Origin of the sequence: Streptomyces roseicoloratus, assembly GCF_004117935.1 — a bacterium.
In the GTDB taxonomy this organism is placed as follows: Bacteria; Actinomycetota; Actinomycetes; order Streptomycetales; family Streptomycetaceae; genus Streptomyces; species Streptomyces roseicoloratus.
Genome location: NZ_SDOY01000113.1, coordinates 1 through 114358, shown reverse-complemented (window position 1 = coordinate 114358; position 114358 = coordinate 1). Strand labels below are relative to the sequence as shown.

Genomic DNA, 114358 nt, shown 5'->3' with positions numbered 1-114358 from the left:
GAAGGCCGCCGACGGCGGTGCCGGTGTGGCCCTCCTGGTCGACCTGGGCAGCGCGGTGCTGACGGTGAAGGCCCTGCTCGCGGAGGGTGACGAGCTCCCGGAGGGTGCCCGCCTGGTGGACGCCCCGTTCGTGGAGGGCGCGGTGGCGGCCCTGGTGACGGCGTCGGCCGGCGGCGACCTCGCCGCGGTGACGGCGGCGGCCGCGGAGGCGTACGCGTACCGCAAGGAGTGACGGCCGGGCCGGCCCGGGACCCGCGCTTCGGCACGGGAGCGGAGGCCGGGGCCGGTCAGACGGTTTCGAGGGCCCGCGCCGGGCGGCGCGGGCCCTCGGCTTGCCCTGTGGTGTCCGGCACATCTCGGAGCCAGCCTTATGCAACTTGTTGCACAAGGCTCGGCGCGTCGTCTACAACAGTCGTGACGACCCCGCGCGAGGAGGCGCCCCGATGGCCCCGAACACCCCGTACCCGCACCTGCTGAGCCCGCTGGACCTCGGGTTCACGACCCTGCCCAACCGGGTGCTCATGGGCTCCATGCACGTCGGCCTCGAGGAGGCCGAGCACGGCTTCGAGCGGATGGCCGCCTTCTACGCCGAGCGCGCCCGCGGCGGCGTCGGCCTCATCGTCACCGGCGGCATCTCCCCCAACGAGGCCGGCCGGCCCTGGGACGGCGGCGCCAAGCTGACCACCGCCGAGGAGGTCGCCGAGCACCGCGTGATCACCGACGCCGTGCACGCCGAGGGCGGCCGGATCGCGATGCAGATCCTCCACTTCGGCCGGTACGCCTACCACCCCGCCCTGGTCGCGCCCAGTGCGATCAAGGCCCCGATCAGCCCCTTCGTACCGAACGAGCTCTCCGACGCCGAGGTCGAGCAGACCGTCGAGGACTACGCCCGCTGCGCCGAGCTCGCCAGGGAGGCCGGCTACGACGGCGTCGAGGTGATGGGCTCCGAGGGCTACCTCATCAACGAGTTCATCGCCGCCGCGACCAACCAGCGCACCGACCGCTGGGGCGGCTCCTACGAGAACCGCGTCCGCTTCCCGCTGGAGATCGTCCGCCGGATCCGCGAGCGCGTCGGCGAGGACTTCATCGTCGTCTACCGGCTCTCCATGCTCGACCTGGTCCCGGGCGGCTCGACGCTCGACGAGGTGGTCTCGCTCGCCAAGGAGATCGAGGCGGCCGGCGCCACCATCATCAACACCGGCATCGGCTGGCACGAGGCCCGCATCCCCACCATCGCCACCTCCGTGCCGCGCGGCGCCTACACCTGGGTGACCAAGCGTCTGATGGGCGCGGTGTCGGTCCCGCTCGTGACCTCCAACCGGATCAACACGCCGGAGGTCGCGGAGCGGATCCTCGCCGAGGGCCGCGCCGACATGGTGTCGATGGCCCGCCCGTTCCTCGCCGACCCGGACTTCGTCGCCAAGGCCGCCGCCGGCCGCGCCGAGACCATCAACACCTGCATCGGCTGCAACCAGGCCTGCCTCGACCACACCTTCAGCCTGAAGATCACCTCCTGTCTGGTGAACCCGCGGGCCTGCCACGAGACCGAGCTGGTCCTCTCCCCGACCCGGCTCGCCAAGCGGATCGCCGTCGTCGGCGCGGGCCCGGCCGGACTCGCCTGCGCGGTCTCGGCGGCCGAACGCGGCCACACGGTCACGCTGTTCGACGCCGCCGCCGAGATCGGCGGCCAGCTGAACGTGGCCAAGCAGGTACCGGGCAAGGAGGAGTTCGACGAGACCCTCCGCTACTTCCGCGTCCAGCTCGCCGAGCGCGGCGTCGACGTCCGTCTGAACACCCTCGTCTCCGCGGCCGACCTCGACGGCTACGACGAGGTCGTCGTCGCCACCGGCGTGACCCCCCGCGTCCCCGGGATCGAGGGCGTCGACCACCCGAGCGTGGTCGGCTACCTGGACGTGCTGCGCGACCGCGTGCCCGTGGGCGAGCGGGTCGCCGTCCTGGGCGCCGGCGGCATCGGCTTCGACGTCGCGGAGTTCCTCACCGACGGCGGCGAGGGCGCGAGCCAGGACCCGGAGACGTACTTCCGCCAGTGGGGCGTCGACACCTCGTACGAGGCGCGGGGCGGACTGCGCGTGCCGGAGCGGCCGCGGCCGCCGCGCCAGGTCCACCTGCTCCAGCGCAAGACGACCAAGGTCGGCGCGGGCCTCGGCAAGACCACCGGCTGGATCCACCGCACCGAGCTCAAGCACCGCGGCGTCACGATGGTCGCCGGCGCCTCGTACGAGCGGATCGACGACGAGGGCCTGCACATCACCGTCGACGGCGAGCCGCAGCTCGTCCCGGTCGACACGGTGGTCCTGTGCACCGGCCAGGAGCCGCGCCGCGGGCTGTACGAGGAGCTGATCGCCGCGGGCCGGTCCGCGCACCTGATCGGCGGGGCCGACGTCGCCGCCGAGCTGGACGCCAAGCGCGCGATCGACCAGGGCACGCGGCTCGCCGCCGCCCTGTGACGCGGTGGGCGGCGCGCGCCCACCCACCGCGCGCCGCCCGGACCGTCCACCCGGCTGCTTAGGATGCGCCCATGTCCCTCCCGCACGCGATCCTGACGGCGCTGGTCGAGAAGCCGACCTCCGGCCTCGGGCTGACCCGCCGCTTCGACCGGTCGATCGGCTATTTCTGGTCGGCCACGCACCAGCAGATCTACCGGGAGCTCGGCAAGCTGGAACAGGCGGGCTACATCCGGGCACTGCCGTCCGCCGTCCCCGCGCGCGGGCAGAAGAAGGAGTACGAGGTGCTTCCGGCGGGCCGCGCCGAACTCGCGGCCTGGGTGGACACCGCCGAGGACCCCAAGCCGATGCGCTCGGCCCTGCTGTTGCGGATGCGGGCCGCCGCCGTGGTCGGCGGCACCGGCCTGCGGGACGAACTGGAGCGCCATCTGGGCCTGCACCAGCGGCAGTTGGACGAGTACCTGGAGATCGAGGCCCGCGACTTCCCGCCGGACCGCCGCTCCGCGGAGGCGGACCGGCTGCGGCACCTGGTGCTGCGGGGCGGGATCGAGCTGGAGCGCTTCTGGGTGCACTGGCTGACCCAGGCGATCGCCGAACTCGGGGAGGCGGGCGGACTCGGGGAGGCCGGCGAGCCCGGGGAAGCCGGCGAGCCCGGGGAGGCCGGCGAGCCCGGGGAGGCCGGCGAACTCCGGGAGGCCGGCGGGCCCGGAGACGGCTGATAACAGTGGGTGCCGGGCGCGAACACGGCGAGCCGGCGTCGCCACGGTGGATACTGGTCAGTCCTGGACCGTCCGGGCCCCCGCGGCCCGCGGCGGTTCCGCGAACCCTAGGCGAAAGGGCGAGGATGGCCGACGAGTTGGGACCCCGCAGGACGCGTCACGCGGTGGTCGTCGGGGGGAGTCTCGCGGGTCTGCTGGCCGCACGGGTGCTGAGCGAGCACGCCGAGCGGGTCACCGTCGTCGAGCGCGACCGCTATCCGCAGGAGCCGGAGTACCGCCCCGGTGTCCCGCAGAGCCGTCACCTCCACGTGCTGATCGAGGGCGGGCAGCGGGCGTTCGACGAGCTGCTGCCCGGCTTCACGACCGAACTGCACGGACTGGGCGCGCCGAAGCTGGGCGTGCCGCGGGACATGGTGCAGTGGCAGAACGGGCAGTGGTACGCCCGTACCGAGCCCACCGTGCACTTCTACGCCGGTCCGCGCGACCAGCTCGACTGGCTGGTGCGCGAGCGGGTGTTCGCCGATCCGCGGATCGAGCGGATCGAGGGCACCGAGGCGGTCGGCCTGCTCGGCGACTCCACCCGGGTGCGGGGAGTGCTCCTGCGCGAGCGCGGCGCGGGCGCGCCGAAGGAGCCGTACCCGCTGGAGGCCGATCTGGTCGTGGACGCCTCGGGCCGCTCGACCCGCGCGGCGGACTGGCTGGCCGGGATCGGGGCCGAGGCCGCGCACGAGGAGACCATCGACACGGGCCTGGCGTACGGCACGCGGCTGTTCCGCTCCCCCGCCGAGGATCCGTCCACCGACGCCCGCGGCTACTACATCGTGCCCAACCCGGCCCAGGTGTACAGCGGCGTGATCCTGCCGCTGGGCGACGGCCGGCACGTGGTCACCCTCGCCGGCCTGCGCGGCGACGAACCGCCCACGGACGAGAAGCTGTTCGAGGACTTCGCGCGCCGGCTGCCGCACCCGGTCGTGGCCGACTGGATCGCCAAGGCCGAGCCGCTGACACCCGTGTACGGCTTCCGCAAGACGGCCAACATCCGCCGCCGCTACGACCGTCCGGGCCGCCGCCCCGCCGGTTTCCTCGCGACCGGTGACGCGCTGTGCGCGTTCAACCCGATCTACGGGCAGGGCATGGCGGTCGCCGCGCTGACCGCGCTCGCGCTGCGCGGGGCGCTCGCGGACACCCGGCGCGTGCCGACCACCCGGCGGGTGCAGAAGGCGCTGCTCGCCGCGTCGCAGCAGGCCTGGGACATCTCGGCGGGCGCCGACAGGACGATGCCGGGCGCGAGGGGTGACGCGGCCCGTACCGGGGCCCTCGACAAGGTGACCGGCTGGTACCTCGGCCGGGTGGCGCTGCGGGGCGCGGCCCACCCGGTGGTCGGTCCGGCGTTCCGCTCGGCCCTGCACCTGACCGCCCCGCTGACGGCGGTGTTCGCCCCGGCGGTGGTGCGTGCGGCGCTGTTCGACCCGGTGCCGGAGACGCCGGCCGGTCCGCCGATGCGGCGCCAGGAGACCTGACCGGCGCCGGCACGCACGTGACGGGGCGCGGCGGCCCCGGCGGCCGGAGATGGCAGATGACGGAGTGCGGCGGCCCCGGCGGCCGGACGCCCGGGGCCGCGGCCTCGAGTTCCCGGGCTCCCGGGGCCGCCGTCACGTGTGCTCAGACTCCCGGGGCCGCCGTCACGACTCCGGCCGCGATGGCGGCACCGAGTGCCGCGTAGTCGTCGGCGTTCTGGCCGGCGTAGCGCAGCGCGAAGTCGGCGGTGGCCCGGTCGAAGACGTCGGAGCCGCCGAGGTAGGCGGCGATCGCGATCCGGTCGCCGGAGCGGGCGTGGGCCCGGGCGAGGGCCCGCCCGCACAGCCGCGCGTAGTCGCGGAGCACGGACGGCGACATGGTCTCGACCTCGGCGGAGCCCTTCATGTCGCGCAACTGGCGCCAGTAGAAGTGGCGTTGCTCGGGTCCGGTCATCCAGCCGAGGAAGATGTCGCCGGCGGCCTGGGTGAGCCGCTGCCCGCTGACGACCCGGTGGCCGTGGTGGGTGTGGGGGCTCGGCCCCAGATGCTGTTCCAGGACGGACGCGCTCGCTTCCTTGATCTGGAGGAAGAGCGGGTCGCCGTCGTCGCGGCCCTCCAGGAGCAGGACGAAGCAGCGGGTGCCGACGCTGCCGACGCCGACGACCTTGCGGGCGGCGTCGACGAAGCGGAAGCGGTCGAGCAGCAGTCGGCGTTCCTCGGCGAGGGAGCTGCGGTAGTCGCTGAAGATCTTGCCCAGGGTGACCCGGTCGACGTCGGTGACGCGTTCCAGGAGCGGTGGGTCGTCGACGATGTGGCGGCCCGTGCCGTCCTTCACGGTGAGCTTGCCGAGGGCCTGGAGGCTGGTGCGGCGGCGGGCGCGGGCGAGCCGTTCCTGCAGCCGGCCGCGGCTCGCGGCGCCGTGCGCCAGCGCCATCAGGTCGTCCTCGGCGATCCGCTCGTACCAGACCTCGAGCTCACCGCGCGCGGCCAGTCCGCGCATGGCGAGCCGGTAGGACTCCACGGTGACCTGCGCGGCGCGGTGGGCCTTGGCCTTGGTGGTGCCGTTCTGCAGGGCGGCCACGGCGACGGAGGCGGCGAGGCGCTTCACGTCCCACTCGAAGGGCCCCTGCAGGGTCTCGTCGAAGTCGTTGACGTCGAAGAGAAGCGTCCGTTCGGGTGAGGCGTAGACGCCGAAGTTGAGGAGGTGGGCGTCGCCGCAGAGCTGGACGGTGAGTCCGGTGTGCCGCTGCGCGGCGAGGTCGGCGGCCATGACGGCGGCGGCGCCGCGCAGGAAGGCGAACGGGGAGACCGCCATCCTGCCGTAGCGGATGGGCACGAGATCGGGCAGCCGGTCGACGGACTGCCGTTCCAGGACAGCGACCGGGTCGGGGCGCTGGGAGGAGGGTATCCAGCGGCCGTGCGAGGAGCGCGGGGCGCGCTTGCGGGCGGCCTTGCCTCGCTCCGCCCGTTCGGACGGTGTCGCCATTCGGCCTCACCAGCCTCTCCCCGCGCCGCCGTCGGCGACCGTCGGCGACCGTCGGCACTGCTCCGGTGCGATCCATTACACGGCGCGGCGCGCCTTTCGGCCACTCTCGTGGCCGGGACTTCCAGAATGGTTTAGACCAATGATAGGAATTGATCACCCACGCGACTCGGGTGGTCACACCGAGCAATGGTTGAACCATGCACGACGCAGCATGACGGAACCACGCACGACAGAGAGGGTCCGAGACATGGCCGAGCCCGTTCCCGAGCACGGGACGACGGCGGCGCTTCCGCTCTACCTCCGGGTGGCCCGCGCACTGCGGGACGACCTCGCCCAGCGCCGCATCTCCCCCGGCAGCCGGCTTCCTTCCGAACGCCTGCTCGCCCACCGCTACCACGTCAACCGGCAGACCGTCCGCAGCGCGCTCCAACTCCTGCGCGACGAACGGCTCGTGGTGACGGACCGGCGCGGCACCTTCGCCGCCGACGCCGCCCACGACCAGCGGTCCGCCGTCACGGCCGCCACCCCGTGCCGGCGCACCTTCCCGGGCGGGCCCAGGGTCACCGACTCGCTGGTGCGCGCCACGCTGTCCTGGGAGGCGCCGCCGGTGGCGCCGGCCGGCCGGATGGCCCTGGCGCCCGGCGAGCCCACGCTGGTCCACCGCCATGTGGTGCTGGCCCCGGCGGGCGAGTGCCTGCAACGCTCGGTCACCTGGTTCTCCCGGGCCGCGCTCGCGGAGATCCCGCAGCTCGGCCGCTACCGTCGGCGCGCCGAACGGTCCGGGCAGCCGGACCTGCGGCTGCTCTACCACTGGATGCACCAGGCCGGACTGCGCACCACCCACCGGGAGTCGATCGGCGTCCCGCCCCACCCGCCGCGGACGGGCGCGGCGGACGGGACACCGGGGACGGACGGGCCGGGCGGGGCCGACGCCGCCCGGCTCTGCGTCCACCGGGTGGTGAGCGACCAGCACGGGCACGTCCTGGAGATCACGGACATCGACTTCGCGGCCCGGACGGGGGCCTGGACCTACGAGTTCGGCGGCTGAGCCGCGCTCCGGCCCCGGGACGGCGCGGGCCTCCGCCGGGGCCCACGCCGCCCGCTCCTCTCAGACGATGCCCTCGGCGATCTCCGCCTCCTCGCGGGCGTTGCCGTACGTCTGCGGCGTGCCGTACGAGCGGCGGGCGACGTACCACCAGACGCTGGCCAGCAGGAGCACGACGACCAGCGCGATCACCGCGTAGTTCATGGTGTCGACGGTGACCGGGGAGCTCTGCGGCAGGCAGAACAGCACCGTGACGAGCGCGACCCAGACGACCGCGGTCCAGCCGATCGGCTTGCTCCAGCGGCCCAGGTTCCAGGGGCCGGGCGTGAACTTCCGGCCCGCGCGCAGGCGCAGCAGGATCGGGATGGCGTAGGCCGGGGTGATGCCGATGACGTTGATCGCGGTGACGGCGCCGTAGGCGGTGGCCGAGTACAGCGACGGCAGCGCGAGCAGTGCGGCGACCACGACCGAGAGCCACACGGCGGGCACCGGCGTGTGGGTGCGGCTGCTGACCCGGCGCCATACCGAGGAACCCGGCAGGGCGTTGTCGCGACTGAACGCGAAGACCATCCGGCTGGCGGCGGCGACCTCGGCGTTGCCGCAGAAGAGCTGGGCCACGATCACCACGAGCAGCAGGGCCTTGGCGCCACCCTCGCCGAGCGCGTCCAGGAGGATCTGGGCGGGCGGCACGCCGGTGGCCGTGTTCTGGGTGCCCGCGTAGTCCTGGATGGCGAAGGTGAGCCCCGCGAGCAGCACGAAGCCCGCGATCCAGGACACCCAGATGGCGCGGACGATGCCCTTGGCGGCGGCCACGGAGGCGTTGGCGGTCTCCTCCGAGAGGTGGGCGGAGGCGTCGTACCCGGAGAAGGTGTACTGCGCGAGCAGCAGGCCGATGGCGGCCACGTAGAACGGGTTCGCCCAGCCGGTGTCGTTGACGAACTCGGTGAAGACGAAGCTCGCGGACTGGTGCTGGTCGGGGACGATCACGAGCGCGCCGACGATGAGGGCCACGCCGCCCAGGTGCCACCAGACGCTGACCGAGTTGAGCAGGCTGACCAGCCGGACCCCGTTGAGGTTGAGCACGGCGTGCAGCAGCAGGATCGCCAGGAAGATCAGGAAGGTGGACTGGGCCGTGGGCTCGATGCCCCACTGGAGGTTGAGGAAGGCGCCGGTGAACAGGGCGGCGCCGTAGTCGATTCCGGCGATGGCACCGAGCAGACCGAGCAGGTTCAGCCAGCCGGTGTACCAGCCCCAGCGACGGCCGCCGAGCCGGTCGGCCATGTAGTACAGCGCTCCGGAGGTCGGGTAGGCGCTGGTGACCTCGGCGAGCGCGAGGCCGACGCACAGCACGAACAGGCCGACGCCCGCCCAGCCCCACATCATGACGGCCGGTCCGCCGGTCCCGAGCCCGAAGCCGTACAGGGTCATGCAGCCGGACAGGATGGAGATGACCGAGAAGCTGATCGCGAAGTTGCCGAAGCCGCCCATCCGGCGGGCGAGGACGGGCTGGTAGCCGAGCTCTCTGAGCCGGGCCTCCTCGTCCCTCGCGGCCGGTGGCGGCTTGCGTATCGCGTCGGTGGGAGCGGTGCGGGACATGCGTTCCTCCGGGGGAAGGGGACGGACTGCGCCGTACGGGGATACGACGGGGAGCGGGGGGGGCGTGCGGGTCGCGCCGCGGGGGCGCGTGGGTCGCGCCGCGGGGCGGGGCGCGTGCACCGCGCGGGGGCGCGGGCTCGGGAGGGCCCGACGGCGTCAGGGGCCGCCGCGGGATCCGGGGCCACCGAGGCAGCGGGCCCGCGCCCGCTGGAAGACCTCCTCGGCCGGTTCGCGCTCCTCGGGGCGGTCGGTGCGGTACGACCAGGGCTGGGGGGTCCAGTACGGACCCAGGGCTTCGAACACCCGGGCGGCGTCGGAGAACTTCAGCGCGCCGTAGAGGGCGTGGGCCAGGTGGTTGAGGTCGAGCAGACTGGCCTCGTCGGTGGCGCTGAACAGGAACCAGGCGTCCATGGCCCGGTCGGCGTCGCGGACCGCGTCCTCGGCGACCCAGTGCAGGTCGAGGGCGCGTTCGTGGCCGCGGTCGCGACGGTAGCGCTCGACCCTCACATACAGCGGCAGGGCGTGTAAGGCGGAGCCGACGGGGGCCGAGGAGGCGGCCCACTGGGCGTAGTTGACGGCCTCGGAGAGGGGTCCCGGCCGCCGGGCGTACACGAACTGCAGCATCCGGTGGTGCGCCTCGCGGTTGTACGGGTCGCGCTTCTCGGCCTCGGCGAGCAGTCCCCAGGGGCCGGGCGGCAGCATCGGCGCGGGCGGCGGGAGCCGGTGTTCCTCCATGCGCTGCTGGGCGTCGAGCACGGAGAGCGCGAGCCGGCAGACCCAGGGGACGGGGTCGGCCGGGGCGCGGTCGACGGCGTCGAGGCAGGCGGTCCAGGCCTCCTGCCAGAGTTCGCGGGTGCGGGCATGGGCGCCGCGGTGGGCGCGCACGGCCCGTTCGACGGCCACCCGCGCGTGCATGACGGCCGCCGCGGCGGAGTCGGGTTCCTCGGTGCGCCAGGTCGCGACGACGTCGGTGCCGGCGGCGACGGCGGCGAGGACCTGGGTGCGCCGGGTCCAGGCCGGCCAGCCGGCCGTCTCGTCGAGCACGCGGGCCATCGCCACCCAGCGGCCGGTGCGCAGCTCCTGCACGGCGCCGCGCAGGGCGTGGTCATGGCCGGCCGGATGGTAGACGGGCCGGAAGCCGTGCCCGGCCATCAGGTGGCGGGGCGGGAAGTGGGCGACATGATTCCTCGGTGCGGTGGGCGGAGGGGGTGGTCAGTCCCCTGGGGTGTCCCGGCTGTCCCGGCCGTTGATCGGCGATCACTATAGAGGTTGCCGGATGTGATCGATCCACTTTTCTCTGTGACCGCAACTATCCGGCCAACGACCGAATTTGACATCACGTCATCAGTGGGTTCGGACCTGACGGCCTCGCCTCCGGCGCCTTGACGTGACGCCCCCGCTGCATCAGGCTGACCCGTTCCACGCCAGGAACGCGATCAAGGACCACCAGGAACCCATGAACGGCAGGGAGTCGCACACATGACGGGCCCGGTACTCGCCGTCGACCAGGGCACATCGGGCACCAAGGCCCTCGTCGTCTGCCCCGAACGCGGAGTGCTCGGCACCGGTTTCGCCCCGGTCCGCCCGCGCGCCCTGCCCGGCGGCCTCGTCGAGGTCGACCCCCGTGAGCTGTACGACTCCGTCGTCACGGCGGGTCGCGCCGCGCTCGCCGAGGCCGGGGAACCGGTCGTCGCCGTCGGTCTGGCCAACCAGGGCGAGACCGTGCTCGCCTGGGATCCCGCGACCGGCGAGCCGCTCACCGACGCCCTCGTCTGGCAGGATCGCAGAGCCGCCGCGATCTGCTCCGAACTCGCCCCCCGTGCCCAGGAGTTGACACGGATCACCGGATTGCCGCTCGATCCCTACTTCGCCGCCCCGAAGATGGCTTGGATCCGCCGCCACCTCACCGGCGCGGGCGTGGTCACCACCAGCGACGCCTGGCTCGTGCACCGGCTCACGCGTGCCTTCGTCACCGACGCCGCCACCGCCGGCCGCACCGGACTGCTCGACCTCGACGCCGTCGCCTGGTCCGATGCCGCGCTCGACGCCTACGGCCTCGGCGGCGAGCCGCTGCCACGGGTGGTGGACTGCGACACACCGGTCGGCACCACCACCGCCTTCGGCCCGCCGCTGCCGCTCACCGGACTCCTCGTCGACCAGCAGGCCGCGCTCCTCGCCCAGGACGTCACCGCGCCCGGCGCCGCCAAGTGCACCTACGGCACCGGCGCCTTCCTCCTCGCCCAGACCGGGCCCGCGCCGCGCCGGGGCGACTCCGGACTCGTCGCCTGTGTCGCCTGGCGGCTCGGCGGGCGCAGCAGCTACTGCCTCGACGGGCAGGTGTACACGGCCGCGTCCGCCGTGCGCTGGCTCACCGACCTCGGCGTGATCGCCGGACCCGGGGAACTCGATCCGGTCGGCGGCGCCGTCCCGGACGCCGGCGGCGTCACCTTCGTCCCGGCCCTCGCCGGACTCGCGGCGCCCTGGTGGCGCGGCGACGTGCGCGGCGCGGTCACCGGGCTCGGCCTCGACACCGGTCCCGGCCAACTGGTCCGCGCGCTGTGCGAGGGCATCGCCGCCCAGGTCGCCGAACTCGCCGCAGCCGCCGCAGCGGACCTGGGGACACCGCTGACCACCCTGCGGGTCGACGGCGGACTGACCCGTTCCGCGCTGCTCATGCAGACCCAGGCCGACCTCCTCCAGCGCCCGGTCGAGGTCTCCGCGCTGCCCGACGCCACCGCACTCGGCGTCGCCGCCGTCGCCCGGCTCGGACACACGCCCGGCCTGGCCGTCCGCGAGGCCGTGCCGGAGTGGAAGCCGTCGGCCGTGTACGAGCCGCGCATCACCGCCGACGAGGCGGCGGAGCGGCTCGGCCGCTTCCGTACGGCCGTGGCGGCCCTCCTCGCCGCCGGCGACGGCGCCCCGTGAGCGTCACCCGCCGCGGCGTCCCGCCGGACACCCCGGCGCCCGGCGGGGCGTACGACGTCGTCGTGGTCGGCGCGGGGGTGGTGGGCTGCGCGATCGCCCGCGAACTGGCGCGCCACCCGTTGCGGGTCGCGCTCGTCGAGGCCTCCGGCGACATCGGCGAGGGCAGCTCCAAGGCCAACACCGCGATCCTGCACACGGGTTTCGACGCCGTCCCCGGCACCCTGGAGTCCCGGATGGTCCGCGAGGGCGGGCGGCTGCTCGCCGCGTACGCCGAGGAGACCGGCATTCCGGTCGAGCGCGTGGGCGCCCTGCTGGTCGCCTGGGACGAGGAGCAGCTGGCCGCCCTGCCCCGGCTCGCCGACAAGGCCCGGCGCAACGGCTACCACCGCACCCGCCCGCTCTCCGCCGCCGAGCTCTACGCCCGCGAGCCGTGTCTCGGCCCCGGAGCGCTCGGCGCCCTGGAGGTGCCCGACGAGGCGATCGTCTGCCCCTGGACCACGCCGCTCGCGTACGCCACCCAGGCCGTGCGCTCCGGCGTCGACCTCCATCTGGACTGCCCGGTGGAGGAGGTGCGGCCCGGCGGCGCCGCGGAGCCGCACCGGCTCGTCACACGGCGCGGCGTGCTGCGCACCCGCTTCCTGGTCAACGCCTGCGGGCTGTACGCGGACGCCTTCGACGCGCTGCTCGGGCGGAAGGACTTCACGGTCACCCCGCGCCGCGGTCAGCTCGTCGTCTTCGACAAGTTCGCCCGCGAGCTGGTCCGGCACATCCTGCTGCCGGTGCCCGGCGCGCTCGGCAAGGGCGTGCTGATCGCGCCGACCGTGTACGGCAACGTGATGCTCGGGCCGACCGCCGAGGACCTCACGGACAAGGCCGCGACCGGCTCGACCGCCGAAGGGCTCGCGGCGCTGCGGGCCCAGGGCCGCCGGATCCTGCCCGGGCTCCTCGACGAGGAGGTCACCGCCGTCTACGCGGGGCTGCGGGCCGCGACCGGGGCCGAGGACTACCGCGTCGCCGCCCACCCCGAACTGCGGTACGTCACCGTCGGCGGCATCCGCTCCACCGGCCTCACCGCCTCCCTGGCGCTCGGCCGGCACACGGTGGAGCTGCTCGCCGGCGCGGGCCTGGAGCTCGGCCCCGAACGGCCGTTGGCGCCGGTGCGCATGCCGAACCTCGGCGAGGCCTTCCCCCGCCCGTACCGCGACGCCGGCCTCATCGCCCGCGACCCCGCGTACGGCACGATCGTCTGCCACTGCGAGCGGGTGACCCTGGGCGAGATCCGTGACGCGCTCGCCTCCACCGTGCCGCCCGCGTCGCTGGACGGGCTGCGCCGCAGGACCCGGGCCAGGGCGGGGCGCTGTCAGGGCTTCTCCTGCGGGGCGGCCGTCCGTTCGCTGTTCGAGGAGGGCGTGCGATGAGCGACGGTCCCGGGGTTCCCGGAGGCGCCGACCCGTCCGGCGGTCGCCTGGAGCGTGCGGTCGACGTGCTGGTGGTCGGCGGCGGACCGGCCGGGCTCGCCGCCGCCGCGCGGCTCGCGGTGGCCGGAGCGGGCCGGGTCGAGGTGCTGGAACGGGACCGGGCGGCGGGCGGGGTGCCGCGGCACTGCGGGCGCGGCGGATTCGGCGGCTTCACCGGCCCGGTGTTCGCCCGCCGTGCGGTGCGCGCGGCGGTCCGGGCCGGAGCGGCGGTACGGACCGGGGCGGGCGCGACGGGCTGGGCGGGGCCGCTCACCGTGGAGGTGACGGCGCCGACCGGGCCCGAGCGGATCACCGCCCGCGCGGTGGTGCTCGCGACCGGTGCGCGGGAACGGCCGCGCAGTGCCCGCCTGGTGCCGGGCACGCGGCCCGCAGGGGTGCTGAGCACCGGTGAACTCCAGCAGTCCGTCGAGCTGTTCGGGCTGCGCGGTGGGCGGATCGGACGGCGTGCGGTCGTCGTCGGCTCCGACCCGGTCGCCCGGCACGCGGCCCGAACACTGCGCGGGGCCGGGGTCACGGTGGTCGCGACCGTCGCCGACCGGCCGTACGGGCCGCGGCTCGGCGGCGGACCCGTGCTGCGCGGGGCGACGGTCGTCGAACTCGTGGGCCGGGGGCGGCTGTCGGGCGTCGTGGTGCGCGGCGCGGACGGTCGCACGGGTCTGCTGCGCTGCGACACGCTGGTGTTCACCGGCGACTGGCTGCCGGACCACGAGCTGGCCCGCTCCGGCGGCGTGCCGCTGGACCCGGGCACCCGCGGCCCGTCCGTCGATCCGGGGCTGCGCACCTCGGTGCCGGGCGTGTTCGCGGCGGGCAACCTGCTGCGGGGCGTCGAGCCCGCGGTGGTCGCGGCGGCCGAGGGCCGGACGGTGGCGGACGCCGTCCACGCACACCTGGCGGGCGCGCCCTGGCCCGGCCCCGGCGTCCCCCTGCGCGCCGAGGGCGCTCTGCGTCATCTGTCCCCCGGCCGCCTCCCCGTCGGTCCGGCCGCCGGGCCCGCGCCCACGGTGCTGCTGCGCCCCGCCGAACGGCTCCCGGCCCCGCTCCTGACCGTCCGCCAGGGCGACCGGCTCCTGTACGAGTGCCGCGTCCCGGCGCTGCTCGAACCGCACCGCTCGCTGCGGCACCCGGCGCATTGGGCGGTGGACGCGGACCCGACGGGCGGCGCGGTGACGTTGCGGCTGGCCGCGGAGGACGGGACGGTCCCGGTCTGACCGCCGGCCGGGTGGTCGCCCGACCTCGCCCCCGCACGCGCGTGCGGGGGCGACGCGGGGGTGTGCGCGGGCGACGGGTCCGTCACACTGAGCCGTATGCACGGGAAGCGCAGCGCCGGTCTCCTTCTCTTCCGACGGTCGCCTGACGGCACCGTGGAGGTGCTCATCGGCCATATGGGCGGCCCTCTCTGGGCCGCGCGCCACGAGGCCGCGTGGTCGATCCCCAAGGGCGAGTACGAGCCCGAAGAGGAGCCGCGGGCTGCCGCGCGCCGGGAGTTCGAGGAGGAACTGGGGCTGGCCGCCCCCGACGGCGAGTGGATCGCGCTCGGCGAGAACCGGCAGAAGAACGGAAAGCTCGTCACCGTGTGGGCGCTGGAGGGCGATCTGGACCCGGAGCTGGTGGTGCCGGGGACGTTCACCATGGAGTGGCCGCGGGGTTCGGGCGTGTGGCGGGAGTTCCCGGAGATCGACCGCGTCGGCTGGTTCGGCCCGGGGCAGGCGGAGCCGCTCCTGGTCGCGGGGCAGCGGGTGTTCCTGGAAAGGCTGGCCGCGCATCTGGACAGCTGACGGCGGGCGACGGACGCACGGGTGGAACGGGTCCGGGGGCGCGTCCGACATGCCCCGGCGGGCCGGGTTCGGGCCCACTGTCAGACCCGTGCGAGAGGGTAGGACGAGACAGCCTCAGACCGTCGAGAGGGAGCCCGACATGACGACCGTCACCGGCCGCGAGCGCGCCGCAGCCCAGGCCTATCTCCGGCTGCTCGAATCCACCCAGGCCGTGCTCTCCGACCCGCGTCTCGAGCCGTACGCCGCGGCGATGCTGACGCATCCGATGGCGGAGGCGGACGCAGCCCTGCGGGAGGCGGGGCTCTCCGGCAACGAGGCGCATCTGTTGCGCCTGGTGGCGGCGCTCCGGGCCTCCCCCGCCGCAGAACGGGGCAGGGCCCGGTGAGACGGCCGTCCGCCCGGGCCCGGCGCTGAGGCACGCACTCGGCCCGGGACGGCGGCCCGGTACGGCCACCCCGCTCCGGCCGGCAGAGGCGGGGCGGGCGTGCCGCCCCGGGGACGAGCAGGGTGAACCCGGACGCGCTCGCCGTACATCTCGTGGAGCTCGGTCGCGAGACGGTGAGCGAGGACGGCGCCGCCGCAGACGATCTGGTGTTCGGGCGTGGCCGGTGCGGCGTCGGCGAGGGCAACGGGCCTGCTGCGATGCGGGAGTGAGACCACGTCACGAGGAGGCCCCGTCGCTCCGGCGGTCCGGCCGGGCCCTCACCGGCGCGGACGGACGCACCGGGGGCCGGACGGCGTGACGCCGTCCGACACGCCGGCTACGCCGGTCGGCGCACTGTGATCTGCGGTGCGGGAGCCGCGTTCCTAGGGTGGCTGAATGATCGTCACGCCAGCTGTCCGTCATACCGCCGTCGGCGCCGCGGCGCTGCTGCTCGCCCTGCCGGTCCCGCTCGTCGCCCCGGCGGCCTCCGCCGCCCCGTCCGTCCGCGCTGCCCGGGCCGCACAGCCGGGCTCGGCCGCCCGCCCCGTCCCGGCCGGGCACCTCGCCCCGGCCGGGCACTCCGCCCCGCGCGTCGACGCCGCCGCGCCCGCGCTTCCTGCCGCGGGCCCTGCGGAGCCCACCCCGCCCGCGCGTCGATTCGTGGACCGGACGCGGCTCGACCGCCCAGGGGTGCAGGTGCAGCCGCTGCGCGGCGCGCCGGCGCTGCCGTCGGTCTCCGCGCTCTCCTGGGTGGTGGCCGACGCGTCGACGGGCGAGGTCCTCGCCGCGCGCGACGCCCACAAACCGCTGCCGCCCGCCAGCACCCTGAAGGCGCTGTTCGCCCTCACGGCGATGCCGCACCACGACCCCGACGAGCGCCACACGGTCGAGGACGCGGAACTGACCGGCATCGGCGAGGGCAGCAGCCTGGTGGGCGTGAAGGAGGGCTACACCTACAAGGTGTCCGATCTGTGGAACGGAGTGTTCCTCAGCTCGGGCAACGACGCCGTGCACGTGCTCGCCGCGATGAACGGCGGCTGGAAGTCGATGGCCCGGAAGATGCAGGAGAAGGCCCGCGCCCTCGGCGCCCGCGACACACGCGTGGTGTCCCCGGACGGCTACGACGCGCCGGGCCAGGTCTCGTCGGCGTACGACCTGGCGGTCTTCGGGCGGGCGGGGCTGCAGGACCCGCAGTTCACCCGCTACTGCTCGACGCGGTACGCCGACTTCCCGGCCGGCTCGTGGTCGTACGGCATCGCCAACACCAACCGACTCCTCACCGGCGAGAACGGCGTGGCCCGCTACCCGGGACTGATCGGCGTCAAGAACGGCTACACGACGAACGCGGGCAACACGCTCATCTCCGCGGCCAGACGCGGGGACCGGACCCTGGTGGTGTCGGTGATGAACCCACAGTCCGGCGGCGGTTTCGCGGTGTACGAGGAGACCAGGCGGCTGCTCGACTGGGGCTTCGCCGCCGCGGGCCGGGTACGGCCGGTCGGATCGCTGCTGCCGGGGAAGGAGCGGCGCGAGGCACCGGCGAAGGAGCAGGTACGGACCCGCGAGCAGGCGGACGGCGGGGCGCGGGGGCACGAACCGCGGCCGTCGGAGGTGCGGGCGCAGGCCGGTCCCGAATCGGGTGACGCGCTGCGGCTGATGGCCTCGACCGGCGGCACGAAGCCGATCGCGCGGACGGGTGCGCACACGACCGACCCGGAGAACGCACCCGGGAGGGCGGCGCCCTCCGGCCCCGCGGCCGGCCTGCCGCTGGCCCTCGTGGGCTCGGCCCTCGGCGCGGCGCTCTCGCTGTGGCTGTGGCGGCGCTTCGGGGCGCGCGGCAACTGAGGGGCAGGGGCGGCCGGGGCTCGGCACGGCCCACCAGTAGCGGCGTCCCACGGCGGACGGGACGCCCGCGACGCCCCGCCGCGCCCGGCCGGACGACTGCTACGGCGCGCCGGACGGACCGGCGGGGCCCGTCGGACCGGTCGGGCCCGGTGGGCCCGGTGGGCCCGTCGGGCCGAGGTCGTCGTCGGCGGGGCGGAGCCGTTCGTCTCCGGTGAGGTGGCGGCGCGACCAGCGGACCAGCAGACGCAGGAGACAGACCAGGATCAGGACCCAGACGACGGCGAAGCTCCAGATGAGGGCCGGGGACTCGGTCGCCACGGCCGACACGAGCAGCAGGAGCGCCACGAGCCCGAGCAGGGCGGTAACGAGGCCGGCGAGCCGGCGCGCGCCGGGCCGGCGCTGCCGCCGGCGCCGGGGGGAACCGAGGGCCCGGGCGAGTCCGTGGTCCGCTCCGAGACCTGCCTCGATCTCCGCGAGGATCCGCCGCTCGCGGGGTGAAAGCTGGGCGCCGTCCATCGCTGCCACCTCCCGCCCGTGGGCACGTCCGGCCGCCGTCCGCCCCGACCACCGGCGGCTACCCGGCACGGTCCCGTCGAACCGCCCTGGAGGGCCTCCGGGAAGAGCACCGGGCGGAGCCCTCCGCGGACGCCCTCCAGGGCACGGTCCACTAGCGCTGCGCCGTGGCGGGCGGGCGCTCCGCCGTGTAGCGCTCGGCGGCGCGGACGGCTTCGCGTGCGGTGCGCTCCCCCATGAGGACGCACAGCGTGTAAGCGGTGTCCTCGAACCGCCTGCGGGCCGGCACGTCGTACGGCCGTGCCAGGACCAGCCGTTCCTGCGAGCGGTAGCTTCGCAGCAGACGGTCGATCGTGTTGCGGTCGGGGAGCAGCATCCGGTCCTCCTGTACGGCCTGACCCCCCTCGTACGATCCCTCCATCGTGGGTGCACATGCTCACAAGCGCGAGCCATGCCGTCACCGACGGTGACGTCCGGGTGAGGGTCGCACCCCGGGGGCCCTTCCGCGTCCGGGTGCCCCCGCGTGCGCGGGCGGCGACGATGACGGAAGGTCGAGACATGAACCCGAGCGAGCGGCTGCGCGTGGTCGTCACCGGTGCCACCGGCAACGTGGGGACGAGCCTGATGCGCGCCCTGGAGCGCGAGCCCCGCGTGGCGTCGGTGCTCGGCCTGTCGCGGCGCCGGCCACCGCTGACCCTCGCGAAGACCGAGTGGGCGGAGGTGGACCTGTCGCTGGAGGGCGACGAGGCGAGGCTCGCCCGGTACGTGGCGGACGCCGACGCCGTGGTCCATCTGGCCTGGCGCTTCCAGCCCACCCACGATCCGGCGACCACGTGGCAGAGCAACGTCCTCGGTTCGGTACGGGTCTTCGACGCGGTGGCGGCGGCGCGCGTCCCGGTCCTGGTCTGCGCCTCGTCGGTCGGCGCCTACTCCCCCGGGCCCGGGAACGGCGCGCCCGTGTCGGAGTCCTGGCCGACGCACGGCTGGCCGGGGGCGGCGTACACCCGCGAGAAGGCCTACGTGGAGCGGCTCCTGGACGTCTTCGAGCGCGACCATCCGCAGACCCGGGTGGTGCGGATGCGGCCGGGCTTCCTGTTCAAGGAGGAGTCGGCGAGCGAGCAGCGGCGGATCTTCGCGGGCCGCTGGCTGCCGGGTCAGCTCTTCCGGCCCGACCTGCTGCCGCTGGTTCCCGATCCGGACGGACTGCGCTTCCAGGTCCTGCACACGGACGACGCGGCCGACGCCTATCTGCGGGCCCTGCTCCGGGACGTCCGGGGCGCGTTCAACCTGGCGGCGGACCCGGTGGTCGACGCCGAGGTGCTGGGCGGGATGTTCGCCGCGCGCCCGGTGAGGGTGCCGAGCTCGGCGGTCCGTGGCGCGCTGGCCACGGCCTGGCGGATGCGGGCGGTTCCGGCCTCGCCCGACCTGTTCGACGCCGTGCTGCGGCTGCCGTTGATGGCGACGGAGCGGGCGCGGCGCGACCTGGAGTGGACGCCGGCCAGGACCTCGGTGGAGGCCCTTGAGGCGTTCCTGCGCGGGGTCAGGGCGGGCGGCGGCGACGCCACGGAACCGCTGGCGGGCCGCCGCTTCGGCTGAGGGCCGGGCGCCGCGTCGACCGCCGGGCGTCGGGCCCGACCGGACGCCGCCGGGCGTCGAGCCCGGTCGCCATGCCCTCGGCGGCGTCCAGCTGACGAGACGTCATTGCCCGTGATGCGGACGGCCCTTGGGGTGCGGGCATGCCCTCTGACAGTATCCCTACTATTCCAGTGGGGATACTAGGGATCATGTGAGGTGCCGTGAGTACGTCGAAGAAGTCCACGCGTCCCCCCGTCGTGCCGCCCGGCGGTCCCCCCGTGGTGCCGCCCCGCGGTCCCCGCGACCGCCCGCCCGGACGGCGCGACGCCCACCCGGCCGACCGCCCCGCCGACGAGACCTGGCGGCGCGTCACCCGTGAGCTCGCCGACGACCTGGCCGCCGACGCGATATCCCGCGACCGGGCGGTCAGGGCTCCGTTCGACGAGGTCGCCCGGCTCCAGGAGGCGGGTCTGCCGGCCCTCCTCACCGCGCCGGGACCGCACGGGAGCGGCGCCGACTGGCGTACGGCCTGCGGGGTGATCCGGGAGATCTCGGCCGCCGACGGCTCCGTGGGCGAACTCCTCGCCCACCACTGCGTGTTGTCCTGGACCACCCGCTTCCTCGGCCCGGCGGCGCGCACGCCCGGCCTGGACGCCCGCACCGCCGAGGAACGCTGGCTGCTCGCCGGCGCCGTCGAACCGGGCGGTGCCGACCCGGACCGCGACGGGCTCGCGCTCACCCCGGCCGGCGGCGGAGCCCACGTACTCGACGGACTGCGGGCCTTCGCCTCCGGTGTCACGGTCGCCGACCGGCTCGTCGTCGGCACCCGCTGTACGGAGTCGGGCGACCTGCTGCTCGTCCTCGTCGACCCGGCGCACCCGGGCGTGCGCACCGATCCGTACCCCGACCGGGTGGGCCAGCGGCTTGCCGGCGCGGGCACCGTCGGCTTCGACCGGGTGCCGGTCGCGCCCGACCAGGTGCTCGGCGCGCTGCCCCGCGACGAGCACGCCGTCACCCCCTACCCGACGCTCGCGCCGCTCGCGCTGCGGCTGCTGCTCGTGCACGTGGCCCTCGGCGTCACCGAGGGCGCGCTGGCCGAGGCCCGGGACGTCAGCCGCGCCGGACAGGCCGCCGCGACCCACGCCGGCGGCCCGGCGGCGGGACCGTACGGCCCCTCGTCCGCGCACGCCGGGGACGACCCGTATCTCCTGCGCTCCTACGGGGAGCTGGCGACGGCCGCGCACGCCGCCGCCGCGGTGGTCGAGCGGGCGACCGACGCCCTCGCCCGCGGGCTGCTCGCCGGGTCCTTCCTGGACGTCGAGGAGCGCTCCGACATCGCCGTGCTCGTCGCCGCGGCGGAGACGGTCGCCCACCGGGTGGCCCTGGACGTCACCACACGGGTCCTCCAGCTCGTGGACCCGGCCGCCGCCGACCCGTACGGCACCGGCCCCGGTCCGGGCTTCGACCGCTTCTGGCGCAACGTCCGCGCGCTCACCGCCGCGGTGCCGCCGGACCACCGGCTCCGCGACATCGGTGACCACTACCTGAACGGCACCCACGCCCGCCTCACCCTTCCGGCGTAATCACCACGCCGCCGCCCTCGGCCGGCCCGGGGTCCGTCCCGTCGTGATCACCGGGCGTACCGAGGCCCGCGGCGCCCCGGATCGGGACCTCCGGCCCTGTACCCGGGCGGCCCTCCGGCGCCAAGCTGGAGGAGGCGGCCGCGCCGACCGGCCGGCCGCCGAACCGAACGGACGGAGGCATCCTGATGAGTCGTGAGATCGTCGCGGGAGTGGACGGTTCCCCGGAGAGCCTGGCCGCGGCGGACTGGGCCGCGCGCGAGGCACTGCACCGGGACCTCCCGCTGCGACTCGTGCACGCCTGGCGCTGGGAGCCCCTCGACCTGCCGCTGGCCCAGGACCCGTCGGCGCAGCAGCGGGCCGCCCGCGAGGTGCTGGGCGCGGCCGAGGCGACGCTGACCGAGCGCTACCCGGACGTCCCGCTGAGCATCGAGCTCGTCGGCGACACTCCGGTGTCCGCGCTCCTCGGCACCACCGGGCGGGCCGAACTGCTCGCCCTCGGCTCGCGCGGCCACGGCGCCGTGACGGGCTTCCTGCTCGGCTCGTACGGGCAGCAGGTCATCGCCGCCGCCACGGTGCCGGTCGTCGCGGTCCGCTCCCGCGACGGCGCGCCGGCCGAACCGCCCGCCGGGGAGGTCCTGGTGGGCCAGCACGGCAGTCCGGAGGACAGCGCCGCCGTCCTGCGCTTCGCCTTCGAGACGGCGGCGGCGCGCGGTGCGTCCGTACGGGCGGTGCGGGCCTGGAGCCTGCCGTCGCTGTACGCGTACAGCCCGTCCTCGCTGATGCTGGCCGACGAGGCCGGCGGACTCGTGCCGTACGAGGAGAAGGCGCTGCGCGAGGCCCTGGCGCCGTGGCGGGAGCGCCACCCCGACGTCCCGGTGACCGAGCACGTCGAGCTGGGCAGCGCCGGTCAGGTGCTGCTGTCGGGTTCCGGCGCGGCGCAGCTGCTCGTGGTGGGGCGGCGGGCGCGGCGCGGGGCGCTCGGCGGGCGGATCGGCTCGGTGGCGCACGCGGCGCTGCACCTGGCGCCGTGCCCCGTGGCGGTGGTGCCGCAGGATGTTGACCCACGGGATTGACGAGGGGTGTCGCGCTCTCCGCGGACGGAAAGTATGACCGCCGTCGCCCCGGTGGCCTCCTCGGCACCCGGACGCCGGCGGCCCCGACGACGAGCGGACGAGAGAGCGGAGCTCCATGCAGCACGACACGCACGACGCGGCCCTTGCCCCGGAGGACGGCCGCGGGCGGACCGCGGGCGGACGGCACCGGGCGGGCGGCCCGCTCCTCGGGTCCGTCCGCGCTCCGCTCCGCCGCCCCCGGTCCGTCCGCCGGCCGTTCCGCCCGCGGTTCCCTGGCCGGGACGCCGCCGCGGACGTCAGGGGCGGGCCGTCCTTCCGTACGACGGTGGCCGTCGCGGGCGCGCTGGCGACGGCGCTGACGGTGGCGACGGGGCTGTACGCGATGACGCAGGCGGGCGCGGCGGGCGCGGAGTCGCGTGCCGTGGCGGGACGTGACCCGGCCGTGCTGCCCGCGGCACCCGCGGCGGCGGTGGAGGCCGCGCCGCGGGCGGCGGGTTCCGCCGCACGGTACGTCTCCGAGGTGATCGCCCTCGTCAACGCCGAGCGGAGGAAGGCGGGCTGCGGCCCGTTGCGGTCCGACGCCCGGCTGAAGGCGGCGGCGCAGCGCCACGCCGACGACATGGCCGAGCACGACTACTACGCGCACTCCGACCGGCGGGGGCGCGACGCGGGCGCCAGGATCTCGGCGGCCGGCTACCTCTGGGCGTCGTGGGGCGAGAACATCCACCGCGGCCCGCACGAGCCCGCGCACGCGGTGGACGAGTGGATGAACAGCGAGGGCCACCGCAGGAACATCCTCAACTGCTCGTTCGAGGACGTCGGCGTCGGCGTCAACATGAACGGGAACGGGCCCTGGTGGGTCCAGGACTTCGCGAGGCGCCGCTGACCCACCGGCCGGATGCCCCGCCGCCCTCAGGAACGCCCCGGGGCGGCGAGCTCCTGGACCCAGATCGTGCCGTCGGGGCCGGGCACCGCGGCGACGCCGGTGTGCCGGTAGCGGCAGTCGAGCAGGTTCGCGCGGTGCGGCGGGTCGGCCATCCAGGAGGCGACGACGGACGCGGGGGCCCGTTGTCCCTGGGCGAGGTTCTCCGCCCAGGCGCTCCAGGAGTAGCCCTCGGCCGTCAGGCGGGTGCCCGAGTCGGTGCCCTCCGGGTCGATGTGGGAGAGGTAGCGGCGCTCGGCCATGTCCTGCCCGAACGCCCGGGCCACGGCGGTGAGCCGCGGCTCGGCCCGCAGCGGCCCGCACCCGGCCGCCGCCCGGTGCCGGTTGACGATCCGGGTGACCTGCTCCTCGGTGCTCGGCCGGGGCGCCGTGGTGCGGCTCGGGGTGGGCGAGGGCGTCGGCGAGGGCGAGGGCGGCGGTGCCATGGTCCGGGTGGCGACGGGAGCGGCCGGTGGGGTGACGGACGGCTGCGCCAGCGTGCGGTCGGCGGGGCCGCTCGGCACGAGCAGCAGCAGCGCCGCTCCCAGGGCGACGACCGCGCCGCCGACGACGAGGAGCCCGGGACGCCCGGCGAGGCCGGAGCCGGCCGGCACGGCGGCCGAGCCGCCGCCGGAGGGAACGGCGCCGGTGACGCCCGCGCCGGCGGGATCCGCTCCTGTGGAGACCGGGCCGGCGGGATCCGCGCCCGCCGGGGCGGCGGCACCCGGCGCAGCCCCGTCGCCCGGCACCGTCGCCGCGGCGGTCTCCAGGCCCGGCGCCCCGCTCCCCCGGCCCGCCCAGGCGAGCAGCGGCGGGACCAGGGCGAGGCCCACGAGCAGGCCCTCGGCGGGTGCGAGGCCGGAGCGGCTGGGGGCACAGTGCGGGCACGCGTCGAGGTGGCGGGCCAGTCGCTTGCGCCAGAGCGGCGAGGGCCGGCCGTCCCAGGTGGCGGTGGCGCCGGCCAGGCCCGGGCAGGGCGGTACGGCGGCGAGCGCGCGCACGACGGCGCGGCCGGTCTCCAGGCGCTCCTTCATGCGCTGGACGCGGACGGCGGCGTGCCGGGGCGGAATGTCGAGGGCGGCGGCCAGTTCGGCGCGGCTCAGTTCGCCCGCGGCCTCCAGCCACCACAGGGAGAGCACCTCGCGGTCGTCCTCGTCGAGCCAGCGGGTGGCCTCGGCGACCTCGCGGCGCTGCCCGGTGAGGCCGAGCCGCAGGATGGCGAGGCCGGTGAAGTCACCGGCGGGGTCGGCGAGGGCCGCGGCCCGGTCGAGGCCGGGCAGCGGCGCCTGCCGGTTCTCCCGCCAGCGGCGCCGTACGCGGTTCATGGCGATGGCGACGAGCCAGGAGCGGAAGCGGGCCGGGTCGCGCAGCGCGGGCAGCCCGTCGAGGGCCCGGACCATCGTGTCCTGCACGAGGTCGTCGACGTCGGCGTGGCCGTCCAGGGCGCGGCCGACGATGTTGTAGACGAGCGGCATGTAGGCCCGTACCAGCGCGTCCTCGGCGCGCACGTCACCCGCCCGCGCCGCTTCGACGAGGTCGGCGGTGCGGTGCTCGTCTTCGTGCATGTCCCCTGCTCTCCTCGGGTCCCGTTTCCTGTTGCGTGGAGGAGACCCGCGGGAGCGGCCGGGACAACACTTTTTCTAGCCGGAGAGGTGCGGAAGGGTCGGCACGGTGGCGCCTGCCCCGGCCCGTACGGCCGCGACGACGGCGTCGTGGAGATCCCGGCTCTCCTCCTCGGATCCACAGGGGACCGGACTGCCCGACATGGTGAACCAGTCGGATGCGCCGCTGTACTGCACGGCCACTCGTGCCTCGCCGTCGATGTAGGTGGTGTGCACGGTCAGGTCGCCCGTGAGGACACCGGCCTCGACGGTGAGCACCCCGCCACGCCCGGTGTAGACACCGGCGGTCGTCCATGATGCCCAGCTCATCCATCCAGATTCACACCCGTTCGGCGGATGCGCCACCGACGGGACGACCTCGACGGGACCGCCCCGGCCGGACGGGTGTCCGGCCGGGGCGGTCCCGGTGTCGCGGTGGGTTCGCCCGGGATCAGGCGAGGGACGCGACGGCCTCGTTGAAGGTGGCGGACGGGCGCATCACGGCGGCGGCCTTGGCCGGGTCGGGCTGGTAGTAGCCGCCGATCTCGGCCGGGGAGCCCTGGACCGCGATCAGCTCGTCGACGATCTTCTGCTCGTTGGCCGCGAGGCTCTCGGCGAGCGGGGCGAAGGCCTTGGCCAGCTCCGCGTCGTCGGTCTGCCGGGCCAGCTCCTGGGCCCAGTAGAGGGCCAGGTAGAAGTGGCTGCCGCGGTTGTCGATGCCGCCGACGCGACGGGTGGGCGACTTGTCCTCGTTGAGGAAGGTGCCGGTGGCGCGGTCGAGGGTGTCGGCGAGGATCTGGGCGCGGGCGTTGCCCGTGGTGGTGGCCAGGTGCTCGAAGGAGGCGGCCAGCGCGAAGAACTCGCCGAGCGAGTCCCAGCGCAGGTAGTTCTCCTTGACGAGCTGCTGGACGTGCTTCGGCGCGGAGCCGCCGGCGCCGGTCTCGAACAGGCCGCCGCCCGCCATCAGCGGGACGATCGACAGCATCTTGGCGCTGGTGCCCAGCTCCAGGATCGGGAACAGGTCGGTCAGGTAGTCGCGCAGGACGTTGCCGGTGACCGAGATGGTGTCCTCGCCGCGGCGGATGCGCTCCAGGGAGAACGTGGTGGCCTCGACGGGGGACATGATCCGGATGTCCAGGCCCTCGGTGTCGTGCTCCGGCAGGTACTGCTTCACCTTGGCGATGATCTGGGCGTCGTGGCCGCGCTCCTCGTCCAGCCAGAAGACGGCCGGGGCGCCGGTGGCACGGGCGCGGGTCACGGCGAGCTTGACCCAGTCCTGGATCGGCAGGTCCTTGGTCTGGCAGGAGCGGAAGATGTCGCCCTCGGCGACTTCCTGCTCCAGGACCACGGTGCCGGCCGGGTCGACGAGGCGGACGGTGCCGGCCGCGGCGATCTCGAAGGTCTTGTCGTGGGAGCCGTACTCCTCGGCCTTCTGCGCCATGAGGCCGACGTTCGGGACGGAGCCCATGGTGGCCGGGTCGAAGGCGCCGTTGGCGCGGCAGTCCTCGATGACGGCCTGGTAGACACCGGAGTAGGAGTGGTCCGGGAGGACGGCGAGGGTGTCGGCCTCCTGGCCGTCCGGGCCCCACATGTGGCCGGAGGTGCGGATCATGGCCGGCATCGAGGCGTCGACGATGACGTCGGACGGCACGTGCAGGTTGGTGATGCCCTTGTCGGAGTCGACCATCGCGAGGGCCGGGCCCTCGGCGATCTCGGCGTCGAAGGAGGCCTTGATCTCCGCGCCGTTCGGGAGGGCCTCCAGGCCCTTGAGGATGGTGCCGAGGCCGTCGTTCGGGGACAGGCCGGCGCCGGCGAGGACCTCGCCGTACTTCGCGAAGGTCTGCGGGAAGAAGGCGCGCACGACGTGGCCGAAGATGATCGGGTCGGAGACCTTCATCATCGTGGCCTTGAGGTGCACGGAGAAGAGGACGCCCTCGGCCTTGGCGCGGGCGACCTGCTCCGAGAGGAAGGTGTTCAGGGCGGCGGCGCGCATGACGGAGGCGTCGACGACCTCGCCGGCGACGACCTTGAGCGGCGAGCGCAGCTCGGTGACGGTGCCGTCGGCGGCGACGTGCTCGAAGCGGAGGGTGGTGTCCTCGGCGATGACGGCGGACTTCTCGGTGGACGCGAAGTCGTCCGCGCTCATGGTGGCGACGTTGGTCTTGGACTCGGCGGTCCAGGCGCCCATGCGGTGCGGGTTCGTCTTGGCGTAGTTCTTCACGGCGCCGGGGGCGCGGCGGTCGGAGTTGCCCTCGCGCAGGACCGGGTTGACGGCCGAGCCCTTGACCTTGTCGTAGCGGGCGCGGACGTCCTTGTCCTCGTCGGTCTTCGGGTCGTCCGGGTAGTCCGGGAGCGCGTAGCCCTGCGCCTGGAGCTCGGCGATCGCGGCCTTCAGCTGCGGGATCGAGGCCGAGATGTTCGGCAGCTTGATGATGTTGGCCTCGGGCGTCTTGGCCAGCTCGCCGAGCTCGGCGAGGGCGTCGGCGATGCGCTGGCCCTCCTCGAGACGCTCGGGGAAGGAGGCGATGATGCGCCCGGCCAGGGAGATGTCACGCGTCTCGACGTTGACGCCGGCGGTCGAGGCGTAGGCCTGGACCACGGGCAGGAACGAGTAGGTCGCCAGGGCGGGCGCCTCGTCAGTGTGCGTGTAGATGATGGTCGAGTCAGTCACCGGGTGTGCTCCGCTCCACGTCTGCGTCTGCGTCTGCAAGATTGCTCGACATCAAGATATCTCGTGATCGGGCTCCTCGGGAAAGGGGTCCTGGTCCCCGGGGACGGTGTGGCCGATCCGGTACGGGGCGGAGGCCGGGTCGAGGTCGACGCGGCGGAGCAGGCCGAGCAGGCCGAGGGCGGTGGCGGCGCCGGTACCGGCGGCGAGGGCCTGGCCGCAGCGGTGGGCGATCCGGGGCAGCTCGACGGGGAGCGGCCCGGTGCCCGGCAGGCAGTCGCCGAGGAGGTACCCGCCGGCGGCGAGGCCGCCGATCGCCAGGAGCGCCACCGGGACGGTGAGGAGGAACCGCTGGAAGGGCAGTCCGCGCCGGTAGGCGGGCCGGACCTTGCCCTTGCGGGCGAGGAGCGCGACCGTCGCGGCGAAGGCGGCGAGGACGAGCAGGTCCGCGGCGATGACGTCGCCGGGACGGTGGTGACCCGAGGCGACGGAGTGCGCACCGAGGGCGACCGCCCAGAGGGCGCCGAGGCTGACGGCCGCGGAACGCAGCCGGTGCGGCACGACGAGGAGCAGACCGAAGACCGTGCCGAGGGCCAGGACGGCGGGGCTGCTGGGGAAGCCGCTCTCGACGGCGACGCCGGAGGCGGTGACGAAGCGGGGCCCCGGGGCGTAGCGCTGGAGGAGCTCGGCGACGGCCAGGGCGGCGGCCGTGGTGCCGAGGGCGAGACCGAGGCGCGCGTACCGCTTGCGCAGCACGCCGACGGCGATCAGCAGGAGCACGGCGAGGACGAGCGAGAGGGTACCGAGGCCCTGCAGCGAGGGGTGCTCGCTCAGGAAGCGGCCGACGGCCGGGTCGGTGAGCCGTCCGGCGACGGCGGCGTTTCCCCAGCGCCGGCCGGTCGCGGTGAGCACCAGTCCGGCATAGGTGAGGGTGAGCAGCAGGATCGCGGCGAGGCAGGCTCGCCGCATGCGTATGCGGATCCGGGCGCTGAACGATCCGGCGGCCTCACCGGCGACGGCGGCGTACCACCACGTGTCACCGGCGGCGACGCTCCGCGGGGAGCCGCCGGTACGGGGCCTGTCGAAGAGTGCCATGCCTCATTCGACCCCGGCGCGCCTCCCGTCGCCCGCTGGATGCACCCGAACGACGCAGGTCAGGGGGCGGGGCGTCCGGTGGGTCAGGCCATGGCCGGGCGGCGGGCCGGCGTGCGTTCGCGGCGGCGGGTGCCGTCGAGGGTGAAGGCGGTGTTGACGAGGGCGACGTGGCTGAGCGCCTGCGGGGTGTTGCCGAGCTGACGGCCGGTCTGCGGGTCCCACTCCTCCGCGAGGAGTCCGACGTCGTTGCGGACGTCCAGGACGCGCTCGAAGGCGGTGCGGGCCTCGGCCGGGCGGCCGGTGAGCGCGAGGGCGTCGGCGTACCAGAACGTGCAGGCCACGAAGGACCCTTCGGCGCCGGCCAGGCCGTCGACCTCGTGCACCTCGCCGTCGGACACCTCGTCGTAGCGGCGCAGGAAGCCCCGGTCGGTCAGGCCCGCCATGGCCCGGACGGTGCCCAGGACGCGGGGGTCGTCGGCGGGCAGGAAGCCGAGGCGCGGGATGAGCAGGGCGGTCGCGTCGACCCGGCGGCTGCCGTAGAACTGGGTGAAGGATCCGCGCTCCTCGTTCCAGCCGAACCGGCAGATCTCGGCGCGGAGTTCGGCGCGCAGTGCCTGCCAGCGGCGGACGGAGGCGCGCTGGCCCGCGACCCGGGCGAGCCGGAGGGCGCGGTCGGCGGCGACCCAGGCCATCACCTTGGAGTGGACGAACTGCCGCCGGGGACCGCGGACTTCCCAGATCCCCTCGTCGGGTTCGCGCCAGCGCTGACCGACGTACTCGAGGAGGCCGGCCATCAGCCGCCAGACGTGTTCGTCGAGTGCGACGCCGGTCCTGACGGCCGAGTAGATGGTGTTGAGCACCTCGCCGTAGATGTCGAGCTGGAACTGGTCGACGGCCGCGTTGCCGAGTCTGACGGGGCGTGAGTTCTCGTAGCCGGGAAGCCAGTCGGCGTCCGTCTCGGGCAGTCTGCGCTGCCCGGCGATCCCGTACAGCGGCTGGAGGTCCGCCGGGGCTCCGGCCGCGGCGCGCACCAGCCAGTCGGTCCAGGCCAGGGCCTCCCTGCGGTAGCCGCTGCGCAGCAGACAGGAGAGCGTGAAGGTGGAGTCACGCAGCCAGCAGAAGCGGTAGTCCCAGTTGCGCCGGCCGCCGATGCACTCGGGCAGCGAGGCGGTGGCGGCGGCGATGACGCCGCCGGTGGGCTCGTAGGTGAGGGCCTTGAGGGTGATGAGGGACCGGAGCACCGCCTCGCGCGCGGGGCCCTCGTAACAGAGCCCGGACGCCCAGTCGTTCCAGAACGCGAGCGTGCGGCCGAGGGCGGCGGGCACGTCGGGGGCGGGCGGCGCGGGTGCGTGCGAGGGGTGCCAGCCGAGGACGAAGGTGACCCGCTGTCCCGCCGCGACGGGGAAGGCGAAGCGGGTGCTCTCGCGGGTGAGGACGGGCTCGCCCGCACCCGGCCCGCAGTGCAGCCGCGTCGCGTCGGGGCCGGCGACCGAGGCGACGGTGCGCCGGTCCAACGCGTACGTCCAGGGCACGACACTGCCGTGGTCGAAGCGGACCCGCAGGTCACCGCGCATGTCGACGCGTCCGGCGATCCCCTCGACCACCCGCACGATCCGCGGCCCCCGCTGACGGGGCGGCATGAAGTCGGTGACGCGTACGGTGCCGCCGACGGACTCCCAGACGGTGTCGAGGACGAGGGTGTCGCCGCGGTAACTCCTGCGGCTGCACGTCCGCCCGCCCACCGGGGCGAGGCTCCAGCAGCCGTGGCCGCCGTCTCCGAGGAGGGCGGCGAAGCAGGCGGGCGAGTCGAACCGCGGGGCGCACCACCAGTCGACCGAGCCGTCCCGCCCGACGAGAGCGGCGGTCTCCAGATCACCGATGAGGGCGTAGTCCTCGATTCGCCCTGCCATGTCGGGATTCTAATCCCGCGCTTCCCGGACCGCCGAACGGGCGGAGATCCGGGGCGTGCGGGATGTGCGCGCGATTCCCGCGCGCGAGGACGCGGAGCGGACATGCCTTCACCGGGCTCCGCATATTCTTCCGCCGCGCATGCCCGGCCGCGCATTGTCGTCCGCGTTCCTTCACCGCGCCACGGTGCGCGTCGCCGTACCGTCCCCGTACCGGCCGCGGGTTCCTTCCTTGACCCGGATGCTCCGGCCGCCCGATCCTGAGAAGCGTCCACCGAATTCCGGAGGGCGAGGGCGAGGGCGACCCATGTGTGCCACGAACGGGGAACCGCATCCGATGCGCCGCGCGACGGACCGGATCCCGCCCCCGGGCAGCCGTACCGTGAGCCTGGTGGTCGCGCTCCGGCCCGGTGACCGCGCGCCGGACTGGCTGCTCGCCCAGCTGCCGCCCGCCGTACGGGAGGTCGTGCTGGTCGGCGGAGACGCGAAGGCCACCGGGCCGGCTCCGGAGGGTGTCGCGGTGCGACGGCTCGGCCCGTGGGACCGCGCGGCGGGCGACGTCCCGCACTCCGGACTTCTCGCCGCCACCGGTGACCACCTGGTGCTCATGGGCGCCGACGGCAGCATGTCGCCCCGTGAGATCCCGCATTACCTGCACTACCTGGAAAGCGGCTTCGACTTCGTCAAGGGATCGCGGTTCATCGCGGGCGGTGACTTCTCCGACTACCCGCTGCTGCGGCGGCTGGGCCACCGCAGCCTGCTGCGGCTCGCCCGGCAGTTGTACGGCCAGCACCTGACGGACCTCTGGTACGGCTTCTGCGCGTTCCGCAGGGAATTCCTCGGCCTGCTCGACCTGCGCCCGGACGGCGTGGAACTCGGCGCCGAGCTCGTCACCCACGCCCTCCACTACGGGCTGCGCGTCGCCGAGGTGCCGAGCCTCGAACTCCCCCGCCACCACGCGCCGACGCACCCGCGCACGGTCCGTGACGGCTCCCGCATCCTCCGTGCGCTGATCCGCGAACGCCCGCACAACGCCCTGCTGAGGATCCGGCCCTCGCTGCGGATCCGGGCGGGGTGAACCCGCTCGCGGTCAGCGGTTGACGGAGGCCACACCGGGTGCAAGCGTGGAAGTCAGTGCGTTGCACGCGGCAACGCACGGCAGCCCCTCGGCAGGGTCTGCCGCCGGAAGAGGTACGTCATGACCTCCCTCGCCTCCAGCCGAGTGCCGGTGGCACCCGCTCCGCATCCTCTGCGGCGGGTGACCGACTGGCCCCGCGCCGAGGCGCGCCGCCGCTCACCGTGCGAGCGCACGTCCCGGCACGGCCCGGCCGCGGCAGCCGTACGGTCCTTGCACCCGGCCCATCCGGCCCACCCTGCCCGGCGTGCCTCCGACCGTGTGCGCGACGCGGCCCGGCTCTGCCGCCGCACCGAGACCCACCGCCCCCACGCGGCCCCACGCCGCCGGCGCTCCCGCGCCGCCCGCACCCGCGTCACGGGAACCCGCCGCGGCTCGGCGGGCCCGACCGGCCCACCACCGGCCGGAGACCCCGCGGCCCGCGGCCACCGTCCGCCGCCACGGGCGCGCGCCGGTCACCCCGATGTCCCTCCGCCGTACGACGGCGCCGCGCCGGTGACCGTCCGGGCACTCGCCGGTGCGCGGGCGGCCCCCGCCGCGGCACCCGCCGCTGAACCGGGCTCCGCCCCGGCGCCCGTGCGCGCCTCCGCGCCGGCTCCCCTCCCCGCGCCGGTGCCTGCCCCCGTGTGCGCCCCCGCCCCGGCGCCCGTACGCGCGCGTTCCCCGATCACCCGTGCCCCCGCGCGAGCCGTGTGCCGCGCCCTGCCCCGAGGAGGCGAGGCGCGATGACCGCCGTCCCCGCGCACGCCCGGGAACCCCGCTCGCCGAACCGGCCCGCGGTCGAATTCGAGCTGATCGTCCCGGTTTTCGGCGAGCGCGAACGGCTGCCGGCGACCGTGGCCCGCACGCTGCGCTTCCTGGCCCGCCGCTCCTGGTCCTCCGCCGTGGTGGTCGTCGACGACCACAGCGTGGACGGCGCCCCGGACTGCCTGGACCGGTTCGCCGCCTCCGCCCTGGGCCGCGCCGTGGGCCTGCACGTGATCGGCCGCGGCGAGCGGGGCAAGGGCGCGGCCGTCCGGCGCGGCATCGCGACCTCGTCGGCGCGCTTCGTCGGCTTCGCCGACGCCGACAACGCCCGGCGGATCGAGGCCCTCGACCCGGCCCTCGCGCTGCTGCGCGCCGGCCACGGCGCGGTCGTCGCCTCCTCGGACCCGCCCGGCGCCCGTCAGCCCGTGCGGCGGGACGCGACCCGCCGGCGCGGCGGTGCGCCGTACCGCGGGCTCGCCCCTCTGACGCTGCCGGAGATCGCGGACACCCGGGGCCGGTTCACGTGCTTCCCCGGACCGCTCGCCCGGGAGATCGTGCGCGACTGCCACATCGACGGGTTCGCCTTCGACGTCGAGCTCCTCGCCCATGTCGTCGAGGCCGGGCACGACGTCGTGGAGGTGCCGGCCGCGTGGACGGACCAGGCGGGCGGGATGTCCCCGGCGCGGCGTGACGGGCTGCGTTCCCTGACCGGTCCGCCGGGCAACCCGTCGGTGGGGTGAGGACCATGACCGCCCCGCCTTCCGCCCCGCGCACCGCCGCCCCACCGGCCTCCGCCCCGCCGGCCGCGGGCCCTCGGTCCGGGAGTCCGCGCGCAGCCGGTTCCTGTTCCGGCGCCTCCGTCGTCCCGGCCGCGGTCCTGCCCGCGCAAGCGCCTCCCCCGGGCCGGGCCGCCGGCGGCCGGAGGCATCCGGCGCGGAGCCGGACTGCCCTGACAGGCGGGGAGCGGGCGCTCGTCACCGCGTTCCCCGCCACGGCCTCGGCGCCGCCGGAGGCGGCGCTCGTCGTGCACGGGCGCGTGAGGAGTCGGGAGCCATGACCAGGTTCGTCTCCGGCCCACCGCCCCCCGTGCCGCCGGGCGGCCCCGCGGCCCGTGTGCCGGACCGTGGGCGGCGGAGCGGGCCGCTGCTGGTCGCCGTCTCCGGGCCGGACGGCGGCGCGACGGGCCCGCTCGTGCGCGCCCTCGCCGGGCTGCTGCGGCAGCGGGGCTTCGCGGTGGCCACCGTACGGGGCCACGGCTGTGTGATGTGCCGGATGTCGCCGGTTCCCCCGCGGGTGAGGGACGAGGGGGAACCGGACGGACCGGGCCGGCGGGACACGTGTCCCGAGCGCCGGGGATCGTGGTCCCGCCGCGCCCACCCGTACGTGGACCTGGGCGAGCTGAAGCTGCGGGTCGTGGCCGCCCGGCTCCTCGTGCGGGCCGTCGCCGGGGGCCGCGTGCGGGTCGTCCTGACCGACCGCGGCCCGCTGGACGGTCTCGTGGACTTCGGCCTCCCGCCCGGCCACGGCGCCGCCCGCCGCATCGCGGCGACCGCGGGACGCTACGACCTGACGCTGCTTCCGGAAGCCCCGCAGGACCGCGACGGGGAACCCGCCGTGGGCCCGTCGGCCGCCGGCCGGGCCGGGTACGACCGGTGGGCCGGCCTGCTGCCCCGTACGGTCCGGGTCACCAGGCCGGCGGCGCCCGCGACGCTCGCGGACGCGGCGCTGGAACAGGTGCTCCGGCGCGTGCGCCTGACGGCCCGGGACCCGGACTCACGCAAGCGCGTCGTGCTGTCCGTCTACGACGACGGGGACCATTCCGACCGGGGCGGCGGAGGCGCGCTCGTCGTCGACAGGCTGGCCCGCAGGCTCGCCGAGCACTACGAGGTCACGGTGGTGACGGCGGGGCGGGACGCCCGCGGCGGCTTCCGCCAGGGCGTCCGTTACGTACGCCTCCCCGTGCGCCGGGCGGGGCGGCGCCTCGGGCAGCTGGCGTTCCGGTCGCTGCTGCCGTTCGTGGCGCGCCGGATCCCGCACGACGCGTGGCTGGAGAGCTTCACACCACCGTTCGCCACGAGCTTTCTCCCGCTCCTGTCGCGCGCGCCCGTCGTCGGCATCGACCAGGACCGCGGTGCCGAGGCGATGTGGCGCCGCTACCACCTGCCGTTCTTCCTGGTGGAGCGGCTCAGGCTGCGCTGTTACCGCTACATCGTCGTGGCCGACGAGGCCGACGGCTCGGCGGTGCGGCGGCTCAGCCCGCACGCCGACGTGCAGGTGATCGCCGGAGGCGTGGAACCGCGGCAGCTGGACGACGCCCGGCTCGGCAGCGGCGACTTCATCCTCTTCCTGGGCCGGATGGACACCTGGACCACGGGACTCGACCTGCTGCTCGACGCCTACGAGACGGCGCGGCCGCCGATGGAACTGGTGCTCGCCGGCTCCGGCACGCCCGCCGAGGAGCGCAGACTGGAACAGCTCCTCGCCGGACGCGAGCTGACGGTGCGGGTGCTGGACCATGTGGACGAGGACCTCAGACAGCGGCTGCTGCGCGACAGCGCGTTCCTGGTGCTGCCCTCGCGCCACGAGGCCTTCGGGCTGGTGGCGCTGGAGAGCATGGCGTACGGCAAGCCCGTGCTGCACTTCGACCTGCCGGCGCTGCGCTGGATGCGCGACGGCGGGGACGTGGCCGTACCGCCGTTCGACACGGCGGCGTTCGGGGAGCGGATGCGGGCGCTCGCGACGGACCCCGCGCTGCGCGGGCGGCTCGGGCGGCAGGCCGGTCTCGCCGCCCGGCGCTACACGTGGGACGAGGTGACGGACCGCTATCTGGCGCTGACCCGTCGGCTCGTGGAGAGCCCGCACGGGTCGCACCGGCCGAGGAAGGACCGGAGGGCACGATGGCAGACGATCCCCTGACCGCCCTGTCCGCGCCGGCGGGCTCCGGCCACGTGCTCGTGCTCTCGCCGCATCTCGACGACGCCGTGCTGTCCTGCGGGGCACTGCTCGCACGGCTGCCCGGGCGGCGCTCCTCCCGCGCCTCGGTGACGGTGATGACGGTGTTCACGGAGGGCGCGCCGCCGCCGTACACACGGGCGGGCCGCCGGTTCCTGCGGCGGACGGGCAGGACGGACGCCGAGGAGCTGTACGCGGAACGGCGCACCGAGGACGCGGCGGTGCTGGCCCGGCTGGGCGTCGCGCGGGTGCACGCCGGGTTCGTGGACGGGCTGTTCCGCCCTGTCCCGGCGCCGGGACGCCTGCGCCGTCGGGTGGCGGGGAAGGTGCCCGAGCTCGGCCACGTGTACCCGACGAACCGGCTGCACCTGTCGCGCGGCCGGGTGTCGCCGCGGGACGCCGAGACCGTGCGCCGGGTCACCGACACCGTCCGCGAACTGCTGCAGCCGGGCCAGGGCGTGCTGCTCGCGCCGCTCGCGGTCGGCGGACACGTCGACCACGTGCTGGTGCGCACGGCCGCCGTGCTGAGCGGTCTGCCGGCCGTGTTCTACAGCGACTTCCCGTACAACGTGGACGAGGCGCCCGACCCGGACTTCACCGGCCCGCTCGACGCGACCGAGACGTCTCTCGGCGAGGGGCTCGACGAGAAGGCCGAGCTGATCCGCGGCTACCGGACGCAGGTGGACACGCTGTTCCCGGGCGGGGTGATCCCGCGCGTCCCCGAGGTCTATCTGCTGCCGGCCGGCGTCCGCGAGGCGTGGACCCGGACGGCCGGGGGCCCGTCATGACCGCCGTGACCGTCTCCGGGCCGGCGGTGACGGGCTCCGGGCGTCCGGCCGCGCCCGCGAACGGCCGGGTGCCCCGGCCGCCGCGCCCGCCGGGCGGGTCGCGATGAGCACGTTCCCGCGCCGCCCGCGCGTCCTGCTCCTCACCGGCGGTCCGCTGGACGGTGCGGACGGCGCCGGCGTGCGGCTCGCGTCGGACGTGCTCGGCGTGCTGACCGACGTGGAGTTCACCTGGTTCACGCGGTGGCCGCACCGGCGCGGCCGGCCGCCGCCGCACCCGTACGGCGGGCACGCGGTGCCGATGCCGTCCCGGGACGGCGGGCCGCGCACGCCCGAGCGGGTGCAGTCGGTGCTGGGCGGGGCGGTGTACGCGCGGCGCTGCGACCTGGTGCACGCGTTCCTGACGATCGGCCGGGCCTTCCCGGCGTTCTCGTGGCTGCGTCCGCTGCTGCTCGGTGCACGGCCCGTCGTGCACACGCTGCCCGGCGTGACGGAACCTGCGCTGCTGCCCCGGACCCGGCCGCTGGGCACCACCGTCGCCCTGTCGGAGTCGATGGCGCGGCGGCTGCGGGCCGCGGACTTCGGTGACGTACGGGTGATTCCGCCGATGCTCCCGCTGGAGCACTGGCCGTCACGGCCCCGGCCGCGCGGTCTGCCGGTGGTGCTGTACGCGGGGCGGCACGATCCGGCGGGCGGCGCCGAGACGGCGATCGACGCGGCGGCCGAGGCCGTGCGGGCGGGTGCCGAGTTCCGGCTCGTCCTCGCGATGCGCGGCCGGCCGGGTCAGGACCTGCACTCCCGGGAGGAGGCGCTGCGCGAGCGGGCCGGTGCGGCCGGGCTGCGTGACGTCGAGGTGCGCGGCTACGTGCCGGACATGCCGGAGCTGATCGCCTCGGCGCACGTGCTGCTGTTCCCGCCGACCGCGATCGGCGGGCGGTCCGACATCCCGCTGATCGTGCTGGAGGCGCTGGCCACCGGACGGCCGGTGATCCTCAGCGATCTGCCGCAGTTCGCCGACTTCGGCAACGCGGTGCTCCGGGCTCCGGCGGGCGACGCCCGGCGCACCGGGCAGCAGCTGCTGTGGCTGCTCGACCAGCCCAGGTCCTGGGACGTGCTCGCCGAGCGGGGCCGGACGGCGGTGGAGGAGCGCTTCGGTCCGGAGCGCTTCGCCGCCCGGTACGCGGCGCTGTACCGGGAACTGCTGGCCTGACGTACCCCCGCTACGGCGCGGGGCGTTCGGCCGTGAGGAGGAGGATGCCGGTGTCGCCGTACTCGGGCAGGGTGGGGTCCTTGGCGAGGCGGGAGACGGTCAGGGCGACGGTGCGGGGGGTGAAGACGGCACGGAGCGCGGTCTCGTCGACGGGGCAGGCCGGCCAGACGGGTCCGTCGCCGATGCGGTAGCTGGGCATGCGTTCCATGAACGCGGCGACCAGCCGGCCGCCGGGCCGCACGGCCCGGACGAAGGCGCCGCACAGCGCGGTGAACTCGCCGTAGTCCTCGGTGACGCTCTCGGCGACGAAGTTCATGGAGGCCGCGTCGTAGCGTCCGTCGGGCAGGCCGGAGGCGTCGCCCCGTACCGCGTGCACCCGGTTCAGCGCCTCGCCGAGGGTGGCGGGGAGGGCGGGGTCGAGGGCCTTGCACAGGGCGTAGAAGGGCGTCCAGCTCTCCTCGGGGCCGTGGGTGAGCTGCCGGCGCAGGTAGGCGAGGTTGGCGGCGCCGGGTTCGAGGGCGTCGATGTGGCGGCTCGCGCCGGCGGCGAGCATCAGCGGATAGAGGTTGGGGCCCGCGCCGAGTTCGAGGGTTCGGGCGAGGCCGGCGGGCGGGAACCTCCGGTAGAAGAGGGAGTGGTGCTGGATGACGCCTCGGTCGCAGGGATGCATCTGCCGGTAGTTGTCGGCCAGGTAGCGGGCGACGGGCCAGGCGTCCCAGTCCGCGTCGCGGTTCCGGCGGATCGCGGCCCGGCCCGCGGTGGTCATCGGGACTCCGCGGACGGTCGTCCGGTCCCGGCGTCGCCGTACCGGCCGGCGGTGGCGGTGGCGGGGCGCTGGAGTGCGAAGCGCCGGGACACGCCGGTGAGGGTGTCGTTGAGCTGCTCGATCTCCTCGTCCGTGTTGGCCGCGGTGACCTGGACCCGGAAGCCGACCCGGCTGCGCGGGACGAGCGGGTAGCTGGCGAGGGTCACGTAGATGCCCCGCTCCCACAGGTACGCGGCGACCGCCTCCAGGTCGGCGGCGTCGCCGAGCGGGATCTCGACGATCGGCAGGCCGTCGGTGTTGGGCGTCGCGATGCCGAGGCCGCGGACGTGGTCGAGGACGCGGGCGGTCTTGGCGTGCAGGTCGGCGCGGACGGCGTCGCCGCGCCGGTCGTTGACCTCGAGCCCGGCGAGGGCGGTGGCGAGGGAGGCGGTCGGCGACGGACCGGAGTAGAGGTAGGGCGCGGCGGCCACCTTGAGGTGCTCCTTGAGCCGGTGCGGCAGGGCGAGGAAGGCGAGGAGCGAGGAGTAGGCCTTGGAGAAGCCGCCGACCAGGACGATGCCGTCGTAGCTCTCGCCGAGGTGCCGGACCAGGCCGTTGCCGCGCGAGCCGTACGGGCTGGTCTCGGCGGGTCCGCGTTCGCCGATGACGCCGAAGCCGTGGGCGTCGTCGACGTACAGCAGGGCGTCGTCGCGGCGGCAGATCCGGGCGATGGCCCGCAGGTCGGGGTAGTTGCCGGTCATGCTGTTCACGCCGTCCATGCAGACGAGGCGGGCGGCGCCCACGGGCGTCTCGCGCAGCATGGTGTCGAGCTCCCAGGGCCGGTCGGCGCGGAAGCGGTGCAGCTGGGCGCCCTGGCCGCGGGCGACGACGCAGCCGTCGTAGATGGTGCGGTGGGCCTGGGCCTCGACGAAGACGTGGCCGCCGGCGGCGAGCAGCGGGATGACCGACTGGTGGATGAGGGTGATGGTCGGCAGCAGGAGGGTGTCCGGGGCGCCGAGGAGGTCGGTGAGCCGTTCCTCGATGCGCGGGTAGAGCCGGGGGCTGCCGATGAGGCGGGACCAGCTGGGGTGGGTGCCCCAGGTGCGGACCTCGGGGCCGATCGCGCCCATGATCTCGGGGTCGAGGTCGAAGCCGAGGTAGTTGCAGGAGGCGAAGTCGACGAGCCAGTGCTCGCCGACGCGTACCCGGCGGCCGTCGACCTCGTCGATGACGGCGTCGCACATGGGGCTGAGGCGCTTGAGCCGTTCCAGGTCGCGCCAGCGCACGTCGTGCCGGGCGTTCCAGGAGGGCGGGACGCCCGGCGTGGCTCCGGAGGTCCTGGGGGCCGGGGGCGGGCCCGGGACCGGTGCGGGCCCGGCGGCGGCGCGGCTGCCGCGGGCGGTGCGCGCGGCACGGACCGTACGGGCGGTGCGGGCGGGCCGCGCGGGGGCGCGGTGCAGGAAGGACTCGGCCTGGTGGGCGGTCATCGGGCGGGCGAAGAGGTAGCCCTGGCCGTAGCGGCAGCCCATGTCGGCGAGGAGGGCGCGCTGGTCCTCGTTCTCGATGCCTTCGGCGACGACCTGGAGGCCGAGGACCTCGGCGATGCGGACGATGCCTTCGACGAGGGCCACCTGCTGGCGGTCGGTGGTGATGTCGTCGATGAACGACTTGTCGACCTTGACGATGTCGATGGGGAACTCGCGCAGATAGCTCAGCGAGGAGAACCCGGTGCCGAAGTCGTCGATGGCGATGGACACGCCGAGGTCCTTGAGGGACCGCATGGTGGAGCCGGTCTGCTCGTCGCCGCGCATGAGCACGGACTCGGTCAGTTCCAGGACCAGGGATCCGGGGGCGAGCCCGGAGTCGCGCAGGGTGCGCCGGACGACGTCGAGGAGTCCGGGGTCGCGGAACTGGCGGGCGGACACGTTGACGCTGGCGTACTGCGAGGGCGTACGGGGATGGGCGCGCTGCCAGCGGGCGATGTCGCGGGCCGCGTGGTCGAGCACCCAGGCGCCGAGCGGCATGATGTGGCCGCTCTCCTCGGCGAGGGAGATGAACTGGTCGGGCGGGACCATGCCGCGGCGGGCGTGGGGCCAGCGGATGAGGGCCTCGAAACCGGTCAGGCTGGTGTCGTCGACCTGGACGATGGGCTGGTAGCGCAGGGCGAAGGCGTGGTCGGCGATCGCGGTGTCCATGCCGGCCTGGAGTTCGTGGCGGGCGACGAGCCGCGAGTGCAGTTCGGGCCGGAAGCGCTTCCACCGCTTCTTGCCCGCGGCCTTCGCCGCGTACAGCGCGAGGTCGGCGTGGCCGAGGAGTTCCTCGGCGTGGGCGCTGTCCAGGACGGTGGCGACGCCCACGCTGGTCGACACGGAGACGGCGCCGTCGGTGAGGTGGAAGGGCTGGCTGAGGGTGTGCACGATCTCGGCGGCGAGGGCCTCGGCGTCGCCGGGTTCGCGGGCGCCTTCGATGAGCACGGCGAACTCGTCGCCGCCGAGGCGGGCGGCGGTGTCGGTGAGGCGGAGCACGGAGCTCAGCCGCCGGGCGACGGCGACGAGGAGTTCGTCGCCGACGGAGTGGCCCATGGTGTCGTTGACGACCTTGAAGTCGTCGAGGTCGACGAAGAGCATGCAGGTGAGGGTGGACTCGCGGCGGCCGCGCAGCAGCGCCCGCTCGATCCGCTCGAGCAGCAGCACCCGGTTGGGCAGTCCGGTGAGCGAGTCGTGGAAGGCGCGGTGGGTGAGCTCCCGCTCCAGTTTCCGCTGTTCGGTGACGTCCCGGAGGGTCAGGACCAGGCCGTGGACGGTCCGTTCGGCGCGCAGGTTGCTGCAGCGGACCTCGACCTCGGTGTCGGCGGCGCCGCCGTGCAGCAGCTTCCAGTCGTCGCGGGCGTCGACGTTGCCGCGGGAGCGGACGTCGGCGAGGATCCGCAGGGCGCTCGCCGCGTCGCCGGGCGCGAGGAGGTCGACGAGCGGGGTGCCGGGCAGCAGGAGGTGGCCGAACATGGTTTCGGCCGACGGACTGGCGTAGCGGACGGTGTCGTCGTCGTCGACGATGAGGATGACGTCCGAGGTGTTGTGCACCAGGGTGCGGAAGTAGGCCTCGCTGGTGCGGCGGCTGACCTCCTCGCTGAGTCCGAAGCGTTCCAGGGCGAGCGCGGCCTGGGAGGCGAGGGACTGGGCGGAGCCGGCGATCTCGGCGAGCTTCTTCTCGGTACCGGCGAGCAGCAGCGCTCCGAGCAGCGGCTCGCCGGCGGCGGGGGCCCGCAGGGCCAGCGGACAGAGCAGGGCGTGGGTCGCGGGGGCGACGGCGGAGGCGAGCGCGGGATCCAGTGCGTCGGCCGGAAGGAGCCGGCCGCCTTCCTCCAGGAGCTCCGGCCAGGCCGCGCCGTCGGGCTCGCCGGGGCCGCCGGTGACCTCGGTGCCCTGGATGCTCCAGGGCTGCCGGCCGGTGGGCACGGCGGTCAGCCGGCCCCGGCGGTCGCGGGTGAGCAGCATCGTGCGGTGCGGGATGCCGGCACCGAACAGGGTGGCGGCGGCGGTCTCGACGGCGGCGGCGACCTCGCGCGGGCTCAGCGCGCCGACCAGGGAGGCGGCGGCGACCCGGAGGCTGCGCTCGCGGGCCTCGGCCTTGCGGTGGTCGGCCATGATGCGCCACAGGCGCACCAGGACCATCACGAACATCAGCGCCGAGAAGATCGCGATGACGCCGACGTCGCGGTCGGGGTCGTGGCGCAGCGTCTGGAAGAGCAGCAGGACGGGGGCGATGAGGGAGGCGACGGCGAGCAGCAGCAGCCGGCGTTCCGCGGTCCTGGCCGCCGGTTCGGGGGCGAGTTCGGTCAGGCCGGTCATCGACGGGTGGAGGGCGGCCAGGCCCCAGGCGGTGAAGAAGACGACCCAGCCGAGGTCCCACGGCGTGCCCACCTGCCAGGTGCCGTCCAGCTGCTTGACGACGTACACGACGTCGGAGAAGAGGATGCCGCAGGTGCCGAGGGTGAGGAGCTGGACGGCGCGGGAGCGCAGGCCGCCGGGGACGAGCAGCCGGGCCAGCATGGCCAGCATGAGGACGTCGCCGAGCGGATAGGCGACGGAGATCGCCCGCTCGATCCAGGTCATGTCCGGGGAGCTGGCGAGCGGCGTGATCAGGTAGACCCAGGAGAGCAGGGCGAGGCCGGAGGTGAGGATCAGCGCGTCGAGGGCCACGCCGAGGTCGCGGCCGGCGGCCCGCCGGCGGATGAAGCCGAACAGGCCGATGGCGAAGAGCGGATAGGTGACGAGGTAGAGGGCGTCCGCGACGGACGGGAACGGGCGGTCCTGGTGGAAGAAGTTCTCCAGGACGTTGTACGCGGTGTCGCCGGCGACGAAGGTGAAGTTGGCGGCGGCGAGCACGAGCCAGGGCCAGCGGCGCGCGGGGCGGTGCAGATGGACGCCGGTGAGGATGGCGACGACGCCGCTGAGTCCGATGAGCGCCCAGAAGGCGGTGTGGCGGGAGGGGATCTGGAGGTAGGCGACGGTCACGGCGGCCACGAACAGCACGTACAGGACGGTCCGGCGGCGCAGGGGCCGGGACATCTGTCGCGACGGCATCGTGGACGCCCCCTCCGACGGTCGGCGTCGTATCAGTCCAGTCTTACGGGTACGGCGGGGTGCCGCACCCGTGGGACCGGACCGGGCCGGGGGCGGCCCGGGCGGAGGGGGCGGGGCTCAGCGGGCGAGCTCGGCCATGGCGCCCCAGCCCTGCTGCGGGACGTCGACGTTGATGATCTCGGGCGTGGCGGCGATGGCCTCGCCCATGGTCGCGAGTCCGGCCTTGAAGTGGTCGGAGGCGACGTGCGCGGCGCCGGCCTCGGCGTCGGCGAAGGCCTCCAGGAGCACGAACCGGTTCGGGTCGTCGACGCTGCGCGACCAGTCGAAGAAGAGGTTGCCGGGCTCCTCGCGGGTGGCGCGGGTGAAGTCGGCGACGCGGTCGAGCCAGCCGTCGGCGTGCTCGGGGCGGACGGTGAAACGTACGGCGATGAAGATCATGCCCTCATCGTGCGGGTGCGGCCGGGCGCGGGCCACCGCGGCGCGGCGGGATTCCGGCAGGGTCGGAAAGCACCGAGGCCCGGTCTCCTCACGGAGCGGCGGGCGGGTACGGCAGGGCGGCGGTGAACAGCGGGACGGCGCGGGCGAGGGCCGCCCGCAGCTCGCCGTGGCGCCGCCGGAAGTCGGCGGTGGGCAGCGAGACGGAGAGCGCGTGCACGGCGCCGGAGCCGCCGCCGGCGGGCCGGCGGGCGTGCCCGGGTACGGCGGGGAGCGCGGTCGCCAGACAGGTGTACGCGGGGTCCGCCTCGCCCACCGACACGGCGAAGCCCCGCTCGCGAACCCGGGCGAGTTCCGCCTCGAACCGCTCGGGGCTGGTGATCGTCCGGTCGGTGAAGCGGGCCATGCCGTGGTCGTCGAGGTAGCGCCGGCGCGCCGCCCGGGGCAGCTCGGCGAGCAGCGCCTTGCCGTGGGCGGTGGCGTGGGCGCGCGGCTCGGGTCCTGGCGCGAAGGGGTGGGTGGTTTCGGTGACGGGCGCGGTGGTGTCGACGACGGTGATGCGGCCGTCGCGGTAGGCGGTGAAGTAGGCCTCGGCGCCGGCGGTGCGGCGCAGGTGTCCGAGGAGCTCGGCGACCGGGCCGCCCAGCCCGTGGTGCCGCTGGTAGGCGCGGTGCAGGGCCGGGACGCGGGGCCCCGGCGCGTAGCCCTCGGGTGTCCGTACGAGGTGGCCGCGGGCGACCAGCGGTCCGGTGAGGTGGTAGACGGTCGACAGGGCGCAGCCGAGCGTCCTGGCCAGGGTCTTCGCCCGCACGGGACGGTCGGCGTCGGCGACGGCGTCGAGGATGGCGAGCGCGCGGTCGACGGACTGCGGGCCGATCGGAGACGTGGACACCGCCCCACCTTAGGGCGTGTGCCGAAAGGAGCGTCGTCTGCCCGAAGGGCAGGCCCGGCGGTGTCCGGTGCGCGCGAGCGTGCGCACCGGGCGCCGCCGGGCAGATGGGACGTTCGTCACACGCCCTGGATCGTCAGGGATGAGAGGAGGGTCACCATCGGAATAAAAAGGAACATATGGATCTTTTGCCCCACTTCCGCGTACCGTCGAAGGGATCCCCTGACTCCTCACCGCCCCGGGAGGGTGTGTGCGCCGCTCCACGACCGACCACGCCGCCGCGGGCCCGAACGGGCGCCGCGGCCACATACGGAAGGCGGCGCTCGCGACCGGTGCGGTCGCGGCCGTCGCCGGCGGACTGTACGTGGCGGGGCTCGTCGCCACCGGGGACGACATCTCCGAGGGCACCCGCGTGAACGGCATCGACATCGGCGGCCTGAGCCGTGCCGAGGCCGCCGCCCGGCTCGCCTCCGCGGCTCCCGCCGCCTGGAAGGACCCGGTGCCGGTCACCGTCGGTGACGCCTCGGCCACCGTGGACCCCGCGGACGCCGGGCTGACGGTCGACGTGGCCGCCACCGCCGACCGGGCGGCGGACCCCTCCCGCGACCCCTTCACCGTCATCGGCCGGCTGTTCTCGTCGGGCAGCCGCGACGTCGAGCCGGTGGTCTCGTACGACGACGCGAAGGCGCGGGCGGCGGTCACGGCCACGGCGAAGGCGCACGACCGCCCGGTCCGCGAGGGCGCCGTGGCCTTCAAGGGCGGCAAGCCGGTCGTCACCGAGGCCCAGGTCGGCATGAAGGTGGACACCGAGAAGGCGGTCGAGGCCCTGCGCGCCGCCTATCCCGGAGCCGGCGGCAGCGGCGCCGCGCCCGTGGTCCTGCCGGTCTCGCTGACCCGGCCGGCGGTGACGTCGGCGGAGGTCACGCGCTTCGTGAAGGACTTCGCGAGCCCCGCCATGTCGGGCCCGGTCACCCTCACCGCGGGCGACAAGCGGTTCTCCATACCGGCGGCGACGCTCGGCGACCACCTGGACGTCACGGCGCGGGACGGCCGGCTCACCCCGGCCCTCGACGCCAAGGCCCTGATGCGGGACCCGGACGTGGCCCGCCCGCTGCACGGCCTCACCGGCGGGCCGGTCGAGGCCCGGCTCGGCGTGCGGGACGGCAAGGTCGTCGTGGAGCAGGACGGCCGCCCGGGCCGCTCGGTCTCCGCGGACGCCCTCGGCCGCGCGGTGGAGCCGCTGCTGACCAAGGAGGGCGCGGCGGCGCGCACGGCGCCCGTCGCGACGACGGTGACGCGGCCGAAGCTGACGGCGGACAGCCTCGCCTCGCTCGGCATCACCGAGCAGATGTCGACGTTCACGGTGGACTTCCCGGCCGCGCCGTACCGCATCACGAACATCGGCCGGGCGGTCGAGCTGATCAACGGCTCGGTCGTGCAGCCGGGCGAGGTGTGGAGCTTCAACCGCACGGTCGGCGAGCGCACCGAGGCCAACGGCTTCGTCGACGGCACGATGATTCTGGACGGCCAGTACCAGAAGGCCCCCGGCGGCGGTGTCTCGGCGGTCGCGACCACGGTCTTCAACGCCCTGTTCTTCGCCGGCGTCAAGCCGGTCGAGTACGGCGCGCACTCCTTCTACATCGAGCGCTACCCGGCCGGCCGCGAGGCGACCGTGGCCTGGGGCTCGCTGGACCTGAAGTTCCGCAACGACTCGGGCAAGCCGATCTACATCAAGGCGAGTTCGACGGACTCGTCGGTGACGGTGAGCTTCCTCGGCACCAAGAAGTACGACTCGGTCGAGGCGGTCGCGGGCCCGCGCACGAACATCACGCCGCCGAAGGAGCGCAGGGACCCCAGCGAGAAGTGCGAGGTGCAGGACCCGCTGGAGGGCTTCGACATCAAGGTCGACCGCGTCTTCAAGAACGGCGGCACCGAGGTCGGGCGCGAGACCTTCTCGACGCACTACACGCCGCGCGACAAGGTCGTCTGCGAGAAGGACACGCCGCAGCCGGAAAAGCGCTGACGCCGGGCGACCGACACCGCGTGAAAGGGCCCCGCTCCTCGGAGCGGGGCCCTTTCACGCGCCCGCCCCGCTTCCTCCCGTCCCGGGGCGCGCGCGGCCGAGAGGTTCGGCTCACGCCGAGCGGGCGCCGCCGCGGGCCAGGACGAGGACTCCCGCGACGATCAGCGCGACGCCCGCCAGTTGGGGCAGCAGCCACCAGCCGGTGCGGACGTGCTCTCCGTAGAGCAGGACGCCGAGGGCCATGCTCACCGTGGCGTCCCCGAGGGTGAGGGCGGGCTGGGAGGCGACGAGCGGGCCGCCCTGCATGGCGTGTTCGAGCAGCAGCACGGCGCCGATCCCGGCGGCGCAGAACGCGTACGTCTGCCAGGACGTCAGGAACCCGACGAGGCCGTCCTCGCCGAGGATGTGCATGGAGGTCTTCATCAGGGCGGCGGTCAGCGCGTAGCAGATCGCGGTCGCCGCGCCGAGGCAGCCCGCCCGGGCCCGGCCCTGCGGCCTGCGCAGCCCCGCCGTCGCCAGCACCACCACGGCGACGACGCAGGCGACCAGCGCCGGAAGCCAGCGGTCGAGCTCGATGCGGGTCCTGTTGCCGTCGGGTGAGGCGGCCAGCAGGGCCGCGCCGAGTCCGCACACCACGGCGGCGACGGCCGCCCACAGCCGCCCGGACAGCCGTTCCCGGGTCATCACGGAGGCGATCAGCAGGGCGAGGGGCAGTTCGAGCACGAACAGCGGCTGGACGAGGGACAGCGCGCCCGTCGCCAGGGCCGCCGCCTGCCCGACACCCGCGACGATCACGGCGAGGATGCCGGCGAGCCAGACGGGGCGCCGCACCAGGTCCAGGATCAGCCCGGGCCGGAAGGAGTCCGACCGCGGAACGGTCTGTGCGGCACGCCGCTGGAGCACGGTGGCCAGTGCGTTGCTGAACGCGGCACACAGCGCGAAGAGGACCGGCAGGACGACGCCCATGTGCCCATCTTGTCCGGCGGCGGGCACCCGGCCGGTGGCGACACCACGGGGAATTCCGGACGCGCTCGGGGGGTGGGCCGTCCGGCTCGTGACCGTGCCGTGGTCGATTCGCCTACGGGGTGTCCTGGGTCACGAGGGCGAGGAAGCGGCGGGTCAGGTCGCGCAGCCAGGCCGCCCGCTCGGTGGCGATCTCGCGGAGGCGCGCGTCGTCGCTGCGGGCGACGACGTGGCCCAGGTAGCTCTCGTGGAAGCGGGCGTGCTCCTGGTGCAGGGTCCGCAGCGCGCGGGCCACCGTGCGTTCCGGGGCGTCGACGACGCGGGCGAGTGCGGCGGTGTGCTGTTTCCAGCGGCCTTCGACCGCCTGGCGGAGGAGGGCGTCGAGGTCTCCCGCCCGGCGGATGACGCGGAGCAGTTCGTCGGGCTCCATGCCCAGGGCCTCGGCCAGGAGCAGGGTCTGGCGGTTGGTTCCGCTCCACCGGTGGTCCCGTTCGGTGCGGGCGTAGACGGTCGGGTCCATGCCGATGCGCTCGGCCAGGCGATCGGCGGTGAACTGCCGGGCCAGCCGGTGCTCCCGCAGGGAGCGGGGACTCAGGGCCATGAGTTCCGCCACGGGGCACCACAACGCACTGGCCAGCGCGAAGAGTTCGGGCTCCGACGGCGCCCGGGTGCCCTGTTCCCAGGCCAGGACGGCGGCCGGCGGGCGGTGCAGACCCAACTGGGCCATCGCGGCGGCGGTCTGCTCCGGACTCAGGCCGATGCGCAGACGCGCGGCGCGCGCGTGTGCGGGAGAGAAGGGCGGGCGGGGAGGGTGGTGGGCGTGGGGAGGGTGGGGCACGGGTGGTTCACCTCGGTGGACGGCCTCGCGGAGCGGGGCCGCGCGGGGACGGGGGCGGGGCCGCGTGAGCACGATCGGGTACGGCGGCTCCCGCGGAGCGGACCGGGCTCGTCGGGAACGGGTCAGCGCCGTGCCGCCGGGTCGGACGGCACGGAAACCCGGGGCCCGACGGAACGAGAACCCGGGGCCCGACGGCGCGGCAGCCGGGCCCGACGGCGCGGGAACGCCGTGCGCGAACGTCTCAGTGGGCCGCCGCCGGCCTCGGCCCCTGCCCCGTCTCGGGCGAGGCCAGTGCCTCCCAGTCGATGTCGCGCCGCTTGCGACGGTTCTCGAACAGGTGGAAGAAGAGGTTCAGCAGGACCGCCGACAGGGTGCCCAGCGTGATGCCGCTGCCCAGGACCGCCCGTACCTCCGTGGGCAGGCGCTCGAAGAAGGGCGCCACGGCGTTCGGCAGCATCGCGGCTCCGAGACTGACGGCCAGGATCAGGGCGTTGCGTTCCTCCCTGAGGTCGACCTTGGCGAGGATCTGGATGCCGACGGTCGCGACCATGCCGAACATCACCACGGCCGCCCCGCCGAGCACCGGATGCGGCACCGAGGCCACCACGGCGCCGGCCTTCGGCACCAGGCCGAGCAGGATCATCAGGAATCCGGCGGCCACGACCACGAATCGGCTGGTCACGCGGGACATCCGGACCAGGCCGATGTTCTCGGCGAAGGCCACGTACGGGAAGGAGTTGAAGACTCCGCCGAGGACCGTGGCGACGCCGTCGGCACGCAGCGCCCGGCTGACCGTCTCGCCGTCGACCTCGCGGCCCGTGATCTCGCCCATCGCGTACACGTCTCCGGTGGTCTCCACCATGGTGATCAGCATGACGACGACCATCGCGAGGACCGGGAACACGGCGAAGTGCGGCAGCCCGTAGTGGAACGGGGTGCTGACACCGAGCCAGCCGGCCTGGCCGACCGGCCCGAGGTCGGCGTCGCCGCGCAGCCAGGCGACGGTGGTGCCGGCCACCAGACCGAGCAGGACGGCGACGCTGCGCAGGAACGGGCCGCCGAAGCGCACCACCAGCAGGATGAACAGCAGGGTTCCGCCCGCGTACGCGAGGTTCTCCGCGTCTCCGTAGTGCGGCCCGCCGAGCAGCGCCGAGCCGCCGCCGACGTCCTGGAGCGCCACGGGGATGAGGACGATGCCGATGACCGTGAGGAGCGTGCCCGTGACGATCGGCGGGAAGTACCGGGTCAGCCTTCCGGCGAACGGGGCGAAGAGGAAGGCGGCGACGCCTCCGGCGATCACCGCGCCGTACACGACCAGCAGCCCGGCGGTGCCGCCGCCCGCGCCCTGGCCGATCGCGATCATGGGCGGTACCGCCGTGAACGTGGCGCCCTGGACGAGCGGCAGCCTGGCGCCGATCCGCCAGAAGCCCCACGCCTGGATCACGGTGGCGATCCCGGCCGTGACCAGGTCGGCGTTGATCAGGTAGACGAGCTCCTGCCGCGAGAGTCCGAGGCTGCTCCCCAGGATGACGGGAACGAGCACCGCGCCCGCGTAGAACGCCAGGACGTGCTGGATCCCGTAGAGCGAGAGCGCGGGGAGCGGAGGAACCTCGTCCACCGGATGCGTGGTGGTTCGGGATCGTCGGCCCGGGGCCAGTGGTGCCATCTCTGCCTTGCCTGAGGGTAGGTGAATGAGAAGGGGCGGCGCCGGGTCGCGAAGAAGCGCCGGGCCGCGAGAAGGGAAGAGCCTCGAAGAGGGCGTCCGGGCGGCCGCGCGGATCGGGCGGTTCACCGGCTGGCGGCACGGGGTTTCCGGTGCGCGACCAGGCGTCCGGACGGTCCCGGACAGGAGGCACGGGCCGGGCGGGAGGACCCGGGCCGGACACAGATCCTGGCGGATGGGCGACCCCGCACGCAAGGCATGTGCTCAGGTTTTCGAGGGAACACCGCTCGGTAACTTACGAATCGATGGCGAACCGCCGGTGCCGCTACGGATTTCGTTGCCCGTCGCCGGGACGCAGTCGGCAGGACTCAAGGCGTGCGCCCGACGGGGTCTCCGCCGCCCGCAAGCCTTGACGCTCTCGGCGGGCCACTCCCATACTGACGGCCAAATCGATTTGGCCACTCGCTTTGGCTCCCCGTCCAGGGCCGGATCGCGGCTGAACCCCCGACGTGTCGAACGATCGGAGCTCCCACGTGTCCCGTCCCCGCCAGTCCCCGCCACGCACGGACCAGACCGACCGAACCGGCTGCACAGAGCACACCGACTGCACGGACCACCCCGACTGCACCGACCACTCCGACCCCACTGACCGCACCAACACCACCGACCGCACCGACCCCACCGACCGCACCGACTCCCAGGCGGACGTTCACCCCGTCGACGCGTCACGCCCCCTCGGCCGGATCCTCCTCTTCGGGATCCAGCACGTGCTCGTCATGGCCGCCACGCCGATCTCCGCGATCTTCCTGATGAGCGCCACCCTGCGGCTCGACGCCGACCTGACGGTGGATCTGCTCTCCGCCGCCTTCGTGCTCTCCGGCGTCGGCTCCCTGATCCAGTCGCTCGGACCGTGGAAGTTCGGGCCCCGGCTGCCCTTCATGATGCTGCCGGGCGGCGCACCGCTCGTGCTCTTCCTCGCCATCGCCGGACAGCACGGTCTGCGCACGGCCTGCGGCGCGGTCATCCTCACCGCGCTGTTCACCTTCGTCGTGCTGCCCGTCTTCTCCCGGCTTCTCCGCTTCTTCCCCGCCCTCGTCATCGGCACGATGATCGTCATCGTCGGCGTCAACCTCGTGAAGGTCGGCGCCGTCCTGGTCACCGGCCGTCCCGGCCGTCCTGGCTTCGCCGATCCGGCGAACCTCGCGCTCGGCATCGCGACGATCGCCTTCACGGTCGGGTTCTACCTGCTGTTCAGCGGCGTCGTCCGGCAACTCGCGGTCATGCTGGGCCTGCTCGCGGGCACCGCGCTCGCGGCCGCCCTCGGCCGCGTCGACCTCGGCCACGCCGCCGACGGCGGGCTGGTCGGCCTGCCGCACCTGATGCCGTTCGGCTCACCGCAGTTCAACCTGCTCGCCGCCCTGCCCCTGATGCTCTACAGCCTCGCCTCCATGGCGGAGGCCACCGGTCAGACCGTCATCAACGCCGAAGCCGTCGGCAAGGAGATCGACCGGCGCACCGACGTGCCCAGGACCGTCCGCGGGGACGCCCTCACCTCGTTCCTCGGCGGGTTCTTCGGCCTGCCGCTGATGGTCACCAGCGGCGAGAACATCGGCATCGTCCGGGTCACCGGCGTACGCAGCCGCTTCGTCACCGCCGCGGCCGGCGTCGTCCTCATCGGCATCGGGTTCCTCGCGCCGGTGACCCGGGCGATCAGCGTCATCCCCGCCGCCGTCGTCGGCGGCACCGCCATGGTGGTGTTCGCCGTGATCACCGTGCTCGGGATCCAGTTGCTCGGCCGCTCCGACCTCGACCGGCACACCAGCACGTTCGTGGTGGCCGTGGCCCTCGCGCTCGGCCTGCTGCCGATCCTCGTCCCCGGCGTGTACGGCGGCTTCCCGCCGAACGCGCGCATCCTGCTCGAAAGCGGCGTCGCCGTCGGCGCGTTCGTCGCCGCCGTGCTCAACATCCTCTTCCACCACGTCAGGCCGGCCGTCGTGGGCCGCCTGTCCGCCCTCCGCACGGAAAGCGACCGATGAACCGGCACACCCGCGCACGTCTGGAGCGACCCGGCCCGCTGCTTCTGGTCCCGGACGCCGTCCTGCTGCCCGAAGGCCCCGCGTACGGCCACGGGATCGCCGTCGCCGACGGCTCCTTCACCTCGGTGGGGCCGGCCGGGGAACTGGCCGGCCGTTACCCGGGGCTCGATCCCGTACGACTGCCGGGGCAGCTCCTGATGCCCGGTTTCGTGGACGCCCACCACCACCTGACCCAGAGCTTCGGCTCGGCGCTCGCCTTCGGAGAGCCCTCGGAGATCTTCCGCCGGGTGTGGGTGCCGCTGGAGGGCGCACTGGACGAGGAATCCGCCTACGTGGCGGCCAAGCTGGCCGCGCTGGAGGCCCTGCGCGGCGGCTTCACCACCGTCGCCGACGCCGGGACCCGCGCGGACGTGGACGTCGAGGTGGTCGCGTCCGCGACGCGCGACGCAGGGATCCGGTGCGTCCTGGGCCTGGTGTGCAACGACGCCGACGCGCCCGGCGCCTCCTCCCCCACCCGCGAGGTCCTCGGCCGTGCCGAGAAGCACCTGGCCCGCTACGAGGGCGATCCCCTCGTCCGCGCCTCCCTCGCCGTCTCCGTCCCCGAGGCCGCCACCGAGGAGACCCTGCGGCGCACCGCCCGGCTCGCCGCCGAGGCCGGCGCCGTCGTCCAGATCCACGTCAACGAGCACCTGGCCGCCGTCGAGCGCTCGCTCGTACGCCACGGCCTGCGCCCTCTGGAACACCTCCACGCGATCGGCGCTCTCGGCCCCCAACTCCTCGCCGCGCACGCCACCCTGCTCACCCCGCGCGAGATCACCCTGCTCGCCGCGACCGGGACCGCCGTGAGCTACAACCCGGTCGCCAGCGCCTGGAAGGGCAACGCCGTCGCACCCGCCACCACGCTGGCCGAGCGCGGCGTCCGGTTCGGGCTCGGCACCGACGGGACCCGTGGGGACGGCTTCCGGCTCGCCGAGGCGGCCGAGTTCGCCCAGCGGCTCGGCTACGGACTCGCCACCGGCGACTCGTCGTGCGGCGCCGGCTGGACCTGGCTGGAGCAGGCCACCCGCGGCGGCTCCGACGCCCTGGGCCTCGGCCCGCGCACCGGCACCATCGCCCCGGGCCTGGCCGCCGACTTCCTCCTCGTCGACGTCACGACGCCCGAGCTCGCGCTGTCCTGGGACCTGCCCTGGGAGCTCGTACGGCGGGGCAACCGCGACCAGATCACCGCCGTGTTCGTCGAAGGGCGCCTGCGGCTGTGGCGGGGCCGGCCCGCGGGCTGGGACGGCCACGCGCTCGTCGAGCGAGCGGTGGAACTGGCCCGCGAGGCCGTGGGACGGGCGGCCGTCACCCGGGTGCACCCCACCTCCACGGCGGCACGGGAACGGAGCACCGCGCGGTGACCGGCGAGACGCTGGCGGTGCTCGCCGTCACGGTGGCCGCCGCCTCCTTCGTCCAGGGCAGCAGCGGTCTCGGCTTCGCCCTGATCGTCGCCCCGGTGGCCGGGATCCTCGATCCCGGCCTGCTCCCGGTGTTCGTCCTGGCGTCGATGGTGCCCCTCAACGTGTACGTCGCGTGGCGCGAGCGGGCCGCGCTCGACCTGCGCGGCGCGGGCTGGATCACCGGAGCGCGGCTGGCCGCCACGCCCGGTGGACTGGCGCTGCTGTGGCTGATCCCGGACCACGGTCTCGGCCTGTTCGTCGGCCTCGCGACGATCCTCGCAGCCCTCGTCAGCCTGGCGGCGCCCGTCTTCACCCCCGGCAGGGCCGCCTTTGTGGGCGCGGGCGTGGTCACGGGCCTCACGGAGACCGCGACCGGAGTCGGCGGCCCGCCGCTGGCCCTGGTCTACCAGCACCGGCCGCCGGGCGAGCTGCGCTCCACCGTCGCCCTGTGCTTCCTCGTGGGCGAGGTCGCCTCGCTGCTCCTGCTGTTCGGGACCGGAGAGGGCGACCCGGCGGACCTGGGGTGGGCGCTCGCGCTGACGCCGGCGATCGCCGCGGGCGCGTGGCTGAGCCGACTGGTGCACCACCGGGTCGACGCCCGCCGGATGCGCCTGTTCGTGCTCGTCTTCGCCCTGGTGTCGGGCGTGGTCCTGCTCCTCGGCGTCTGACCGGCGCCGCTCCCGCGGCCTCGCCCCGTGGTCCCGCGGCGGGGCCGTGCTCCCGGTCCCGGCCTGGTCTGCGGCGTGGCTCAGGCGTCCGTCGTACGGCGGCGCAGGGACGACGTCCGGGGGATCACCGCCGGCGCGGGGACGGTGGCCACCGGGGCGCAGGCCTCGCCGCGGAGCCGCGCGAGCAGCAGGTCCACCGCGGCGGCCGCCGCGCGGTCCAGATGGAGGTCGACGGCGGTCAGCGGCGGCTCGCACGTGCGGGCCCGCAGGCCGTCGTAGCGGGTGACGACCATGACGTCGTCCGGGACCGTCCGCCCGCCGTCCCGGATCGCCCGTACCGCGCCGACCGCGAAGGCGTCGACCAGGGCGCACACCGCGTCGACGTCGGGATGCGCGGCGAGCAGGGCGGTGCAGCAGTCGTAGCCGGCCTGTTCGCCGCCCGCCTCGGGAGCGGTGGCCACGACGGGTTCCCAGCCGTGCTCCTTGGCGAGCCGCTCGAAGGCGGCACGGGCGTCGACGGACGAGTGCCGGGCGCCGGTGCCGACGATCAGGGCCGGCCGCCGGGCGCCCTGTTCGCGGAGGTGGGCCAGCAGCGCCTCGACCACGAGATCGGCGCGCAGGTCGACGTACGGCACGTCCTCGTCCGGTGAGACGGGCCGGCCGAGTGCCACGTACGGCAGGCCCCGTTCCCTCAGCTGTGCGGCCGCCGCGTCGTCGACGTCCGGTTCGACGACGATCGCCCCGTCGATGTCGACGGAGTACAGCGCGGCCCGCGACTGCACGGGCGGCACGAGCACGAGCGCGTACTCGTGCAGGAGGGCGCTCTCGGCCGCGGCCGCGGCGACCTCCATGTAGAACCCGAGTCGCGACGGCCCTCCGGCCACCGCGAACGGCATCGACGAGGCGAGCGCGATGGCCCTGGCCTCGCCTCGCCTCAGCCGTTGCGCCCGCAGGTTGGGCCGGTAGCCCAGCTCGGCGGCCACCCGCCTCACGTGTTCCCGGGTCCGTGGGTCGACCTTGCCGATCCCGTTGAGGGAGTGGGAGACCGTCGTGCGCGACACCCCGGCCACCCGGGCGACGTCGGCGATCGTGGGCGGTCGCGAACCGGGCCCGGAAGGGGGCATCTGCCGTCGCTCCTCGTGTCCTTGGTCGTGCGCGCTGGGGGTGACAGCCCCATCTTCGCCGATGCCGCGGGAGGGCGGGAGGCCCGCCGGGCCCCGGGGCCGTACGGCCAGGCCGTCGGTGCTCCCCGTCGGTGCTCCCCGTCGGGGCGCCGTCGCTCGGCGTATGTGGGTACGCCGTGGTGAAAACTGGGGCTCGGTTGCCGATGAACCCCGTCCCGCGTCGCCGCAGACTGCTGGCATGCGCTCCAGGACGGTGCGAACCGCAGCCGCCTCGACGGACACCACTGTTCCGCCGCGGATCAACGGTGGTCTCCTCGCGGCGAGCAGGGGTCAACTGCTCGCCAAGCGCGCGCTCGACGTCACGATCGCCCTGTCGGCCCTGGTGGTGCTGTCGCCGGTCCTGCTGGCGGCGGCGTGCTCGATCAAGCTGACCTCCGCGGGACCCGTCCTCTATCCGCAGGAGCGGATAGGGCGTGACGGGAGGCCCTTCCGGATGTTCAAGCTGCGTTCGATGCGCCTGGACGCCGAGCGTGAGCGGTCGTCGTACCTGCACCTGAACGAGGCCACCGGACCCCTCTTCAAGATCCGCAACGATCCGAGGATCACTCCGGTGGGACGGGTCCTGCGCAGCTGGAGCATCGACGAGCTGCCCCAGCTGCTGAACGTCCTGCACGGCGAGATGAGCCTCGTCGGCCCGCGTCCCCCGCTTCCGGAGGAGTGCGAGCACTACGGCCCGAGGGAACGCCTGCGGCTCCTGGTGAAGCCGGGGATCACCTGCGTCTGGCAGATCAGCGGACGCTCCGACGTCCCCTTCGCCGAACAGGTGCGGATGGACCTGGACTACATCACCGGCTGGAGTCTCGGGTCGGACCTCCGGATCCTGCTCAGGACCGTACCGGCGGTGCTCGGGCGGCAGGGCGCCTACTGAGCGGACCGCCCAGGCCCACCGCCCAGGCTGAGTGGGCCCTTTTGCCGACTCTCGGTGGGCCCGTTGCTCAGTGGGCCCCTTGCCTGCTCAGTGGCCCCTTGCCGACGCTTCGGGAGGCGTCCCGGTCCCGGCGTCCCCGTCCCGGCGTCCCGGTCCCGGCGTCCCGGTCCCCGCCGGCGCTCACACCACCAGTTCCGAGACGACCGTGCTCAGTCCGTCCTGCTCGGCGCGCAGTGCCTGGTGGGCGAACATCGCGCACCAGGTGTTGACGACGTCCCGGTCCTGGCCCCGGTCGTGGGAGAAGCGCACTGCGCCGTCCGGCCGGACGAAGCCGAGCAGCGCCCGGGTCAGCCCGTCGAGGCGACCGGCCCACCGCTCCCCTGGCAGGTGTCCGCGGCCGCGCAGCACGCGGCCGATGCGCAGGGTCTGGGCGAGGACGTCGGAGCGCACGATGCCGCCGCCGGTCGTCTCGGCGACGGTGCCGTCGGCGGCCTGCAGCGCCATGAGGCGGGTGTAGACGCGCTCCACGACCTCCAGTGCCTCGGCGTCGTCGTCGGCAGGGGGCGTTCCGAGGAGCAGGCCTTCGATCCCGTAGAGCAGGGGGTGCAGTTCGCGGCAGGGCCAGGTCTCCCGCAGCTCCGCCTCCCAGTGGGCGCAGGTCCGCCGGCAGACGCCGGCGAGATCCGCCCCGAGCACGCCGTCGGGCATCCGGAGCAGCGCCGCCGCCGCCTTCAGGTGGTGCGGGCCGGGGCGGGTCGACCAGCGGCCGGGGAGGGGCGCCCGGGCCACCGTGCCGTGGGACCGCAGGATGGTGGAGCCCGACGTGATGCCGTCGACGGCGGCGCAGAGTCGGGCGGCGGGCCTCCTCCAGGCGTCCTGTCCCATGGCCGGTCCGGCGTCCTGTCCGACGGCCGGTCCGGCGTCGTGCCCGGTGACCCGTCCGAAGGTCGCGGCTCCCCGTGCCGCCATCGCCAGGTCGAAGGTGAAGACGCCGGCGTTGCGCCAGTCGGCGTGATCGGCGCCGTCCGCCGCGTAGAGCCGGGTCGGTGGGATTCCCCGTCGCGACAGGGTGCGGTCGATCCAGTCCAGTGCCTCGCGTCCGTGCGCGCGTGCCTCCGCGGCGCCGGCCGGGGAACTCGCCCCGCCCGAGGCCAGCCAGGCCATCGCGGTCAGGTAGTAGCCGGTGATCTCCAGATAGACGAACTCGGGCCGCCCGTCCCGGTCGAGCCGGCCGGCGACCGCGCCGCGCTGCGTTCCCTCGTCGATCCGGGCCCCGCCGGACAGCAGCCACCGCTCGATGCGCCGGGCGGCCTCCGCCGCCTCGGCCGACGTGCCGGCGCCGGCGCCGGCGCGCACGGTGCCGGTGGGCCGGGTGCCGGCGGCCCCGAGGCCGGTGACGCTCGTGTCGGCGGTGCCGGTCGCCGCCGATGCCGTCGTCCTCATCGCCCCGCCTCCGTCGCCGTCCCCGGTGCGATCTCCTCGCCGAGGATCTTCACGATCCGCTCGCCCGCCAGGCCGTCGCCGTAGGGCTCGTGGGGGGTGGCCATGCGTGCGTGCCGGGCGGGGTCGTCGAGCAGGCCGGCCACCGCCGCGACGATGCTGTCCCGGTCGGTGCCGACGAGGTCGGAGGTCCCGATCCTGAGCGGTTCCTCACGGGCCGTGCGGCGGTTGACCACGAGGAGCGGCTTGCCCAGGACGGGGGCCTCCTCCTGGATGCCGCCGGAGTCCGTCACGATCAGATACGAGTCGGCGAGCATGTGCATGAACGGCACGTAGCTGCACGGCGCCAGCACCTCGACGTTCCGGGGACGGGCCCCGTCCATGATCTGCCGCAGCGTCCGGAGGACCGGCGGGGACGGGTGCCGCACCAGCTGGAACCGGACGTCGGGGTAGAGCTCGGCCAGCTGCCGGACGGCGCCGAAGATGGCGGTGATCCCGTCCGGAATGCTCTCGCGCCGGTGCGTGGTGACCACGACGCGGCGCTGTCCGTCAGGCGGCGCGGGTGTGTCGCGCGGTCGCGAGAGGGCCCAGTAGAGCGCGTCGATACCGGTGTTGCCGGTGAGGAACACCCGGTCCGGTGCGACTCCCTCGCGCACGAGGTTGGCCCCGGCCATCTCGCTGGGGGCGAAGTGCAGGTCGGCGATCGCGCCGAGGATCCGCCGGTGGCCCTCCTCGGGCCACGGGGCGCTGTTGTCGTAGGTCCGCAGCCCGGCCTCGACGTGCGCCACGGGCGTGGAGGAGTGGAAGGCCGCCACGCCCGCGGCCATCGTGGTCGTGGTGTCGCCCTGGACCAGGACGACGTCGGGGCGGCGCTCGTCGCAGATGTCGCCGGCCCACCGGGCCACCTTCCACGCCACCTCGGCGGGCCGCTGGTTCGTGCGCATCACGTCCAGCTCGTAGTCGACGTCCATCCCGAAGGTGGTCAGGGCGTCGGACAGCAGTTCCGCGTGCTGGCCGCTGGAGCAGACGATCGTCTCGAAGGTCGAATCCTGGTCGCGCAGCGCCCGGACGGGTGAGTACATCTTGATGACCTCGGGCCGGGTGCCGAGGAACGCGGCCACGCGAATGCGTCGGGCCATGGGCCACCTCCTGCGTCGGGCGCCGGGAATGCAGCCAGTCTGCTGGGGCGCGGGAGGAGGTTCATCGGTAGCCGGACCCGATTTTTCCGGTGGCACGTGCCCAGATACCGCGGGTGGCCGCGGCGGCACCTCAGGTGCCGACGTGCCACGAGGGGCCGTCGTCCAGGGGGACGGCTGCCTCCTGGCGGGTGTGGACGCCGAGCTTCGCGAGCACGGCCGCCACGTGGTGGGCGGCGGTCTTGGGGGTGATGTAGAGCCGGGTGGCGATCTCCCGGTTGGTGAGGCCCTCGCACAGCAGGCGCTGGACCTCCCGCTCACGCCGGGTCAGGCCGTACGGGTTGGCCCAGGTCGAGGCGCGCCTGCCCTGCGGGGTGCGGCGTACGCCGGCCGCCCGCAGCCGCTCCCAGGCCCGGTCGGCGGCGGGCCTGGCACCCAGGGAGCGGAAGGTCTCCAGGGCCCGGCGCATCGCGGGCACGTCGCCGCCGAGGCCGGTCAGCGCCGCGTCGTACGGGGAGCCGAGGTCCTCCCACGCGCCCACCGCCTCGGGCCATTTCCCGGCCAGTTCCAGGGCGTACGGCTCGGCCGCCCGGGTCTGCGAGGGCATGCCGCCGGCCAGCCGGGACCAGCGCAGCATCGCCCCGACGAGCCAGGGGTCGCTGTCCAGGGCGACCGCCTCGAGGCCGTGCCCGGCCTCCGCGACGGCGACGCCGTCGTTCCCTTCGAGCCAGGCCGCCTCGGCGCGGGCGGCCCAGACCGGGCCCGCGAGCAGGAGACCCGCTTCCTCGGTGTACGAGAGTGCCTCGTCGAGGAGCGGCCACGCGCCCGGTTCGCCGCGGCGGGCCCTCACCAGTGCCGCGGTCACCAGGGGCAGGAGCCGGTGGAGCGGCTGGGGGTTGCGGGCGAGCACCTCGCCGGCCCGCTCGTCGGCCCGGGCCCACTGGCCCCGGTGCAGCATGCCCAGGGAGGCGGCGCCGAGGGCCAGCACGAGGAACAGGGGCAGTTCGTGCTCGCGGCAGTAGACGCAGGTGCGGACGGTCAGCCGGTCGAGGCGGGGCAGGTCGTGGTGGAGCGCCGCGGTGCAGCAGGCCACCGCCCCGAGCACGCAGGCGTCGTCGGCCAGGCCGTCCTCGGCCATGGTCGCGTGCCAGGCGTCCTCGAAGCCCGGCCAGTCCTGCCCGTGGCAGGTCACCCGCACCAGGGCCTCGTGGGCGCGGGCATGGGTCCGCAGCGCGGCTTCGCCCAGCTCCCGGCCCAGTTCGGCGGCCTTGCCGGCGTATTCGGCGGTCGTGGCGGGGTCGTGACCGAGGCAGGCGAGCTGGGCGAGGTTGGCATAGGCCCAGGCGAGTTCCCTCGGCGCGCCGCCGCCCTCCACCACGCGGACGGCGTCCAGACCCGTCCGCCAGGCCTCCGCCGTCCGGACCGCGAGCCACTGCATGTGGGACAGCCGGCGCAGGTCCTCCGCCTCGCCCCGCCGGTCGCCCTGCTCGTGGCGCAGCCGGACCGCCTCGCCGCGGGCGCCGATGGCCTCGGTGAGGTTGCCGGTCACATAGCTCTCGTGGGCCTGTGCCTCGAGGAGTTCGACGCGCCGGTCGGGCGGTGCGGCGGCCGGGTTGCGCACGGCGCTCCCGTACAGCGCGGCGGCCTCCCGGTGGGAGCCGAGCGCCGCCGCGTAGGAGGCGGCCCGGGGCGCGTACTCGGCCAGGGCGGCCGCGTCGCCGGCCTGCTCCGCGTGGAAGGCGAGCCGCGCGAGGTCGCCCGGGTCGACCGGGCCCGCGCGCATGGCCGCCAGGACGCGGGCGTGGAGCCGGGCGCGGCGGTAGACCGGGAGCGACTCCCAGACGGCCAGCCGGGCCAGTTCGTTGCGGAAGCAGAGCACCGGCCCGTCCGTGCACAGCACTCCCGACGCCAGGCAGTCGGCGAGGCCCGCGGCGGCGTCCGGCGACACGGCGGCGATCAGCGGTTCGGTGGCGCGGGGCCCGATGACGGCCACCGTCTCCGCGGCTTCCCTGGCCCGGTCGGGCAGCCGGGCGACGCGGCCCATCACCGCCTCGCGCACCGTGGCCGGCACGCCGCGGCCGCGGGCCGCCAGGACCTCGGTGACGTAGAACGGGTTGCCGCGCGTCTTGTCGAACAGCTCGTGGGCGTCCACCGGATGACCGGCCGCGGCCGTCAGGTCGGCGACGGCCCGGCGGCTCAGCGGGCCGAGCGTGCAACGGCGCACGGCACTCGACGACGCCAGGTCGCCCAGGACCACCGCGAGGGGGTGGGTGGGGCCGACCTCGTCGTCGCGGTAGGTGGCCAGGAGCAGCAGGGGCAGCCGGTCGATCCGCCGGGCCAGGAAGCGGACCAGGTCCAGGGTGGCCTGGTCGGCCCAGTTCAGGTCCTCGATCACCAGCAGCGTCGGCTGCCCGTCGGCCCGGCGGCCCAGCGCGGCGAGCACCCCGCTGAAGATGCCGCCCGGGTCGCTGCGGCGGCGGAGGCCCGCTTCCAGGGCCTGGGTCACCGGCGGGCCGAGCAGCGGGGCGATGTCGGTCAGGGGCGCCAGCGGACGCGGTGCGGACAGCGGGTCGCAGGCCCCGAACAGGACCCGGGCCCGGTCCGTGCCGTCCTGCTCCTCCGCGAAGTGCCGCACGAGCGCGGTCTTGCCGATGCCGGCCTCACCGCGCAGCAGCACCAGCTGACCGTGGCCCTGTCCGGCGCGTTCCAGACAGTCCGCGAGATCCTGCAGGACGGTGCCGCGTTCCAGAAGGTCGGTCACGGCTGTCCCCAGCGTGGATGCGTCGTGTATCCGTACACGGTTCAGTCTAGGGATCTTCGGGTGGACCCGCCCGTACGCGGCGGCGGGTACGGGACCGCGCGCGACCGGCCCGTCGCCCGGAGTATCTGGGTACCCCGCCGCGAAAAACTGGGCCGGTTTGCCGATGTGACCGTTCCGGCGCCGCCGGAGACTACTGGCATGCGCCCGGAAACCGACCGGATCACGTCCGTCGGCCCCGAGATCCACCTCTTCGAGCCCTCGGGGTACGCCGGGGTCTTCCAGCACACCTGCCGCCTCGGCGAGCTGCTCGCCCGTACCGGCCGGCACGTGGTGCTGCACACCGGGCACGAGCACGAGGAGGTACGCCTCGAGGGCGTCGAGCTGTGCCCGTGCTCCTGGTGGCCGCGCGACCGTCCGGCGGGCGCCCGTCGCTCCGCCGCCATCGCCGGCCGCTTCGTCGGCCGCACGCTGCCGCACCTGCACCGCAGGGTGCCGCGCGGCGCGGTCCTCCACGTGGAGGGGATCGCGGCGGCCGGGGCGCTCACCCTGGCCGTGCTGGGCGTCGCGAGGATCGGGCACCGGCGGGTGGTCTACTCGCCGCACGACACGTTCTCGCGCCGGGGCCGGGTGGACGGCGCGCTGCTGCGGATCGCCCTCCGCGTGCCGCACGCGATCGTGGTCTACTCCCGCGCGGACGTCGAGGTGCTGCGCCGCCGCGGCCTGCGGGCGCACTGTTCCCCCCTGGTCCAGCTCGTGCCCCGGCCCACGGAGGAGGAGCGCCGGAAGTGGCGCAGCGCGTGGCGGGCGGACGCGGACACGTCCGTGGTCCTGTTCGCGGGGTGCATCCGGCCCGAGAAGCGGCTCGACGTGCTCATCGAGAGCGCCCGCGACTGGCCCGCCGACCGGCGCCTGGCCGTCGTGGGCGAGGACCGCGGCGGGTGGGCCCGCTGCGCGGAACTGGCGCGGGCGTACGGCGTCGACGTCGCCGCACGGGTGGAGTTCCTCGGGCTGGACGAGTTCGCGGCGGCGATCTCGGCGGCGGACCTCGTCGTCCTGCCCTACGACAAGGCCAGTCAGAGCGGGGTGCTCGCGGTGGCCCGCCGGCTGGGCACCCCGACCGCCGCGGCGAACGTGGGCGGCCTGCGGGAGCTCGCCTCCCAGACGTTCGCGGCGGGCGACCCGCACGATCTCAACCGTGCCATCGACACCCAGCTGGCCGAGGGCCGGGCACCCGACCCGGCGTCCGACGACCACCGGGCGGTCGACGTGCACCTTCTCGCGTACAGGCGGCCGGCATGACGACGAACCCGTCCCGACCGAATCCGTCCGGATCGCACCCGTCCCGGCCGACCCCGTCCCGGCCCGGTCTCCGGGCGTCCGCGGCGGTCAACGGCACACCGCCCGCGCCGCGGCCGCCCGGCGACCCCGCCGTGGGCGGTGTCCCGCTGCGCGACCTGCTGCGCTGGTGGCCGCTGGTGGTGCTCACCACCCTCGCCGCGCTCCTCGCGAGTGCGGTGATGGCGTGGGGTCCGCAGGATCCCGCCTACCGCGCGACCACGCGGATGCCCGTCACGCCGCTCGCGCAGTCGGACGAGACGTTCGTCGGCACCGGTCTCGTGCGCGATGCCGGCGACGCCGACCGCACCTCCTCCACGGTGGCGCGCCTGCTCGACTCCGACCGCGTGGCCGCCGCCACCGCGCAGGCCCTCGGGGCACCCTGGACCCCCGCGTCCGTCCGCGCCGCCGTCGACGTCAAGCCGGTCGACGAGACGAACCTGATCGAGGTCACCGCCAGGGCGGACCAGCCGGGACAGGCGGTCCGGGTGGCGGAGACCTTCGCGCAGACCGCGCTGGACGACCGGTGGCGGACGATCTCGGCCGAACTGGACCGCCGGATCGCCTTCGCGCGGCAGAACACCGACGCCGACCCGAACGCCGGGGAGGAGTCCCGGCGGCTGCAGCTGCTCACCTTCGTCCGGGAGAACGGCGTGGACCCGACCCTGTCCATCGACTCGACCGGCCCCGCGGTGCGTGTCGGGGAGGTGCCCGCGGGCGTGATCACGGTGATGGCCGCAGCGGGCGGCATGTTCCTCGGCGTCCTCGCGGCGTACGGGATCGAGCGCCACCGCCGCCGCCCGCGGAGCGAGGACGAGGGCGCGGACGGCGACGCGGGCGCGAACGGCGACGCGGACGGGAACGCGGACGGTGACGTCGCGGCGGCCGCCCGCGAGGTCCCGCTGCACGCGCCGGAACCCCTGAGTCGCAAGCCCTGAGGAGCTGAGTCCGATGCCGCTCCGCACCCACGGAAACCCGGAGGCCTCCGGATCGGCCCTCCCCCGGCCGGTTCCCCGGCTCATGGGCATGCCGATCCACGCGGTCACGCTGGACGAGGCCGTCGACCGGGTCTTCGACGGCCTGGCGGAGGGCAGGGGCGGGACGGTGCTGACGCCGAACATCGACATCCTGCGGCAGTACCGGCGCTCGGCGGAGCTGCGGCGGATGTTCGAACACAGCGAGCTCGTGGTCACCGACGGCATGCCGCTCGTGGTGGCCCTGAGGATCCAGCGGACGCCCGTGCCCGGGCAGATCACGGGCACCGACATGCTCCGCGCGCTGGCCGCCGGAGCGGCGGCGCGCGGGCGTTCGATCATGCTGGCGGGCGGGCGGCCCGGGGAGGCCGAGCGGGCGGCGGAGCGGCTGCGGCAGGTCAGCCCCGGACTGCGCGCCCAGACCCGTCCGTGTTACGTCCGGCCCGACACCGTGGAGGCGGAACTGGCGTCCCTCGCACGCGCGTTGGTCGCCGCCGCCCCGGACATCGTGTTCGTCGGCCTGCCGTTCGCGAGCCAGACCGCGGTGATGAACGGGCTGCGTTCCGCCCTCCCGGGCACCTGGTTCGTGGGCGTGGGCTCGAGTTTCGACTTCGTCAACGGCGATCGCTCGCGTCCCCCGGCGCTCGTACGGCGGCTCTGCCTCGAATGGGCCTGGCGGCTGACGAGCCAGCCCTGGCTCTGGCGCCGCTACCTCGTGGACGGGATGCCCACCACCGCCCGGCTGGCCGTCGACGCCCTGCGGACGCGGTGGCGGCACGACGCGTCCACGACCTCGGCCGGCAGTCCGGCCCTGCCATGAACGCCGGCGCCGAGGCGGTCTCCGTGTCCCACGAGCCGACCGGACGCAGCCTGATCGCCTCGGCCTCGTGGATGACCGGCAGCCATCTGCTCGCGCAGGCCTTCGCGTACGGATCGCTGATCTTCCTCGCGCGGGAACTCCCGCCGTCCGGCTTCGGCACGGTCGCGGTCGGGACGGCCGTCGTCTACATCGCGACGCTGCTGGTGGACCACGGCACGTACGGCGCCATCATGGTGCACCCGCGGCTCACCCGGACCTTCCTCGTCCGCGCGTTCTGGCGCTGCTTCCTCGTCGGCGTGGCGCTCGGCGTCGTGATGGCCGCGTCCGCGGGGCCGCTGGTGACCACCTTCGCGGACGGCGGGGACGCACCCGCCGTCGCGCTGCTCGCGCTCTGCCTGCCGCTGCACGCGATCTCCCTCATCCCCACGGCGCTGCTGCACAAGTCGATGCAGTTCCGGCGGCTCGCCGGGGCGACCGCGACCGGCAACGTCGTGTCCGCGGTGGTGGCCGTGGTCGCCGTGCTGGCCGGCGCGGGCATCTGGTCGCTGGTCGCGCGCCAGGTGGTGCTGTTCGGCATGCTGGCCGTGCTCACCACCGTGTTGTGCCTGCCGGTGCTGCGGCGTCGGCGGGAGTTCCCGGCCGCCCCCGCCGCCCGGGCGCGCGAGCGCACCGGCGACCGGTGGTTCTTCCTGTTCGGCGTCACCCTGATGCTGACCGCGAACATCGACTACCTGGTCGTCGGACTGTCGAGCGACGCGAGTCTCGTCGGCCTGTACGCGCTGGCCTTCACGATCGCCATGGCGCCGTCCACGCAGTTCTCGGAGCAGGTCGGGAAGGTGCTCTTCGCCGCCGCCGCGTCCCATCCGGAGACCAGCGGGCAGCGGACGGTGCAGTCGGTCCGGCTGATGTCCGCGCTGCTGCTGCCGCTGCTGCCGGTCGGCATCCTGCTCGCACCGGTGCTGCTCCCGGCGGTCCTGGGGCCCGAGTGGACGGGCATGGTGGCCGCCTTCCAGGTGCTCTGGCTGGCCGGCATCGGGTACGCGATCGACAACTGCATCGGCGAGGCGCTCTCCGGCACGGGACACATCGCCTTCCGCGCGAAGGTCATGGCCGTCCGGTGCGTCGCCACCGCGGCCGCCCTGTGGGTCCTCGTGTCGGTCGACGGGATCCGCGGAGCGGCGCTGGCGCACCTCGCGGTCTTCCTGCCGTACGCGGCGGTCTACGCCACGGCCGGGGCACGGCTGGCCGGGACCTCCGGCCGTGAACTCCGGCGGGCGCTGCGCCCGGTCGCGGTCGCGGTGGCGTGGCAGCTGGTGGTGACCGCCGTACTGCTCCTCTCCCTGCGGGCCGCGGGCGTCCCGGACGGCGTCGCCGTCTGCGTCGCGAGCGCCGCCGGGCTCGCGGTGTCGGGGTTCCTGCTGTACCGGCGCCTCGGCGGGAGGCGGTCGCCGTGACCTGGACCGTGGCCGGGCGGAACCGGCCGCGCCCGGTGACGCCGCGCGCGTCCCGGCCGGACCGGCGCGTGGTGCGCACGGCGGGTGTCGCCGTGCTCGCGGCGCTCGCGTTCGGGGCTCTGCTGCCGGGCGACCCACTGACGGCCGTGGGCGCGCTCGTGGTGATCCCGCTGGCGTTCGGGGCTCCGGTGGCCGCCCTGTCCGTGCTGATCGCGATCACGGTGCTGGTGCCGTTCGAGGCGCAGGACCGGTTCTCCCTCGTGGGCGGGTCCGGCCGGCCCGGGCTGCTGCTCGTCGACGTCCTGATGCTCCTGGGTCTGTGCCGCGTCGGGTGGCTCGTCGCGACCCGCAGGCTGCGGCTCGACCGGCCGCTGCTCGTCGCCTCGGTGGTCGGCCTGGTGCTCGTCGTGGCGCTGGGCTGGGGCGTCGCGCAGGGGGCCGACGTGAGCGAGGCCGGTCACGAGACGCGCCGGGTGCTGCTCGGGGTGGGTGCGTTCGTGCTGGCGTGGCCGGTGGTCCGTGACCCGGCGGCCCGGCACCGTCTCGAAGGCGCCCTGGTCGGCCTCGGCCTGGCGCTCGGGATCTGGGGGCTGGTCCAGTGGGGGTTCTCCATCGACTACACGAGCGCGGCCGACGTCGGCATCCGCCGGGGCGTGGACCTCACCTCGGCGGGCCGCGGTTCGCTGCAGGGCGGGCTCTACGCGTATCCGGTCGCCGTCACGCTGGCCCTGGCCGCGCTGGTGTCCGGGCGCGTGCGGTCCGTCCCGCCGAGGTGGCTGCTGGCGGCGGTGGTGTGCCTGAACGCGGTCTGCCTCTGGCTGACGTACGAGCGGACGTTCTGGGTGGCGACGGCGGTGGCCTGCGCCGTCGTGGTGCTCCTGTCGGGTGCGCGGGCGCGGCGGAGCGCGGCGAAGTGGGTGCCGGTCGGTGCCGGGGCGCTGCTCCTGGGCCTCGCCGTGCTCGCGCCCGGGGAGATCCGTACGGCCCTGGAACGCGTGGTCTCGGTCAACCGGCTGGAGATCGACGAGTCCTACTCGTACCGGGTGATCGAGTCACGGGTGGTCCTGGACGAGATCCAGGGCAGGCCGCTGACCGGATCGGGCTTCGGCGCCACGATCACCTGGGGCGAGGAGGACACGTTCACTCCCCTGACGACGCCGTTCATCCACAACGGATACCTCTGGCTGGCGTGGAAGATCGGGGTGCCGGCGGCGGTCTTCCTGGTGTCCGTGCTCGTGGCGGCGGTCCTGCGGCGGGGCACGCCGGGCGAGGACCCGCGGCTGCGCGTCCTCCGGACCGGCAGCCGCGCGGCGCTGCTCTCCCTGCTCCTCACGACCGTGACCTTCCCGGCGTTCAACACGCTGGGCGTCACCGCCGTCATCGGCCTGCTGGTCGCCGTCTGCTTCTGCGGTCGCGGCGACGACGTCGCCTCCGCGGAACGGCCCCGGATGCGGCGCACCGCGGTGCCGGGGCAGTCGCGTCCGCGGGCGGGACCCGGGTGAGGAGGCGATCCGCTCGTGCCGCTCACCGGCCGTCTCCGGGGCAGGGGCCCGCGCCCGCGCGGGGCGCCGGCCCGCCGTGCGCGGTGGCCCGCCCGTGCCGCGCTGGGCGTCGCTCTCGCCGTCGTGCTGGCGGTCGGACTCGTGGTCGGCCTGGGCGTGGGGCCGCTCGCCCCGGGGCATTCCGGTGGTTCCTCCGCCGGTCCCGTGCCCGGCCCGGTGCAGGAGCGGCAGCACGGATTCGCCCTGCCCACGTACTCCCGGGACGGATACGACGATCCGCGGGTCCTCGACGACCGGCTCCGGCACCTCGCCGACGTCGGCGCGGGCTGGGTCCAGATCACCCCGACGTGGTTCCAGGCCGCTGCCGACGCCCCCGAGGTGACCCGGGCGCCGGCGAGTGCGGCGTGGCAGACGCCGGACGACGCCGGGGTGCGGAACGTGATCGCCCGGGCCCATCGGCACGGACTGAAGGTCCTGCTCAAACCGCATGTCGACCTGCCGGACGGCGAGAGCCGGAGCAGCATCCGGCCACGCGACCCCACGACGTGGTTCGCCTCCTACACCGCCTTCGTCACCCACTACGCACGGCTGGCCGCGGAGACCGGCGTCGAGCAGTTCGCCGTGGGCACCGAACTGGAGGGGGTGTCGGGAGAGCGGGACGCGTGGCTGGACGTCATCCGCGCCGTGCGGGCCGACTATCCCGGGCCGCTGGTCTACGCGGCCAACTACGACGAGTACCCCCGGGTGGCGTTCTGGGACGCCGTGGACCTCATGGGCGTCGACGCCTACTGGCCGGTGAGCGCACGGCCCACCCACGACGTGCGGGCACTGGAACGCGCCTGGCGGCCCATCCGCGAGGAACTGGCGCGGTTCTCGGCCGAACACGGGCGCCGGATCCTGTTCACCGAGGCCGGCTACGTCAGCCAGCGCGGCTCCACCACCGCGCCGTACTCCTGGACCATCAGCACGACGCCGGACCAGTCCGAGCAGGCGGCCGGCTACGAGGCGCTGCTCGCGAGCTTCCGGGACGAGCCGTGGTGGGCCGGTGTCTTCTGGTGGGTCTGGGACGTCACGCCGCACGGCAGCCGGGACGACGCGCTCGACTACACGCCGCGGGGCAAGGCCGCGGAGGAGGTGGTGCGCCGATGGTGGACGTGATCGGCACGCGCTCCGCGGTCGCGCGGTGGGAGGACGGGGCAGCGGGAAACGGGGCGGATCCGGAACGCGGGAGGGACCCGGAAGGCGGGACGGACCCGGAAGGCGGGAACGGACCGGGCGGACAAAACGGCCCCGGACGGGAACGGGCGGGACCTCCAGGACGGACCGGAAGGCCGGACCCGTCGGGAAGGCGGACATGATGGCGGACACGCGGGCCACACGGCGAGCCACCGGCCAGCCTGCCGGGCCGGTCCCGGGGACGGCCGACGGGCAGGCCCCCGGGACGGCCGACGGGCAGGAACCCAGGACCGGCGCCGGGCAGGACGCCCGCCCGGTCACCGGGCAGGACGCCGATCCGGCTCCCCTGCCGGCCGGCGGGCCGGCCGTCGAGCCGGCCGTCGGGCTGGACGTCGGGCTGGACGTCGTCATCGCGACGCGGGACCGGCCGCCCCCCAAGCTGGCGGCCTGTCTCGACGCGCTCGGGCGGCAGACCTTCCGGCGTTTCGGCGTGATCCTGGTCGACGACGCCGGCCGGGACCCGCTGGCGCGCCGCCTCTCCTCGTTCCGCGCCCTGCTGCCGGGCCTCCCGGTCCGGGTCACCCGCAACGAGGAGTCGATCGGTCCCGGCGCGAGCCGCAACAGAGGCGTGGCGCTTTCCGCCGCGCCGTACATCCTGTTCATCGACGACGACTGCGTCTCGCGCCCCGAACTGCTCGCCCGGCACCACGCCGCGCTGGACCGCGCCACCGGGCCCGTGGTGTCCCTCGGCCCGATCCTGGCCCCTCCCGGGCGCCGCATGCCGCCCTGGACCCACTGGGACGCCGACCGGCTGGGACGGGAGTACGACCGGCTGGGCCGCGGTGAGAGCACTCCGGCCTGGACCCACTGCTACACCGGCAACCTCGCGGTCCGCCGCGCGGACTTCCGTGCCGTCGGCGGGTTCGACGAGCGGCTGGCCCGGCAGGAGGACGTCGAACTCGGCTTCCGGCTCTCCCGGCTGGGCTGCCGCTTCGCGTTCGACCCGGCCGCCGTCGTCTGGCACGACAGCGACCGCAGCCTTCGCACCTGGACCCGCATCCCCGCCCGCAGCGCACAGTTCGACGTGCTCATCGACCGGTTCGTGCCCGACGCGCGACGGCTGCCGTCGATCCGCGAGGACCTGCTGCGCCGGCACTGGCTGCTGCGCCTCGCCCGGCGGCTGTGCGGGCCGCCGGCGGCCCGCCGGTGCGCCGTCACCGGCGCCATCGGCGCGGGCTGCCTGCTCCACGCCGTCCACGCCGACCGCCCCTCGCTGGCGGCCTTCAGCCTGGTCTGGGACCTCGAATACACCCACGCCCTGGCGGAGGCGACAGCCGCCGCCCCGGGCACCCCGCCGGTGCCACGGGGACGGTGACGGCGCGCCTCGCCGCCCCGGCCGCTACTCCCAGTCGTCCCAGGGCGGCTCGGTCTCGTCGAAGTCGAACGGCGGCTCGTCGTCCTGAACCGCCGGCCGCGCCGGCGCGGGCACGGCGGCGGAGACCGGACCGGCGCCCGCGGCACCGGAGTCGGCGGCCGGGCCGCCGGGCGCGGCCGAGGGCCCGGCGCCGGCCGTGTGTTCCGCCAGGGCGTCCAGGACGCCCTCGGCGTACTTGGTCAGCTTGGCCTCGCCGACTCCGCCGACCGTGCCCAGTTCCTCGACCGTGGTGGGGAGCCTGGTCGCGATCTCCCGCAGCGTCGCGTCGTGGAACACGACGTACGCGGGGACGCCCTGCTCGCGGGCGGTCGCGGCCCGCCAGGCGCGCAGGGCCTCGAACACCGGCACCGCGGCCTCCGGCAGGTCGGCGGGCACCCGGGCGCCCTTCCCGGAGCGCGAGCCGGATCCGGACTCCTTGCGGGCGGAACGGGCCGGTGCCGTCTCCTTGCGCATCGAGACCTGACGGCGGCCGCCGAGGACCTCGCCGCTGCCGTCCGTCAGGACGAGCGTCCCGTAGTCGCCCTCGACGGCGAGCAGCCCCAGGGCGAGCAGCTGGCGCACCACGCCCCGCCATTCCGCGGTGGACAGGTCGGCGCCGACGCCGAACACCGAGAGCTGGTCGTGGTCGAACTGGATGACCTTGGCCGTCTTCTTGCCCTGAAGGATGTCGATGATCTGGCCGGCGCCGAACTTCTGCCGCCGCTCCCTGGCCAGCCGCCACACCGTGGACAGCAGTTTCTGCGCGGCGACCGTGCCGTCCCAGGACTCGGCCGGGGTCAGGCAGGTGTCGCAGTTGCCGCACGGCTCGGCGGACTGGCCGAAGTAGGCGAGGAGCCGGACGCGCCGGCAGTCGACCGTCTCGCACAGGGCGAGCATCGCGTCCAGGTGCGCGGCCAGCGAGCGGCGGTGCGTCTCGTCGCCCTCGGAGCCGTCGATGAGCTTGCGCTGCTGGACGACGTCCTGCAGGCCGTACGCGAGCCAGGCGGTCGCCGGCTCGCCGTCGCGTCCGGCGCGGCCGGTCTCCTGGTAGTAGCCCTCGACCGACTTCGGCAGGTCGAGGTGGGCCACGAAGCGGACGTCGGGCTTGTCGATGCCCATGCCGAAGGCGATCGTGGCGACCACGACGACGCCGTCCTCCCGCAGGAAGCGCGACTGGTTGGCCGCCCGGGCCGCGGCGTCCATGCCGGCGTGGTACGGCACGGCGTCGATGCCCTGCTCCACCAGGAAGGCCGCGGTCTTCTCCACCGAGGACCGGGACAGGCAGTAGACGACTCCGGCGTCCCCGTCGTGCTCGGTGCGGATCAGTTCGAGGAGCTGCTTGAGCGGGTTGTTCTTCGGGACGATGCGGTACTGGATGTTCGGCCGGTCGAAGCTGGCGACGAAGTGCCGGGCGTCCGTCAGGCCGAGCCGGGTGGCGATCTCGGCGTGGGTGGCCTCGGTGGCCGTGGCGGTCAGCGCGATCCGCGGCACCTTGGGCCAGCGCTCGTGCAGCATGGACAGGGCCAGGTAGTCCGGCCGGAAGTCGTGGCCCCACTGGGCGACGCAGTGCGCCTCGTCGATGGCGAAGAGCGACACCTTGCCCCGGTCGAGCAGCCGCTGCGTGCCCTCGGTGCGCAGCCGCTCGGGCGCCAGGTAGAGCAGGTCGAGCTCGTCGGCGAGGAATGCCTGCTCGACCGCCTGCCGCTCGTACGGGTCCTGGGTCGAGTTGAGGAAACCGGCCCGCACGCCGAGCGCGGTGAGCGCGTCGACCTGGTCCTGCATGAGCGCGATCAGCGGCGAGATCACGACGCCGGTGCCGTCTCTGACGAGCGCGGGGATCTGGTAGCACAGCGACTTGCCGCCGCCGGTCGGCATGAGCACGAGGGCGTCGCCGCCTGCGACGACCTGCTCGATGATCTCCTGCTGCTCGCCGCGGAAGGAGCCGTAACCGAAGACGCGGTGCAGTACCCGCAGGGCGTCCGTGGTGTCCGGGGAAGCGTCGGTGAGGGCCATTCGAAAAGCCTAGCCGCCCCCGCCGACACTCCTGACCCACCGGCCGGAACCTGTGGACAACTCCCCCGCCGTGGACAGCCCCCCTGCCGCGCGGCCGGTCCCGGTCACCGGCCGTGCGGCGGCAGCGGCCCGGCTACGCAGGTCCCGGCGGCGCCTCGAAGCGGGTGAAGGCGCTTCTCCTCGGCAGGCGGTAGGTCTCCTTCCCGGTGATCGCGTTCAGGATGGCGGCGTTGCGCACGGCGCCGATGTCGAGGTTCGGGGTGGAGACGCCGTAGGCGTGGAGCTCGGCGTTCGCCACGAAGATCCGTCCGGTCACGCCGTCGGCGAGCTCGACGGAGTGGTCGGCGCGGACCACCGGCCGACCCCGGGCGTCGCGCCGGATCAGCTTGTCGACCGGCGTGAGGAAGGCCGGCGGGCGGGCGCGGTAGCCGGTCGCCGCGACGACGAGGTCGGTGACGTGCTCGAAGGGCCGGCCGGTGTCGAGGTGGCGGCAGCCGAGCACGGTCCGTCCGCCGGCGTCCACGGCGGCGCTCTCGACGGCGACGCCGAAGCGGAGCTCGACGTCGGCGAGGTCCGGTGCGAGCTGGCGGCGGTAGAGCAGTTCGTGGATCTCCTCGAGGGTGTCCGTGGAGATGCCCTTGTAGAACTGCCACTGCTCGCGGGTGAGCCGGTCCCGTACGTCCTCGGGGAGCGAGTGGAAGTACCGCATGTAGGCGGGGGTGGTCAGCTCCAGGTTCATCTTGGTGTAGTCGAGCGGCGCCCAGGAGCCGGTGCGGGTGAGCCAGCCGACGGCGGGGCCGCCGTCGAGGTTGCGGGTGAGCAGGTCGACGGCGACCTCGGCGCCGGACTGGCCGGATCCGACCACGGTGACCCGTCCGGCCCGTGCCACGTCGTCGGTGCGGTAGAGGTAGTCGGCGGTGTGGAGGATCCGGTCGGCGGGCAGCCCGGCGAGCGCCTCGGGGAGGTGCGGCGCGGTGCCGATGCCGACGACGAGGTGGCGCGCGGCCATGCGGACGACGGTGCCGTCACCGCGTACCACGCGTACGGTGAACCGCTCCTCGTCGGCGTTCCAGTCGACCTCGTCGACCCGGTGGGAGAAGCACAGGGAGGTCAGTCTCGCGGCGGCCCAGCGCAGGTAGTCCTCGTACTCGCGGCGCGAGGGGAAGAAGTTCTCCCGCACGGTGAAGGTGTACAGCCGGTCCTTGTCGTGCAGGTACGCGAGGAACGACAGGGGGTGCCAGGGGGCGACGAGGGTGACGAGGTCGGCGAGGAAGTTGACCTGCATGGAGGCGTCCCCGAACATCATGCCGCGGTGCCAGGTGAACTCGGGGCGCTCGTCGAGGACGACCAGGTCGAGGTCGTCGACGGTGGAGGCGAGGGCGGCGAGTCCCAGGTTGAAGGGGCCGCAGCCGATGGCGATCACGTCGTGTGCGCCGGTGTTCCCGCTCATCGGGGCAGGTCCCCTTCCGTGCGCGGGTGGATCATGAGGGCGGCGGTCTTGTCGGGGAACGCGACCGTGCCGCAGGGCCGGTAGCCGGCGGCTTCGAAGGCCCGCAGCGAGGGCGCGTTGCCGACGTCCGGCTCGGCGGACACGCGGACGCAGGCCGGGTCGGCGGCGAACAGGCCTTCGGCGACGAGGCGGAGCAGGGTCCGGCCGAGGCCCCGGCCGGTTCGGGACCGCTCGCCGATGGCGATGTGGACGCCGAGGTCGTGGGGCAGGTGCGGGTAGTGTCCGGCGAGCCGGTCGCGTAAGACCCGGTAGATCTCGAGGTAGGCCAGCGGCCGGCCGTCGAGGTCGACGAGCACGGGCAGGATCGCGTCGCCCGCGAGGTGGCCGGCGATCTCCTCGTGCCAGCGCTCGCGCGGCCAGGCCTGGTGCCAGAAGGCGTCGATGTGCGGGGACCGCATCCAGCCGTGCACGAGGTCGAGGTCGGTGCCTTCGGCGCGGGCGACGCGGGCGGACCAGCGGCCGTGGAGGAGCGGGAGCGGCGGGCCGGGGACCGCGGCTCCGTCGGGCGTCGGATTCACAACCAGGTCCGCCGTGGGATTCGCCGCGGGTCCGGCCGTGGGGTCCGTGGTGGTCATCGGGCGGCCTCCTGCAGGGGGTTGGGGGCGTCGAGGTAGACGGACTGGGCGTCGAGGGGGGCGAGGACCTCGTCGATGCCGTGCAGCCGGGTGAGCAGGTTTCCCTTGCAGGGCAGGGTGTCGGCGGTGAGCCAGCGGCGGGCGAGCCGGTCGCCGTCGGGGCCGGCCGCCGCCAGGGCGGGCAGCGCCGCCCGCAGCCGGTCGGCGAGGACGGCGAGGAGTGCGCGTTCGTCGGCGAGGCCGTCGACGGCGAGGCAGCCGACGACGGAGAGGGCCTGGTTGCGCAGCAGGTAGTAGGAGAGCCGGTCGTCGACCAGGGCGTCGTCGACGACGGCGAGGGTGGAGGAGTCGGCGCCGAGCCGCTTGAGCAGGCCGGGGAGGTGGGACGCGGCCAGGTAGTAGCCCTGGTTGTCGCGGAAGGTGCCGCCGGTGACCCGGCCGCGCTCGTCGAGGCGGACGAGGGTGTTCTGCTGGTGTGCCTCCAGGCCGATTCCGGTGGCGGCGTAGAGGTGCAGCATGGGGACGAGGACGTGGTCGGTGTAGTCGGCGGTCCACTGTTCGGCCGCGCCGGGGCCGAGGCCGGCGACGAGGTCGCCGAGGGCGCTGCGGCCGAGGCCGGGGCGCGGGGCGACGAGGCCCACCAGACAGCGCAGCGAGCGGATGTCGCGGGGCACTTCGCGTACGGCGACGTCGAGGCCGGTGACGTCGGGGCCCTCGGGCCGGCCGGGTTCGTCGACGGCGATCCAGGCGGGGTCGCGGGTGATGGCGAAGCCGGGGTGGGCGGCGAAGGTGCCGGCCGCGTGTCCGGCGTCGAGGAGGCGGTTGATCTCCAGGCCGCGGCGCAGTTCGGTGCGGGTGGACTCGCGGCGGGAGTTGGTGAGCCGCAGCCCGAGGGAGAGCTTGAGCATCACGTCGGCGTCGGGCCGGTAGACGGTGCGCACGCTGGACGTGGGCCACCAGGCGGGGCCGAGTTCGCCGAGCGGGGTGAGGGCGCCGGAGGCGACGAGGGCCTTGACGCGGGGGCGGTGGAGGAGGTCCCTGGCCTGCCAGGGATGGGCGGGGACGAGGATCCGGCCGTCGTCGCGGGGCCGTCCCGCGAGGTCGGCGAGGAGGGCGACGGTGTCGCGGCCGGCCAGGGAGGGCGCGCCGTCGACGGCGTCGTGGGAGACGACGTCGGGGTCGGCGGCGAACCAGTGCAGCCGGAAGGAGCCGCGGAGTTCGGGCGAGTAGGCGGCGGCCTCGTGGTCGGAGATGCCGTCGCGGCTCTTGGGCGCGGGGTGGTTCAGATGGCCGAGCAGCAGGGACTGTTCGGCGTCGAGGAAGCCGTCCACGCCGGGCGGCGGCTGCGGGCGGCCGCGGCGGTCGGCGATGAAGGCGGCGACGCGGCGCACGGATTCGGCGGTGCGCTCCACGAGGTCGGCGACCTCGCCGGCGGGGACTCCGCCGGGGCGGCCGCCGCCGCGTGCGGCGGCCTCGGCGGAGAGCAGGGCGACGGCGGTGACGGGGTCGGCGGTCTCGCCGAGCGGGCCGCCGGGGCCCTCCAGGCGGGTGGGGCCGAAGCGGTGCCAGCCGGTGGGCGAGCGGTGGGTGACCTCGGTGACGAGGGCGAGCCCGGTGGTGGGGAGGTCGACCCGCAGCGGGCCGGGGGTGACGGGCGTGCCGGTCTCGCGCAGCCAGCAGCGGAGCAGTGCCTCGAGGTGGGCGTGCTCGGAGGCGCCGCGGGCGTCGGGGGCGTGCAGGGGGTCGGCCTGGGTGGTTGCCGCCGTGGTGGTGGTGCTCATGCGGCGTTCTCCTTGATGTGTCGTTCGCAGGTGCGGCCCGCGTCGAGGACGGCGGCCACGAGGCCGTCGATGTCGTCGGTGGTGGCGGTGGGGTTGAGGAGGGTGAACTTCAGGCAGACCCGGCGTGGTGCGCCGGGTGCCGGGGCCGCGGCCTCGGTGCGGCCGATGAGGGCGGTGCCGGTTTCCAGGAGGCGGCGGCGCAGGGCGGCGTTGACGTCGTCGGTGGCGGCCGGGTCGGCGCAGCGGTAGCGGAAGACGACGGTGGTGAGTTCGGCGGGTGAGACCAGTTCGAGGTCGGGTTCGGCGAGGATGCGGCGTTCGGCGTGCCGGGCGAGGTCGTGGCAGGTGTCGATCAGCCGGCCCATGCCGGTGCGGCCGTAGGTGAGGAGGGTGGCGGCGGCCTTGACGGCGTCGGGGCGGCGGGTGGTCTGGAGGCTGCGGCCGAGCAGTCCGTCGTAGCCGGCCTCGGAGTCGTCGGCGGGGTTGAGGTAGGCCACCTCGCGGTCGAGCGCGGTGAAGGCGGTGGTGTCGGAGACGAGGAGCACGCTGGCGGCGGCGGGCTGCCAGCCGGTCTTGTGCAGGTCGAGCGTGATCGAGTCGGCGAGTTCGAGTCCGGCGAGGCGGTCGGCGAGGCGGTCCGAGAAGAGCGCGCCGAAGCCGTAGGCGGCGTCGGCGTGCATCCAGATGCCGCGTTCGGCGGCGATCTCGGCGATCTGCGGGAGCGGGTCGACGGTGCCGAAGTCCGTGGTGCCGGCGGTGGCGACGACGGCGACGGGTGTGCGGTCGGGGCCGAGGGCGTCGAGGGCGGCGAGCAGGGCGTCGGGCCGCATGCGGCGCCGGTCGTCGACCGGCAGGGGGTGGACGGCGGCTTCGCCGAGGCCGAGGGCGGCGCAGGCGCGGTGAGTGGAGAAGTGGGCGAGTTCGGAGCAGAACACGACGGGTCCGGGCAGTGCGGCGACGCCGTGTGCGCGGGCGTCGATGCCGCGCCGGTGGGCGGCGGCGTCGCGGGCGAGCAGCAGGCCCATGAGGTTGGACAGGGAGCCGCCGGGGGTGAGGACGCCGTCGGCGCGCTCGCCGAGGCCGGCGAGCCGGGTCAGGGCGGTGATGAGCCAGCGTTCGACGGCGATGGCCGAGGGGCCGGAGTCGTACGTGTCGAGCGAGGCGTTGCCCGCGTTGGCGAGGACGTCGGCGGCGACGGCGACCGTCAGCGCGGGTGGCTGGAGGTGGGCGGCGGCCCGGGGGTGGGTGAGGTCGATGCCGTGTTCGGTGAGGACGGTGGCGAGGAGGCCGAGTGCGGCCTCGGCACCCAGGCCCTCGGCGGGCAGTTCGGCCGGGCCGAGTGCGCGGGCGGCGGCGGTGAGGACCTCGGCGGGGGTGCCGGCGGGCAGGGGTCCTTCGGGGCGGCGGGCGTTCGCGACGGCGTCGGCGGCGCCGGTGAGGGCGGCGAGGACGTCGGCGAGGCCGGTGCGGGAGCCGGCGAGCGGGGACGGGGCGAGGCCGGAGCGTGGCGGGCGCGTGGAGGTCAGGGGCGTCACGGCAGGTACTCCTCAGCCTTCGGCGAGCGGGTTGGGGTGCGTGCCGTTCGGGAACAGCGCGTGGCGCAGGGCGCGGTCGCCGTAGCGGGTGACGACGATGCGGTCGCGGTTCAGGCCGTAGCGGGGGATCTCGGGGGTGAGCAGGTCGTATTCGGCGAACCGTCCGGCGAGTTCGGGGAAGCTCCGGCGGAACTGCTGCTGGAAGTCGAGGATCGTCTGCCGTACGAGCCGCCAGAAGGTCCGCTCCGGCACGCCGAGCTGCTCGGCGCAGAGCGGTGCGAGGTAGCGGAAGTGGCCGACGAAGACCTGGTCGACGACGTGCTGCTTGATGATCGACGGGTGCTTGCGGGGCAGGACGTGGTCGTGTCCGTCTGGTTCGGGGCCGCGTTCGGGTACGTCGGTGAAGGAGACGCACACGTCGTCGACGAAGTCCTTGAGGAAGAGGCGCACCGGTACGTCGTCGGCGTCGTAGCCGATGAGGGTGTTCTGGCCGTGCGGGTTGAAGGTGACGCCGTAGCGGTAGAGCACGTGCATGATCGGCACGAGGAGCGTGTCGAAGAGGCGGCGCAGCCATTCCTGCGGGTCGAGCCCCGAGGCGCGGACGAGTTCGGCGACGAAGGCGTTCCCGGCGCCGTCGACGTGCAGGAGCGAGGCGAAGGTGCGGACCCGCTCGTCCGGGTCCTTGCGCGCGGAGACCGATTCGCGCCAGATGCAGCCGAGGGCTTCCAGGTGCTGGTAGGGGGCCTGGTCGAGGGTGGAGAGGTAGGGGTGGCGCACGGTCACGGAGGCGATCTCGCCGAGGAAGACGGTGCGGCGCTCGTCGGTGAGGAAGGCGTCGCGCTCGACGAGGCCGCGCAGCCACTGGGTGACGACCGGGGCGCCCATGGTGCAGTGCGGCGGGATGCCGCGCCATACCAGGGTGTTGAGGATCTTCAGCGGGAGTTTGACGTCGTGGCGGTCGGGCGCGCTGATGTTGGCCATGGTGCGGATGGACTGGCCAGGCAGGTAGGCGTCGGGGCTGTCGCCGAGCGGGATGATGCGGCGCTGCGCGACGTCGGCGGCGTGCAGGGTCTGGACGGCGTGGTCCCACTGCCAGGGGTGGACGGGCATCCACACGTAGCTCCGGGGGTCGACGCCGGCCCGTTCCAGGACGGCGGTGAAGCGGCTTCGGGTCTCCTCGTCCAGTTCCGCCGACAGGATGCCGTTTTCGGACAGTTCCGAAGTGCCGCGGAATTCGGCCAGGCCGCGGTGGACGGCGACCCACAGGAGCTTCAGCGACCGGGCCGACTCGGGCGCGTACTGCCGGACGTCGGTGGCGGAGAATCCGATCCGGCCCTTGTTGGCGACGAGGAGGTTGTGGCCGGTCATGCGGCACTCCAGCTCGGAGTGGCCGAGGGCGCGCAGTTCGGCGACCGTCTCTCCGCCGTGGGTGAGGCGGGCGGCGTCGACGGCGAGGGTGGCCGAGAGCTCGGTGAAGTAGGTGGCGAGGGTGGAGGGGTCGCTGTCGATGGTGGTGGCCGCCTCCATCAGGAACTGCAGGGCGTCCCAGGCGGGTTGGGCGATCGCGTTGCCGAGCATGCTGGTGGCGGTGCGGGTGATCGAGTCGGGGTCGACGCGGAGCCAGCCGAAGGCGCCGGGCGTGGCGTGGAAGGCGTAGGTCGTGCCGCTGTTCAGGTCGATCCGGTAGCCGCCGTCCTCGGTGCCGGTCGCCTTGAGCATGTCCTCGAAGCACCACTCGCCGAGGGCCTTGGCGAGCAGGCGGCGGTTGGCCTCCCGCCAGGCCGCGGGATCCACGTCGGGCAGGACGGGCACGGGATGGTCGGTAGGGGTCATCAGGCGGCTCCGGATTCTGTCTGGATTCGGTTCGCTCGAACGCCTGGACGCCCAAGCGGGCGTTACATTAGGTTAGGCTTACCTAATGAACAAGGTCAACTTTCGGACAGACACGGCCAGTTGACGACGGTCACCATGGACGCCGGCGCGAACACCCTGCCGTGTCCGGTGCCCTGACGGACCGTTCCCTACCGCGTACGGAGGTGTTCAGCGGTGCCCTCCCGACGGCACGGCCCCCGGTGGACGTTCGCTCTCGTGAGCGCCGGCGGCGTCATGATGACCCTGGACGTCACCGTCGTGAACGTCGCGCTCACGGACGTCGCCCGCGATCTCGGAACCGGCCTCGGCCAGGTGCAGTGGACCGTCTCGGCGTACTCGCTGGCCTTCGGGGCACTGTTGCTCACCGCCGGGGCCCTCTCCGACCGGATCGGCAGACGGACCGTGTTCGTCGCCGGGATGGGCCTGTTCACCCTCGCGTCGGCCGCCTGCGGCCTCGCTCCCGACGCCGGCGCCCTCATCGCCGCCCGGGCCGCCCAAGGGCTCGGCGGCGCCATGGTGTTCGCGCCGACCCTGGCCCTCCTGGCCGCCGCGTACGAGGGGGGCCGGCGCCAGGCGGCGATCGCCTCGTACGCCCTCGTGGCCTCCGCCGCCGGCGCGCTCGGGCCGGTCGTCGGCGGCGTGTTCGTCGAGGCGCTGGGCTGGCGCTGGATCTTCCTGGTCAACGTCCCCGTCGGCGTGCTGGTCATGGCCGGCGCGCTGACCCGCATGCCCGAGTCCGCGGCGCCCGCGGACCCCGGGCGGCGCGTCGACGTGCCGGGCGCGCTGCTCGCCGTCGGCTTCCTCCTCGCGCTGCACTATCCGCTGGTGACCGGACCCGAGGCGGGCTGGACGGCGCCCGAGGTCCTGGTCTCCGCGGGCGCCTGTCTGCTGCTCGGAGCGGCCCTGGTCGCCGGCGGACGCCGCGGCGGCGGGCTGATCGACGTCACGCTGCTGCGGATCCGGGCCCTGACGGGGGCCGCGCTCCTCGGCTTCCTCGCCCGGCTGTCCAGCCTCGGCGTGCTCGCCTTCCTCACGCTGTGGCTGCAGAGCACCCACGCGCACTCGCCCCTCCGGACGGGGCTGCTCCTGCTGCCCCTGACGGGCAGTCTGCTCGTCGCGGGCATGTTCGTGAACCGGCTGCAGAAGGCGTACGCGCCCGATGTCCTGGTGGCCCTGGGCTTCGCCGCGCAGGGGCTCGGACTCCTCGCGCTGGCCGCGGCGGGTGCGGGCGCCGGCCAGGCCGTCATGGTCACCGGTCTCGTGCTGCTCGGCGCCGGAGGGGCCGTCATCTTCCCGCCGCTGATGGGCGTCGCGGTGGGCGCGGTGCCCGCCGAGCGGACCGGGACGGCGTCGGGCCTCACGAACGCCTGCTACCCGCTCGGCACCGCCACCGGCGTGGCCGTCTTCGGTGCCGTGTTCTCCGGCCGTCTGGACGGCGGCCTCGGCGCCGGACCGGCGGGCGCCGCGCCGCTGCGCGAGGCCGTGGAGACCGGGCGGTTCGAGCTCCTCGACCCCGCCCTGCGTCCGCTGGCCCGCTCGGCCTTCTCCGGCGCCTTCACGGCCGTGTGCCTGGCCGCCGCCCTGGTCTGCCTCCTGGGTGTGGTGGCCGCCCGCACGCTCCGGCCCGTACCGTCCCGGGCGGGCGCCTCCACGACCCGCCGGCGGCCCCGGGCGCCCCAGCCCTCCTGACCACACACCCCAGGGCCACGCGGCGCTCCTGACGCGCGGGCCCGCCCGGCGGACGGCCGCCGGGTGCAGGGCTCGCCTTGCACGGGCTGCCGACGCGAGTGCCGGGCGGGCCGCCGTCCGTGTGTCAGACGTCGCGGCTCCGGCGCAGGAGCCAGACGAGGTACGGCGTGCCGACGAGGGCCGTGACGATGCCCACCGGGATCTCCGTCGGGGCGAGCAGCCAGCGGCCCAGGGCGTCCGAGGACACCACGAGGACCGCGCCGAGGACGGCGGCCATCGGCACCATGCGCGCGGTGCTGTTGCCGACGACGCGCCGTGCCAGGTGGGGCGCGACCAGTCCGACGAAGCCGACGGCGCCGACCGCGGCCGCCGTGCCGGCGGCGAGGACCGCTCCGGCGCCGAGGATCAGCAGCCGTGCCCGGCCCAGGTCGAGCCCGAGGGCGCGGGGCAGCTCCTCACCGAGGGAGAGGAGGTTCACCGGGCGGGCGGCGATCACCAGCAGCACGGCCGCCAGGGCCGGCAGGGCCAGCCAGCCCAGGGCCGTGAAGTCCCGGCCGTAGGTGCTGCCGGCGAGCCAGCCGAGGGCGGCCGAGATGTTCATCTGCGCACCCACGACCATGATGTTGACCAGCGCCATCGAGGTGGCGGCCGCGCCGATGCCGACGAGCACCACCCGCGTCGGGTCGATCCCGGACCGGCCGCCGCTTCTCGTGCCGCGCGCCACGAGGAGCACCAGGAACAGCATCAGCACCCCGCCGATGCCCGCCGCGGCGGGCAGGGCCACCAGCGGAGCCGACGGGACGAGCAGGATGACCGTGATGGCGCCGAGCGACGCCCCGCCGGTCACGCCGACGAGTCCCGGTTCGGCCAGCGGGTTGCGGACGACCGCCTGCACGGCGGCGCCGGCGACGGCCAGACACGCACCGGCCAGGGCGGCGACCAGGATGCGCGGCAGCCGGAAGGAGACCACGGCCTCGGTGATCTGCTCGGCGGAGCCGGTCAGCGCGGCCCACAACTGGCTCCAGCCGACCGGCACGTCGCCGACGCGCAGCGACACGGCCATCGCGACGGCCAGGGCGACGAGACCACCGCCGAGCGCGACGGCGTACCCGGGTGCGCGGCGGCGGTCGGAGACCACGACGGCGGCGCCCGTGTCGGCGTCGCCGGTGCTCACCCGGCGGGCCAGGACCATGAAGACCGGCCCGCCGATGAGCGCCGTGACCACGCCGACGGGGATCTCGGCGGGCTGGGTCGCGGACGGCGTCACGATCAGCTGGGCGGCGGCGTCGGCGCCCAGGACGAGCGCGGAGGCGAGCAGCGCCGCCATCGGCACGAGCACGGCGTGCCGGCGCATGCCCAACTGGCGCACGATGACGGGGCCGATGAGTCCGACGAAGCCGATCGGCCCGGCGAGGGAGACGGCCGAGGCGGACAGCAGGACGGCGAGCAGGAAGGCGGCGGGGCGGATCCGTTCGACCCGTACGCCCATCGCCTGCGCGGTCTCGTCGCCGAGCGCGAGCAGGTCGAGCGGGCGGGCCAGGAACGGGGCGGCGAGCGCACCGGCGAGGACGACGGCACCGAGGGTGAGCGGCCGTTCCAGACCGGACTGGAGGAGGGTGCCGTTGCCCCAGAAGAACAGCCCGCGGGTGGCCTGCACGTCGAGCATCTGCAGGAACTCGGCGGCCGAGGTGGCGGCCAGGGCGACCGTCGCGCCGGCCAGCAGCACCCGGCCGGGCGTCAGCACTCCCCCGCTGGTGAGGAGGTAGACCAGACCGACCGCGAGCAGTCCGCCGAGGAACGCGGCGCCGCCGGCGGGCACCGGGCCGAGGCCGACGCCGGTGTAGGCCACGAGGACCACGGCGAAGTAGGCCCCGGCGTTGACGCCGAGCGTGTCGGGAGCCGCCAGCGGGTTGCGGGTCGCGCCCTGGACGAGCACGCCGGAGACGCCGAGCGCGACGCCGACGACGAGGCCGGTCAGGGTGCGCGGCAGCCGGCTGCCGACGAGGACGTCCTCGGTGCGGGCGTCGCCGTGGCCGAGCAGCAGGTCCAGGATGTCGCCGATGCCGACGCCGGACACGCCGAGGCCGAGGTGGACCACCACGACCGCGGCGAGGACGAGGGACAGGCCGCCGCCCACGAGCAGGGCCCGTGGGCGGCGGCCGGGCGTGCCGGCCGGGGCGGCGGCCGTCAGTCCTTCCGAGGCCATCAGACCTTCAGGGCCTTGCCGGTCTCGTCCAGGATGTGCTGCGCGGACAGCGGCCCGCCGAAGAGCCAGGTGCCCGGGTCGAGCGGCAGCGCCTTGCCGTTCGTGACGAAGGGCAGGCCCTTCCACACGGCGTTGCCGGCGAGGTCGCCGGTGAACGGGTTGTCGTTGTCGGCGGCGACGTACAGGAAGGTGGCGTCCTTCTCGACCTGCGTCAGCCCCTCGACGCCGACGGTGGTCATGCCCCAGGTGTCGGACTGGCCCTTCCAGCCGTTCTTCAGACCGGCCAGGCCGAGCACCTGCGGCGCGATGGCGTCGTCGGTGAGCATCCGGATCGAGGCGGCGCCGTTGGCGGTGAAGCCCTGGGCGAGGGCGTACTTCAGGCCGCCCTTGCCCGCCTTGTCGAGTCGGCCCTTGAGGTCGGCGGCCTTGGCGTCGATCCGCGCGTTCACCTCCGCGGCCTCGTCCGCCTTGCCGACCGCCTTCGCCAGCTCGGTGAAGTTCTTCTTCATCGTGGCGAGCTGGGGCTTGGTGGTGTACGTGAAGGAGAGCACCGGGGCGATGGCCTGGAGCTGCTTCAGGTTGGCCTTGGAGCGGTCGTTGTCGATGACGATGAGGTCGGGCTGGAGGGCCTTGATCTTCTCCAGGCTGGGTTCGTTGCGGCTGCCGACGTCGGTGACCTGGGCCGGCAGGGCCGCGCCCTCGGCGGTGATCCAGGTGCCGTAGCCCTTGTTGTCGGCGTTGCCGACGGGAGCCAGGCCGAGGGCGACGAGTTCCTCGGCGTACGTCCATTCCAGGGTGACGACCTTGGTGGCGGGCTTGTCCAGGGACACGGTGCCCTGCGCGGTGTCGACGGTGATCGCGCCGGTGGTGGTGTCCCCCGGCTTCTTCCCGTTCCCGCCGTTCGCCTCGCCCACGGTGCCGCCCCCGCACCCGGCGGCGGTCAGCACGAGGGCCATCGTGGCACCGCCCGTGGCGAGGGCGCGCAGCAGTTTCCGCATGGTGGATCTCTCCTTGTTCTCCGGGCTGTTCGGGCAGGGCGGACACCGCCGGGGGCGGGACGCCGGGAGGTACCCCGCGAGGTACGCGGGAAGGGGCGGACGTTCGGGGCGCGCGCGGAGGACGGCGCGCGTGCCCGCGCGGGGCGCTGCGGCCGTTCAGGGCGCGGCGCGGGCCGTGTTCAGGGTTTCGCGGTGGCGGCGGAGGCCTCGCTCCGCCGGGGGAAGCACGCGAGGTATCCGGTGGCGGGGTCGCGGACGACGTTGACCCGCAGGCCGAACGCGCGCTGGATGACCTCGGGTTCGATCACCTGGTCGGGGCTGCCGGACGCGGCGACGCCGCCGTCGGCGACCACGACGACCTCGTCCGCGTAGGCGGCGGCCTGCATCAGGTCGTGCAGCACCACGCCGCAGGCGATGTCGTGCTCGCGGGCGAGCCGGCGCACGACGTCGAGGACGTCGAACTGGTGGCGCATGTCGAGGTAGGTGGTGGGCTCGTCCAGCAGGAGCACTCCGGCCCGCTGGGCCAGCACCATGGCGAGCCAGGCGCGCTGGCGTTCGCCGCCGGACAGCTCGTCGAGCCTGCGGTCGACCAGCAGTCGTGCGTCGGTGACGTCGAGGGCCCAGTCGATCGCCTCGGTGTCCTCGGCGGTGTGCCGGGCGAGGGCGCCGCGGTGGGCGTAGCGGCCGTGGCGTACCAGCTCACGGACCGTGACCCCGGCGGGTGCCTGCGAGGTCTGGGGAAGGAAGGCCAGGCGCTGGGAGAGCGCGCGGCGGCCGAGCGAGCCGAGCGGTTCGCCGTCGATGCGGATCTCGCCGCCGAGGGGCGGCAGCAGTCCGGCCACGGTGCGCAGCAGGGTCGATTTCCCGCAGCCGTTGGGGCCGACCAGGACGGTGATCTCACCGACCCGTAAGGACAGGTCCACCTGCTTCAGCACCGTGCGGCCGCCATGACCGACGTCCAGATCGTTCGCCATGAGGCGGACGTCACCCATGGACACCACTTTCCCTCCCGCCGTCGAACCGACCGCGCCACCATACAACTTAGGTAAGGCACGCCTTAGGTGTCTGACGTCCTCCGGTGCGGCTTGTGACCATGTCGAGATCTCCCGCACCTCCGTGCGCCCCTCCGCACCCGATCAACCCCCTTGCCCACGAGTCCACATGGGGATAGGGAGCGGCCTTCGGCAGCGGTGGAAGCCGGGCGGAGGCGGTCGGCGCACACCTCTTGACGGGACGTTTCCGGCCATGGGAGAAAGCGCTTGCTGTTCGATGGTCGCCCTTTCCTCCACCGCCCCGACGTCCCCTCACCGCCCGCGCGTCACCTCCCTCGCCCCCGAGAGGCAGTCACATGCAACCGGTGCCCCTTCCCGCCGATCCCGGCCGCCTGTCCCGCCGCGGGCTGCTCCGCGCCGCCGTCGCCGCCGCGGCCCTCGGCCCCGTCCCCCTCGCCGCGGCAGACGGCGCGGCCGCGGCGGAGACCGCCGACGCCTACGGCGCCCTCCGCCTGACGTGGCGCGATCTGATCCTCGGAACCGGGTACTCCCCCACGGCCGAACCGTTCGCGAGCAAGCTCGCCGCCCTGGGCGCCACCGCCGCCGGCCTGCGCTCCGCCATGTCCCCGGCGGCCGGGTCCCTCTGGCCCGATCTGCCCTACGCCGACCCCGAACCCGACACGGACGCCGAGTCGTACACGTACTCCGGCAACCTCAACAACAGCTTCAACCGGCTGCGCACCCTGGCCGAGGCGTACAGCCAGCCCGGCACCGGCCTCACCGGGAACACCGCGCTGCGCGGCGAGATCCTCGCCGGCCTCGACCACCTGCACGACCAGGCGTACCACGCCGGACAGGCCCGGTACGGCAACTGGTACAGCTGGCAGATCGGCGCTCCGCAGGCCCTCCTCGACATCGACGTGCTGATGTACGAGCACCTGGGTGCCGCCCGGATCGCCGACCACTGCGCGGCCGTCGACCACTTCGTGCCGGACAGCACCGTCGCCGTCTACGGCGGCACGTCCACCGGCGCCAACCGGGTCGACCTGTGCCGCGTCCTCGCGCTGCGCGGAGCGGTCGGCGGGACCGCCGCGAAGCTCGCCCTCGCCCGCGACGCCCTCTCCCCGGTCTTCCCCTACGTCACCACCGGCGACGGGCTCTACCAGGACGGCAGCTTCGTCCAGCACCTCTACGTCCCGTACGCGGGCTCGTACGGCTCCGTCATGCTCGGCGGTCTCTCGCTGCTGTTCGCCCTGCTGAAGGGCACGTCGTGGGAGGTCACCGACCCGGGCCGCCAGGTCGTGCTGGACTCCGTGGAGAAGGCCTACGCGCCCTTCCTCTTCAACGGACTCGCCATGGACCTGGTGTCGGGGCGCGCGATCAGCCGTGGCGTGCAGCAGAGCGACCCGGCCGCGATCCGCCAGGACGACCATCTGCGCGGCCACGGGATCATCGCGTGCGTCGCCCTCCTCGGGGTGAGCGCGTCACCGGCCGAGAAGAGCCGCTGGGACCGGATGGTCAAGGGCTGGATCGACCGGGACTACTACCGTCCGGTGCTCGCCGGACCCGCCCTCGGCGTCGCCCAGCTGGCCCGGCTCAAGGCCGTCGACGACACCGTCCCGACCGGCTCGGCCGAACCGGTGGGGCACCGGCTGTTCCCGGCCATGGACCGGGCGGTGCACCGGCGGCCCGCCTGGGCGGCGGCCGTGTCCATGGCGTCGCGCCGGATCACGTACTACGAGAACGGCAACGGCGAGAACCTCCGGGCCTGGCACAGCGGCTCGGGAATGCTCTACTGGTGGGGCGGCACCTTCGCCAACGGGCAGTACACCGACGACTTCTGGCCCACCGTCGACCCCTGCCGGCTGCCCGGCACCACCGCCTCCCGCAAGCCCCTCGCGGACGGCGAGGGCGGGACCTGGGGCGCGGCGCGCCCGGACGTGCGCTGGGTCGGCGGCGCGACGGACGGCACGTACGCGGCCGTCGGCCAGTACCTCAAGGGCCTGTCCTCGACCCTGCTCGCGAAGAAGTCCTGGTTCTTCCTCGACGACGCGGTGGTCTGCCTCGGCGCCGGCATCCACGGCCGGGACGGCACCGGCGTCGAGTCCGTCGTCGAGAACCGCAACCTGGGCGCGTCCGGCACGCACGCCTTCACCGTCGACGGCACCGCCCGGTCCACCGCCCTCGGATGGAGCGCCACGCTGACCGGCGCGCGCTGGGCGCACCTGGCCGGGCACGCCGGATACGTGTTCCCCGGCGGCGCCACCGTCCGGGCGCTGCGCGAGGCCCGCACCGGCGCCTGGTCCGACATCAACCGCTCGGCCGTGACCGATCCGGTCACGCGCCGCTACCTGACCCTGTGGTTCGACCACGGCACCGACCCGACCTGGGCGGACTACGCCTACGTCCTGATGCCGGGCGCCACGGTCCAGCAGACCTCGGCCCGCGCCGCGGACACCTCCTGGCTCACCGTCCTGGCCAACGCCAACGAGCAGCAGGGCGTCCGGGTCCCCTCGCTCGGCCTCACCGCCGTCAACTTCTGGCTCGCCGGCACCGTGGGCCCGCTGACCGCCTCCCAGCCCGCGAGCGTGCTGGTGCGCGAGGACGGCGCCACGGCCACCGTCTGCGTCTCCGCCCCGCTGCGCACGGGCGACACCGTCGACGTCACCTGGCACCGCCCGGTCACCGCGGTGACGGCCAAGGACCCGTCCGTCACGGTCCTCTCGACGGGCGCGGGCCTGACGTTGCGCGTCACGCCGGGCACGCTGGGCGCCGTGCACAAGGCGACGGTGTCCCTGGGCTGAGCCGACGGCCCCTCCGGCGGGCCGCGCCGCCACGCGTCCGCGGCGCGCCGGCCGTCGGAAGCGCCGGACGAACGCGCAACCGCCGGACACGGCCGGGACGTCGAGGGGCCGGTCCCGAAGACACGGCCCGGGCGGTCAGGCAGCCCAGGGCAGGCGTACGGCTTCGATCTCCGGGTCGGCGAGAAGCGCCTCGACGAGTGCGCGGGGGCCGGAGACCTTGGTGGCCCAGAGGTCGTAGTCCGTGCACACCACCCAGGACAGGTCCCGGGCCCAGAGGTTGGACGGGGTCCACTTCTCCTCCTCGGGGTGGTCGAAGAGCACCTTGGCGTCCGCGAGGACGCCGGCGCGGAGGTGCGGGTCGTCGAAGTCGGCGCCCTGCAGCAGCGGACTCCAGTACGCCAGGCAGGCCGTCTCCGCGCCGTGCGGGCCGTGCGCGGCGAGGAGGTCGACCAGGCGGTTCCAGTCGGGCCGGTCCATGTGCCCTTCGGACGGTGCCCGGAGGCCGGCCGGCCACGTGCCGGGCCTGATCGAGGGGAAGGAGGAGTGGCACGGATACCGTCCCTCGGGCACCGTCGGGTCACCGAGCCGGTCCGCCAGTTCGGCCCAGCGCAGGCGCCGCCAGCGGGGACCGGGATGCTCGCCCGTGGGCGCGTCGAGCACCTCGGCGGGGTCGATCCCCGGGATGACGTCCTTCCCGCCGCCCGCCCGCACGGCCCTCGCGTACGCGTCGAACGACATGTCGGTCGGCCCGACTTCGTGCTCGTACAGGGAGTGCAGCAGCCATGCCGCGTCGGGCAGGGCCGGCGACATGAAGCCGGTGATGCCGTCGTCCGCGGTCAGCTCCCGCAGCCGGCCGGCATCGGCCGGCGGGGCGAGGGGCCAGCGTGCGTCCGCCAGGGCGGCTGCCGTCTCGTGCATCCGCCCAGGATCTCATCTCATCCGCGGCCCGGGGCGAGGACCCCGCGTCCGTCTCCTCAGTACAGCGGTGACCGGGGCATGTGCTGTTCCGGCCAGAACGGGTCGGGTGGGGGCAGGGGCGGGTTGGCGCGGGCCTCGGCCGCGGCGGTCGCCAGGCGGCTCGGCCATTCCGCGGCCCACATCAGGGCGACCGTCCCGGCGAGCGGCCAGAAGCCGTCGACGTGCAGCAGACCGGTGAGCCACACCACGAGCCAGAGCGCCAGCACGTTCGCCGAGACGAGGACGAGGGACGCGACGCCGGGTACGGGAAGGGTCAGCGTCAGCCGGAAGCGCAGGTGGAAGAGCGCGGCGACGACGGCGAGCGTCAGCCATCGGGGGTCCGCCGCCCGCACGCCGTCCAGCCACACCTCCGCGAGCACCAGGCCCGCCCCGGACAGCAGCAGGCCGCTCAGGGACCGCAGTGCGCCGGCGCGGCGGCGCTTCACCGGGACGGCGAGCACGAGCCGAAGCGCCGTCTCCACGGCGGCGACGACGAGTCCCGCGGCGACGAGCGCCTTGAGCCCGCCGTCGAGCCGGACGTCGAGGCCCAGCGCGGCGCCCAGCTCGGCACCGGCCCACACTCCCGCCGGCCCGATCACGACCAGGACGACCGCCGTCAGCACCATGCCGAGTCCGACGAGGAGGAAGTGTCTGCGCAGCGGCGCGAAGAACTCCCCGTCGGAGCCGCCCCAGTCGGGTTCCTCCGCGAAGCGCCGCTGATTCCTCCTCAGGGCCCGTCCGAGCAGCCGCGTCAGGGGCAGCGGGACGAGCACGACGAAGGCGAGGAACACCGCGGCGACGACCGCCGCCGACCCCAGTCGCTCGCCCGTGCCGCCGGCGATCCGTAACCGGCCCACGACCTCGGCGGCCACCCACACCCCGGCGGCCGCGCACACCCATCGTCCGATGATCCGCGCCGTTGTCTTCATACGGCCAGCGTCCCGCCGGTGGCGCCGCTGCGGAACCCCACCGGCACGGACTCGCCGCGAACGGCGGCGGGTTCAGGGCGACTGGAGTGCCAGCCGGACCGCGAAGCCGATCAGCAGCAGGCCGGTGACCTGCTCGATCCGCGCGCGGACGCGCGGACGGCGCAGGACCCTGCCGAGACGGTCGACGGTGAACACGTAGAGGCCGAACCACAGCAGGTACAGCGCGGCGAACACCAGGGACAGGGCCATGGCTCTGGGGAAGACCTGCCCCTCGGGCGGCAGGAACTGCGGCAGGAAGGTCACGAAGAACAGCGCGACCTTCGGGTTGAGCGCGTTGGAGAGGAAGCCGTACCGCACGTATCTGCCGCCGGCCCCGTCCTCCTCCGGTTCGTCGCCGCCGTCGGGCCTCCCGGCCTGCTCCCGCAGCGTGCGGCGGGCGCCGCGCAGCGTCGCGATGCCCATCCACACCAGGTACACCGCGCCCACGACCTTGAGGACCGTGAACGCGGTGGCGGAGGCGAGCAGCACCGCGGAGATGCCCAGGACGGCGGCCCCGACGTGCACGACCAGGCCGAGGACGCCGCCGACCATGGTGAGCAGTCCGGCCCGCCGGCCGCCGGCCAGGGCGCTGCGGGTGATCAGCGCCTGGTCGGGGCCGGGGATCATGATGAGGACCAGGGAGGCCGCCGCGAAGGTCAGCACGGGTCGCCCCGCTCCCCCGAGCCCGCCGGGACGCCCGCCGTGGCGCGCGCGGCGGCGGTGAGGGCGCCGGAGAGCGCCCGCAGGACGGGGGCCGGCCGGTCGCGGAGGTAGAAGTGGCCGCCGGGGAAGCGGCGTACCGTCACTTCGGCGTCCGTCAGTTCGCGCCAGGCCTCCAGCTGTTCGGCGGTGACCCGGTCCTCGGTGCCTCCCAGCACAGTGACGGGAACGGACAGGGGTGGCTCGGGCCGGTGCGCGTAGGTCTCCAGGACCTGGTAGTCGGCGCGCAGGGCCCGGGCGGCGATGGCCACCAGGTCGTCGTCGGCCATGACCTCGGGCGGGATGCCTCCGTGGAGGCCGGAGACCTCCTCGAGCAGCTCGCGGTCGCCGAGCAGGTGCAGCCGGGAGGCGGCGCGCGGCAGGTGCGGGGCGGGGTAGCCGGAGACGACGAGGTGCGCGGGCTGCGGCCGGCCGGCCGCCCGCAGCGCGCGGGTGAACTCGAACGCGACGAGCGAGCCGAAGCTGTGCCCGAAGAACACGAAGGGTCCGGCGTCCGGTCGTACGCCGTCGAGGAGCGCGGCGACGAGCGCGTCCATCGACGTGATCACGGGTTCGCCGGTCCGCGAACCGCGTCCGGGCAGCTGCACGGCGTGCGGCTCGCCGGCCTTGAGGTCGCGGGCCCAGCGCAGGTACTCGGCGGCGGAGCCGCCCCCATGGGCGAAGCAGTAGAGCTTGGGGGCGGCCGGCCGCGACGCCCCGCCGATGATCCAGCGGGGCGGCGTGGAGGTGCTCACGGTTCGCTCACACTCCCGCGGGCTGCGGTGCCGTCAGGTGCCGGGCGAGGGCGTCGGCCGTGAAGTGGTCGAACACGTCCCTGGGCCGTACGGGCAGGCCGAACTCCTCGCCGAGGCCCGCGCACAGGACGAGCGTCGTGGCGGAGTCGACGCCCAGCTCGTCGAGCGGGGTGGCGGGGTCGATGTCCTGCGGCGGCACGTCGAGGATCTCGGCGAGGAAGCCGACGACCCATGCCGTGACCTCGTCGGTGGAGGGGCGGTGTCCGGCGCGGGGCGCCGTTCCGCCGGTACCGGTCTGCTGCGTCTGCTGGGTCTGGTTCATCACTTCTCCCCGGGCATGAGCTCGGACGGTCCGAGGAGCTGCTCGAGATGGCCGTCGAGCGCCTCCACCGTCGTGTACTGGAGGACCGTGCCGACCGGCACGGTGACGTCGAACGCGGTCTGCAGGTGGGCGACGAGCCGCGCGGCGAGCAGCGAGTCGCCGCCCGCGTCCAGGAAGTCGTCGTCCAGGTCGACCCGGCTGAGGCCCAGGACCTCGCGCCAGATCTCGACGAGCTTGCGCTGCCGGTCGGTGCGCGGCGGCTTGGCCGGCTTGCCGCGGCCCGCGCCGCGCGCGCCCGCCTTGGCGAGGGCCGCGCGGTCCACCTTGCCGGTGGCGTTCAGGGGCAGTTCGTCCAGGGCGAGGATCTGCGCGGGCACCATGTGCCTGGGCAGTCGGGCCGCCGCGAACTCCCTCAGCGCGTCGGGCGCGAAGCGGCGGCGGGTGTCGGGTGCCTGGGCCACGATCACGTCGAAGCCGACGGAGGCGGGGCCGCCGGTGACGGTGAGGACCTGGCTGCGCGCGAAGCCGGCGGCGGCGAGCTCGGCGGCCCACTGCCCGCGGTCGAGCAGGCAGTGGCGGGTGCGCAGTTCGGTGTCCTCGAAGTTGTCGAAGCCCTGCTGGAGGCCCATGACGAGGTCGAACCACGGGTGGAAGGTGGTCTGTTCGACCATGAGCAGGATGCCGCCGGGGGCGGTCATGGAGCGCAGGTTGCGCAGGGTCGGGGCGATCCGGCGCATGTCGTGCAGCACGCTGGCCGCGACGAGGAGGTCGGCGGACTGGTCGCCGAAGCCCTGGACGGCGGGCGGCTGGTCGAGGTCGAACAGGTCGAAGCGGAGCGCCGGGTGGTCGGCGAACTCGGTCCTGGCCCGGTCGGTGAAGTAGCGCGAGATGTCGGTGAACAGGTACTCGGTGCGGTCCTCGGGCAGCAGCGGCAGCAGGTGCCGGGTGAGCGAGCCGTAGCCGGAGCCCACCTCCATGGCCTTGAGGGTGCGGTCGGCGGGGAAGCGTCCGGTGAACGCGCGCACGGCGTCGGCGGCGGCCTGGTACGTGGGGCCGAAGAGCCGGTCGTAGACGCCGGGCGTGCGGTCGGAGGCGTACAGCTCGGCCGAGTGGACGCTCTGGGTGAGCACGTCGGCGAGGCCGTCGGCGAGCGTGAGCATCCAGTCGGTGACGTCCTCGTCGATCCCGAGGACCTCCTTGAGGACGTCGCGGGCGCGGCCCTTGAGGTCGTCCGGCAGGGCCTCGGGCAGCGGGCGGGCGACGGTCGTGCCGTCGTCTCCCGTGGTGAGGTGGCCGGTCGTCTCCAGGCGGGCGACGGCACGGGCCAGCCACCGCTCGTAGCGGGGTGCGACGCCGGCCCCGCGCAGTGCGGCCGGGTCGAAGACGGCGCCCGGCTCGTGCGGGAGGCCGAAGGAGCGGAAGGCGGCGGCGGTGGCGAGGGTGTACACCTCGTCGAGCACGTCCCAGGCGGCGCGCAGCCGCTCGGGGGCGGGGCCGGCGGCGGGGCGTCCTGCCGTCTCGCCGAGGGCCTGCCAGAGTGCGGCGCTGGTGGCGGGCTCGGCGTGCTCGGTGACGAACAGCGTCTCGTCGGCCTCGCGGACCGAGGGGACGACGTAGCCGTGGAGGCGGGCGGCGCCGGATCCGTCGGCGGACTTGACGACGACGGAGGCGTCCACGCCCGGGTGCTGGGAGAGCGTTGCCTCGATCTCGCCGAGTTCGACCCGGTGGCCGTTGATCTTGACCTGGCCGTCGCGGCGGCCCAGGAACTCGATGGTCCCGTCGGTGCGGTAGCGGCCGAAGTCGCCGGTGCGGTAGAGGCGTTCACCGGTGCGCGGGTGGGTGACGAAGGCGGCCGCGGTGCGCTCCTCGTCGGCCCAGTAGCCGCGGGCGAGTCCGACGCCGCCGATGTACAGCTGGCCGGCGGTCCACACGGGGCAGGGTTCCATGCGCTCGTCGAGCACGTGGAAGGTCTGGTTGCGCAGCGGAACGCCGTACGGCACGCTCTTCGCGCCCTGCGGGACCTCGTCGACGGGGTGGTGGATGGACCAGATGGAGGCCTCGGTGGCGCCGCCGAGACTGATGATCTCGGCGTCGGGCCACAGGTCGTGGATGCGGCGCGGCAGGTCGACGGGGATCCAGTCGCCGCTGAGCATGATCAGGCGGAGCCGCTCGGGGACCTCGCCGCCGGCTTCGAGGTGCTCGACGAGCATCTGCATCTGGGCGGGGACGGAGTTCCACACGGTGACGCCGTGCTGGGCCATGAGCTTGGCCCAGTGGGCGGGTTCGGAGCGCATGTCGGGGTCGGGCAGGACGAGTCCGGCGCCGACGGCGAGGGTGCCGAAGAGGTCGTACACGGACAGGTCGAAGCCGAGGTCGGCGAGGCCGAAGACGCGGTCGTCGGGTCCGACGCGGAAGCGCTCGTTGATGTCGGCGACCGTGTTGAGCACGGCGCCGTGCTCGATCATGACGCCCTTGGGGGTGCCGGTGGAGCCGGAGGTGTAGAGGACGTACGCCAGGTCGCCGGGGCGGGCGGGGCCCGCCGGGAGGCGGTCGGCGGGCGTCGCCGGGGCGGGGCCGTCGACGAGGAGGCGCGGGATCGCCTCGGGCCATTCCAGGGCGGCGTCGAGGGCGCTGTCGGTGACGACGGCCGCGGCCCGGCCGTCGGCGAGGATGCGGGAGCGGCGCTGCGCGGGGAGGGCGGCGCCGACCGGCAGGTAGGCGGCGCCGGCCATCATCACGCCGTACGCGGCGGCGACCTGCTCGGGGCCCTTGTCGAGGGTGATGCCGACGAGCCGGTCGCGCGGCTCGTCGCCGGCGGCGGCCGTCACCTGCCGGCGTACGGCCTCGGCGCGGGCGGCGAGTTCGCCGTAGCCGACCTCGCGGCCGGCGGTGAGGACGGCGGGCCGGTCGGGGTGGGCGGCGGCGCGGTCGAGGAAGGACTCGTGGAGCAGACCGACGGGGCGGGGGCCCTCGGTGGCGTTGGCGTCGGCGCGGGCGGTCAGCTGGTGGCCGGGCAGGTCGACGGTGAGTTCCTCGTCCCAGGGGCTGTCCTCGTGGGCGAGCCGGGCGACGGTCGCACAGTAGGTGGCGAACATGTCGTCGAGGAGGCCTTCGGGGAAGAGTTCCTCCACGCAGTCCCAGGTGAGGTCGAGGGAACCGGTGAAGTCGACGACCTGGTGGTCGAGCCACACCTGCGGGGTCTGGCTGACGCGGTAGGAGATGTCGCCGAAGTAGCCCATGGCGTCGCTGACGTCGGCGGCGGTGCCGAGACCGCTGGTGAAGACGACGGGCATCGTCTCGAAGCCGCTCTGCAGGCCGAGCCTGCGGCGCTCGCGCAGCGTCTGCAGGGCGCTGACCTGGCGGTGGCGCAGGTCCTTCTGGAGCTGGGTCTGGGTGGCCTCGGCGCGTTCGCTGAGCGAGCGGCCGGTGGAGGCGTCGACCTCCAGGAGGCAGATGGAGGTGAAGTCGCCGACCATGCGCCGGAGATGGGGGTGGACGACGCGCTTTCCGGCCTCGTTGCGGTCGAGCAGCAGCGGCAGCCGGTTGAAGAGGGTGAGGTTGAGCGTGAAGCGCCGGGTGCCGCTCCAGACGGCGAGCACCTCGGAGAAGACCGCGGCGAGGACGGCGGTCGGGGTGAGGCCGCGGGCCTCGCAGCGTTCCTGCAGCCGTTTCCAGTCCGGCTCGGGCAGGTGGTACTCGCGGTGGGTGAAGCGGGGCTTGTGCACCGAGACGGGCGACTTGGCGAGCGGCAGGTCCGGCGGCGGGGCGAGCGTGGTGGCGCGCGAGGTCCAGTAGTCGAGGGCCTTCTGGTGCCGGGGGGCCTGGGAGCCCTGCTCCAGGGCGAGGGCGTAGTCGCGGAAGGTCACGTCCACCGGGGGCAGTTCGAGGCCGGCGTCCTGGCAGAGCGCGCTCCACTCGCTGAACAGCAGCGTGAGGCTGGCCAGGTCGACCATGAGGAGGTCGAGGCTGACGTGCAGCCGGTCGTGCTCGGGCAGCCGGGAGAGGCGGATGTCGAACAGGGGCCAGTCGGCGGCGGTGTAGACGTGGTGGGACATCTCGTCGCGTATGCCGGTCAGCACGCGCTCCGCCTCGTCCGGAGGCGCCGACCGGAGGTCGGTACATCGGACGTGGAACTCCGGTACGGAGGGCAGGACGTGCTGCCTTCCGTCCTCGTCGACGACCGCGCGCAGCATGTCGTGGCGCTCGATCAGGGTCCGCCAGGCACGGGAGAGCACGTCGGGGTCGAGGCGCCGGCCTTCGAGTTCGAAGTACGCGTGCGGGGCGACGTTGCCGAGCACGAAATTGGATCCCCGGCCGACCCAGTAGGCGTACTGGATCTCCGTCAGCGGAAACTTCTCGAACCTGTCGTCGCTCCGGGGTGTCCGGCTCGTACGACCGTTGTCCGTCATCGTTTTCCCTCTTCGTCTGTTTCGGCGCCTCCGCCGGATCACGGCGGAAGTCGTGCGGCCCTGTACCATTTGTTGAAGACGCGAGAGTTGAAGGAGTCAAGGAATCGGCTCCGGCGTAGGCCCGCCCGCCCGGCGAAGACCCGCCGGGGGCATGCCGAAGGCGCCGCCCTCGGCGGCGCACCTTTCCCGATGGCCGACCTCCTCGCAAGCCCCCGTGACGCCCTTTCGGACAGCCTGTTCGAATGGGCCCGCCCATTAGAACCACCGTGAACCAAGGGGTCCACGGTGAAGACCGTCACGTTTCCCCACGGGTGGCCCGAAACGCGCCCTCGGGTCTCCGCGCAAGGGCCGCTGCGCAGGAACTTCCCCTCCGGAAAGGGAAGTTCTCGGAAGATCACGGATGGCGTGAATCCGACGGACGGGCGCGGCCACCTGACAAAGAAGTTGACCGGAATCGAGTGAACCACTGCGGGTGCGGACCGCTCGGCGCCTTTCGGAGGGCCGACTGTTCGGATGCCTGCGAGCCCCCGGGGGCCGCCGGCCGGCGCCGCGCGCGGAGTTCACCGGTTCGCCAGGGGGACGGGGAGCACAGGCCGACGGGCTCCCCGGTGCGGGAGCCCGTCGGGTGCGGGGTCAGGGCTCGTCGGGTGGGCGGCCGCCCGGGATGCCGCCGTCGGGGGCGACACCCTTCTCGGCCGGCCCGTGCCGGCCGCCGCGGTCCCCGCCCCGGCCCCGAGGAGCCGCGTGCCGCCCGCTCCCTTGCTGCCCGGCGTCCTGGTGCTTCTCCGCACGGTGGGCCTGCCGCTCCTTGAGCTCGGCGAGGTCGCGCGGAGTGGCCGAGGTTCTGCCTCCGCCCGGCCGCGTACGGCTCCGTGGTTCGTTCATGACCGTCTCCTCGTCTCCTCGTCGCCTATGGGCTTCCCTCAGCGCCACCGCCGGTGCCGTCGACGGCGGTGTCCCGGTGCATCGCCGCCTCCTCGGCGGGGACCTCGTCCTCGGGGCCCGTGTCACGCGCCGTGACACCGCCGGGGACACGCGGGTCGGGCGCGACGAGCCGGCCCGCGGGCGTGGCACCGGACTCCCGGTCCAGCGGCTCGCCCTCGCCTCCGGGCAGGTCTCCGACGGCGTCGCCCTCGACGGCCGTGACGTCGGGCTCCTCCTCGGCCAGGCGGTCGTCGAGGGGCGCGCCCTCACGCTGCTCGGCGGTCGTCGTGCCGCGGCGCGTGACCGCGCCCGGTCGGTCGGGCGGTGAGAAGCCGGGTTCCTCGGGAGAGTCGGCCGTCTCGTCCCCCAGCATGTTCTCCGGGTCGAGCGGGCCGCTGGGCCGGTTCGGGGCATCCGAGCCGGTGGGCTGGTAGACGTCGTCGCCGCGCGCGTCCTGCTCGGCGGCGGGATCGTTCTGCGCCGTCACGTCTCTTCCCTTCGTCCTTGTCGTAGCGCGGCGGGTCCGGCGGCTCGGGGCCGTGCCGTTCCTCGCCCCGCGTCGGGCGGCCGGACCGGACCCGGCCCCTCGACCTCCATCGTGCGTTCGTCGTCGAGCCGGGCCCGGACGTGCCGGTGCCGCGCGGGGGCACGGTCACGGCCGTCCGCCTCGTGCGCACGCTGCTGATCGGTGTCGGTCCGCCTCGCACCGCGACTACCCGGCCGGGACGAATGAAACCGGCCGGAGAGGGCAGTCGTCGGACCGCACGGCCGTGCCGGGCGTGCCGGGGACCGCGAGCAGGAGGTGACGGCCATGACCGTTCCGAGCAACCCCGATCCCGACCCCCGCTCCACCACGGGCCTGGAACCCGGTGGCGGTGTGCCACCGGGCGAGACCCCTCCGGCGGAGACGGGGACGAGCACCGGCACCGGCCCGCACCGGCGTCCGACCCGGGGCTGGGCCGGCGGCCCGCTCTTCCTCGTGCTCCTCGTCGTCCTGGTCGTCGCGCTGTTCTTCGCGGCGTACGGAATCGTGCTGGCCACGCGCTGAATCCCGGGTGGAGGCGGCGGCGAGCGCGGAGGTGACGGCGGGAGAGGAGACGGAGGAGGCGGCGGCGGCTCACGGGCGGGTGCGAGATCGGCACCCGCCCGGACGACGTCCGACGCGCGCCGCCGGAGCTGACCCGCTGCCCTGCCGAGCCTCTCCCGGGCCTCAGCCCTGTTCGGTGATGTCGACCATCCACGTGATGCCGAACCTGTCCGTGCACATGCCGAACACGTCGCCCCACATCTGCTTCTCCAGGGGGACGGACACGGTGCCCCCGGACGACAGCTTCTCCCAGTAGCCGCGCAGCTCGTCCGCGTCGTCGCCGCTCAGGCTGATCGCGATGTTGTTGCCGGGTTCGTGTTCCATGCCGGGCGGCACGTCGGACGCCATCAGCGCGAATCCGCGGTCGGTCTCGAGCATGCCGTGCATGATCTTCTCCTCGTAGCCGGGCGGCGTCTGCGAGCCGAACTCGCCGTAACCGCTCAGGCTGAGCGTGCCGCCCAGGACGCTCTTGTAGAACTCCAAGGCCTGCCGCGCGTCGCCGGAGAAGCTGATGTACGGATTGAGTCGCGATGCCAAGGAAGGCTCCTTTCGGGAAGGTCCCATGGTGTCGAGCAGTGACTTTATGGCGCCATGGGGTGATTTGAGCGTTGTGGCACCATCCGTCCCTCGTCCGGTCGCCCGGCGGACGTCTGGTCCGGCGCTCACCGGGTAGTGGCCACGCGACACCCGCGGGAGCGGAGAGGCGGAGAGGATCATGGTCTGGCAGGCCGAAACCCGGACGCACGACGGCGGCACCCATGGCCGGCACGGGCTCACGGACGAGGAGTTCGTCGTGCTGATGCGGGAGGCCCGTGCGGAGGCACGGCGCTGTCGGGTCGGCCGCCCGCCCGCCGACGAGACCGACTTCGCGCTCCGCACGCAGCACGCCGAGTTCGGCGCCGCCGCCCATTGACACCCACCGCCCGTTGGCACCCACCGCCCACGGACGCACCCCGCCACCGGACGCCACGGCCCGTCGTCGCACCTCGCGGACGACGGGCCGTTTCGGTCGCCGGCAGCCGGGCAGGCGCGGTGCGAACAGCCCGTCACCGTCACACTCAAGGGGGCCGGGTCATGTCCACAGGAACCGTACTGGCCATCGTCATACCGATCGCGGTCGTGGTCGTCCTGATCGTCCTGGCCTTCGTGCTCGACCGCCGCAGACGGAACCGGCTCCGGGAGCGTTACGGCTCCGAGTACGACCGCACGGTCGACGAGGCGGGCGGCAGGCGGGCGGCCGAGCACGACCTCGGCGCACGCGAGGAGCGGCACGACTCGCTCGACATCCGCCCGCTCGACGAGGACCTGAGGAAGCGATACCTGAGCGAGTGGCGGGGCGTGCAGGAGCAGTTCGTCGACCACCCCGAGACGGCGGTGCACGACGCTGACCGCCTGGTGACGGCCGTCATGCGCGAGCGGGGCTATCCCACGGAGAACTTCGACCAGCAGGCCCGTGACCTGTCCGTCGAGCACGGCCGCACCCTGGAGCACTACCGCGCGGCCCACGACGTCGAGCACCTCAGCTCACGACACGAGGCCACCACGGAGCAGCTGCGCGGGGCGATGATCCACTACCGGGTCCTCTTCGAGGAACTGCTCGCCGACGGAAACCGGCCCGGCTCCGGCCGGCCCTGAGAGGCAGGACTTCGGCATGCGCGACAACGACACTTCCGGACGCCCCGACACCGGCCTGTCGACCGAGGACATCGCCCGCCGCCCGGCCGGGAACGAGCGCGGGACGGACCCCGCCGCACCACCGGCGTACCCCGGCGAAAGCATCCCCACGAGCGGCGACGACAGCCCCGGCGGCACCGGTGAACGCGGTGGCCCCGGCGACCCCGGCGGCACGGACACCGGGACGGGCGTCCGTACGGACCGGACGGGTGACGCGGTCACCGAGACCGGAACCGGCACCTTCCCCGACACTGACACCGGCGCCGAGACCGGCACCGTTTCCGACGCCGACTCCGACGCCTACAGCCGTACGGGGACCGACGCCGGCGCCGACAGCCGTACGGGTACCGACACCGGCGTCACCGAGGCGGACGGCGGGGTCCGGGCCGACCGCCCGGACCGCACCGTCGACGGGTCGCCGCGACTGATGGAGGCGGCGGACGAGGAGAGCTTCCGCACCCGCTGGCACGACATCCAGAGCATGTTCGTCGACGATCCCCGCGAGGCCGTGCACGCGGCCGACACCCTCGTCGCCGACGTGATGCAGAAGCTCGCCGCCACCTTCGCCGACCACCGGCGCACCCTCGAAGGCCAGTGGAAGCAGGGCGAGGACGTCGACACGGAGGCCCTGCGCACGGCCCTGCGCCAGTACCGCTCGTTCTTCCAGCGGCTGCTCAGCCAGGGCGCGGACCACGATCGCGGGTCGGATCGCGGGCCGGCGTCCTGAAGGCCGTCGTCCCGTCCGCGGCTGCGGTTCGGTCCCGGTGACCGGGCCGGCGCCGCGGACGGCCCACCACGGCTACGGCGCGACGGCCCCCGTGGCGGCCTTACGGCCCCACGCGGTCAGCATCCCCGCGGACAGCGCCGCGCACCCGTCGGAGTCCAGGTAGCGGATCGCCTCGTCGAGACCTTCGTCGTCGATCAGTCCGGTGGCCAGCATCGCGGCGCGGCCGCGCTGCCAGGTGTCCGCCCAGAAGCGGCTGATGGGGCTGCCGGGCACCAACGGCGGCACGTGGATCTCGGCGGCGACGCCGGTGAGTCCGGCATCGCGCAGCAGGCCGGGGCACGAGGGCACCCACGAGACGTCGGTGCCGATCTCCGCCCGCAGCCCCCGCCACATCGCCCGCATGGCGAGCGCGTACGGCGTGCCGTCCGATCCCGCACGGTCGCTCGTCAGGTCCACCGCGTCGCTGAGCACCAGCACCCCGCCGGGCTCGACGAGCCGGGCCAGGGTGCGGATCAGCCGCTCGCGTTCGGGCAGGTGCATGAGCACGAACCGCGCGTGGACGAGCCGGAACCGGCCGCGGCCGGCGGCGAAGTCCGGCGCGGTGACGTCGGCCTCGGCCACGTCGAGTCCGGGCACGGCCCGCCGGGCGAGGAAGCGGACGTCGCGGTCCACTGCCAGCACGGAGTCCACCCCGGCCTCGTCGAGCAGCCGGTGCGCCACCGTGCCCGTGCCGGCGCCCACGTCGAGGCAGCGCCATCCCGGACCGGCTCCCAGCGCCCGCAGTCGCGCCAGGGTGATGTCGTCGTAGGCGAGCGCGCCGAAGTCGATGCGCTCGCCCTCGCCCGCCTGCTCGGGCCGGAAGACGGCTTCGCCGTACCGTCCGCCGCCGCCACCGTCCGCGTCGCCACCACCGCCGCCGCCCGGGGCACCGCCCGGCGCGCTCACCCGTGCGCCCGCGAGGTGACGCTGATCAGGCCCGTCATGGGCCCCGGCGGTGCGCTGAGGTCCTCCCAGAACCCGTTGATCCACGGAAGGGCGAGCACGAGGACCAACAGCCCTGCGGCCAGCGGGATGAACTCGGGACGGCCCATGTCTCCAGCTCACCCGGGATCCGCGGCGACCGCCTTCAGGAGTCGGCCGAACGGGTGGGCCGCGGGCCGGGAAGGCGCGCGGCCGGAGTGTCGCCCCCTGCGCGCGCCCGGCGCGTGCAGGGTGGGGGCATGTCGGTGATTCCGCGTGCGGCCGGTGCGCTGCTCGGCACGGCGGCGCTGCTGTGCGTCCTGGCTGGGTGCGGCGCGTCTCCGGCGCGCGAGCAAGGCGCCACGGACGCGGGGCGGCGGTTCACGGCGGCGCTGGCCGCCGGCGACTACCGGACCGGCTGCGCGCTGCTGGCGCCCGAGACCCGCTCGCAGGTCGAGCAGGACGCCAAGGGTCCGTGCGGACCGGCCCTGCGGGAGCTGGGGCTGCCGAAGGCCGGTGCGGCGCGGCACGTCGACGTGTACGGCCGGGACGCCCTGCTGCGGATGACGGGCGACACGCTGTTCCTGTCGCAGTTCGCGGGTGGCTGGCTGGTGACCGCGGCCGGCTGTGAACCGCGGGCGGAGGACGAGCCGTACGACTGCTCGCTCGAGGGAGGGTGACGCGATGAGGGCCGTGTTCATCGGCTGTGTCCTGACGATCCTGGGCGGCCTCGCCTACTTCACCGCGATCGGAGCGATGCACAGGTGACCGGGCGAGGGTCCGGGCAGGGGAACGAGCGGCGCGTGGGGTTCTGGCGGTCGAACAGTCTCACCCTCGCCTTCGGCGCCGCCTTCTTCGTGGTCCTCGCCGCCCAGGCCGTCGCCGGCCGGGCCGAGTTCAATGAGCAGCTGGCCGTCGAGGGACTCCAGCAGATCGCGTTCGGCGAGTACCTGATGTCGTCCGACTTCGCCGTCGACGTCACCGAGAACTGGCAGTCCGAGTTCCTGCAGTTCTTCCTGTACGTGTTCGGCACCGTGCACCTGGTCCAGCGCGGCTCGCCGGAGTCCAAGCCGCTCGACCGCGCGGGGACCGAGAGCGACCGCATGCAGCGGATGGGCGAGCACGCGGAGTCCGGTTCGCCGCGCTGGGCGGGGACGAAGGACTGGCGCCAGGGCCTGTACTCCCGCTCGCTCGGCCTGGTCATGGCGGGCTTCTTCCTGTTCTCGTGGTTCGCCCAGTCCGTGGCCGGTGTCGCCGCGTACAACGGCATTCGGCTGCGGCAGCTCCAGGCCCCGATCGACTGGGGCGCGTACCTCGCGTCCGCCGACTTCTGGAACCGCTCGCTGCAGAACTGGCAGTCGGAACTGCTCGCCGTCGCCGCGATGGCCGTCCTGTCCGTCTACCTCCGTCAGCGCGGCTCCCCCGAGTCCAAGCCGGTCGGCGCCCCGCACTCCGCCACCGGCGTCGAGGGCTGAATCCCGGGCCGTCGGCGGGGGCGGCCGGGGAGCGGACCGCCGGCCGTTTACGCGTGGGCGGACGGGGCACTCGGCGGCACATGATGCACATCGGCTACACGATGATGACCGAGCAGGCCGGCCCGCGTGAGCTGGTCCGGCACGTGGTCGAGGCGGAGGCCGTGGGCTTCGACTTCTCCGTGGTCTCGGACCACTCGTTCCCGTGGCTGGAGGCCCAGGGGCACTCGCCGTACGCGTGGAGCGTGCTGGGCGCGGCGGCGCAGGCCACGTCCACGATTCCGCTGATGACCTTCGTGACCTGCCCGACCTTCCGCTACCACCCGGCCGTGGTCGCGCAGAAGGCGGCGACCGTGCAGCTGCTGTCCGAGGGCCGCTTCCGGCTCGGCCTCGGCTCCGGCGAGAACCTCAACGAGCACGTCGCCACCGAGGGCTGGCCCTCCGCACGGGTCCGGCTCGACCGGCTGGAAGAGGCCGTCGGGATCATCCGGGACCTGTTCGCGGGCGGGTACGTGACCCGGCGCGGGCGGCACTTCCAGGTCGACGCCGCCCGGCTCTGGGACCTGCCCGAGACGCCGCCTCCGATCGGGATCGCCGCCTCCGGGCCCCGCTCCTGCGCCCTGGCCGGGCGGCACGGCGACCTGCTGATCGCGACCGAGCCGGAGCGGGAGCTCGTGGACGCCTTCGACGCCCACGGCGGTGCGGGCAAGCCCCGGTTCGGCCAGCTTCCGGTCTGTTACGACACCGACCGGGACGCCGCCGTGGCCCGTGCGCACGAGCAGTTCCGCTGGGCGGTCGGCGGCTGGCACGTGAACGCCGAGCTGCCGCTGCCCGCCGGGTTCGAGCAGGCCACCGCGTGCGTCCGCCGTGAGGACGTGGCGGAGGCGATCCCCTGCGGGGACGATCCCGACGCGGTGGTGAAGGCGGCCCGGGAGTACGAGGAGGCGGGCTTCACGGACCTCGCGCTGGTGCAGATCGGCGGCGGGCACCAGGGGCCGTTCCTGCGCTGGGCCGAGCAGACGCTGCTGCCGGCCCTGCGCGAGCGCTGAGGTCACGGGCGGACGAGTGCCTGCCATCGGATATCCGATGGCAGGCATTGCCTTCTTCATTGGATCCCTATGGGTGGGCCGCCTTACCGTCGACGACATCGCTTCTTCCACCGGCCCCGCAGGGGCCCGTCACTTCCGGAGCACTCCGATGTCAAAGATCCTTTTCGTGATGACCGGTGCCGACCACTGGACGCTGGCCGACGGTACCGAGCACCCCACCGGCTTCTGGGCCGAGGAGGCCGTCGCGCCGCACGAGGCCTTCACCGCGGCCGGGCACGACGTCGTCGTCGCGACGCCGGGCGGGGTCGTGCCGACCGTGGACGCGGGCAGCCTCGCGCCCGAGGTCAACGGCGGCCGGGAGGGCGCCGACCGGGTCGCCGCGGCCCTGGCGGCCATGGGCGAGCTCAAGAGCCCGGTGAAGCTGGAGGACGTGGATCCCGCCGACTACGACGCCGTCTTCTACCCCGGCGGCCACGGCCCGATGGAGGACCTCGCGGTCGACGCCGCCTCCGGGCGGCTCCTGGTCGCCGCCCTGGAGTCGGGCAAGCCGCTCGGCGTCGTCTGCCACGGCTCGGCCGCCCTGCTCGCCGCCCGGACGGAGGACGGCGACAACGCCTTCGCGGGCTACCGGGTCGCCGCGTTCACCGACGCGGAGGAGATGCAGGCGGGGCTCGGCGAGCGCGCGAAGTGGCTCCTGGAGACCCGGCTCGGCGAGGCGGGCCTGGACGTCAGGCCCGGCGAGCCGTGGGCGCCGAACGTCGTCGTCGACCGCAACCTGGTCACCGGCCAGAACCCGGCCTCCTCGGCCCCGCTCGCCGTCGAGCTGCTCAAGAAGCTGGCCTGAACCGCCGGACGGCCCGCCGGACAGCCCACCGGACGGGGCTCGACCGACCGCCGGACGGGGCTCGACCGATCGCCGGCCGGGACTGGACCGATCGCCGCGGGAGCCTCTACCCTTCCTCCAGAGATATTCAATTTGTTGAGTAGTCATGGAGGCTGGTAGGTATGAAGTCCTTCCGTCAGGCGGTCGAGGCCGGCGACCACGCCGCGGTCGAGGCCCTGCTCGCCGAGGACGTCGTCTTCACCAGCCCCGTGGCGTTCAGGCCGTACCCGGGCAAGGCGATCACGGCGGCCATCCTGCGCGGTGTCACCCGCGTCTTCACCGACTTCCGCTACGTGCGGGAGATCGTCGGCGCGGACGGCCGCGACCAGGCCCTCGTCTTCACGGCGAAGGTGGGAGACCGGGAGATCAACGGCTGCGACTTCCTGCACTTCGACGAGGACGGTCTGATCGACGACTTCACGGTGATGGTCCGGCCGCTGTCCGCCGCCCAGGCGCTCTCCGCGGCGATGGGCGCGCAGTTCGACCGGATCGCCGCCGAGGCGGCCGGCGGCGACCGGAATTCCGGCGGGTGATCGTTCGCCGCCTCTTGTCGATCAGGGGCGGCCTGTGCTGCAATCCGTGGCGAACACACCTACGGACCGGGATGCTCGTCAGTCCCGGGGCGGCCCCACTGGCGCGGGGCCGGACGGCGGGGAGCGTCACGCGATGCGCGGCGCTGGACGCCGGGCGTACGGGGACCACGTTTCCACGTACCCGCAGGAGCAACGCCATGAGCAAGCACGTCCTGGCCCAGAACCAGTACGGCAAGGCCGAGAACCGCATCGTCACGATCACCCGTCAGGGCAACGAGGGCGCCTGGCACGAGATCCGCGACCTGAACGTCTCCGTCGCCCTGCGCGGCGAGTTCCGCGAGGTCCACCTGACCGGTGACAACGGCAACTGTCTGCCGACCGACACCACCAAGAACACCGTCTACGCCTTCGCGAAGGAACACGGCATCGCCTCGCCCGAGGCGTTCGCCATCCTGCTCGCCAAGCACTTCGTGCACGCGCAGCCGGTGATCCACGAGGCGCAGATCCGGGTCGAGGAGTTCGCCTGGGACCGGGTCTCCGTGCCCACGCGCGCCGAGCAGCACTCGTTCGTCCGCAAGGGCCAGGAGGTGCGCACCGCGCAGGTCACGTACAACGGTCACACCGGTCAGCTCCAGGTCGTCTCCGGCCTGAAGGAACTGACCGTCATGAACTCGACCAACTCCGAGTTCCACGGCTTCATCAAGGACAGGTACACGACCCTCCAGGAGGCCTACGACCGCATCCTGGCCACCAAGGTCACGGCCCGCTGGGCGCACTCCGCGACCGCCGCCGGCGAGCCGGAGTTCGACTGGGACCGCTCGTACCGGCAGGTCAGGCGCCACATGCTGGAGGCCTTCGCAGAGACGTACAGCTACTCCCTGCAGCAGACGCTGAACGCGATGGCCGAGCGGGTCCTCGACAACTGCGGGAGCGTCAACGAGGTCCGCCTCAACCTCCCGAACAAGCACCACTTCCTCGTCGACCTCGAGCCCTTCGGCCTCAAGAACGACAACGAGGTGTACTACGCCGCCGACCGGATGTACGGCCTGATCGAGGGCACCATCCACCGCGACGGCGTCCAGCCGGTGATCGCCACCAGCGACTGGATCACCGCCTGACACCTCCCCGCGGCTCCGCGCACGGCGCCGCTGCGGACCGGCCGGCTCCGGGCGGCGCCTCGTCAGAGGCCGGTCAGCAGCGCGTCGAGCGGGGTGGGCGTGCCGGCGGGCGGGAGGGCCTCGACCAGTGCGCGGCCGTAGTGGATCTTGCGGCCCTTCTTCGTCCCGAGGAAGCGGCGGAGCTGCTGCTGCGGTGTGCGGGTGCGCTGCTCGGGCTGACGCAGGAAGGTCCGCAGGGGGCGCAGGTCGCCCTGTTCCTCGACGACCTCGCGCACCCGTTCATGACCGAGCGCGCGGATAAGTTCGTCCTCCAGGTCCGCCTCGCAGACGTGGAACTCCTGCTCGGCCGACACGCCCGCCCGCTCCCAGCCGCGCGCGTAGTAGCCGCGCTCCCGCTCGTCGCACAGGCCGGTGAGGCGCAGACCGAGACCGGGCGGGCCGAGCAGCCGCGCGAAGCGGGCCACGTTCATCGCGCCGTTCATGGACAGCACACAGACGCCCTCGGCCGCCAGGTCGCGGCCGCGGCGCGCGGCCAGCGCGTCCACCGCGGCGACGTCGCTCAGCCCTTCCAGCAGGACGACGGTCCGCACGGGCAGCCGCTCCGCGAGCTCCCGCGCCGGTTCTCCGGGCCCGCCGGCCGCCCACGCGGTGACCGCCCGCCGGAACGCCTCCATGTCACTCATGGGACGAGTCTCCGGCGCTCGTGCGTGCCGCGCCAGGCATTTTCGCCGTTGCCCGGAGCGCCGGAGCTCCCCCGCCCCCGGCGTCGCCCTTCTCACCGGTCGAAGGAGCCGTGCCGTCCCGCGCCCGACGCGAACCGCGCGGCGCCCGCCGTGGTCTCCCCCGCGGACAACGGGACGAGTCCGTGGCGGAGTTCGAGCGCCAGGGCCTCGGCCTCGGGCAGACCGTGCTGTTCGCGGACGGACAGCCGGTCATGGCGCAGACACAGCTGCGGGAAGGCGGCGATCTCCCGGGCGAGTTCTTCCGCCGCGGCGCGCGAACCACCGGACGGGACGAGGCGGTTGGCGAGACCGATGGCGTGGGCCTCGGCGGCCGGGACGGGGCGTCCGGTGAGGATCAGGTCCATGGCGCGGCTCTCGCCGATGAGCCGGGGCAGGCGGACGGTGCCGCCGTCGATCAGCGGGACGCCCCAGCGGCGGCAGAACACGCCGAGGACGGCGTCCTCCTCGACCACCCGCAGGTCGCACCAGAGGGCCAGCTCGAGACCGCCGGCCACGGCGTGACCGGCGACGGCGGCGATGACCGGCTTGGTGAGGCGCAGCCGGGTCGGCCCCATGGGGCCGTCGCCGTCCTCGGCCACGCGGTTGCCGCGCTCGGTGCCGACGGCCTTGAGGTCCGCGCCCGCGCAGAAGGTCCCGCCGTCGCCCCACAGCACGGCGACCGCGGCCTCGTCGTCCGCCTCGAACTCCCGGAAGGCGTCCGCCAGCCGGGCGGCGGTGGGGCCGTCCACGGCGTTGCGTGCGGAAGGCCGCGACAGGATCACGGTCGTGACCGGGCCGTCGCGCTCGACCCGTACGGAATCCTGCCCGGGCGCGGACGACGACGAGGTCGTGGCGGAGTGCGCGGCACCGGTCCCGGGATCGGAACCGGGCGAGGAGGACGGCGCGGGAGTGTCGGTCATGGCCGCATTCTCACGTGGCCGCCCCGGCACCGCCAGGCCGCGCCACGCGGCCGGCCGCCGCCGCGGCCCGGCGAGGTGACGGCAGCTCGGGTCCGGGGGCGGACGGAGTGAACATGCTGATGTGGAGGCGGGCGCCGGGGGCCGCGGTGAGGTCGGCCAGGCAGGTCGTGAGCACGCCCGGGCCGAGGACGGCGTGTCGCAGCGGGAGTTCGGAACCGTCGTAGAAGGGGATCGGGACGGAGGCGCTGTCGCGGTAGAGCGGGCCGGTCACCGGGTCGGCGAGGACGTCGCGTTCGAGCCGGGTGAGGCCGTCGTTGCCGGGGCGCAGCTCCGCGGCGTGCTTCAGGTGCGGCATCAGGGCCGGCACCCACCGGGTCTCCCAGTCGATGAGGACGTCGGTGCGGGCCACGGGGTCGAGCAGCAGGAGGCGCATGATGTTGGCCGGCGCCTGTCCGTGCGGGAAGAGTCGGCGGAACGCCTCGTTGTGGGCGAGGACGTTCCATTCGATGTCGTGGATGAAGGCCACGGCGTCGCCGACCTGCTCGATGATCCGGTGCCACACCTCCGCCACGGACTCGCCCGAGTTGCTGTGCAGCGCGTGCGGCGGGTGTTCCTTGCGGGTCAGCCGCCACAGGAAGGCCCATTCCTGCTCGTCGAGGCGGAGGGTCCGGGCGACCGCGGCGAGGAAGTCCGTGCCGGGGTTGGCGAGCTGACCGTTCTCGAACCGGTTGTACGTGCCGACGGTCCGCATGAGCAGCGCGTCCATCTGCTCCTGACTCAGGCCGGCGGCCCGCCGTCCGGGGCCGGGCAGTCGCTTCGGGAATCCCATGGTCACGGGGTCGAGCGCGGCCCTGCGCTTCTGCAGCATCTCCTTCAGAAGGCCTCGGTCGCTGGCCGAGAGTCTCATGCGGTGCGGCACCTTTCGTCGGGACGCCGGCCGGCCGCCGGCCGGCGGGCTCCCATTATCTGCAAGATCATCCCCTGGAAAGACCCGCCGGCCGACGGAAGACTGGATCACACGAACCACCGGGCCCCGGACCGAAAAACGGGGGACCGGGGCACCGGTGGTCGATCACCACGGCACGACCACGACACGGCGGCGACACGGCCGCCGCACGACCGCGACGCGGGCCGTCCGGCTCACGCGTCCTGGATGCGGTGGAACGGGCGCTCCGACTCCAGGGTGAAGGCGACGTCGAGCAGGGTGCGTTCGGCGCCGGGGCGGGCCGAGAACATGACGCCGATGGGGAGGCCTTCGGCGGTCGTGGTCGGTCCCGGCAGGGACAGCGACGGCGTGCCGACGACGTTGTCGATCGGGGTGAACGCGACGTACGCGAGGATCCGTTCGATCAAAGTCGGGTACGGCACCGCCGGGCTGAGGTGACCGATCGGCGGCGTCGTGTGGGCGAGGACCGGCGAGAGGAGCAGGTCGTGGCCGCGGAACGCCGCCGCGTACGCCTCCTTCGTGCGGCGCAGTCGGCGCAGGACGCCCGGGGTGCCGCGCCAGTTCTCGAGGTAGGTCTCGCGCAGACCGCGGCTGAGGCCGTCCATGCGGCGCCGGTCGAAACCGTCGCCCAGGGTCCGTCCGGTGACGCCGATGAGGAACGACAGCAGCCCCCAGTAGGTGAGGAAGTCGGCGGTGAAGCGCGGGTCGATGGCCGGCCGCACGGGCTCCACGGTGTGGCCGAGCCGTTCGAGCGCGGCGGCCGTCTCGGTGACCGCCTCGCGGGTGGCCGCGTCGGAGCGGACGCCGTTCGGGGAGTCGAGCAGCAGGCCGATGCGCAGCCGGCGGCCGGAGGGGCCCTCTACGAGACCGACGGGTGGCAGTCCGGGGTTGCGCCAGTACCGTTCGGCGGCGGCGAGGAACGCGGCGGAGTCCCGCACCGAGCGGGTCACGACGCCGTCCGTCACCAGGTCCAGGGGTAGTTGGCGGCTCTGGGCGTTGGGCACGACCCGGCCGCGGGTCGGCTTGAGGCCGACGAGTCCGCAGCACGCGGACGGGATGCGGATCGAACCCCCGCCGTCGTTGGCGTGCGCGATCGGCACGGCTCCGGCGGCGACCAGGGCGGCGCTGCCGCCGGACGAACCACCCGCCGAACGGCCGGTGTTCCAGGGGTTGCGGACCGGCTCGGCCGCCTCGAACTCCGTCGACGGGCTGAACCCGAACTCGGGCAGCCGGGTCTTGCCGAGGACCGTGACGCCGGTGCTCAGGAACTGCCGGGCGAAGGGCGCGTCCCGGCGGGCGGCGCGCGGTGTGAACGCCGCGCTGCCGTGCCCGGTGGGCAGGCCCCGCCGGTCGGTGTTGTCCTTGACGAAGCTCGGCACGCCGGCGAAGGCCCCTGCCGCGCCTCCGGCGGCGGGATCGGGGGCGGCGTGGAGCTGGACCGCGTGGAGCCGGTCCTCCACGGACCGTACGCGCTCCGCCGCGTCCCGTGCGACCTCGGCGGCGCCGACCTCGCCCCGCCGGATCGCCTCGGCGAGTCCGACCGCGTCGTGCTCGCCCAGGGCGTCGTCCCGGAAGGCGTGCACCCTGGCCCGTTCCCCGGCTCCGGAACCGGCACCGGCACCGGCACCGGCACCGGAATCGGAAGCGGAACCAGAAGCGGACCCGGAACCGGACGGGGCCCCGGGGCGAGCGTCGGACCGCGCGCCGGAGCGCGGTGCAGAAGGGGAATCCGAATGGGAAGTCGTCACCGCTGCCTCAGCCCCCGGCCGTGTGGAACGCGCGTGGATGGTGGTCGGTCACCATCATGGCGTACCCGCGGGTAACACGCGAGAGGATCGAGCAGCGGACCGCGGTCCGGGCGCGTCGGTCCGGGCACGTCAGACTGTGGTCATGGCAACTGTCAACGGAGCCCCCGCGTCCGTCGCCCAGATGACGGCCCTCGCCCTCACCAACTACGGGCACTTCACCACCCTCCGGGTCGAGGACGGCGCGGTACGGGGCCTCGCCCTGCACCTCGACCGGCTGGTGCGGGACTGCTCCGCCGTGTTCGGCGCGGAACTGGATCCGGAGCGGGTGCGGGCGTACGTACGGGAGGCGGTCGACGGACGGGAGGCGATGGACGGACGGGAGACGGCGGACGGACGGCCGGGTGCGCTGACCGTGCGGGTCACCGTCTTCGATCCCGCCCTGGACATCACGCGCCCGGCGGAGGGCGCGGCCGACCCGCACGTCCTGGTGACGACCCGGCCTGCGGGCTCGCTCTTCCCGGCGCCGCTGCGGGTGACGGCCCGCCCGTACCGTCGCGACGCCGCCGGCGTGAAGCACGTCGCGCTCTTCGGGCAGCTGGCGCTGCGGCGCGCGGCACGGTCGGCGGGCTTCGACGACGTGCTCTTCACGGAGGCCGGCGGGACGGAGGCCGGCGGTCTGGTCGCCGAGGGCTGCACCTGGAACGTCGGCTTCGTCGACGGCGACGGCCAGGTGGTGTGGCCCCGGGCCGAGGTGCTGTCGGGCGTGACCATGCGGCTGCTGCGCGCGGCGCGTCCCGCAGCCCTCGTCCGGCCCGTGGCCACCGCCGAACTGCCCGCCATGCGCGCCGTCTTCGCCACGAACGCGGCGATCGGTGTGCGCGCCGTCCGCGCGATCGACGGGCTGCGCTTCCCCGACGACGATCCGGTCCTCGCGGAACTCCGCGAGGCCTATCTCGCGATCCCGCCGGAGCGGCTGTGACCGGACGCCCCGCCGCGGCCCGCCGGTCGCGGTGCCGGGTGCCCGGCACCCGCTACGCCGGGGCCGCGAGCTCCGGGTGCTCCTTGAGGAGCCGAGGCGGAGCCGCCTGCTGCCAGGAGTCGACGACGATCGCGCGCAGCTCCTCCGGGTCGTCGACGGCCGCGAGCCGCACCCGTACCCACGCGAAGGCCGCCTCGTGGTCCGCGACCCAGAACTTCTCCGGCTCCGCGAGGACCAGTTCGTCGCGCTCCAGCTTCGGACAGCGGACGGCCATCGTCGTCTCGTCCTCCGGCAGCGTCAGGAACATCTTCCCGGCGACCCGGAAGGTGGGCATGGACCACGCCACCTTCTCCGTCGTCTCGGGCAGGGCGAGCGCGAGCGCGCGGACTTCGTCGGAAGTGCTCATACGGCCGACCCTACGACGGGCCACCGACACCGGCCGTGCCTATGATCACGACAGCGCGGCACGGACGGACGACGCCGGCCGCGCACCCCGGGAAGCGTGACCGGCATGGCGACGGAGGCCTGACCAGCATGGCGGAGGACGAGGACCGGCGCGTGTATCTCGTGACCGGCGGCGGCACCGGCATCGGCGCCGCGACGGCGCGGCTGCTGGCCGCGGCGGGACACCGGGTCGTGGTGTCCGGGCGCCGACCTGAGCCGCTGCACCTGGTCGCGGAGGAGACCGGCGGGCTGGCCGTGCCGTCGGACATCGGCGACCCGGACGCGACGGGCGCGCTCGTGGACGCGGCGATCGGCGCGTACGGGCGGCTCGACGGGCTCGTCCTCAACGCCGGCATCGGGCGCGGCGGCGGGGTGGGCGAGGTGACGCTCGAGGACTGGGACGCGGTCATGCGCACCAACCTCACCGGCCCGTTCCACCTGTTGCGCGCCGCGCTCCCGCATCTGCTCGAAGCCCGCGGGGCGGTGGTCGCGGTCGCCTCGGTCTCCGCGCTGCGCAACGGCGTCGGCAACGCGGCCTACGCCACCTCCAAGGCGGCCCTGCTCCAGCTGTGCCGTTCGCTCGCGGTCGACTACGGCGGTGCCGGGCTGCGCGCCAACACGGTGTGCCCGAGCTGGGTGCGCACGGACATGGCGGACCGGCGCATGAACCGCTTCGCGGAGGAGGCGGGCCTGGACTCCGGCGCGGCGGGCGCAAGCGGCGGGAGCGGTCGGAGCAGCGGGAGCGGTCGAAGCAGCGGGAGCGGTCGAAGCGGGGTCGAGGTCGCGTACGAGGAGGTCACCCGGGTGCTGCCGGCCGGGCGGCCCGGTGAGCCGCGGGAGGTGGCCGAGGCGATCGCCTGGCTGCTCTCCCCCGCCGCCTCCTTCGTCAACGGCGCGGTGCTCACCGTCGACGGCGGCGCCACGGCGCTCGATCCGGGCACGCTGGGCTTCGCGTTCCGCCTGGAGCCGCGGAACGGCTGACCGCCCGGCCGTCCCGCTCCGCGCCGACCGGCACCACGTCGCCGCCCTCGTCGGCGGCGCCGGATCGGTGACCGCCCGGATCGGTGACTGCCCAGGTCGGTGACGGCCCGGATCGGCCCCGCCTGCAATCGGCCCCCCGTCCGCAATCGGCCCCCTCCTGCGATCAGTCCCGGCCGGGATCAGCTCCTGCCGCGCCCCGGCCGCGACCGGCGTCGGCCCGGACCGGGCCGGTACGCGGCGCGGTCCCGCGCTGGTGCCACAGGCAGGACAGGACCACCACCAGCGGCCACAGGGACTGCATGCAGGTCACGAGGCGTTCGGCGACGCCCGCGGCACCGTCCCGGTCGGTCTCCACCAGGTACCAGAGGGCGCCGGCGCCCATCGACGCCGTGGCGAGGGCGGCGGGCCAGGGCCGCAGCGCCCACGGGGCCGTCGTCCCGCCGCGTACGGAGGCGAGCACCGGCCACAGCGCGAGCAGCGCGAAGCCGGTGGCGGCCACGGAGCCGTGCCGCAGCGAGCCTCCGCTGCTGGGCGTCGGGACGAACGCCACGGCCAGCGCCGCCATGCCGCCGGCGGCCAGCGCCACCCGCCCCGGCGTGGCCGCGGCGCGCAGCCCCCACGCCGTGCCCAGGTGGCACAGGCCCACGGCGAGCAGCGCGCCGGTCATCACCCAGAACCCCGCGGCGCCGTAGGCCGCGAGGACGCTGATGGTCTGCCGTACGGCGTCGTAGGAGGGCCCTTCGAGCGCGGCCGCGGCCGTCCAGCCGACGACCAGCACGACGGGTGCGGTGCCCGACGGCAGCAGGGTCCATCTCGGAACGCGTCGCATCGGATCACGGTAGGCGGCGAACCCGCTCCGGGCGTGCGGAGCACGCCGCGCGCCCGTGCCGTCACCCCGGAAGGGCGCCGCGCGGGCGCGCCTGCCCGCTTGCCCGCCTGCCTGACCGCCTGCCTGCCTGCCTGCCTGCCTGCCGGACCGGCCCTAACGGGCGCCGAAGACCTGCGTCCAGTAGGGGCCGCCGGCGGTGTGGATGCCGATGCCGATCTCCTTGAAGGAGCAGTTCAGGATGTTGGCGCGGTGGCCGGGGCTGTTCATCCAGGCCTTCATGACGTCGGCGGGCGTGCGCTGGCCCATGGCGATGTTCTCGCCGTAGGTCGACCAGCGGTATCCGGCGGCGGTGACGCGGTCGCCGGGGTCGGCCCCGTCGGGGTTGGTGTGGTCGAAGAAGTCCCGTGCGGCCATGTCGTCGGAGTGGCCCTGGGCGGCGCGGGTGAGCAGCGTGTGCTCGGTGAGCGGCCCGCAGCCGGCCTTCGCGCGCTCGGCGTTGGCGAGCTCGATCACCTGGGCGGCGTCGGACGAGGAGGTGGGACCGGAGCCGCCGGTGGCCGTGGGCCGCGGGCTGGGCGGGGGCGGGGTGGTGGTGCGCGGCGGGGCGGGCTTGGTGGTGGCCGGCTTGGTGGGCTTGGGCGAGGGCTTCGCCGTGCGGCTGGGCCGCGCGGTGGAGCTGCTCGCGCTGGGCGTCGACGAGAGGGTCGCCGGGTCGGTGCCCGCGGGCTCCAGGGCCGAGCCGGTGTCGGGGGCCGCGGCGCGGGTCACGTCGACGGCGTCCGGGTCGCCGCCCTCGGGACCGTTGGTGAGGTAGAAGGTGCCTCCCGTGACCGCGAAGACGGCGAGTCCCGCGGCGGCGGCCGCCCGGCGCCGGCCGCGCTTGCGCTCCC

General features: G+C 74.5%; 95 protein-coding genes (1 of these 95 cut by a window edge). 47 read left to right on the top strand and 48 right to left on the bottom strand.

The genetic code is table 11. The features are described 5' to 3' along the window. The 4 genes from ESG85_RS14680 to ESG85_RS14665 form a co-directional block, all read left to right on the top strand. Window positions 1-232 carry the 3' portion of a PTS-dependent dihydroxyacetone kinase phosphotransferase subunit DhaM gene (locus ESG85_RS14680; RefSeq protein ID WP_128979348.1) on the top strand. It extends 200 nt beyond the left edge of the window, so the window shows 232 of its 432 coding nt (coding positions 201-432); its start codon lies off the left edge, out of view; the stop codon is at window positions 230-232. Between the two features lie 211 nt (window positions 233-443). Then, window positions 444-2468, top strand: a complete 2025-nt coding sequence (locus ESG85_RS14675) for an NADPH-dependent 2,4-dienoyl-CoA reductase (protein WP_128979346.1) — start codon at window positions 444-446, stop codon at window positions 2466-2468. Between the two features lie 71 nt (window positions 2469-2539). Beyond that, complete coding sequence (locus ESG85_RS14670; protein ID WP_128979344.1) at window positions 2540-3184, top strand: PadR family transcriptional regulator; 645 nt, start codon at window positions 2540-2542, stop codon at window positions 3182-3184. A 125-nt stretch (window positions 3185-3309) separates the two neighbouring features. After that, complete coding sequence (locus ESG85_RS14665) at window positions 3310-4704, top strand: NAD(P)/FAD-dependent oxidoreductase (RefSeq protein WP_128979342.1); 1395 nt, start codon at window positions 3310-3312, stop codon at window positions 4702-4704. 142 nt (window positions 4705-4846) lie between these two features. Here the strand turns inward: ESG85_RS14665 and ESG85_RS14660 are convergent, their stop codons facing one another. Next, complete coding sequence (locus tag ESG85_RS14660) at window positions 4847-6187, bottom strand: DUF2252 domain-containing protein (RefSeq protein WP_128979340.1); 1341 nt, start codon at window positions 6185-6187, stop codon at window positions 4847-4849. Between the two features lie 247 nt (window positions 6188-6434). Between ESG85_RS14660 and ESG85_RS14655 the strand changes: the two genes are divergently transcribed. Beyond that, complete coding sequence (locus ESG85_RS14655; protein WP_128979337.1) at window positions 6435-7235, top strand: GntR family transcriptional regulator; 801 nt, start codon at window positions 6435-6437, stop codon at window positions 7233-7235. A 60-nt stretch (window positions 7236-7295) separates the two neighbouring features. Here ESG85_RS14655 and ESG85_RS14650 read toward each other — a convergent pair whose 3' ends face one another. Next, window positions 7296-8828 (bottom strand): amino acid permease, encoded by a 1533-nt coding sequence (locus ESG85_RS14650; RefSeq protein WP_128979335.1) that lies wholly within the window; start codon window positions 8826-8828, stop codon window positions 7296-7298. A gap of 156 nt (window positions 8829-8984) precedes the next feature. After that, window positions 8985-9980 carry a hypothetical protein gene (locus ESG85_RS14645; protein ID WP_128979333.1) on the bottom strand — a complete coding sequence of 332 codons (996 nt, stop codon included), beginning with the start codon at window positions 9978-9980 and terminating at the stop codon, window positions 8985-8987. A 327-nt stretch (window positions 9981-10307) separates the two neighbouring features. On the opposite strand from ESG85_RS14645, the gene ESG85_RS14640 reads away from it, so the two are divergent. From ESG85_RS14640 to ESG85_RS14615, 7 genes are all read left to right on the top strand, one after another. Next, window positions 10308-11753 (top strand): FGGY family carbohydrate kinase, encoded by a 1446-nt coding sequence (locus ESG85_RS14640; protein WP_128979331.1) that lies wholly within the window; start codon window positions 10308-10310, stop codon window positions 11751-11753. Continuing rightward, entirely contained in the window at window positions 11750-13171 is a 1422-nt protein-coding gene (locus tag ESG85_RS14635; RefSeq protein ID WP_128979329.1) for an FAD-dependent oxidoreductase, read from the top strand. Before ESG85_RS14640 ends, ESG85_RS14635 begins: the two co-directional genes overlap by 4 nt. Next, the gene (locus ESG85_RS14630; protein ID WP_128979327.1) at window positions 13168-14439 is read left to right on the top strand and encodes an FAD-dependent oxidoreductase; all 1272 of its coding nucleotides are present in this window, start codon (window positions 13168-13170) and stop codon (window positions 14437-14439) included. Before ESG85_RS14635 ends, ESG85_RS14630 begins: the two co-directional genes overlap by 4 nt. Window positions 14440-14535: 96 nt before the next feature. Next, window positions 14536-15006: an NUDIX hydrolase gene (locus ESG85_RS14625; protein ID WP_128979325.1), complete on the top strand. Its 471-nt coding sequence runs from the start codon at window positions 14536-14538 to the stop codon at window positions 15004-15006. 139 nt (window positions 15007-15145) lie between these two features. Continuing rightward, window positions 15146-15391 carry a hypothetical protein gene (locus ESG85_RS14620; protein ID WP_128979323.1) on the top strand — a complete coding sequence of 82 codons (246 nt, stop codon included), beginning with the start codon at window positions 15146-15148 and terminating at the stop codon, window positions 15389-15391. 122 nt (window positions 15392-15513) lie between these two features. Next, a complete protein-coding gene (locus ESG85_RS35485; protein WP_219825194.1) occupies window positions 15514-15660 on the top strand; it encodes a hypothetical protein in 147 nt (48 codons plus the stop codon). Window positions 15661-15826: 166 nt separating this feature from the next. Further along, entirely contained in the window at window positions 15827-17275 is a 1449-nt protein-coding gene (locus ESG85_RS14615) for a D-alanyl-D-alanine carboxypeptidase family protein (protein WP_128979321.1), read from the top strand. 99 nt (window positions 17276-17374) lie between these two features. Here the strand turns inward: ESG85_RS14615 and ESG85_RS14610 are convergent, their stop codons facing one another. Then, complete coding sequence (locus tag ESG85_RS14610; protein WP_128979319.1) at window positions 17375-17791, bottom strand: DUF3040 domain-containing protein; 417 nt, start codon at window positions 17789-17791, stop codon at window positions 17375-17377. Window positions 17792-17942: 151 nt separating this feature from the next. Further along, complete coding sequence (locus tag ESG85_RS14605) at window positions 17943-18164, bottom strand: DUF5133 domain-containing protein (RefSeq protein ID WP_128979318.1); 222 nt, start codon at window positions 18162-18164, stop codon at window positions 17943-17945. A 182-nt stretch (window positions 18165-18346) separates the two neighbouring features. Here ESG85_RS14605 and ESG85_RS14600 point away from each other — a divergent pair, with 182 nt between their 5' ends. From ESG85_RS14600 to ESG85_RS14585, 4 genes are all read left to right on the top strand, one after another. Further along, window positions 18347-19384: an NAD-dependent epimerase/dehydratase family protein gene (locus tag ESG85_RS14600; protein WP_128979317.1), complete on the top strand. Its 1038-nt coding sequence runs from the start codon at window positions 18347-18349 to the stop codon at window positions 19382-19384. 200 nt (window positions 19385-19584) lie between these two features. Next, a complete protein-coding gene (locus ESG85_RS14595; RefSeq protein ID WP_246095027.1) occupies window positions 19585-20946 on the top strand; it encodes an acyl-CoA dehydrogenase family protein in 1362 nt (453 codons plus the stop codon). A gap of 185 nt (window positions 20947-21131) precedes the next feature. Further along, on the top strand, window positions 21132-22019 hold the full coding sequence (locus ESG85_RS14590) for a universal stress protein (protein ID WP_128979316.1): 888 nt from the start codon (window positions 21132-21134) through the stop codon (window positions 22017-22019). 115 nt (window positions 22020-22134) lie between these two features. Beyond that, entirely contained in the window at window positions 22135-22905 is a 771-nt protein-coding gene (locus ESG85_RS14585) for a CAP domain-containing protein (RefSeq protein ID WP_246095025.1), read from the top strand. A 26-nt stretch (window positions 22906-22931) separates the two neighbouring features. Here ESG85_RS14585 and ESG85_RS14580 read toward each other — a convergent pair whose 3' ends face one another. From ESG85_RS14580 to ESG85_RS14560, 5 genes are all read right to left on the bottom strand, one after another. Then, entirely contained in the window at window positions 22932-24506 is a 1575-nt protein-coding gene (locus ESG85_RS14580) for a sigma-70 family RNA polymerase sigma factor (protein WP_128979315.1), read from the bottom strand. Between the two features lie 75 nt (window positions 24507-24581). After that, the gene (locus ESG85_RS14575) at window positions 24582-24872 is read right to left on the bottom strand and encodes a hypothetical protein (protein WP_128979314.1); all 291 of its coding nucleotides are present in this window, start codon (window positions 24870-24872) and stop codon (window positions 24582-24584) included. A gap of 121 nt (window positions 24873-24993) precedes the next feature. Next, window positions 24994-27213, bottom strand: coding sequence for an NADP-dependent isocitrate dehydrogenase (locus tag ESG85_RS14570; RefSeq protein ID WP_128979312.1), 2220 nt, complete (start codon window positions 27211-27213; stop codon window positions 24994-24996). A 51-nt stretch (window positions 27214-27264) separates the two neighbouring features. Continuing rightward, window positions 27265-28305, bottom strand: coding sequence for a phosphatase PAP2 family protein (locus tag ESG85_RS14565; protein WP_128979310.1), 1041 nt, complete (start codon window positions 28303-28305; stop codon window positions 27265-27267). Window positions 28306-28388: 83 nt separating this feature from the next. Next, entirely contained in the window at window positions 28389-30215 is a 1827-nt protein-coding gene (locus tag ESG85_RS14560; RefSeq protein ID WP_128979308.1) for a glycoside hydrolase family 15 protein, read from the bottom strand. Between the two features lie 334 nt (window positions 30216-30549). Between ESG85_RS14560 and ESG85_RS14555 the strand changes: the two genes are divergently transcribed. The 5 genes from ESG85_RS14555 to ESG85_RS14530 all read left to right on the top strand — a co-directional run bounded on the left by ESG85_RS14555 (window position 30550) and on the right by ESG85_RS14530 (window position 37041). Further along, entirely contained in the window at window positions 30550-31290 is a 741-nt protein-coding gene (locus ESG85_RS14555) for a glycosyltransferase (RefSeq protein ID WP_246095023.1), read from the top strand. 782 nt (window positions 31291-32072) lie between these two features. Further along, window positions 32073-32834: a glycosyltransferase gene (locus ESG85_RS14545; RefSeq protein ID WP_128979304.1), complete on the top strand. Its 762-nt coding sequence runs from the start codon at window positions 32073-32075 to the stop codon at window positions 32832-32834. Between the two features lie 313 nt (window positions 32835-33147). Continuing rightward, window positions 33148-35010, top strand: coding sequence for a glycosyltransferase family 4 protein (locus ESG85_RS14540; protein ID WP_128979302.1), 1863 nt, complete (start codon window positions 33148-33150; stop codon window positions 35008-35010). Further along, a complete protein-coding gene (locus ESG85_RS14535) occupies window positions 34992-35834 on the top strand; it encodes a PIG-L deacetylase family protein (protein ID WP_128979300.1) in 843 nt (280 codons plus the stop codon). Before ESG85_RS14540 ends, ESG85_RS14535 begins: the two co-directional genes overlap by 19 nt. 103 nt (window positions 35835-35937) lie before the next feature. Next, complete coding sequence (locus ESG85_RS14530; protein ID WP_128979298.1) at window positions 35938-37041, top strand: glycosyltransferase family 4 protein; 1104 nt, start codon at window positions 35938-35940, stop codon at window positions 37039-37041. Between the two features lie 10 nt (window positions 37042-37051). Here ESG85_RS14530 and ESG85_RS14525 read toward each other — a convergent pair whose 3' ends face one another. From ESG85_RS14525 to ESG85_RS14510, 4 genes are all read right to left on the bottom strand, one after another. Continuing rightward, the gene (locus ESG85_RS14525; protein WP_128979296.1) at window positions 37052-37807 is read right to left on the bottom strand and encodes a class I SAM-dependent methyltransferase; all 756 of its coding nucleotides are present in this window, start codon (window positions 37805-37807) and stop codon (window positions 37052-37054) included. Further along, window positions 37804-42369 carry an aminotransferase class I/II-fold pyridoxal phosphate-dependent enzyme gene (locus ESG85_RS14520; protein WP_246095021.1) on the bottom strand — a complete coding sequence of 1522 codons (4566 nt, stop codon included), beginning with the start codon at window positions 42367-42369 and terminating at the stop codon, window positions 37804-37806. The genes ESG85_RS14525 and ESG85_RS14520 overlap by 4 nt, the downstream gene beginning before the upstream one ends. A gap of 117 nt (window positions 42370-42486) precedes the next feature. Next, entirely contained in the window at window positions 42487-42807 is a 321-nt protein-coding gene (locus ESG85_RS14515) for a putative quinol monooxygenase (RefSeq protein ID WP_128979294.1), read from the bottom strand. 88 nt (window positions 42808-42895) lie between these two features. Beyond that, window positions 42896-43696 carry an IclR family transcriptional regulator gene (locus ESG85_RS14510; RefSeq protein WP_128979292.1) on the bottom strand — a complete coding sequence of 267 codons (801 nt, stop codon included), beginning with the start codon at window positions 43694-43696 and terminating at the stop codon, window positions 42896-42898. 247 nt (window positions 43697-43943) lie between these two features. Between ESG85_RS14510 and ESG85_RS14505 the strand changes: the two genes are divergently transcribed. Beyond that, complete coding sequence (locus tag ESG85_RS14505) at window positions 43944-45716, top strand: VanW family protein (RefSeq protein ID WP_128979290.1); 1773 nt, start codon at window positions 43944-43946, stop codon at window positions 45714-45716. 111 nt (window positions 45717-45827) lie between these two features. Here the strand turns inward: ESG85_RS14505 and ESG85_RS14500 are convergent, their stop codons facing one another. From ESG85_RS14500 to ESG85_RS14490, 3 genes are all read right to left on the bottom strand, one after another. Then, complete coding sequence (locus ESG85_RS14500; RefSeq protein ID WP_128979287.1) at window positions 45828-46682, bottom strand: DMT family transporter; 855 nt, start codon at window positions 46680-46682, stop codon at window positions 45828-45830. A gap of 112 nt (window positions 46683-46794) precedes the next feature. Continuing rightward, a complete protein-coding gene (locus ESG85_RS14495) occupies window positions 46795-47517 on the bottom strand; it encodes a helix-turn-helix transcriptional regulator (protein ID WP_128979286.1) in 723 nt (240 codons plus the stop codon). Between the two features lie 241 nt (window positions 47518-47758). Continuing rightward, on the bottom strand, window positions 47759-49135 hold the full coding sequence (locus tag ESG85_RS14490) for a nucleobase:cation symporter-2 family protein (protein ID WP_342781346.1): 1377 nt from the start codon (window positions 49133-49135) through the stop codon (window positions 47759-47761). Between the two features lie 578 nt (window positions 49136-49713). Here ESG85_RS14490 and ESG85_RS14485 point away from each other — a divergent pair. From ESG85_RS14485 to ESG85_RS14475, 3 genes are read left to right on the top strand one after another with little or no spacing between them, the layout of a single operon-like run. Next, window positions 49714-51216, top strand: a complete 1503-nt coding sequence (locus ESG85_RS14485) for a uracil-xanthine permease family protein (protein WP_246095019.1) — start codon at window positions 49714-49716, stop codon at window positions 51214-51216. Next, window positions 51213-52616, top strand: coding sequence for an amidohydrolase family protein (locus tag ESG85_RS14480; protein ID WP_128979282.1), 1404 nt, complete (start codon window positions 51213-51215; stop codon window positions 52614-52616). Before ESG85_RS14485 ends, ESG85_RS14480 begins: the two co-directional genes overlap by 4 nt. Next, window positions 52613-53323 (top strand): sulfite exporter TauE/SafE family protein, encoded by a 711-nt coding sequence (locus tag ESG85_RS14475; protein WP_128979280.1) that lies wholly within the window; start codon window positions 52613-52615, stop codon window positions 53321-53323. The genes ESG85_RS14480 and ESG85_RS14475 overlap by 4 nt, the downstream gene beginning before the upstream one ends. Before the next feature lie 80 nt (window positions 53324-53403). Here the strand turns inward: ESG85_RS14475 and ESG85_RS14470 are convergent, their stop codons facing one another. After that, window positions 53404-54447, bottom strand: coding sequence for a LacI family DNA-binding transcriptional regulator (locus ESG85_RS14470; protein ID WP_128979278.1), 1044 nt, complete (start codon window positions 54445-54447; stop codon window positions 53404-53406). 238 nt (window positions 54448-54685) lie between these two features. Between ESG85_RS14470 and ESG85_RS14465 the strand changes: the two genes are divergently transcribed. Beyond that, window positions 54686-55375 carry a sugar transferase gene (locus tag ESG85_RS14465; RefSeq protein ID WP_219825193.1) on the top strand — a complete coding sequence of 230 codons (690 nt, stop codon included), beginning with the start codon at window positions 54686-54688 and terminating at the stop codon, window positions 55373-55375. Window positions 55376-55555: 180 nt separating this feature from the next. On the opposite strand, the gene ESG85_RS14460 is transcribed toward ESG85_RS14465, so the two are convergent. The 3 genes from ESG85_RS14460 to ESG85_RS14450 form a co-directional block, all read right to left on the bottom strand. Beyond that, the gene (locus ESG85_RS14460; protein WP_128979274.1) at window positions 55556-56818 is read right to left on the bottom strand and encodes a hypothetical protein; all 1263 of its coding nucleotides are present in this window, start codon (window positions 56816-56818) and stop codon (window positions 55556-55558) included. After that, complete coding sequence (gene wecB, locus ESG85_RS14455) at window positions 56815-57954, bottom strand: non-hydrolyzing UDP-N-acetylglucosamine 2-epimerase (RefSeq protein ID WP_128979272.1); 1140 nt, start codon at window positions 57952-57954, stop codon at window positions 56815-56817. Before wecB ends, ESG85_RS14460 begins: the two co-directional genes overlap by 4 nt. A 130-nt stretch (window positions 57955-58084) precedes the next feature. Then, on the bottom strand, window positions 58085-60712 hold the full coding sequence (locus ESG85_RS14450; RefSeq protein WP_219825192.1) for a helix-turn-helix transcriptional regulator: 2628 nt from the start codon (window positions 60710-60712) through the stop codon (window positions 58085-58087). Window positions 60713-60910: 198 nt separating this feature from the next. Here ESG85_RS14450 and ESG85_RS14445 point away from each other — a divergent pair, with 198 nt between their 5' ends. The 7 genes from ESG85_RS14445 to ESG85_RS14415 all read left to right on the top strand — a co-directional run bounded on the left by ESG85_RS14445 (window position 60911) and on the right by ESG85_RS14415 (window position 69348). Further along, entirely contained in the window at window positions 60911-62011 is a 1101-nt protein-coding gene (locus ESG85_RS14445) for a glycosyltransferase (protein ID WP_128979270.1), read from the top strand. Next, window positions 62008-62985: a GumC domain-containing protein gene (locus ESG85_RS14440; RefSeq protein WP_128979268.1), complete on the top strand. Its 978-nt coding sequence runs from the start codon at window positions 62008-62010 to the stop codon at window positions 62983-62985. Before ESG85_RS14445 ends, ESG85_RS14440 begins: the two co-directional genes overlap by 4 nt. Before the next feature lie 13 nt (window positions 62986-62998). Continuing rightward, on the top strand, window positions 62999-63841 hold the full coding sequence (locus ESG85_RS14435; protein WP_128979266.1) for a WecB/TagA/CpsF family glycosyltransferase: 843 nt from the start codon (window positions 62999-63001) through the stop codon (window positions 63839-63841). After that, on the top strand, window positions 63838-65295 hold the full coding sequence (locus ESG85_RS14430; protein ID WP_164986246.1) for an oligosaccharide flippase family protein: 1458 nt from the start codon (window positions 63838-63840) through the stop codon (window positions 65293-65295). Before ESG85_RS14435 ends, ESG85_RS14430 begins: the two co-directional genes overlap by 4 nt. Then, window positions 65292-66797, top strand: coding sequence for an O-antigen ligase family protein (locus ESG85_RS14425; RefSeq protein ID WP_128979262.1), 1506 nt, complete (start codon window positions 65292-65294; stop codon window positions 66795-66797). The genes ESG85_RS14430 and ESG85_RS14425 overlap by 4 nt, the downstream gene beginning before the upstream one ends. Window positions 66798-66812: 15 nt before the next feature. Next, a complete protein-coding gene (locus tag ESG85_RS14420) occupies window positions 66813-67955 on the top strand; it encodes a glycoside hydrolase family 113 (RefSeq protein WP_128979260.1) in 1143 nt (380 codons plus the stop codon). 196 nt (window positions 67956-68151) lie between these two features. Next, window positions 68152-69348: a glycosyltransferase family 2 protein gene (locus tag ESG85_RS14415; RefSeq protein WP_128979258.1), complete on the top strand. Its 1197-nt coding sequence runs from the start codon at window positions 68152-68154 to the stop codon at window positions 69346-69348. Window positions 69349-69372: 24 nt separating this feature from the next. On the opposite strand, the gene recQ is transcribed toward ESG85_RS14415, so the two are convergent. The 6 genes from recQ to ESG85_RS14385 form a co-directional block, all read right to left on the bottom strand. Beyond that, a complete protein-coding gene (recQ, locus tag ESG85_RS14410) occupies window positions 69373-71400 on the bottom strand; it encodes a DNA helicase RecQ (protein WP_128979256.1) in 2028 nt (675 codons plus the stop codon). 133 nt (window positions 71401-71533) lie between these two features. Further along, window positions 71534-72850, bottom strand: coding sequence for a lysine N(6)-hydroxylase/L-ornithine N(5)-oxygenase family protein (locus tag ESG85_RS14405; protein ID WP_128979253.1), 1317 nt, complete (start codon window positions 72848-72850; stop codon window positions 71534-71536). After that, entirely contained in the window at window positions 72847-73485 is a 639-nt protein-coding gene (locus tag ESG85_RS14400; protein WP_128979251.1) for a GNAT family N-acetyltransferase, read from the bottom strand. Before ESG85_RS14400 ends, ESG85_RS14405 begins: the two co-directional genes overlap by 4 nt. After that, on the bottom strand, window positions 73482-75266 hold the full coding sequence (locus ESG85_RS14395) for an IucA/IucC family protein (protein WP_128979249.1): 1785 nt from the start codon (window positions 75264-75266) through the stop codon (window positions 73482-73484). The genes ESG85_RS14400 and ESG85_RS14395 overlap by 4 nt, the downstream gene beginning before the upstream one ends. Further along, a complete protein-coding gene (locus ESG85_RS14390) occupies window positions 75263-76801 on the bottom strand; it encodes a pyridoxal phosphate-dependent decarboxylase family protein (RefSeq protein ID WP_219825191.1) in 1539 nt (512 codons plus the stop codon). The genes ESG85_RS14395 and ESG85_RS14390 overlap by 4 nt, the downstream gene beginning before the upstream one ends. A 12-nt stretch (window positions 76802-76813) precedes the next feature. Then, the gene (locus ESG85_RS14385) at window positions 76814-78634 is read right to left on the bottom strand and encodes an IucA/IucC family protein (RefSeq protein WP_128979247.1); all 1821 of its coding nucleotides are present in this window, start codon (window positions 78632-78634) and stop codon (window positions 76814-76816) included. Window positions 78635-78889: 255 nt separating this feature from the next. On the opposite strand from ESG85_RS14385, the gene ESG85_RS14380 reads away from it, so the two are divergent. Beyond that, complete coding sequence (locus ESG85_RS14380) at window positions 78890-80362, top strand: MFS transporter (RefSeq protein WP_128979245.1); 1473 nt, start codon at window positions 78890-78892, stop codon at window positions 80360-80362. A 124-nt stretch (window positions 80363-80486) separates the two neighbouring features. Here the strand turns inward: ESG85_RS14380 and ESG85_RS14375 are convergent, their stop codons facing one another. From ESG85_RS14375 to ESG85_RS14365, 3 genes are all read right to left on the bottom strand, one after another. Next, window positions 80487-82568, bottom strand: coding sequence for an iron ABC transporter permease (locus ESG85_RS14375; RefSeq protein WP_128979243.1), 2082 nt, complete (start codon window positions 82566-82568; stop codon window positions 80487-80489). After that, window positions 82568-83566: an ABC transporter substrate-binding protein gene (locus ESG85_RS14370; RefSeq protein WP_128979241.1), complete on the bottom strand. Its 999-nt coding sequence runs from the start codon at window positions 83564-83566 to the stop codon at window positions 82568-82570. Before ESG85_RS14370 ends, ESG85_RS14375 begins: the two co-directional genes overlap by 1 nt. A gap of 179 nt (window positions 83567-83745) precedes the next feature. Further along, on the bottom strand, window positions 83746-84558 hold the full coding sequence (locus ESG85_RS14365) for an ABC transporter ATP-binding protein (RefSeq protein ID WP_128979239.1): 813 nt from the start codon (window positions 84556-84558) through the stop codon (window positions 83746-83748). A 356-nt stretch (window positions 84559-84914) separates the two neighbouring features. Here ESG85_RS14365 and ESG85_RS14360 point away from each other — a divergent pair, with 356 nt between their 5' ends. After that, the gene (locus tag ESG85_RS14360; RefSeq protein WP_128979237.1) at window positions 84915-87362 is read left to right on the top strand and encodes a polysaccharide lyase 8 family protein; all 2448 of its coding nucleotides are present in this window, start codon (window positions 84915-84917) and stop codon (window positions 87360-87362) included. A 135-nt stretch (window positions 87363-87497) separates the two neighbouring features. On the opposite strand, the gene ESG85_RS14355 is transcribed toward ESG85_RS14360, so the two are convergent. The 8 genes from ESG85_RS14355 to ESG85_RS14320 all read right to left on the bottom strand — a co-directional run bounded on the left by ESG85_RS14355 (window position 87498) and on the right by ESG85_RS14320 (window position 96883). Then, complete coding sequence (locus tag ESG85_RS14355; protein ID WP_128979235.1) at window positions 87498-88280, bottom strand: hypothetical protein; 783 nt, start codon at window positions 88278-88280, stop codon at window positions 87498-87500. 56 nt (window positions 88281-88336) lie between these two features. Next, window positions 88337-89248, bottom strand: a complete 912-nt coding sequence (locus tag ESG85_RS14350) for a hypothetical protein (RefSeq protein ID WP_128979233.1) — start codon at window positions 89246-89248, stop codon at window positions 88337-88339. 72 nt (window positions 89249-89320) lie between these two features. Then, the gene (locus tag ESG85_RS14345; RefSeq protein WP_128979231.1) at window positions 89321-89950 is read right to left on the bottom strand and encodes a LysE family translocator; all 630 of its coding nucleotides are present in this window, start codon (window positions 89948-89950) and stop codon (window positions 89321-89323) included. Next, entirely contained in the window at window positions 89944-90741 is a 798-nt protein-coding gene (locus ESG85_RS14340) for a thioesterase II family protein (RefSeq protein ID WP_128979229.1), read from the bottom strand. The genes ESG85_RS14345 and ESG85_RS14340 overlap by 7 nt, the downstream gene beginning before the upstream one ends. A 7-nt stretch (window positions 90742-90748) precedes the next feature. Next, entirely contained in the window at window positions 90749-91063 is a 315-nt protein-coding gene (locus ESG85_RS14335) for an acyl carrier protein (RefSeq protein ID WP_128979227.1), read from the bottom strand. Continuing rightward, window positions 91063-95472: a non-ribosomal peptide synthetase gene (locus ESG85_RS14330; RefSeq protein WP_128979225.1), complete on the bottom strand. Its 4410-nt coding sequence runs from the start codon at window positions 95470-95472 to the stop codon at window positions 91063-91065. Before ESG85_RS14330 ends, ESG85_RS14335 begins: the two co-directional genes overlap by 1 nt. A 633-nt stretch (window positions 95473-96105) precedes the next feature. Then, window positions 96106-96357 (bottom strand): hypothetical protein, encoded by a 252-nt coding sequence (locus ESG85_RS14325; RefSeq protein WP_128979223.1) that lies wholly within the window; start codon window positions 96355-96357, stop codon window positions 96106-96108. 25 nt (window positions 96358-96382) lie between these two features. Continuing rightward, window positions 96383-96883 carry a hypothetical protein gene (locus tag ESG85_RS14320; protein ID WP_128979221.1) on the bottom strand — a complete coding sequence of 167 codons (501 nt, stop codon included), beginning with the start codon at window positions 96881-96883 and terminating at the stop codon, window positions 96383-96385. 324 nt (window positions 96884-97207) lie between these two features. Here ESG85_RS14320 and ESG85_RS14315 point away from each other — a divergent pair, with 324 nt between their 5' ends. Next, a complete protein-coding gene (locus tag ESG85_RS14315) occupies window positions 97208-97444 on the top strand; it encodes a DUF6480 family protein (RefSeq protein ID WP_128979219.1) in 237 nt (78 codons plus the stop codon). Between the two features lie 162 nt (window positions 97445-97606). Here ESG85_RS14315 and ESG85_RS14310 read toward each other — a convergent pair whose 3' ends face one another. After that, a complete protein-coding gene (locus tag ESG85_RS14310; protein ID WP_128979217.1) occupies window positions 97607-98020 on the bottom strand; it encodes a VOC family protein in 414 nt (137 codons plus the stop codon). 178 nt (window positions 98021-98198) lie between these two features. On the opposite strand from ESG85_RS14310, the gene ESG85_RS14305 reads away from it, so the two are divergent. The 3 genes from ESG85_RS14305 (at window position 98199) to ESG85_RS35315 (ending at window position 99884) form a co-directional block, all read left to right on the top strand. Beyond that, entirely contained in the window at window positions 98199-98396 is a 198-nt protein-coding gene (locus ESG85_RS14305) for a hypothetical protein (protein WP_128979215.1), read from the top strand. 161 nt (window positions 98397-98557) lie between these two features. Next, the gene (locus ESG85_RS14300) at window positions 98558-99118 is read left to right on the top strand and encodes a hypothetical protein (RefSeq protein WP_128979213.1); all 561 of its coding nucleotides are present in this window, start codon (window positions 98558-98560) and stop codon (window positions 99116-99118) included. Between the two features lie 16 nt (window positions 99119-99134). Beyond that, entirely contained in the window at window positions 99135-99884 is a 750-nt protein-coding gene (locus ESG85_RS35315) for a hypothetical protein (protein WP_181019036.1), read from the top strand. 72 nt (window positions 99885-99956) lie between these two features. Here the strand turns inward: ESG85_RS35315 and ESG85_RS14290 are convergent, their stop codons facing one another. Then, window positions 99957-100829 (bottom strand): class I SAM-dependent methyltransferase, encoded by an 873-nt coding sequence (locus ESG85_RS14290; RefSeq protein WP_128979211.1) that lies wholly within the window; start codon window positions 100827-100829, stop codon window positions 99957-99959. Then, the gene (locus tag ESG85_RS34990; RefSeq protein ID WP_164986245.1) at window positions 100826-100975 is read right to left on the bottom strand and encodes a hypothetical protein; all 150 of its coding nucleotides are present in this window, start codon (window positions 100973-100975) and stop codon (window positions 100826-100828) included. Before ESG85_RS34990 ends, ESG85_RS14290 begins: the two co-directional genes overlap by 4 nt. A gap of 129 nt (window positions 100976-101104) precedes the next feature. Between ESG85_RS34990 and ESG85_RS14285 the strand changes: the two genes are divergently transcribed. The 6 genes from ESG85_RS14285 to pucL all read left to right on the top strand — a co-directional run bounded on the left by ESG85_RS14285 (window position 101105) and on the right by pucL (window position 105899). Continuing rightward, window positions 101105-101524: a hypothetical protein gene (locus ESG85_RS14285; RefSeq protein WP_246095017.1), complete on the top strand. Its 420-nt coding sequence runs from the start codon at window positions 101105-101107 to the stop codon at window positions 101522-101524. A 123-nt stretch (window positions 101525-101647) separates the two neighbouring features. Then, a complete protein-coding gene (locus tag ESG85_RS14280; protein ID WP_164986244.1) occupies window positions 101648-102319 on the top strand; it encodes a DUF6766 family protein in 672 nt (223 codons plus the stop codon). An 80-nt stretch (window positions 102320-102399) separates the two neighbouring features. Further along, window positions 102400-103365, top strand: coding sequence for an LLM class F420-dependent oxidoreductase (locus ESG85_RS14275; RefSeq protein ID WP_128979205.1), 966 nt, complete (start codon window positions 102400-102402; stop codon window positions 103363-103365). Window positions 103366-103513: 148 nt separating this feature from the next. After that, window positions 103514-104209, top strand: coding sequence for a type 1 glutamine amidotransferase domain-containing protein (locus ESG85_RS14270; RefSeq protein ID WP_128979203.1), 696 nt, complete (start codon window positions 103514-103516; stop codon window positions 104207-104209). 161 nt (window positions 104210-104370) lie between these two features. Continuing rightward, window positions 104371-104781, top strand: coding sequence for a nuclear transport factor 2 family protein (locus ESG85_RS14265; RefSeq protein WP_128979201.1), 411 nt, complete (start codon window positions 104371-104373; stop codon window positions 104779-104781). A gap of 197 nt (window positions 104782-104978) precedes the next feature. Then, window positions 104979-105899, top strand: a complete 921-nt coding sequence (gene pucL / locus ESG85_RS14260; protein WP_128979198.1) for a factor-independent urate hydroxylase — start codon at window positions 104979-104981, stop codon at window positions 105897-105899. Window positions 105900-105961: 62 nt separating this feature from the next. On the opposite strand, the gene ESG85_RS14255 is transcribed toward pucL, so the two are convergent. The 4 genes from ESG85_RS14255 to ESG85_RS14240 all read right to left on the bottom strand — a co-directional run bounded on the left by ESG85_RS14255 (window position 105962) and on the right by ESG85_RS14240 (window position 110070). Next, on the bottom strand, window positions 105962-106582 hold the full coding sequence (locus tag ESG85_RS14255; RefSeq protein WP_128979196.1) for a TOPRIM nucleotidyl transferase/hydrolase domain-containing protein: 621 nt from the start codon (window positions 106580-106582) through the stop codon (window positions 105962-105964). Window positions 106583-106674: 92 nt separating this feature from the next. Continuing rightward, a complete protein-coding gene (locus ESG85_RS14250) occupies window positions 106675-107541 on the bottom strand; it encodes a crotonase/enoyl-CoA hydratase family protein (protein WP_128979194.1) in 867 nt (288 codons plus the stop codon). Between the two features lie 10 nt (window positions 107542-107551). Further along, on the bottom strand, window positions 107552-108448 hold the full coding sequence (locus ESG85_RS14245; RefSeq protein WP_128979192.1) for an MmyB family transcriptional regulator: 897 nt from the start codon (window positions 108446-108448) through the stop codon (window positions 107552-107554). Between the two features lie 233 nt (window positions 108449-108681). Then, on the bottom strand, window positions 108682-110070 hold the full coding sequence (locus tag ESG85_RS14240) for an amidase (RefSeq protein ID WP_128979190.1): 1389 nt from the start codon (window positions 110068-110070) through the stop codon (window positions 108682-108684). 307 nt (window positions 110071-110377) lie between these two features. On the opposite strand from ESG85_RS14240, the gene ESG85_RS14230 reads away from it, so the two are divergent. Continuing rightward, window positions 110378-111214 carry an aminotransferase class IV gene (locus tag ESG85_RS14230; RefSeq protein ID WP_128979186.1) on the top strand — a complete coding sequence of 279 codons (837 nt, stop codon included), beginning with the start codon at window positions 110378-110380 and terminating at the stop codon, window positions 111212-111214. A 52-nt stretch (window positions 111215-111266) separates the two neighbouring features. On the opposite strand, the gene ESG85_RS14225 is transcribed toward ESG85_RS14230, so the two are convergent. After that, complete coding sequence (locus ESG85_RS14225; protein ID WP_128979184.1) at window positions 111267-111620, bottom strand: MmcQ/YjbR family DNA-binding protein; 354 nt, start codon at window positions 111618-111620, stop codon at window positions 111267-111269. A 128-nt stretch (window positions 111621-111748) separates the two neighbouring features. On the opposite strand from ESG85_RS14225, the gene ESG85_RS14220 reads away from it, so the two are divergent. Next, entirely contained in the window at window positions 111749-112639 is an 891-nt protein-coding gene (locus tag ESG85_RS14220; protein ID WP_128979182.1) for an SDR family NAD(P)-dependent oxidoreductase, read from the top strand. A 163-nt stretch (window positions 112640-112802) separates the two neighbouring features. Here the strand turns inward: ESG85_RS14220 and ESG85_RS14215 are convergent, their stop codons facing one another. After that, window positions 112803-113468 carry a DUF998 domain-containing protein gene (locus ESG85_RS14215; protein ID WP_128979180.1) on the bottom strand — a complete coding sequence of 222 codons (666 nt, stop codon included), beginning with the start codon at window positions 113466-113468 and terminating at the stop codon, window positions 112803-112805. 153 nt (window positions 113469-113621) lie between these two features. Next, on the bottom strand, window positions 113622-114358 hold a 737-nt coding region (locus ESG85_RS14210; protein WP_164986243.1), incomplete at its 5' end, for a CAP domain-containing protein.

Excerpts from the sequence above, each read along its gene's own strand:
- ESG85_RS14515 (WP_128979294.1), bottom strand. The coding sequence starts at position 42,807 with ATGATCTTCATCGCCGTACGTTTCACCGTCCGCCCCGAGCACGCCGAC.
- ESG85_RS14460 (WP_128979274.1), bottom strand. The coding sequence starts at position 56,818 with ATGAGGACGACGGCATCGGCGGCGACCGGCACCGCCGACACGAGCGTC.
- ESG85_RS14305 (WP_128979215.1), top strand. The coding sequence starts at position 98,199 with ATGGTCTGGCAGGCCGAAACCCGGACGCACGACGGCGGCACCCATGGC.
- ESG85_RS14440 (WP_128979268.1), top strand. The coding sequence starts at position 62,008 with ATGACGACGAACCCGTCCCGACCGAATCCGTCCGGATCGCACCCGTCC.
- ESG85_RS14530 (WP_128979298.1), top strand. The coding sequence starts at position 35,938 with ATGAGCACGTTCCCGCGCCGCCCGCGCGTCCTGCTCCTCACCGGCGGT.
- ESG85_RS14480 (WP_128979282.1), top strand. The coding sequence starts at position 51,213 with ATGAACCGGCACACCCGCGCACGTCTGGAGCGACCCGGCCCGCTGCTT.
- ESG85_RS14470 (WP_128979278.1), bottom strand. The coding sequence starts at position 54,447 with ATGCCCCCTTCCGGGCCCGGTTCGCGACCGCCCACGATCGCCGACGTC.
- ESG85_RS14580 (WP_128979315.1), bottom strand. The coding sequence starts at position 24,506 with ATGCACGAAGACGAGCACCGCACCGCCGACCTCGTCGAAGCGGCGCGG.
- ESG85_RS14520 (WP_246095021.1), bottom strand. The coding sequence starts at position 42,369 with ATGCCGTCGCGACAGATGTCCCGGCCCCTGCGCCGCCGGACCGTCCTG.
- ESG85_RS35315 (WP_181019036.1), top strand. The coding sequence starts at position 99,135 with ATGCGCGACAACGACACTTCCGGACGCCCCGACACCGGCCTGTCGACC.
- ESG85_RS14395 (WP_128979249.1), bottom strand. The coding sequence starts at position 75,266 with ATGAGCACCACCACCACGGCGGCAACCACCCAGGCCGACCCCCTGCAC.
- ESG85_RS14405 (WP_128979253.1), bottom strand. The coding sequence starts at position 72,850 with ATGAGCGGGAACACCGGCGCACACGACGTGATCGCCATCGGCTGCGGC.
- ESG85_RS14545 (WP_128979304.1), top strand. The coding sequence starts at position 32,073 with ATGACCGCCGTCCCCGCGCACGCCCGGGAACCCCGCTCGCCGAACCGG.
- ESG85_RS14370 (WP_128979241.1), bottom strand. The coding sequence starts at position 83,566 with ATGCGGAAACTGCTGCGCGCCCTCGCCACGGGCGGTGCCACGATGGCC.
- ESG85_RS14540 (WP_128979302.1), top strand. The coding sequence starts at position 33,148 with ATGACCAGGTTCGTCTCCGGCCCACCGCCCCCCGTGCCGCCGGGCGGC.
- ESG85_RS14375 (WP_128979243.1), bottom strand. The coding sequence starts at position 82,568 with ATGGCCTCGGAAGGACTGACGGCCGCCGCCCCGGCCGGCACGCCCGGC.
- ESG85_RS14230 (WP_128979186.1), top strand. The coding sequence starts at position 110,378 with ATGGCAACTGTCAACGGAGCCCCCGCGTCCGTCGCCCAGATGACGGCC.
- ESG85_RS14665 (WP_128979342.1), top strand. The coding sequence starts at position 3,310 with ATGGCCGACGAGTTGGGACCCCGCAGGACGCGTCACGCGGTGGTCGTC.
- ESG85_RS14575 (WP_128979314.1), bottom strand. The coding sequence starts at position 24,872 with ATGAGCTGGGCATCATGGACGACCGCCGGTGTCTACACCGGGCGTGGC.
- ESG85_RS14430 (WP_164986246.1), top strand. The coding sequence starts at position 63,838 with ATGAACGCCGGCGCCGAGGCGGTCTCCGTGTCCCACGAGCCGACCGGA.
- ESG85_RS14255 (WP_128979196.1), bottom strand. The coding sequence starts at position 106,582 with ATGAGTGACATGGAGGCGTTCCGGCGGGCGGTCACCGCGTGGGCGGCC.
- ESG85_RS14585 (WP_246095025.1), top strand. The coding sequence starts at position 22,135 with ATGCAGCACGACACGCACGACGCGGCCCTTGCCCCGGAGGACGGCCGC.
- ESG85_RS14610 (WP_128979319.1), bottom strand. The coding sequence starts at position 17,791 with ATGGACGGCGCCCAGCTTTCACCCCGCGAGCGGCGGATCCTCGCGGAG.
- ESG85_RS14500 (WP_128979287.1), bottom strand. The coding sequence starts at position 46,682 with ATGGGCGTCGTCCTGCCGGTCCTCTTCGCGCTGTGTGCCGCGTTCAGC.
- ESG85_RS14435 (WP_128979266.1), top strand. The coding sequence starts at position 62,999 with ATGCCGCTCCGCACCCACGGAAACCCGGAGGCCTCCGGATCGGCCCTC.
- ESG85_RS14385 (WP_128979247.1), bottom strand. The coding sequence starts at position 78,634 with ATGACCCCTACCGACCATCCCGTGCCCGTCCTGCCCGACGTGGATCCC.
- ESG85_RS14590 (WP_128979316.1), top strand. The coding sequence starts at position 21,132 with ATGAGTCGTGAGATCGTCGCGGGAGTGGACGGTTCCCCGGAGAGCCTG.
- ESG85_RS14600 (WP_128979317.1), top strand. The coding sequence starts at position 18,347 with ATGAACCCGAGCGAGCGGCTGCGCGTGGTCGTCACCGGTGCCACCGGC.
- ESG85_RS14270 (WP_128979203.1), top strand. The coding sequence starts at position 103,514 with ATGTCAAAGATCCTTTTCGTGATGACCGGTGCCGACCACTGGACGCTG.
- ESG85_RS14225 (WP_128979184.1), bottom strand. The coding sequence starts at position 111,620 with ATGAGCACTTCCGACGAAGTCCGCGCGCTCGCGCTCGCCCTGCCCGAG.
- ESG85_RS14300 (WP_128979213.1), top strand. The coding sequence starts at position 98,558 with ATGTCCACAGGAACCGTACTGGCCATCGTCATACCGATCGCGGTCGTG.
- ESG85_RS34990 (WP_164986245.1), bottom strand. The coding sequence starts at position 100,975 with ATGGGCCGTCCCGAGTTCATCCCGCTGGCCGCAGGGCTGTTGGTCCTC.
- ESG85_RS14555 (WP_246095023.1), top strand. The coding sequence starts at position 30,550 with ATGCGCCGCGCGACGGACCGGATCCCGCCCCCGGGCAGCCGTACCGTG.
- ESG85_RS14605 (WP_128979318.1), bottom strand. The coding sequence starts at position 18,164 with ATGCTGCTCCCCGACCGCAACACGATCGACCGTCTGCTGCGAAGCTAC.
- ESG85_RS14655 (WP_128979337.1), top strand. The coding sequence starts at position 6,435 with ATGGCCGAGCCCGTTCCCGAGCACGGGACGACGGCGGCGCTTCCGCTC.
- ESG85_RS14350 (WP_128979233.1), bottom strand. The coding sequence starts at position 89,248 with ATGAAGACAACGGCGCGGATCATCGGACGATGGGTGTGCGCGGCCGCC.
- ESG85_RS14615 (WP_128979321.1), top strand. The coding sequence starts at position 15,827 with ATGATCGTCACGCCAGCTGTCCGTCATACCGCCGTCGGCGCCGCGGCG.
- ESG85_RS14315 (WP_128979219.1), top strand. The coding sequence starts at position 97,208 with ATGACCGTTCCGAGCAACCCCGATCCCGACCCCCGCTCCACCACGGGC.
- ESG85_RS14355 (WP_128979235.1), bottom strand. The coding sequence starts at position 88,280 with ATGCACGAGACGGCAGCCGCCCTGGCGGACGCACGCTGGCCCCTCGCC.
- ESG85_RS14285 (WP_246095017.1), top strand. The coding sequence starts at position 101,105 with ATGTCGGTGATTCCGCGTGCGGCCGGTGCGCTGCTCGGCACGGCGGCG.
- ESG85_RS14675 (WP_128979346.1), top strand. The coding sequence starts at position 444 with ATGGCCCCGAACACCCCGTACCCGCACCTGCTGAGCCCGCTGGACCTC.
- ESG85_RS14620 (WP_128979323.1), top strand. The coding sequence starts at position 15,146 with ATGACGACCGTCACCGGCCGCGAGCGCGCCGCAGCCCAGGCCTATCTC.
- ESG85_RS14535 (WP_128979300.1), top strand. The coding sequence starts at position 34,992 with ATGGCAGACGATCCCCTGACCGCCCTGTCCGCGCCGGCGGGCTCCGGC.
- ESG85_RS14275 (WP_128979205.1), top strand. The coding sequence starts at position 102,400 with ATGATGCACATCGGCTACACGATGATGACCGAGCAGGCCGGCCCGCGT.
- ESG85_RS14365 (WP_128979239.1), bottom strand. The coding sequence starts at position 84,558 with ATGGGTGACGTCCGCCTCATGGCGAACGATCTGGACGTCGGTCATGGC.
- ESG85_RS14250 (WP_128979194.1), bottom strand. The coding sequence starts at position 107,541 with ATGACCGACACTCCCGCGCCGTCCTCCTCGCCCGGTTCCGATCCCGGG.
- ESG85_RS14330 (WP_128979225.1), bottom strand. The coding sequence starts at position 95,472 with ATGACGGACAACGGTCGTACGAGCCGGACACCCCGGAGCGACGACAGG.
- ESG85_RS14245 (WP_128979192.1), bottom strand. The coding sequence starts at position 108,448 with ATGAGACTCTCGGCCAGCGACCGAGGCCTTCTGAAGGAGATGCTGCAG.
- ESG85_RS14335 (WP_128979227.1), bottom strand. The coding sequence starts at position 91,063 with ATGAACCAGACCCAGCAGACGCAGCAGACCGGTACCGGCGGAACGGCG.
- ESG85_RS14560 (WP_128979308.1), bottom strand. The coding sequence starts at position 30,215 with ATGGCAGGGCGAATCGAGGACTACGCCCTCATCGGTGATCTGGAGACC.
- ESG85_RS14265 (WP_128979201.1), top strand. The coding sequence starts at position 104,371 with ATGAAGTCCTTCCGTCAGGCGGTCGAGGCCGGCGACCACGCCGCGGTC.
- ESG85_RS14660 (WP_128979340.1), bottom strand. The coding sequence starts at position 6,187 with ATGGCGACACCGTCCGAACGGGCGGAGCGAGGCAAGGCCGCCCGCAAG.
- ESG85_RS14565 (WP_128979310.1), bottom strand. The coding sequence starts at position 28,305 with ATGGCACTCTTCGACAGGCCCCGTACCGGCGGCTCCCCGCGGAGCGTC.
- ESG85_RS14650 (WP_128979335.1), bottom strand. The coding sequence starts at position 8,828 with ATGTCCCGCACCGCTCCCACCGACGCGATACGCAAGCCGCCACCGGCC.
- ESG85_RS14525 (WP_128979296.1), bottom strand. The coding sequence starts at position 37,807 with ATGACCACCGCGGGCCGGGCCGCGATCCGCCGGAACCGCGACGCGGAC.
- ESG85_RS14465 (WP_219825193.1), top strand. The coding sequence starts at position 54,686 with ATGCGCTCCAGGACGGTGCGAACCGCAGCCGCCTCGACGGACACCACT.
- ESG85_RS14670 (WP_128979344.1), top strand. The coding sequence starts at position 2,540 with ATGTCCCTCCCGCACGCGATCCTGACGGCGCTGGTCGAGAAGCCGACC.
- ESG85_RS14220 (WP_128979182.1), top strand. The coding sequence starts at position 111,749 with ATGGCGGAGGACGAGGACCGGCGCGTGTATCTCGTGACCGGCGGCGGC.
- ESG85_RS14625 (WP_128979325.1), top strand. The coding sequence starts at position 14,536 with ATGCACGGGAAGCGCAGCGCCGGTCTCCTTCTCTTCCGACGGTCGCCT.
- ESG85_RS14415 (WP_128979258.1), top strand. The coding sequence starts at position 68,152 with ATGATGGCGGACACGCGGGCCACACGGCGAGCCACCGGCCAGCCTGCC.
- ESG85_RS14445 (WP_128979270.1), top strand. The coding sequence starts at position 60,911 with ATGCGCCCGGAAACCGACCGGATCACGTCCGTCGGCCCCGAGATCCAC.
- ESG85_RS14215 (WP_128979180.1), bottom strand. The coding sequence starts at position 113,468 with ATGCGACGCGTTCCGAGATGGACCCTGCTGCCGTCGGGCACCGCACCC.
- pucL (WP_128979198.1), top strand. The coding sequence starts at position 104,979 with ATGAGCAAGCACGTCCTGGCCCAGAACCAGTACGGCAAGGCCGAGAAC.
- ESG85_RS14630 (WP_128979327.1), top strand. The coding sequence starts at position 13,168 with ATGAGCGACGGTCCCGGGGTTCCCGGAGGCGCCGACCCGTCCGGCGGT.
- ESG85_RS14640 (WP_128979331.1), top strand. The coding sequence starts at position 10,308 with ATGACGGGCCCGGTACTCGCCGTCGACCAGGGCACATCGGGCACCAAG.
- ESG85_RS14325 (WP_128979223.1), bottom strand. The coding sequence starts at position 96,357 with ATGAACGAACCACGGAGCCGTACGCGGCCGGGCGGAGGCAGAACCTCG.
- ESG85_RS14400 (WP_128979251.1), bottom strand. The coding sequence starts at position 73,485 with ATGACCACCACGGACCCCACGGCCGGACCCGCGGCGAATCCCACGGCG.
- ESG85_RS14645 (WP_128979333.1), bottom strand. The coding sequence starts at position 9,980 with ATGGCCGGGCACGGCTTCCGGCCCGTCTACCATCCGGCCGGCCATGAC.
- recQ (WP_128979256.1), bottom strand. The coding sequence starts at position 71,400 with ATGGCCCTCACCGACGCTTCCCCGGACACCACGGACGCCCTGCGGGTA.
- wecB (WP_128979272.1), bottom strand. The coding sequence starts at position 57,954 with ATGGCCCGACGCATTCGCGTGGCCGCGTTCCTCGGCACCCGGCCCGAG.
- ESG85_RS14360 (WP_128979237.1), top strand. The coding sequence starts at position 84,915 with ATGCAACCGGTGCCCCTTCCCGCCGATCCCGGCCGCCTGTCCCGCCGC.